Below are 115,343 nucleotides of genomic sequence, written 5' to 3' on the forward strand. Positions count from 1 at the left end.
ACGGCGTTCAATATTTGTTTGCCGCGGTTATTCTAGCGGGGATATTACAGATATTGGCTGGGGTATTTAGGTTAGGGAAGTTTATTCGACTTGTGCCTTATCCTGTTATGTTGGGTTTTGTAAATGGCCTTGCGATTGTTATATTCCTAGCGCAAATGGGGCAGTTCAAAATTGTTGATGCTGCAGGTATTCAACAATGGATGCAAGGTAATCAAATGTACATCATGTTAGGCCTTGTTGCCCTAACGATGGGGATTATTCATTTTTTACCTAAGCTAACTACCGCTATTCCGGCTTCATTAGTCGCTATCTTAACGGTTACTGGCATTGTCCATGGCTTAGATGTTGACGCACGAACGGTTATCGATTTTGTTCGTGATATGGTGCCTGAAGCTGAAAAAGCCACCGTTACACTGGCTGGTGAACTTCCTAGTTTTGCTATCCCAATGGTGCCGTTTACACTTGAAACTCTATATATCGTGCTACCTACTGCAATTATTTTGTCACTTGTTGGTCTAATCGAATCGTTATTAACACTGACACTTATCGATGAATTAACGGATACACGTGGTCGTGGCAATAAAGAATGTATCGGTCAAGGCGTTGCAAATTCGGTAAACGGATTTTTCGGCGGCATGGGTGGTTGTGCGATGATTGGTCAATCAATGATCAATATTAACTCTGGTGGTCGTGGTCGTTTATCTGGGATCACAGCGGCACTTGTTTTGTTAGCGTTTATCTTGTTCTTAGCGCCTTGGATTGAATTGATCCCACTTGCTGCATTAGTTGGCGTGATGTTCATGGTGGTCTTAGGAACCTTTGAATGGGCATCATTCAAAATTCTACGTGGCGCAAATAAAGAAGACGCGTTTGTGTTATTGCTCGTGACTGGCGTTACGGTAATTGCCGACCTTGCCATTGCGGTTGTTGTTGGTGTTATTGTTTCTGCGTTAGTTTTTGCCTGAAACATGCAACTCATTTATTTGTCAGAACCTCTGTAGATAGCGAAGGTTGGAAAGTATATGACTTAGAAGGACCATTGTTTTTTGGTTCGGTGGGCCATTTCCGCGAATTGTTTGATGTTGAAAACGATCCGAACGACGTGGTAATCGAATTCAAAAATTCTCGTATTTGGGACAGTTCTGGTTTAGATGCAATTGATGGTTTAGCTGATAAATACGTTGCCGCTGGCAAAAAATTGCATATTCGTCATATCAGTCCTGAATGTCGTGATTTACTTGAAAAAGCGCAGAAGTTTGTTGAAATGAATATCAATGAAGATCCTCGTTATCATGTAGCGTCTGATAAATTAGGCTAAATTCATTTATTCAATTGATGAAATAACAAGATTAAAAAAGGTGGCCTAGGCCACCTTTTTTGTTTCTTACGTTTTGTTTCTTACGTTTTGTTATCTAGCTTGGTTAAGTCGAATAGTTAGCTGTTCTAAGTATGCCGCGCTAAACCAACGCGGCATTATCAAACGTGCTTATATCAAACAAGGCTATTTAAGCTTTAGATTTAACCCACTGGTTAACTAGGTCTTCTAGGACATTTAATGGTACCGCACCATTTTTAAGGACAACGTCGTGGAACTCAGGAAGGCTAAACTTGCTCCCTAGTTTTGACTTCGCCGCTTCACGTAATTCAACAATTTTTAACATACCAATTTTGTATGCCGTTGCCTGAGATGCCATAACAATATGACGTTCAACCATTTTAACTGCATCTGGTTTAGGATTTGGCGTGTTGTTTACGTAATACGCAATACCTTCTTCACGGGTCCATTTTTTAGCATGGATGCCCGTATCGACGACTAAACGACAAGCACGCCATAATTCCATAGCAAGACGACCAAAATCAGAATACGGATCTTCGTATAGGCCAATCTCTTTAGGGATCATTTCAGAGTATAAACCCCAACCTTCAACATACGCTGTGTATCCACCAAATTTACGGAATTTAGGAATTCCTTCTAATTCTTGAGCAATGGCAATTTGCATATGGTGGCTAGTAATACCTTCATGGTAAGCCAATGCTTCCATTTGATAAGTTGGCATGTCACTCATACGGTACAAGTTCGCGTAATAGGTGCTAAGGACGTGAGCCATCTGGAGCCGGTTGTTGGTAAAAAGCTTTACCTGCTGATTTTTCACGGAAAGACTCAACTGCTTTTACAATCATGTCTGCTTTTGGTTTAACGATAAACAACTCGTCTAAACGTGACTTCATGTTGTCGATTAAAGCAACCGCTTCATCTAAGTAACGTTTTTACCTGCTTCGGTTTCAGGGTAATAAAACTGTTTGTCGGTACGCATAAATTCGAAAAATGCCTGCAAGTCACCTTTGAAGTTTACTTGCTTCATGATGCCGCGCATTTCGTTATGAATTCTCTCTACTTCACTTAAACCAATGTTGTGGATCTCATTTGCAGTTTTAGTGGTCGTTGTCGTATTTTTAAGGGCATTGTTATAAAACTTTTTGCCGTTTGGAAATTTCCAAACACCGTCAATATTGTCAGCTCGGGCTTCCAGTTTTTCAAGATTAACGATTAAGCTTTCGTATGCTGGCTTAAATGAGTTAGTTAATGCAAATTTAGCGTCAGCAAGAAGTTTGTCTTTTTCTGTTTGCTCAATTTCAAGTGCAGCTACTTTGCGGCTGAAGTCAGCTAATACTGTGCTGTCTTCGCCATTATCAAAAGGTGCGCCTTTCAATAGGTTTTTACTGTCAGAAATGACATAAGGGTAAACAAATTTAGGTGCGATAATACCTAAGTCAGCTCGTTTGTTTAGGCCTTTCTCCAATTCAGAGAACAATGTCTTCACACCGTGAATACGGCTTATATAAGCCTCTGCATCTGATACAGATGAAATTTGGTGTTGGTTGATTAACAACGAAGGAACCATAGAGTGCAAACCAAACATTTGATTAACTGGGTAGTTATGGTTACGCCATTTGAAATCGGCAATTTGGTCTTTTAGTTGCTGAACAATCAGTTTATAGCTAAGTGCAGTTTGAGCATCAAGCTTTTTAACGTCAATGGTTCTAACTTTTTTCAAATCTTGTTTAGTGAACTCTAGTTCTTTTAACTCGTTAGCTTCAGAGATGTCATCCCATTTACCGTAATCTTTTTTAATGGCCATATAAGTTTGATAAATAGGAGAGCGCATTACGCCTTCAGTAAATATCTCTTCAAATATTTTGTTGGCTTTCTCAGATTCAGCTTGTGTGCTAACTTCAACAGCCGTTTTTTGATCTAATGAAAGATTTGGCATCATTTCGCAGGCTGTCAGGCCAAGCGTCAATGTAACCGCTAGTGCAGTGTATTTTAATTTCATCAATGTTCCCTTTTTTATTATAAGTATAGGGTGATAGGGCACCCGAATTTATTAGTTATTTATTCCGGTGGCGTTACGTCGGTTTAAACCCAAATCGCTGCCAAAATAATGTATCGGATAAAGTACGTTATGAGTGTAACAAAAAGTTGGTAAATGGCGAGTTACTAAGCGTAAGTCAAAAGAAATATACGGTGAATAGCATAAAACCAAAGGTAGATAGGGGAGGGCGCATAAAGTCAAAGTTAGATTAGGCTAAAAAAGATCTAAAAGGTCATTGTAAAATAAATGACCATGAGGCGTTATGCTAAAAATATTGGGACGATCAGCGCTAATCAACCCTTTGGCAATGGCTTGTTGGAGAGGTACATCGATACTGCTGGCGTCAAGACCGGTAAACTGGCTGAAGTCGGCTAAATCAAATGGTTCAAACAATCTGAGCTTGTTCATAAAGTACTCAAATGGCAAGTCGTCTTCTGGCACTGTCCATTGTTTTTTCAAATAGGGCTGAGTTAAATCCATATATCCTTTTGGGTGCTTCACTTTCTCAGTGCGGACGATGTTGCCATTTTGCAGGTTGGTTATTTTACCATGTGCTCCGCAACCAATCCCAAGATAGTCACCAAATCGCCAGTAATTTAAGTTGTGTTTGCACTCAAACCCGGGCTTGGCGTAGGCCGAGATTTCATATTGACGATAACCGGCATCGGCGATAAGTTTCTGACCTTCTTCTTGTATCGTCCATAGAATGTCGTCTTCAGGTAAAGTTGGCGGCCTAAAATAAAATAACGTATTTGGTTCAATCGTTAATTGATACCAAGATAAATGTGTAGGCGAAAGGTCAATTGCGTTTGCTAGATCACCAAGGGCGTCATCTAACGTTTGGTCTGGCAACCCATGCATTAAATCGAGATTAAATGTTGGTACAGTCGACGTTGCAAAACGGGCTGCTTTTTCCGCTTCATCAGGGAGTGTATTCGCCCTAATGCTTCTAGTTTGTCGGCCTGAAAACTTTGCACGCCAATGGAGATACGATTCACACCGGCATCAGAAAAACCGCTAAATTTATTGTATTCCAGCGTCCCTAGGTTTGCTTCGAGTGTTATCTCAATATCTGGTGCAAATTCAATGCGGTTTTGAACTTCCGCTAACAACCGAGCAATGGCGGTTTCAGATAACAAACTCGGGGTTCCACCACCAATAAATATAGAATGGAGTTGCCGACCTTGTACCCACTTTAAGTCAACCGTGAGATCGTCAATCAAATGCGATACATATTCCTGCTCAGGGATCCCAGACTTAAGCGCATGGGAATTAAAATCACAATAAGGACACTTTTGCACACACCATGGAATGTGGATATATAAACTCAACAGCGGTAATTGCAAGGTATTCAAATTGACGACTCTTTAATTGTTTTTTGTGAGCTTAGACGCATTTAATGATGCTTTCGCATTAGTTATATACCACTTTTGCGTTGTTGCTCTAGTTGTGCCACTAATTGACGCAGTGCTTGGCCGCGATGGCTTAGACCGTGCTTCTCGTCTGGAGTTAGTTGCGCAGCTGTCTTATCTAAATGTGGTTGATAAAAAACAGGATCGTAACCAAATCCATTGTCACCGCTGCGTTGCGTCTGGATAACACCGTCCCAATGACCCTGACAAATAATTGGGGTTGGATCGTCAGCATGACGCATATAAACTAAAACACAAACAAATCGAGCCTTAGCGCTGAGAAGTGTCAACGTCGCTCAACATGCCGAGTAATTTATCTATATTGGTGCCATCTGTTGCATTGTCACCGGCAAAGCGTGCTGAATAAATACCCGGAGCACCGTTTAAAGCAGCGACTTCTAAACCTGAGTCATCTGCAATACAGGGTAAACCGGTTACCTGTGCTGCATGACGGGCTTTGATAATTGCGTTTTCAACAAACGTTGTACCAGTTTCTGGCACTTCTTCAACGTTAAATTGGCTTTGTGGAACTACGTTAAGTCCAAACGGCGCTAACATTTCTTTTAATTCGTTAACTTTGCCTTTGTTGCCTGAGGCGAGAAGAATATCTTTCATTAAATTTTTAAATCTTATTGGATTTGGAGTGAATGATAAGGGGAAAGCGCCAATGAATAAATAGAAGACCAAAAAAACCGCGATTATTTCTAATCACGGCTTAATCAATTTTAGCTTAATTGAAATTATGCAAAGTTTTGGTTTGCAAATTCCCAGTTAACTAATGCCCAGAAACCTTTTAGGTAATCTGGACGAACATTGCGGTAATCAATGTAATAAGCGTGTTCCCAAAGGTCCACTGTAAGAATTGGTGTAACACCTTCTTCAGTGATTGGTGTACCCGCGTTTGATGTATTTACGATGTCTAGTGAACCGTCAGCTAATTTAACTAACCAAGTCCAGCTAGAACCGAAGTTGTTAACTGCTTTGTCGTTAAGCGCTGCTTGGAATGCCTCAAAAGAACCCCATTTTGCGTTGATCGCGTCTGCAACTGCACCTGTTGCAACACCACCACCATTCGGGCTTAATGAATTCCAATAAAACGTGTGGTTCCAGATCTGAGCTGCATTGTTGAATACGCCACCGTCAGAACTCTTTACGATTTCTTCTAATGATTTACCTTCAAATTCAGTTCCGCCGATAAGACCGTTTAATTTAACAACATAAGTGTTGTGGTGTTTACCGTGGTGAAAGTCTAATGTCTCAGCTGAGATGTGTGGTTCTAATGCATCTTTTGCATAAGGTAGAGCTGGTAATTCGAACGCCATGTTGGTCTCTCCGTTGGCTTTGTTTATGTTTGCTGTTAAGATTATAAAACTTGACTAATTTACTCAAGTATAAGTTTTATAACCTTATGTTAATTTTTATATAACAGTTAAATAAGGGTTGAATATTGAGATTCAAGCATCCATTTTAAACTATGTTATCGCTTTTTCATTAATTTTTATAAAACAACCAGATTATAAAACGACTGAATTTTACTTGAATGCCTACATTGGCACATGACACCAGAGGTTAACAATGGAAACCATTGATAAAATCAAACAACAAATCGCCGAAAATCCAATTTTAATCTACATGAAGGGTAGTCCAAAATTACCATCATGTGGTTTTTCTTCGCAAGCAACACAAGCGTTAATGCAATGTGGCGAACCGTTTGCTTACGTAGATATTTTACAAAACCCAGATATTCGCTCTGAACTACCTGCCTATGCTGAATGGCCAACGTTCCCACAATTATGGGTCGACGGTGAATTAGTTGGTGGCTGCGATATTATTATGGAAATGTTTCAAAAAGGTGAACTTCAACCATTGGTTGCTGAAACCGCTGCAAAATATAAAGACGATTCTGAAGCCGCGGCTGAATAATTCGTTTTATCATTGCTTAAATGCCAAGTTGAATTACTGACATTGGTGTGAAAAAAACCGAAAACGTGCAGGCGATTTCGGTTTTTTGTGCTTGCAATAGCAACATAACTTAGCTGGCACTAACTTTGCTTTCTTTAGTGTAAATATAATGACAGTTGTTAAAGCACTGTGGTATTCAATAATTGACGAACACAACTGTGCGTTGTCATTAGAATGGCAATTTGAATATTGAAAACTATGTCTGTGGTTAATATAAATGCACTACGAGGCTAGGGCGATTAAACTCTATTTATGAATTGGTTAAGACTGATATTAAATCTGACACTATTATTGTTGTTTGCCGCTTGTAGCGACCAGCAAAAAAATGGCGTGTCTCCGGCAACTATTGCCAGCGTAAATGCTGGGCAAGATATTACCGTGATTGAAGGTGTGGCATTCACATTAAATGCTGAAGTATATCCCGCCGGCGGCGTTATTAGTTGGGTTCAAACTCAAGGTCCAGCTATTGAAGAATTCCCAGAAGAACCCGCCGCGACGATGGAGCTTATTACACCAACCGTTAATGTCGACTCTACATTAACCTTTGAGATCACCTATACATCAATTGATGGCCAGCAAGTTAAAGACTCAGTTAATGTTTTTGTCACCAATAAAAACAGTGCACCTGTTGCGATTATAAAAGCCAGTAATACCGAACTTCCGCCATATAATACTTATGATATCGTTACATTAACCGGCGAAGACAGTTATGACATAGACGGTGAAATTAGGGAATATCAATGGCGACAAGTCGACAGTAACGCGCCTTTAAGTTTTACCACTGAAAAAAATGATGTTGCCGTTTCTTTCGAAGCCCCATTGGTAGCAACACTCACAAACTACAAGCTTCAGCTTACAGTAATTGATAATTTTGAAGCCGCTCAAAGTAATATTTACGACGTACAAATATCTGCCGCTGGCGTTTCTATCGCAGCTAATGCTGGGGATGACCGAGAAGTAGATGAATTTACCTTAGTCCTGCTTGACGGCACCAATAGTGTCGCGACAAACTCCGACTATAGTTGTCTTTGGACACAAACAAGTGGTACGGATGTCACGATTAATGACTCGGCTACCTGTAATGCCAACTTTATCGCGCCAGATGTCGATTCAGAAGAGGTGCTTATATTTAAACTCACCGTCACTGATACATTAAACAACAACGGCAGTGATTCTGTTTCAATTACGGTTGGCCCACTTAATTTAGGATTATTGCACGACACGGGTGTAACAGAGTGTTATGACAATACCGGCCAGATTGATTGTGGGGCTGATGAGTTTCCTTCTCAGGATGCCGAACATGGCCGAGACTCGGTCTATCAAGTTCTAGACAAAAGTGGCACCGGTTCACAGTCATTCGACTTTACTAAGTTTGATGTGAATGGCGATGAGATAGAAAACGACAATGAAGTGTTTAGCTGCGTTCGAGACAATTTCACTGGCCTAATATGGGAGGTGAAAGCACAGATTGCTGTACCGCAGTTCTCTACCTTAAGAGGCGCAGAGAATTACTATTCTTATGATGACACCGCCGTTGGTTCGTCTTCTTGTTCAAGTAGCGTTTCATGTGGCGTCGATACCTATGTGAATAGCGTAAATACGGCCACATTTTGTGGTGGGGCAAACTGGCGAGTGCCCACTTATATGGAATTGTTGTCGATCATCAATTACAACGACACCGATCAAGACTTTCTGCTCGACTCAGAATTATTCCGATATCACCCAAATCGCACAACCTTGGGTCATAAGTTTTACTGGACATCTGATGAAGGGGCCGAAGGTGGTGGCGGGTTCCAGTGGGTTTTGGATCTGTCGACGGGCGATGACTCTGTTATCCTGCCGTCAAAGTCTGCGTATATTATGTTAGTGAGAACACCATAATGAAAAGCATTAAAATTACCAGTTTAGTTACGTTTGCTTTGGCTAATTTAGCTTTGCTATCAAATAGCGTTTACGCCGAACAAAGCTGTGATGGCGAAACTGAAACAACGCCGTCTGATAGATTTGACATAGGCACAACAGATACTTATTTGAACGATTCCCTTACGGGCTTGATATGGGCAAAGTGTGTTGTTGGGCAAACATGGAATACCACTTCGCAAACATGTGTTGGCGAGCCGTTACGTCTGACCTTAAGCAACAAGCATTACAACAAGCAGCGACCTTTAGAGTAAATAACAATACAGATTGGCGTTTACCCAATCTCAAAGAGTTAGCGTCGATTGTTGAGCATAAATGTGTATCGCCGTCGATTAATATATCTATGTTCCCAGCGTCGCCGGTTGGCGGATTTTGGACGTCAACCCCTAATACATCTGCCGACTTGTCAATGGAGGCGTGGTCAATCGCTTTTGATAACGGCCGCATCGACAGCTCCGACAAATTTTCTGATTTCTATGTACGAATGGTACGATACGCTGAATAACATGGAAACTTGTTCATAGTCGCGCCAGACTATAATATGACGACAAATTTTTAGTTAGGCGTATCCGTTGACATATTTACGACCATTTTGGGTTATCTTTACTGCAGTTTTTTACTCGTTGGCAACGCAAAAGCAGCCCATGCTGGCGGGTGCCCAATTCAACTAAAAATGGGATTACTCATTTCTCCTGATCACATACGTGTTATGCAACGTGGTCGTACTTTTGTACAAATTAACAACGATTCACAGCTGTTTATCAACGGCGATCTTATTGTTTTAACCGACCAAGAAAAATACATGGTTCGAGAATTTAGCTTAGGGTTAAGAAAAGAGCTTCCTGAAATAGTTATGATCGCGATGGAAAGTATGGAGCTTGGCTTCGACGCGTTCGATAAAGTTGTTAAAAGCTTAGCTGGCAGCGACTCAGCAAGAGGTATTGAAGAACACTTTAGTAAACTGAAAAACGGCATATTAGAAAAGTTTGCCCGCAGCGGTGACAACTTTTATATCGCGCCTCAGGCCCTTAATAAGTTAGACGATTTTTTCGAAGATGAATTGGGAAACCAAGTAAATCAAATTGTTACTGACTCACTGCAAATTATGTTAGGTGCAATGGGAGAGGCTTTGCGAGAAAACGACGATGGAATAGAAGGCACCAATATTGATATTGGCGAGCGGGTTAAAATGTTAAGTGAAGACGTTGATAAATCGCTTAAAATTAATGCTGATCGGATTGCCGTAAAAGCAAATGCCTTTTGTCAGCGCTTTGAATCGTTAGATAAAACCGAAACACGACTGCAAAGTCATATCCCCGGCTTGTTAAAATATGATATTTTAAGCAACCAGTTGACCGGCCACGATTGAACCATTTCAATTACAGTAGAAAAAATTTACAATGCGGGATGCCGATATAAGTGGTCAACTTAGTCACCAAAATTAAAATAATAATAACTTAAAGTTAGGTAAAACATGTCGCAAGATAATGCCGGTTCGACACCGGAAGAAAATAATGGTTCAGCAGATACAATCCCAAATAAACCAAATGGCTCAGGCTTATCTCGTATTTTAAAAGCGACTCATTGCTCAATTTTGGGCTTTAAAGCAGCCTTTAAACATGAAGCAGCGTTTCGCCAAGAACTGATCCTTGTTTTATTCTTAACACCTGTCGCTTTTTTCATTTCAGACACCTTGTTTGGTTTTGCGATGTTGCTCATCGCGATGTTATTTGTGCTTATCGTTGAGTTATTAAATTCAGCTATAGAAGCAACTGTTGACCGTATTGGTTTTGAACGGCACGAATTGTCGGGCAGAGCAAAAGACTTAGGGAGTGCTGCAGTTACACTAGCACTCACCATTGCAAGTCTAGTTTGGCTTGTACATATTATTGATTTTATTAATCGATAGTCATTAGATAACACCACCTTTTTATTATTGGAGCTTTTCTCATATGCGAGCGTATTTTAGTGCCTGTTTATTTTTATTATGTTTAACAGGTCAGGCTCAGGCCAAGGACTTTAAATTTACACCCGACGCCGCGTGGCAAACGATAAAATCAGACTATCAGTCGTTTTATACCTCAGAACGCCTATGGCGAGCGACTAAGTTTTACGGTGTTGGTGCTGTTATTGCGCATACAAATATTGATACGGAATTTCAACAGTGGCATCGCGATAATGTGGTATCTGGCACATCAAAAGATGTTGCCAAAGTGGCAAAATTATTTGGCGAAAAAACATCTTGGTTCCGCTTACCCTTGTCGCCGCATCGATGCAGATCGCAGATGCGTCAAGTAAAACCGGAGCGTGGGGTGAACGCACAATGCGAGCCTATTTAGTCGGTGGTCCAGCAATGTATGCGGTGCAATTATTAACAGGGGGCTCAAGACCGTCTGACGAATACCAAGATGCTAAATGGCGACCGTTTAACGACAGTAATGGGGTCAGTGGTCATTCATTTGTGGGCGCAGTGCCATTTATCACTTTAGCGCAAACCGAGGGATTAGCGCCGTGGCAAAGAAATGTTGCTTATTTTGCATCAACCTTGTCAGGCTGGTCTCGAATACATGATGACGCCCACTATTTATCTCAAGTGCTACTCGGTTGGTATATGGCATGGGAGTCGGTCAATAGTGTAAATAAAAATGATATTGGGAGCTGGTATCAATTTCATCCTTACGCGTTTTATGACGGCTTAGGCATGGGCGTTACCATTAGTTGGTAAAACGTTAGTCGGAAATGTATATGATACAAATCCATGGCGTTTCCAGTAATTGATAAAAGTGCAAAAGGCTCCTATTGAGTTTGGGCTTAATTTATCGCATTTACCATCAAGTTAAATGGTCCTTTTAAGTGTTCCAAAGGTATTAGTAATGAATATGACGTATCTCACAACGTTAAAAATGCATTTTCAGTAAAACAAAATTCAGAAAAAATGTTTCGTTTTCTGGCGTACAGCTTTTTGTTTTCGTGGTTACTGTTATTAACATTTTTAATCAATGTAAATGGCGAGCAAAGTATATTGGGTACTGCGTATTCACTGATTATTCCGCTTTATTACTATCTTTTATTTTTAGTGGTCACATCGTTAATACTGCCGCTGTTTTGGATCAAACGACTGGCCGTTTGTATCCTAATCCCAAAGATCCTGTTTGATATTGTATTGATTGGAGATTTCTTTCTATTTGGGGTTTACCGCTTTCACGTAGACATGATGTTCATCAATATGTTGCTTCACGATTTTAAAGGCATAGGGATATCTTTTGGCTTAGTGCTGTTGGCTCTTTTTGTCGCGTCATTAGTGGCATTAGTAAATATTGTCATTTACCGTAAATGCCATAAGTTTCCAGCCTTAAAGCTTTATCGAATTAACTTTGCCGTCTTTGTCGTGTTTCTTCTTGGGCAAGTGGTTCATGTTGTCGGCTATGAGTACCGACAGGTTAATATTACAAAGTACACACCGTATTTTCCGTATTACGCGCCTCTGACGTCCAATAGTTTAATGACTAAGCTGAAAAAAACTTCCCGGACACCTTTCCGGAAGTAGCTGAAACGGGAACGGGTCAAGTTGGCAATATTCTGACAAGTAGTGGTAAAGCAAATGGAAATGATAGTTTGCTAAATTACCCTTTGCAGGCATTAGAGTGTAAACCAAATGCAGAACAATCGCTGCCCAACATATTATTGTTTGTTGCAGAAAGTTGGCGACAGGATGTTATGAATATGGATGTCACGCCGAATATTGCTAAGTTTGGTGAGTCTGCTATTGAATACACCAACCACTTTAGTGGTGGCAATGTTACGGTAAATGGTCTGTTTTCTATGATGTATGGATTGCATCCAACCTATCGTGATTTTATGACAGCGGAACCATTTAAACACCAAACATTATTAACCAAAACCCTCGAGAGTTTAGGTTATGATATCGGCGTTTATACCTCGTCAAACTTGGATCGTTTCTCCCTTAAGCCAATGTTTTTGGTGATATTGAAAATAAAAATTACGTTAATCCGCTGGATGGTAATTTATTGCAAAATGACCAAGGAGCCGTGACTAAGTTGTTGAGGGATTTACGCTCAGGGGCAAATGAAAGCAAAAAGCCGTGGTTTAAATTTGTGTTCCTAAGTTCATCTCACCATAACTACCAATATCCGAAAGAGCTTGAAAAATTTGTTCCGATTGAGAAAAACCCGGAGAAATTTTTATTCAATAAGGATATGGACCCAGTCCCATTGTTTAATCGATATAAAAACTCGGTGCATTTTATCGACTCAATGTTCGGCGACATTTGGCAAGCGGTTGAAGAAACTGGGCAAGCGGATGATACATTTACCATAGTAACGTCTGATCACGGCGAGGAGTTTAACGACAATAAGCTCGGATACTGGGGGCATGGCAACAACTTTACAAAAGTGCAATTAGCCGTACCTATGTTAGTGAAACCAGCTAAGTCAAACGCTAATGACAAGCCCAAAAAGTCACGAGTTTAACGGGCCATATTGACGTGGTCCCGACCATTTTACAAAATATAGCAAACTGCCAAAATCCAACAACAGATTACAGCAATGGCTTCAACCTATTTCAATTACCAGACCACCGTGACGGTATTATCGCCGCGAGTTACAAAGACAAAGCCTATTTAATCAATGGCAATGTTTACGCCACCGGCCTTTCTGTTGAAAGCTACAAAGTAGAAGATTTAAATAATAAAAATGAAGACTTTGACTATTCAGGTCTAAACAAGTTAAAACAGCAAGAATCCCACTTACTGCAACACTAAACAACGAAAGCACCTTGGTTCAGGAATGAATGGGTGACCCCGCAGGTTTTGGGAATGACGTTTTATTAGAAAGGATCGTCATTCCAATATCGCCGTGGCTCGACTAATTTTACAAGCTAGGGATGACGGTCTTTTCTGTTTGATTGAAATGACGCTTTATTAGAAAGAATCGTCATTCCAAAATCGCCCCAGCGATATTTGGAATCTCCAACAAACGACTCCGAAAGTAAAAATAGTTTGGTGCGCTATACATTGGTGATACTTGTAACATTCAAGCATTCTTTAGTGCGAACTATGAATGTCCTCAGCACTCGGTTGGAGATCCTGAATATCGCCGTGGCTCGACTAATTTTACAAGCTAGGGATGACGGTCTTTTCTGTTTGATTGAAATGACGCTTTATTAGAAAGAATCGTCATTCCAAAATCGCCCCAGCGATATTTGGAATCTCCAACAAACGACTCCGAAAGTAAAAATAGTTTGGTGCGCTATACATTGGTGATACTAGCAACATTCAAGCATTCTTTAGTGCGAACTATGACATTCCTCTGGAATCGGTTGGAGATCCTGAATATCGCCGTGGCTCGACTAATTTTACAAGCTAGGGATGACGGTCTTTTCTGTTTGGTTCGGATTATGGTTTGTTCTGTTTGATTGAAATGACGCTTTATTAGAAAGAATCGTCATTCCAAAATCGCCCCAGCGATATTTGGGATCTCCAACAAACGACTCCGAAAGTAAAAATAGTTTGGTGCGCTATACATTGGTGATACTTGTAACATTCAAGCATTCTTTAGTGCGAACTATGAACTTCCTCTGCACTTGGTTGGAGATCCCAAATTTCGCCGTGGCTCGACTCATGTTACAAGCTAGGGATGACGGTCTTTTCTGTTTAATTGGAATGACGTTTTTCTCTGAAACAACAACTCCTTGCACCTAAAGTTCAGGTGACTTTTTCCTTCGTATAAATCCCCTTAGTTGAGATTTATATCTCGAAGTGAACGGCAGGGACGCCGTTGCAAGGGATGGTTGTATATGGACATACTTTCATCCCGACTCCGACGATAATATAAATCTTAAATAAGGATTAGGGATTTGGCCGAAAGCGGCTCTTTTGGTTACTTTTCTAGCTGTTGAGAAAAGTAACTCGCCTTTAGGCGAAAGCCGCCTGCAAGGCAAAAGCCCCGCGCCAGTAAGGTCGACGCAGTCGAAAGAACTGCCTGTAAGGCAAACTATGACATTCCTCTGCACTCGGTTGGAGATCCCAAATATCGCCGTGGCTCGACTAATTTTACAAGCTAGGGATGACGGTTTTTCTAAAAAACGTTTTATCACACCTAAAGTTCCAGCTACATTTTCCCTCCATTCAATATTCCTGAAATTAAATCAGTTTTCAAAAGTATGAGACAGGACGTCGAGTAAGGGATGTTTTCATGGACGAAATTACATCCCGTCTTTCAGACAAAACTGAATTTAATGTAAGACAAGAATATTGGCCGAAAGCGGCTCTTTTGGTTACTTTTCTAGCTGTTGAGAAAAGTAACTCGCCTTTAGGCGAAAGCCGCCTGCAAGGCACAAGCCCCGCGCCAGTATGGTCGACGCAGTCGAAATAGCTGCCCGCAGGGCAAAGAAAGGCGCAGTCTACAAATGATTGGAGGTTCCCAATATCGCCGATGCTGACTAATGATTTACAATGGTGCACATAAAATTACAAAAACCGAACCCGTACATATGTTGATTAATCCTATGCCTATTGCATGTTTTCTATGATGATTGTATAAACGCAGAGGTTTAAATTCGGTATTACGCTACATGCGCTATGTAGTTTTGTTAATGCGTAACCGAATTATTAAAATAATAATATAAAAAAATAAAGGGCACGTTATGAATAAATCTGTCGCTACAGGTGAAATGTTAGGCCATCCTAAAGGTCTATTCCTGTTATTTGGTACGGAAATGTGGGAACGAATGAGCTACTACGGTATGCGTGGTATTTTTGTTCTTTACCTAACTACGATGGCAACTGCTGTCGCAATGGGCTGGGACATGGCCTATTTTGGTATCGATCCAAATTCTGTTTCTGCACAAGAAGACTATGACAAGGCGTTGCAATCAAATGCATTGAGCATTTTAGGCACGTATGCAATGTTAGTTTATGTAACACCTGTACTTGGTGGCTGGATGGCTGATAACGTCTGGGGTCAGCGTAAATCTATCATTATTGGTGGTTTACTGATGATGTTCGGGCAATTTGCTCTAGGTACGCCTCATGACTTGATCGCTGGCATGGAAACGATGTTTTTCTGGCTCGGTCTTGGCTTGATGATCATCGGTAATGGTTTCTTCAAACCTAATATTTCTACAATGGTTGGTGACTTATACGAAGAAGGTGACAAACGTCGTGATGCGGCATTTACTATTTTCTATATGGGTATCAACTTAGGTTCAATCTTGGGATACATGGTAGTTGGTACTATCGGTGAAAAAGTAGACTACCAATATGGTTTCCTTGTTGCCGGTTTTGGTATGTTATTGGGTGTAATCCTTCAACTTGCATTATCTAAAAAGTACTTAGGTGACATCGGTGTTGAACCTTCTGCGAAGCAAAACAAAGGTGATACAGAAGCGTCAAACAAACCGTTAACACCAGTTGAACGTGATCGCGTTAAAGTTATCTTGATTATGTCTTTGTTCACTATCGTATTCTGGGCTGGTTTTGAACAAGCTGCAGGGTCAATGAACTTATTTGCTAAGTATAAAACTGACTTAGTTTTCTTTGGTTGGGAAATGCCAGCATCTTGGTTACAGTCTGTTAACCCTTTATTCATTATTATCATGGCGCCATTATTTGCGGCAATGTGGTTAAGAATGGGTGATGCGGAGCCTAACTCACCAAGAAAATTTGCATTAGGTATGTTCTTTTTGGGCTTAGGTTTTGTTTCTATGGTCGGTGCTGCGATTCAAATTGGCGATGACCAAAATATCAAAGCGCATGTTATTTGGTTAGTAATGGCTTATGTATTCCATACTATGGGTGAATTATGTTTATCTCCAATCGGTCTTTCAATGGTTTCTAAATTAGCACCGCTGAAATACACGTCATTGTTGATGGGTGTTTGGTTCCTATTCTCAGGCTTAGGCAATAAAGTTGCTGCTGAAATCGGTAAGCTTGTTGGCGACGCCGGTCCAATGTCTACATTTGGTGGCGTTGCGGTAATGGCATTTGCTGCCGGTATCTGCTTATGGTTACTGAGCGACAAACTTGTCGATTGGATGCATGGCGCAGAAGATAGCCACCCTCAAGACCAAGAAGGTCGTCTTGAAGAAGAGTTATCTGTTGTTGGTACTCATGAAGGTATGAAAGAAGACCACAATAAATAATCTCAATGATTAATTTTATTAGGCGATTAACAGATATAACAATTGATCGCCTAGTTTAATTAACGTTAGTTTCTGCGTAGGCTTATATATAAACAGTACGCTGTAATATCAGATTTATTACTGTGAACACCGACAAATAAGCCGATATTTTAAAGCGCATAAACGGCTAGAGTGATTTTTAAATATAAAGCTCAGTTAACTATAAACTGGGCTTTTTGTTTCTAAAACTCCCAATAATGGTGCTATTTGTTCGAAAATGGAGCAGTTGTTGGTTTGTTTCGTTTTGATTACAAAGAATTACAATTGAACACAAAGGAGTTGATTTACATCGCTCTTATTTTAGGTAAAATGCGCCCCTGCATTTAACTGAAGTCAAATTCGGTGTTTTTAAATATTTACACTTTTTATAATTAGGAATTGTTTTTAATGGGTAAGTTTATAGGATATTTGACTTTCTACCTGATCATTGTTTTTGCGTCTTTTACCTCAACTGAAACGTACGGGCAAATTTCAACTACACCTTCTCAAGCGCAAATTGAACAATTTAAGCGGTTGCCAAAACAACAACAAGAAGCGTTAGCAAAACAGTTTGGTATAGATATCTCGCAAATAAGTGGCGCAGTTTCAAACTATTCGTCGGTAACCGAACCGGCAATAAGACCTGAAATGCAATATGTTAATAACTTAGCAACTCAAAACTCTGTCGAAAAGGTGAGTGTTAAGGACAAAACGTTAAAGCCATTTGGCTATGATATGTTTGACCAATTACAGGCGGCATTTATCCCTGGTGGCACAATTCCCGTCCCAGCGGACTATATATTAGGTACTAGCGATACATTAGATGTCACGCTTTATGGTAAAAATAGCGTGAGCTATACCGTGACGATTAATAATGAAGGGCAAATCTATATACCAGAACTTGAGCCTATGAATGTTTCAGGTCTAACTTTTCTCGAACTCAAAGCTCATATTGCAAATGTTGTTGATGAAAAAACCATTGGGTTTAAGTCTTCAGTAGCAATTGTTGACCTTCGCGGTATTCAAGTTTATGTAGTTGGCGACGTAAAGAAGCCTGGGGCTTATCACTTATCTAGCCTTTCGACAGTGACTAATGCGTTGTTTATCAGTGGCGGGCCGACTCTGGTTGGTTCACTTAGAAATATCTATTTAAAACGTGGCGGAAAAAACATAGCTCGCCTCGACCTATATAAGGTCTTTACACAAGGGGACGTATCCCAAGACAATCGTTTACAACAGGGTGATGTGATCTTTGTCGATAGTGTGAAACGCCAAGTTTCAGTAACTGGGGAAGTTCGTCGTCCAGCCATTTACGAAGTTACATCAGACGATTCGGTAAAAGACTTAGTACAATATGCCGGTGGTTTAACAATGAATGCTTACCCTAAAAATGTGGTATTGGCATCGTTTGACAACAATTACCAACGTCAAGTTAGCGCTCTAGATTTAACTGAGTCAGATTCAAATAATTTGTCACTAAAAAACGGTGATGTGGTTACGGTAATGCCTGTATCTCAGCAGTTTAGTGATGTTGTTAATGTAGCAGGGGCTGTCGCTAGACCTGGGATGTATACTTGGCAACAAGGCATGAAACTGAGTCAACTAATCAATAGCCATGACGATATTTTGCCAACGACCGATCTCACTTATGCGCTTGTCGTAACTCATGGCGCATTTAATCAATATCAAGTTCAGCAATTTTCCCCAAGTGGCGTTTTTAGCGGTGATGATGTCAAGCTTAATGCAAATGACTTAGTGGTATTTTTTAGTCAGTTTGAACACAATACTTTTGACCTAATCGATAGAGAAGTTGGCAAACTCAACGATGTAAAGCTGGACGACAAACTTAAGAATTCCAAAAATACGCACTTTAGAATTGAAACTGACGGTAACTATTTGTTTGAACTTCAACATGGTGATCTGTTTTCAAAACAAAAAGCCCTAATTGAAACCAAACGGTATAGCCGAAGACAGCTCATTAGACCAATTATTCAATTGATAACAGATAGCCAACAGGGCGGAGAATTAGTGCCTGTGGTCGAGATCACCGGACAAGTCCGCTTCCCAGGTGTATACCCGTTATCAAAAGGTGCGGGGCTTGAGCAAATGGTCGCTGCAGCTGGTGGATTAACAGAGTCTGCAAATTTTGAAAAAGGCGAAATTTCACGAATCGTACAAACAACAGAACGTGGCAAAGACACGAAGCATTTGTCGTTTAATTTAGTCAACGATGATTGGCGTTCGATTAAACTAGAGCCGCGAGATGTAGTTAACTTTTTCCAGCAAGCTAATTGGCAAGAAGAGTTAAAAGTTACACTAACGGGGGAAGTGATGTTCTCATAGTACTTACACCATAAAAGAAGGTGAAACCTTATCTGAAGTTGTAGCAAGAGCCGGTGGCCTAACGCAGTTTGCCGCGCCAGAGGCGGCATTTTTACTCGCCAGTCACTAAAAATTCTTGAGCAGCAACAAGCCAAAAACATGGCTCGTAATCTAAGTAAAGAATTGGCGTTTAAATCGATCTCTTCTTCTTATAGCAATGTAAATATCAGCGAAGTGCAGTTACTCGTTGATAAGCTCACAACAGTCGAAGGCGTTGGTCGTCTTGTTATCGATTTAGAAAAGATTATCGCTGCAGAAGCATCGCCGCTAAAGTTAGAAAATGGTGACCAGCTGCATGTGCCTACGTATCGTGATGAAGTAAATATCATCGGTGAAGTTCAAGTCGCAACTACGCATTTACACGACGAAAATTGGCAATTGGAAGATTACCTCAATTCTAGTGGTGGATTACGTCAACAAGCAGACGAAGACCGCATTTACATCATCCGAGCAAATGGTCTCGTCGATGTCCCCGACGACTCTTGGTTTGGCCGAACATTAAAAATCCGCGCAGGCGATACAATTGTCGTGCCCCTCGATGCGGGCTATACAGACCAGTTAACCCTATGGGAAAAAGCCACGTCAATATTTTATCAACTGACAGTGGGGCTAGCGGCTTTAGGCCGTATCTAATTTAATTTACCCCTTCAACAAGAGTATCGGGCCGACAAAGCTCGATACTCTTTTTAGCTAAACCTCAATTGATTACTTTTTGCGTTAGAACAACATAATCTATTCTGTATATTATTAACCACTCAATCGCCGCCTTACTAGTGTCTTCTATGGTAATTCAATTTTAATGTTAATGTTACTCATAGCTTTTTAGTTTGATTTAATCACACTGCTAAATTTATTATGGCGACTAACGGCATATCATAATGTCAAAAATTTATGTTTTTTATTAAAAATTTTAGTAAAAACAAAATGATGAAAAGTTAAAGTGAAAACCTTATTTAGCCTTTTAGAGTTTAGTTGGTAATAATATGCATTAGTCATTCAAAATTGAGTTGCTTGATATATATGGTGTTGTAATTTTTATTTACTAATGATTTGCGGGTCTGAGTGCCTAGTAAAATATGGCGAGTTCAATGGAAATAGTGTTAAAGTAGTAAACTTATCTGGACTCTCAATAAGCTAAATCAAATTGATTTCGATTTATTGATTGGCAGTGATTAGTAAAAACGTAATTAAAAAATTAGAAATTTGTATTATTAAACAGGAATGTCGATGAAATATCTGGTTACCGGTGCCGCGGGCTTTATAGGGTTTTATGTTAGTAAAGTATTAACAAGTCAAGGGCACGATGTAGTAGGGATTGACAACATCAATGATTATTATGATGTTAATTTAAAATATGCACGCTTAACCGAACTCGAACCAGTCACTAAATTTCGATTTGTTAAAGTCGATTTGGCTGACAGAGCAGGGATCGCTAACTTATTTGAAACTGAAAAGTTTGACCGCGTGATCCACCTAGCAGCCCAAGCCGGCGTTCGTTATTCCCTAGATAATCCTTTTGCCTATGCCGATTCTAATTTAATCGGGCATCTGACTATTTTGGAAGGGTGCCGTAATAATAATGTAAAACACCTTGTTTATGCTTCTTCAAGTTCGGTCTATGGCCTAAATACGAAAATGCCATTTAACTGTGACGATGCTGTCGATCATCCTATTTCCCTGTATGCAGCTACCAAAAAATCAAATGAATTGATGAGTCATACTTACTCACACTTATATGGTATACCAACATCTGGACTTAGATTTTTCACTGTTTATGGCCCGTGGGGCCGTCCGGATATGGCTCTGTTTAAATTTACCAAAAAGATTTTTGAAGGTGAACAAATTGATATTTACAACAACGGTGAGTTAGCAAGGGATTTTACTTATATAGACGACATTGTTGAAGGTGTCGTTCGGGTTGCAGATTGCATACCTGAACCAAATGACAAGTGGAATTCAGAGCTTGGCAGTCCTAAAAATAGTTCGGCACCGTATCAAATATTTAATATTGGCAATGGTCAACCAGTGGCATTATTGGATTTTGTAGATGCGTTAGAAGAGTCGATTGGAATTAAAGCCAACAGAAATATGATGCCGATGCAACTATAGGTGATGTTTATAAAACCCAGGCCGATACCGATGACTTATTTAAGGCCGTAAATTATCAACCTAAAGTAGATATAAAACATGGTGTTCAACAGTTTGTAGATTGGTACCGAGCTTTTTATAAAATCTAGCTTTAATTTTTACTAGTAGTAAAATAGCCATACAAAAACAAGTTAGACATAAAGCCTTGAAAATAGAATTAAAAAATTACTAACGGAAAACTCTAAATGAAAATTGCCATTGCCGGAACAGGATATGTAGGTCTTTCAAATGCCATGTTGTTAGCGCAACATAATGAAGTGATCGCGGTTGATATCATTGAAGAAAAAGTTGAAATGCTTAATCGTGGTGTTGCACCTATTGTAGACACTGAAATTACCGATTTTTTAACCAACAAGTCTCTTAATTTTAAGGCGACAACAGATAAACAGTTAGCGTACGAAAATGCCGAATTTGTTGTTATTGCAACTCCGACGGATTATGACGTAGAAACTAATTACTTTAATACTCGTTCTGTTGAAGCGGTTATCAAGGATGTTGTTGCTATCAACCCTAAAGCGGTAATGGTGATTAAATCTACGGTACCTGTAGGTTTTACAGCAAATTTAAAACAAGAATTAGGCATTGATAATTTAATGTTTTCACCTGAGTTTTTACGTGAAGGCAAGGCTTTGTACGACAATTTGCATCCATCTCGAATTATTGTAGGTGAGCAGTCTAAACGCGCTGAAGTATTTGCGGGCTTATTAAAACAAGGCGCAATAAAACAAGATATCGATGTTTTGTTTACTGACTCTACTGAAGCAGAGGCTATCAAACTATTTTCAAATACCTATTTGGCTATGCGAGTTGCCTATTTTAATGAGCTAGACACTTATGCAGAGCGTCATGGCCTCAATACGAAACAAATTATTCAAGGCGTAAGTTTAGATCCTCGTATTGGCAACCATTATAATAATCCTTCTTTTGGTTATGGCGGTTATTGTCTACCTAAAGATACCAAGCAGCTGCTGGCTAATTTTAGCGACGTACCACAAAACTTGGTTCGTGCCATTGTTGACGCAAATACCACACGAAAAGATCATATTGCCGATTCCATTATCGCTAAAAATCCTAAAGTGGTTGGTATGCATAGGCTGATTATGAAATCGGGTTCGGATAATTTCAGAGCCTCTGCCATTCAAGGCATAATGAAACGTATAAAAGCCAAGGGCATCGAAGTTATTGTATACGAACCCGTGTTGGAAGAGACTGAGTTTTTCCGCTCCCGTGTGGTTAATAACTTAGCTAAATTTAAACAAGAAGCGGATGTTATCGTTGCAAATCGCATGGTTGATGAAATCAAAGATGTTGCCGAAAAAGTATATACCCGCGACTTATTTGGCAGTGATTAACCAGTAGTGTTAAAAGTCTGGTGCAACTGAAGCTCCTTTTTCATCGTTAGATAAGGAACTTAAGATGTTGTTAGAAGGGTGAAGTAAAACAGCCTAAAATATTAACTTACTTAAATTTACGTTTAACAATTTAGATGAAGAATTAATTATGACACAAAAAGTATTTGTTACCGGCGGCGCTGGTTATATCGGCAGTCACACTGTTGTGGAACTTCTAAACAATAATTACGAAGTGGTCGTTATCGACAACTTTTGTAATTCATCAGAAGAAAGCCTTAACCGAGTGAAAAAAATTACAGGTAAAGAAGTGTCTTTTTATCAGGGGATATCACCGACCGTGCGCTACTGCGTCGCATATTTAGTGAACATCCAGATATAAGATCTACGATACACTTTGCAGGTTATAAAGCTGTCGGAGAATCAACGCAACTTCCGTTGACATATTATCAAAATAACGTTCATGGCACGTTAACCTTATTGGAGGAGTTGCAAAAAGCTACAATTTATAATTTTGTCTTTAGCTCATCCGCAACGGTTTATGGAGACCCTGCTTCTGTTCCAATTACAGAAGACTTCCCAACATCTGCCACTAACCCATATGGCCAGAGTAAACTGATGATGGAAATTATTTTGCAAGACTTAGCTAAGTCGGATGAAAATTGGTCAACCTCCATATTAAGGTATTTCAATCCAGTCGGGGCTCATGAATCGGGGTTAATAGGTGAAGATCCAACGGGTATTCCAAATAATCTAATGCCTTTTATATCTCAAGTAGCAGTAGGTAAACGTGAATTTTTAAGCGTGTTTGGTGATGACTACAATACGCCTGACGGAACAGGCGTTAGAGATTATATCCACGTTGTCGATTTAGCTAAAGGACACTTAAAGGCGCTTAGTTATATTAACGATAAAACGGGAGTGCAAATTCATAATTTAGGGACAGGTAGGGCTATTCTGTGCTAGATATGGTTAAATCATTTGAGAAAATAGCGGGGCAAGCCGTTCCTTATCAAGTGGCACCTAGGCGAGCGGGTGATATAGCTGAATGTTGGGCCAATCCTTATAAAGCTTTACAGGAATTAGGTTGGCAAACGGAAAAAACATTAGAGCAAATGGTAATAGACACTTGGCGTTGGCAAAGTGAAAACCCAAATGGCTATAAAAATTAATTTTGGAAATTACCATCTAAGTTTAATTTCAAAGTGATTAGTTTAGTTTTAAGCTGACTGGTTTTTAATCACTTAATTCAAAAAAATAAATATGACAGGCTATAACTGTGCTATTTCAAAATTAATTTGATATATTACGCGCTCTTTTTGCCGGGTAGATTTTAATTGTTTAGGGATGTTACAAAATGAAGTATTCTAGGTTTGTGGCTTTAGGCGCATTATTTGTATTTTTTATAAGTACTAACGCGTTAGCAATTACCCCTTCCGCTGCGCAAATTGAACAGTTAAAACAACTCCCTAGGGAGCAGCAAGTTGCTCTTGCAAAACAGTATGGCGTCGATATCAATGACGTCATTCCTTCCACTAATACCACAAATAATTATCAGCAAGAGAGACAGGTTTCTCAACCGGCCCGAGTTGAAAATGCCTTTTCTAAAGGTGCATTGCAACAAACACAACAAATAAAAGATATTGAAAGCACGAGCCAAATTGACAAAGCTAACAAAGAGCAAGCTTTAAAACTATTTGGTTACGATATTTTTAGTGGTCAAGCTAGCGGGTTTGAAGCTATGGCCAATATGCCAGTGCCTATAGCGAGTATATTCTCGGTGCGGGGGACGAAATTCAGGTTCAATTGTTTGGCAAGGAACACCAGTCTACCAGTATAATAATTGACCGCAGTGGCGTGTTTTTCCTACCTGAATTGGGTCCAATTAATGTTGCTGGTTTGACGTTCAGTGAATTTAAAACCCTATTTCAACATGAGCTAAAAACTAAAGTCATAGGTGTTGAAGGTATTATGAATATGGGACAGATGCGCAGTATTCGCGTATTTGTCTTAGGTGAAGTATTTAAACTAGGGGCCTATTCGTTAAGTGCTTTATCTACGATTACGCACGCACTTTATTCATCAGGTGGCATTAGCCATGTGGGTTCGCTACGAAATGTGCAACTAAAACGTGCCGGAAAATTAATAGAAACGATAGATTTATACGATTTACTGCTTAAAGGTGATACGTCTAAAGATCTTACATTATTGCCTATAGCGATGTGGTATTTGTTCCACCAACTGGGCCAATCGTTGGAGTGACAGGTGAAGTTAAACGTCCAGCATTATATGAAGTTATTGGCGGCGAAAGTGTTTTTGATGTTTTAAAACTAGCCGGTAATGAACTAGCTACCGCTTATTTAGCGGCTTCAAAATTAGAACGTTTAGATCAAAACGGTGGACGTACGGTAGTAGATGTCGATCTAGAAGCGCAAAAGGCAGAATCAATCAAAATAAGAAATGGCGATGTACTTCGTATTGGCAGTGTTTTAAACGAACTCGACAACGTTGTAACGCTTCAAGGTCATTTGTACCGCCCTAGCGTTTTTAGTTGGAAACAAGGTCAACGGGTTTTAGATGTTATTGAAGACATTACCGACTTAAAAACCAACCCAGATTTGGATTATGCGCTTATTGTTAGGGAAGATCCGACCATAAGAACAATTTCTACAATTCAGTTTTCGGTAAGGGATGCATTTAACTCGCCTAATTCAGACAAAAACCCTAAGTTAGAAAGCCGAGATAAAATTTATATTTTTGCTGCGGATGGTAACCGAAACTTAGATGTTGTGGTTAATCGATTAAAAAACAAGCCCGCAGTGACGAACCTGCAAAGTATGTTGAAATAGCCGGAAATGTTGAATATCAGGGCGAATACCCGCTAAGTGCAAACATGACGGTAAATGACTTAATCAAAGCGTCATATGATTTTAAAGAATTTACTGATTTCAATTATGCCCTGTTAAAGAGACAAAACTTTATCGAGAATAAAATTGAATTTGAAGTGGTTAATTTAAAGGAACAGTCTGATTTAACTATCTTACTGACACCTAAAGATAAACTTTACGTGTTTAGTTTAAATGAACCGCGAGCAGCATTACTCGCGGATCTAATTGAAGAAATTAAAACGCAAACCTCGAAAACAGTATCGCAAGATTTAGTATCAGTGCAGGGGCAAGTACGTTTTCATAGTACGTATCCATTATCAAAATATATGACAGCAGCAGATTTGGTTTCTGCTGCTGGCGGGTATACCGAATCTAGCTATTTGATTGATTTTAATGTTGCTCGCTTTAATACAAATGGCATCGACACCTCGGAATTTGACTTACAAACAATACCATTAAAAGGTGATGCATTAGAATCCTTTGCGTTGCAAGCGAAAGACTCTTTGTTTATTAAAGGCATCCCTGATTGGGTAGAAGCTGAAACGGTCGAACTTATGGGGGAGTTTAAGTTCCTGAGTAAATATACCATTCGCAAAGGCGAGACTCTTGCTGAACTTGTGCAACGAGCTGGTGGATTTACAGAGTACGCAGAACTTAATGCGAGTGTATTTACTCGAGAATATTTGCGAGAAAAAGAACAAAAAATTCTAGAAGAAGCCCAACAAAAATTAAAACAGCAAATGGTGATGAGTCGTTACAATGCCGGCGAGTATTCAACGGGCAGTGCCGATTCATTTGAACAACTTCTAAACAGCTTAGAAGGAGCGCAAGCTGTCGGCCGTATGGTTGTTACCACCGAACAAATAACGGTAAAAGAAGGCTCATTAGAACTAAGAGATGGCGACCAACTTATCGTTCCTCGTAAATCGTTTGAGGTTAGTGTTTTAGGGCAAGTTTATCAACCTACGACACTACCATGGATTAAAGGTGATGGAATAGATGATTACATAGATGGTGCTGGTGGAATAAACCAAATTGCTGAAGATGACGATACGTATCTAATTAAAGCTAATGGACGTGTGGTAGCGATAAGTGGCTGGTTTACAAGCTTTGAAATACAACCTGGAGATTCAATTATGGTACCAGCAGATGTGTCTCCGATACCAACATTAACTTTATGGCAGGCCGTAACCACAATACTTGCGCAGTCTGCAACAACCCTTGCGCTAATCGCTACACTTTAACTAAAAAATGTTTAATTAAACTATTATCGATTTAAGATCATAAATGGACATAGAGCAAAATATTTTGAAAGAAACTAGAAATTTAGAAACTGTTACAAAATGTGAAGGCGAATCGTTGAACTCTAGCGATGATGTTCAGGGAGATGGACATGCTTTATACTCTTTTGGTGAATACATTACATTTGAAGAAATTATAACATGTGTGTGGAAACATAAGATTAAAGTACTCCTATCGACTTTCATTATATCGATATTATCTCTGTTTCATGCATTGTCACTACCAAATGTTTATCAATCAACAATCTCTTTGGTTCCAGCACAAGGTGACAACGGCGGCAGTTTGTCAAGTCTTGCGTCGAAGTACGGTGGAATAGCTGCTATGGCAGGTATTAATATTGGTGGTGAGGAGTCAAATAGAATAGAACATGCTATAGAGTTGATGACTAGTTGGCCATATATCGAAAAATTCCTTAACAAAAATAATTTGTTTGAAATGTTTACGGCTTCAAACGGATGGAATGAGAAAAAAACGAAATCTTGTATGATTTAAGTAAGTATAACCCAGAATCGAAAACTTGGTTGACTAAGAGTAGTTTATTTTTTGGTCCTACAAAGAGCTTTAAGCCAACGAGTTTTGAAGCTTATCAATTGTTCAAAGAAGAGTTTTTGACTGTTTCTTACGACAAAGAAATTGGTGTGTTGAGTATTAGTGTAAAGCACTATTCTCCAAAGGTTGCTTTTATTACAACAAACTTAATGGCGACAGATATTAATGACTACTTTAAGACAGAAGATCAGCGTGAAGCGAGGGCAAATATAGAGTTTATAGAAGATAAGCTCAATTCAACTTCAAATACATTGATGTTGGAAGTTTTTTATAAAATGATTGAGTCGCATTCACAGACGCTAATGCTAACTGAGGTTAATAACCAATATTTAGTTAAAACATTAATCCCGGCTAAATTGCCAGAAAAAAGTAGGCCCTAAAAGGTTAATAATTCTTGTTTTAGGTACGATATTAGGCGGGTTGTTTTCTGTACTTTATGTTATTTTTAGATATTTGCTCCCACAAGTAAAAAGATCGAGATGAGCAGACTGATAATTCTAAATCAAATTTTAATGGTGATATAAAACATGAACGTAGCTTTGATTCCCGCTAGAGGTGGCTCTAAGGGGTTACCTCGTAAAAATATTATATCTTTGTGTGGCAAACCATTAATTGGTTGGACTATAGAGGCGGCGAAAAAATCGAATAAAATTGATTTGGTTTATGTTTCGACTGAAGACATGGAAATAGCTAAAATTGCTAAAGAGCATGGGGCTAAGGTAATTTTAAGGCCTAGTGAGTATGCTAATGATGATTCAACAAGTGAAGTTGTTATTAGTCATGCTATTGACGTTTTAGAGCTTGAAGGATTACAAATTAGCACTATTGCGTTGCTGCAACCAACATCGCCGTTGAGAAATGAACTTGATATCGATGATGCTTTCGACGTTTATCAAAAATATGATGCTCAATGTGTACTTAGTGTAATGGAACCGGAATTTTGCGCTGCCAAAGCTTATAAGTTAAATGAAGATGGAACAATTACAGGATTGTTGTTCCCAGATGCTCCTTACAGGAGACGACAGGACTTGCCTGCAGCATTGTTACCAAATGGCGCTATTTATATAATTAAATGCTCAGTATTTAAAAGTGATAGTAGAATGCCCAAAAAAGAGTATATCCTTTTTTGATGGGTAAATGTAAATCTATCGATATAGATACTTTCGAGGATTTAGAAAAGGCAAAGAATTATTTGAATGGGAAATTATAATGAATAATCCAAGTTTTATTATAGCCAACAGAAAAGTTGGTATTGAAGAAGAACCATTAGTTATTGCAGAAATAGGAATTAACCATGAGGGCTCTTTAAAAACAGCTTTCGAAATGGTAGATGCCGCAGTAGAAGGTGGTGCGGAAGTAATTAAACATCAAACTCATGTCGTAGAGGATGAGATGAGCGGAGAAGCTAAAAAAGTTGTTCCTGGGAATGCTGACGTTTCTATTTACGAAATAATGGAAAGATGTTCTTTAAATGAAGAAGAAGAGACAAGGCTGAAAGATTATGTAGAATCTAAAGGAGCCATTTTTATCAGTACACCTTTTTCTCGTGCCGCTGTTTATCGTCTTGAAAGAATGGGGGTCAAAGCTTACAAAATAGGCTCAGGGGAGTGTAATAATTATCCATTAATTGATTTGGTAGCAAGCTTTAAGAAACCCATTATCTTGAGCACTGGTATGAACGATATAAAATCAGTCAGGAAGTCAGTGGAAATAATGAGGAAGCATCAAACACCATTTTGTTTGCTTCATACCACAAATTTGTATCCGACTCCTGACGAACTTATAAGAATTGGTGCGATGGAACAGTTACAAGAGGCTTTTCCAGATGCGGTTGTTGGTTTATCGGACCATAGTGTAGATAATTTGGCTTGTTTAGGTGCTGTTGCTTGTGGGGCTTCGGTTTTGGAGCGACACTTTACTGATAGTAAGGATAGACCTGGTCCTGATATATGTTGTTCTATGGATGCAAAAGAATGCCAAGAACTAATAAAACAGTCTAAGCGTATGGCCAAAATGCGTGGTGGAGTCAAAGAGGCTGCAAAAGAAGAGCAGGTAACGATTGATTTCGCATATGCGAGCGTAGTTACAATTGAACCAATAAAGGCTGGCGAAATATTCACTAAAGATAACTTATGGGTTAAGCGGTCTAGCACTGGAGATTTTTTGGCTGAAGAGTTCGATGATTTGTTGGGTAAAACCGCTTTGTCAGACATAGAATCTGATATTCAATTAAAGAAAACACATGTGAAATAAATATGAATAAAAAGATCCTGTTTTTGACCGGTACTAGAGCTGACTTCGGTAAATTAAAAAGTTTAATTACTAAAGTAGAAAATGAACCTAACTTGAACTGTCATATTTTTGTGACAGGGATGCATATGATTGCTAAATATGGTCTTACAGCTAAAGAAGTTGAAAAGTCCGGATTCACGTCAATTTATAAATACATTAATCAAAATTCATCCGACACGATGGATAGTATTTTAGCTAAAACAATACATGGTCTGTCTGATTACGTAAAAGAAGTTCAACCTGACTTGATAGTGGTGCATGGTGATAGAGTGGAGGCATTAGCCGGAGCAATTGTAGGGTCTTTGAATAATATTTTGGTAGCTCATGTTGAAGGAGGGGAGGTATCAGGGACTATTGATGAGCTGATTCGACATTCTGTTAGTAAATTAAGTCACATTCATTTTGTTTGCAACGAAAAAGCAGAAAAAGATTAATTCAATTGGGTGAAGTAGAAGAATCAATTTATGTTATTGGCTCCCCAGACTTAGATATTATGACTTCGACAAATTTACCAACACTCAGCGAGGTTAAAACTAGATATGACATTTCCTACAATGAGTTTTCAGTTTTGATGTATCACCCTGTGACAACTGATATCGCTAATTTGAAAGAAAATATTCGGAACACTGTTGATGCAGTAATAGAAGCAGGTGATAATTGTGTCGTTATTTATCCTAATAATGATTTAGGAAGTGACATTATTTTGAGTGAAATTAATCGATTAGAAAAGCTGCCGAATTTTAGGGTTTTTCCAAGTATTAGATTTGAAAGCTTTTTGGTTCTGTTAAAAAACTCGCTTTATATGATAGGGAATTCAAGTGCAGGAGTAAGAGAAGCTCCATTTTATGGTTTACCATCGATTAACATTGGAACTCGGCAAAATAATAGAGCAACGTCGCCTTCAATTATTAATGTTTCAGAGAATAAATGTGAGATTAAGCAGGCGATAATTAAAGCAAAAGTTACTGATTTTCCGGAAGTTAAGGAGTTCGGTGAAGGCAAGAGCCATGAACTCTTTTTTGATGCAGTAGTTAGCGATAAATTTTGGAATACATCTAAGCAAAAAGGTTTGTTGACTTTAGCTAATTTACAATTTTAAAAGTGAAACCAGTGAAAAAAATATTATTAGTTTGTTATGGCGGTGGTCATGTAAAGATAATGGAGCCGCTTTATAGAAGTCTTGTAGAAAAGTACAAAGTGACAATTTTAGCTTTAACTACGGCTGGTAAATACTTGGAAACAAAAGGCGTACCATATGTGAACTTTTCAACTTTTGAAGAGTTGTTAACAGATGAGATTCTTGGCTATGGGGAGCTTTTAACGAAAGACCATAAAAATTCCCTCATGCCGAAAAAAGAAGCTGTTGCTTATATGGGGTTATCTTTCTCTGAGCTTGTTGAAAGCACCGGCACTTTTAAAACTGCGATGGATACTCTTAATAAGAATGGTCGTTCCGTTTTTCTCCCGTATAAAACGGTTGGTTATATAATAGAAAAGTTTTCACCAGACCTTGTTATTACTACTAATTCACCAAGAGCAGAATTAGCAACATTACAATATGCTAAGTCAAATAATATACCAAGTATTTGTATTAATGATAATGTTTGGATCGAGAGTGGCGCAAAGTTTGTGGCGCAAAATGATTTAAGTGACTTAATATGTGTTTTAAGTGATGAAGTTCGAAATAGTATTGTTAAAGAAACCAACTACCCGGAAGAGAGAGTCATAGTAACTGGAACTCCAGTCTTCGATAGGCTTAAGGAACTTTCAACTAATATAGTGAAAAACCCAAGAAAGACGATTGTTTTGGCTGATTGCGATCTTCCGTCTGAAAATGCAAGGTTTCAGGATCTTTTGGAGATCCGTTGTTAGGGCCTGCTATTCGAGAAGAACTTGACCGTTTAGCTGCAGAATTAGATTGGGATGTTGTTTTTCGTCCCCATCCTAATCAAAAAGCTTGTTATGATGACTATACCAATATCCGAGTATCTGGCAAAGATGAAGACCTCCATACGTTGTTATTAGGCTCTCATGTTGTGGTGACTGCAATTAGTACCGTCGGAATCGAAGGTAAACTACTTGGAAATGGTCTTGTTTCAATTGAAGATACTGTATACAAAGCGGCGGGGTCTTATAAAGAATTGGGAATTAGTACAGGTGTTAATGACCCCAGTGAGCTTGAATATGCAATAAAGTTAGAATTAGACAAAAGCTCAATAAGTAATAAAGTTCTATACAACAATTATTCGATTGATAATTTAAAGCAGTGTATTGATCATTTAGTAGTAAAGAATATGTACTAATTAATTATGCTGAAATGATGTCAGATTAGCTTTTAGAAATATAATTCTGCTTGTCTTCTTTACCTTCTTTGTCTCTTGGGTTCTAAGGATTAAATTATAGGTCGCCATGTGCTCTTATTTAACCGTTAAAAAACTGTCACCTGTCAAAATATTAGGAAGTATAATGCTTGGTAAAAGCAAATTATTTAAAAAATCTGTAGAAAATGACTTTTTCCAAGTTTTATCCCAAAGTTTATACACTATGATAATTAGAGTTTTTGGGGCGTTTTCTGGGTTTTTATTGAATGTCTGTGTAGCTAGGACGCTAGCACCTGACAATGCGGGAGAACTATTTACATTGTTAAGTTTAGCGTTGTTTTTTGGTCAACTAGCGACGTTAGGTTTAGGTAATTGGTTACTAAAAGTTTTATCTTTAGAAAAAGCAAATGAAAACGCTATTGGTTTAAACAGCACGTTTTTTCAAACAGTATATGTAGTTTTGATTTTGGGGACGTTATTTTCATTAGTTATATATTTGAGTAGTTTTCAAATAGCACTCCTTCTATTTGATGAATCATTTGAGCACCAATCGATTCGAATTTTAAGTTTAGCTTTTCCATTTGTTGGGTTATTGGCCATTTTGATGTCTGCATTTCAGGCTGTAAGTAAACCAGTCCTTGGGCTTGCCGTACATTCTGTTATCCAACCTTTACTTTTTGGACTAAGTTGTCTGCTTTTTGTAGATGATTTACAAGAGGCTATTTACAGTTATTTGTTGAGTTTGTTTATTACACTTCCAATAGGTTTTTTCTTTTGGAAAACCATAGTTTTCACGAAATTAGTTATGCCTAAACCTAAGTGGATTTTAAGTAATGAAGTGGATTTTTATGGCTTCTTTTTTATTATGATTATTGGTATTATTCTTACACAAGGTCCTATCCTTCTTAGCGCTGCTTTATTTAGTTCAAAAGATGTTGCATTTATATCAATCGCCATAAGAATTGCTGGTTTAACTAGTTTCGTGCTTGTAGCATGCAATATGGTGCTTTCACCACATTTCTCAAGGCTAAAAGGTTCTGGAGATATTAAAAAAATTGAAGAATTCGCACTAAAAGGAACTTATTTAATGTTTGCTTTAGCAAGCCCTTTATTTATTGTTCTTATTGTTTTTCCTGAATTTTTATTAGGTTTTTTGGTACAAACTACCTTGCTGCCGCTACCTTTTACAAATATTAACTGCTGGACAGTTTGTTAAGGTTTTAGTTGGTCCAGTAGGAAGTGTATTAATGATGACGGGTTACGAAAAGGAATTTAATCATATGCAGATCTTAAATATGATGTTTTTTCTAAGCGTAGTTGCTTGTGGATTTGTTTTTGATTTTAATACTATTTTAATAGTTCTTGGGATTGCAACGGGCGTCGCAATCCAGCATGTCGGTGCTTGGTTTCTTGTTAACAAATATTTAGGTTTTTCAACTATTCAGTTTAAAAGGGTTGGCAAATAATATGTACCGTTATTTATTTAGCAACAGTAACTGTTATTCAAATCGGCAATGAGCTTTCTCCTAGTTAAATATCAACATTACCTATTGGGGGTTTCGTGCTAGAGTATATATCAATACCTCTTTCTATTTTTATGTTAGTAGCATTTATAGCTGACCTTTTATTCACTAAAAGTTATACTTTAAGGTTTTCGCTAACTTCGAACCCTTATGTGTCGGGGATGATTATGTACTTTTCATTATTTACCCAATACCTACAAAAACAAGAATTAAAACTTCTACTAAATGTTCGAACGTTGTGCTTATTTTTACTGATATTGATGCTAATATTTTCAAGTTATTTAAATAAAAGTATTGATTTCAGAACTGTAATTCAATTTACTCAATTTTCTTTGATATTATTCGCTGTTTTTTTATTATTTTGGCAGACGGAAACTACGTAATAAATGCAGAGGAAAAAGCTAAGAGTCTTGTTATATCCACAGCGTTCCTTTGTTGTATTAAATTATTATCAGTTTTTATGGATATTCCCTATTTTAATATAAACGGACAAAATGAAGATTCGTTTTTAATTGTATTGGTTGGCTGTATTTGTGGTTTCCTTTATTTCAAAAAAATCACTACCTTTATGTTGATTTACATTTTTTAGTAGTGGTTGGATTATATTATTATGAATCACGAGCTTCACTTGGGATGGTTTTTATTTCATTATTTTCATTCTTAATTGCTTCACTTTCTAACTTTAAGTTAATGAGAGTAATTTGGTTTTTTCTAATATCATGCTGTTTGGCTGTGTTATTTCTTTCCTCCCTTTCAGGGTTTCAGGAATTGTTTCAATCGACAACTGACCTAGAAAGAAATCATTCTAATATTGAAAGAATGTCTATGTATCTTTTTACTATAGAATATTTATTTAGTGATACTCAGAGTTATGGTTTAGGTAACTTGGGATTAGCTATGGCTGATATGAAACGAGCTGGCGTGATATATGGTGTTTACCCGCACCCACATTCTTCCTATCTTAGATTTGCATTGGAGTTTGGCTGGACTGGAATAATAGGCCTTTGTTCATTTTATATATTTTTAATAATAAAGTCTCTAAGGTTATACAAAGTTGCCCCCAGAGAGGCGATAATATTGATTATAGCAACATTTAACTTGATTGTATTTTCATTCGTAGGGTGCATCTTTTTTCATTTTATCGTGCTTCAGCAGTATTATTAACGTTTGCATTGATATTTTCAATTGCAAAAACAAAAACAAAAACAAAAACAAAAACAAAAACAAAAACAAAAACAAAAACAATTTTTACCTAAGTCAAATGGTAAAGAAAAATTAAAAAGTTAGTTATTAAGGTTAAAATGAATATTTTACATTTGAGAAGTGAGTATTTAGACAACGGTCCAGGTACACAACCACTTAAAATCGCAAAAGAGTTTCTAAAACGCGGTCATCACTCCTATTTCGCAGGTGCAAAAGGAATAATGGAAAAGTACATTATAAAAGACGGATTTACATTTTTTGAAGTACCTGAATTGAGTATAAAAAAGCGGGATATAATTAGTGTATTAATTGCAACAAAAAAGATAAGAAAAATATTAAAACAAGAAAACATAGATGTCGTTCATTCACACAATGCTGCTTGCAGCTTTATTGCTTTTTTGCGAGTCGTTTTATAGGCCGTGAAATTAAGATTGTAAGGAGTGTACGAGGCGTAGAAACTCGTAATTCTCACCAGTATAGAAATATACTATATCGGTTTTATCCAGCTACTTTATTAGCAGTTTGTGAGTACGCAAAAGATACCCTCATTAAGTTAGGCGCAAGAGAAAAACAAATAATCGTTACATACAATGGTGCTGACTTAAAAAGGTTTGATAAAGATAAATTAAGTTATAACGAAAAACGCGAAGCCTATGGCGTTAAGGCAAATGAAATATTAATTGGACATGTAGGGGCTTTTTCCGGCTGGAAAGGGCAAGAAGTACTAATTGAATCATTATATGCACTAATTCAAAGTGGTATCGAAAATGTGAAGGTTATGTTTGTCGGAGATGGGCGAAGTAAAATTGAATGTGAAGAGTTAGTAAAAAAGTATAGGCTAGAAAATAATGTAATCTTCGCAGGAAGAGTAATGGAATCAGAAGCATACCATATGGCTTTTGATATTTATTGTCAGCCTTCTACAAAAGGTGAGTTGTTTCCAAACTCAATAGTAGAAGCACTTGCTTTAGGAAAACCATGGGTGGGAACTAATATAAGCGGGTTGCCTGAATTATCAGCCTCAGGTAACGCTGGATTTATTGTTGAACCTAGCAATGTCTTAGAGTTGCAAGAAGCACTTTCAAAATTAATAAAAAGTAAAACGTTAAGAGATGAAATGGGTAAGTGTGGATATGATTCAGTTTTACAAAAATTTACAATAGAAAAAGTTTGCGATCGAATCAGTCAAGGTTATAAGGTTTAATAACATAATGTTTAAATACATATTATTGACAAATAAACCTGACATTGCGTTATACGCCGAACGATGCGGGGTTGATCGGATTTTTATTGATTTGGAAATTTTAGGGAAAGTTGAAAGGCAAGGACATTTAGATACTGTAATTAGTCGTCATTCGTTTGAAGATATCAAAGCCGTAAGTTCTGTTTTATCTAGAAGCGAAGTATTAGTTAGGATTAATCCGTTTAATAGTGAAACTTCATGGGAAATTGAGCAGGCTATTAAAAATGGGGCGTCAATTATTATGTTACCGATGATTCGAAATGTCATTGAGGTCGCGAAAGTAGGTGAGTTAATAGCCGGAAGAGTTAGGTTTATGCCCTTAATTGAAACTGTAGCTAGTTTGGAAAAGATTAGTGAGATCGAAGCGCTAAATAGTGTTGACGAATTGCATCTAGGGTTAAACGATTTGCATATTGAGATGAATTTAAGGTTTATGTTTGAATTATTTACTAATGGTGTAGTAGAAAGAGCAGTTAGAAAATTGAGAAAACCTTTCGGAATTGGCGGTGTTTCAAAAGCCAATGAAGGTTTGGTGAAAGGCAGTGTAGTTATAGGCGAGCATATTCGACTTGGTTCGACAGGAGTTATTTTGGCACGAGCCTTCCACGAAAAGAGTCAAACTTTAGAAGAATTAAAAAGCAAACTCGATTTAGATTTCGAGCTAAATGAAATGGATAAATATGTACGCTATTTTCGAACTTCTGAAAATCAAGTTTTATTAGAAAACCAAGACAAGCTTAATGAATCAGTACGAGTTGTAGTCGCCTCCATGTTGGAACGAAATAACTAATTTAGATCAATGGTTTATACGTTTGAAAAGATATAATATGAAAACATTAGAGTTACAGGAAAATATAATGGAAAACTTTGTACCGCTACATGATGATTTAGATTCAAGTCACTTACTAAACCGATATGGTTTTTGGTTAGCAGGTTGGAAGCGCGAAGTGAGTTTGAGTCCTTTCAGAAGATGTTTACTGAGCATCTAGCTGCATCTTTAAAAGAGTTTGCTGATATCGCTGATTTAAGTATGTTCACAATAGATACTTATCATAAGTTTTTGAATGAAAATAATATTTCACATCATGATTTTATAAAATTTGTTGGTAGAAAATTACCAGATGAGTTTTTGTCCCACCCATATGTGAAAATAGTTTGCGAAATTGCAGGGAAAGAAACAGGTTTTAATTTTGGCGTATATAAAAACAAGATAGAGTTTCGAGTTGTGCGCCCTAACTGTGGGGATAACAATCCATTCCATCGTGATCACTGGTTTCCATATTTTACACCTTTGTTAAACGTTTATGTTCCTTTATGTGGAAGTTATTACGACTCTTCTTTATGTGTGGTACCTTTTTCTCACAAATGGTCGGATGAGGATGTCGTACCTACATTTACATTTGAAGAGTCCGCAAAAGGGAAAAAATATATTAAGAATGGGGTTGCATATTCAGTTCCAGATATTAAAGAATGTAAGTTTGAAATAAAACCACATAGACCAGATGTATTACTAGGGGATGTAATGTATTTCTCGCCATTGATGGTGCACGGTGGTGGATCCAATAGTTCATTGGAAACACGGTTTTCTTTAGAAATGCGCTTGGTACGAGTGTAGTCAGTGGATATATTTGGCAATAGTATTGGCCTCCTTGGGATTTCAGGTAAATATGGTGAGCTAGATCTTAAAGTTATTGATAAAGTTATTGAAGCTACTCTGGATCGTTACGATGCCTTAGACACGGCTTCTGTATACGGAGAAGGTTTTTCTATTAATAAACGTTTGGCTACAAGATTAAATAATGAAAGTAGTATACGAATAATTAATAAAATTGGTGCAAACCTACAAGATGATATCAGCGTTAACTCTCTGATAAACGAGTTCGAAATTGAACATGAAATTTTTAAAGGTAAATTGCCAGCAGCGTTATTACTACATAGACCTTAGTGCTCATCTGATCGAAAGAGACATAAGATTTTTGAATATTTGAAACCTTTCAAAGGTAATATGCGTATTGGTATTTGCACAAATTCATCCTCTGTTTTTGAGATATATAATAGACATTTAGACTTAGATGTAGTTCAAATTGCAACGAATTTTTTAGACATGCATAGTAATTTACAGTTGATTAGAGAAATCAAGAGGAGTGGTGTTTTAGTTCAAGCTAGGTCTGTTCTGTCAAGTGGTCTGCTTTCAGGGAAGTATTTACCTAACAAAGGTGTTTCATTTAATGATCCATTGAGAAAGCGATTTACAGAGAATGATAAAAATAGGCAAATAGTCGAGAGCCGTTTATCTAAGCTTGAATTAATTCGTGAATTTTATAATGTTTATCTTGATAGATACGAAGAGTCTAATATGTCGCTTTCTCAATTTGTGTATAGCTCTATGGACCAATGCCCTTACATTGACAATGTATTAAAAGGGGGTCAAGTATAAAACAAATTATCGAAAATGCTTCGATTCCCTTGATCAAAAATAATGAGTTAATAAAAGAACTCTTTAGTGACTATCAACTTCAAAAATTTAGTTCGCCATATATATAGGTAAGGGATAAGCAGAAAATGCTCATAAGATTAGCAGACATTATTTTTTCTTTTTTGGTTTATTGTTATTTAGTCCAATAATTTTGTTGGTATCAATATTTATTAAAGTAGAGTCGAAAGGACCTATATTTTTTAGGCAGATACGTGTAGGGAAACGCGAAAAACATTTTAAAATCCTAAAGTTTCGGAGTATGTATCATTCAAGTATTAATAACTCTGGTTCTGTAGATAAAGGTAAGTCTATCGAAGAGGCTAGAAAAGAATATCAGAGCACGAAGACAAATGATTCGAGAATAACTAAAGTTGGTAAGTTTATAAGGAAGTATTATATAGATGAACTTCCTCAATTTTGGAATGTTTTTGTAGGTGATATGAGTTTAGTAGGACCACGACCAGATACACCAGTACAAGAAGTGGATTATTCAAAAAGACAATGGCAGTTAAGAAACAAAGTACGACCTGGAATAACAGGCCTTGCACAGTTAAGTATAAAACATTCTAAATTTGGACATGACATGAGGATTAATATGGATATTTTTTATGTTAAGAAATATTCATTTTGTATGTATTTTTACATTATTTTAAAAACAATTTTACATGTAGTGAAAGGTTCAAGTTATTAATTTCTATAAGGCAGCTTAAGTAAATGTGCGGAATTTTCGGTTATTATGATAAAGATGGAGTAAGTTTAACGGACTCTGAGCTAAAAAAATGGGTGATGTTATTCAGTATAGAGGTCCAGATGGTCAAGGAATCTATAACAATACAGAGGAAGGCGTTGGTTTAGGGAACCAAAGGTTAGCTATACTAGATATTGAGAATGGTGATCAGCCATTTTTTTCTGATGATGGAAGTATTGTTGTGGTGCAAAATGGTGAAATATTTAACCATGTAGAACTGGCATCCGAACTGGAAGATCTAGGTTTTCCGTGTAAAACGCATTGTGATACTGAAGTTATACTTCGTTTATATGAGTGCAATGGCATCGAGGCAATTAGTAAACTTAACGGTATGTTCGCTATTGCAATTTGGGATGATAAATTAAAAACTATGTTTATAGTGAGGGATAGAGTGGGAGAAAAACCACTTTATTTTGGTGTAGATAATAATACAACATATTTTGGTTCTGAAATAAAATCTATTCTAACAAAAATGAATGCTGAGCTGGATTGTGATTCTTTAGTATCTTTTTTGTCTTTTAACTATGTACCCATGCCTGACACAATGTTTAAGAATGTTAAGCAGTTGAAGCCTGGGCATTTACTAAAAGTGACACAGAGTGGTGTAGAGGAAGTAAAGTGGTGGGATCTCTCAGAAATAAAAGAAATAGAAGATAAAAGTGAAGCCGACTGGATTTCTGAATTCAATCAAATTTTGGATGACGCAGTAAGAATTCGACTTCGAGCAGATGTTCCTTTCGGAGCGTTTTTATCGGGTGGAGTTGACTCAAGTAGTGTTGTAGGTTTTATGGCAAAGCATTTGGTGCAACCAGTAAATACATATTGTATTGGTTTTGACGACCCTCTTTATGATGAGTCTCCTTTTGCGCAGGAAGCCGCGAATAGGTTTAAAACGAAGCATAAAACTGAAATCGTAGAAGCCAACTTGTTAAAACATTGGCCAATGGCAACTTATCATTGTGATCAACCGCATGGTGATGTTTCATTTTTGCCAACTTATAGAGTTGCAAAATTGGCATCGGAAGATGTGAAGATGGTTTTGACAGGAGATGGTGCTGATGAATTATTTGCAGGTTATGATAAGTACAAGTCATTTTTTAGCGACCGTACAGTATTCGAATGCGATGATGAGTCATTTGAAGAAGCTTACGCAGAGAATATTTCTCTATTTAGTCAAAAATCCTTAGGAAACTTGTTGAGTGAAAGTGTTAAAGATAGTTTGACATCATCTAACTCTTACCTGTTAAAAGTTAGAAATGTATTGCGAGAAGTCCCTCATATGGACCGTATAAACAAAGCACTCTATCTTGATACACAGTTGCTGTTATCCGGCAATAACTTGGTTAAACCTGATAGGATGGGGATGGCTGTTTCCATTGAAAATAGAGCTCCATTTTTAGATTATCGAATGATAGAACTTGCTTTTTCAATGCCGGGCAGTCTTAAACTTAAAGAAAATGAAACCAAATATATATATAAAAAAGCAGTTTCTGATTTAATCGGAGAAAACTTAGCGTACCGTAAGAAACAGATGTTCACTGTACCAGTAGGTGACTGGTTTAAGAGTACGCTTCGTCACGAATGTGAAGAATTACTGTTAAGTAAGAGAGCTATCGAACGTGGGCTTTTTAATTATGATGTAGTTGATTCGATTTTGGCTAATCACTGTAACGGTTCAGAAAATAACACTCGCGAAATAAGGGCACTTATGGCAGTAGAGCATTGGTGTAGAGCATTTTTAGATAAATAAATTGGCATATCTACTCTTATTATTGGGGACATTTTAATAACAACATGTCTCCCTTTTTTAAGTTTACTCTGAATAAATGTTAAAATTTTTTAGGTTTTTAAATTTATTTCAGCTCCAATATAGTTATAGTTATAGTTATAGTTATAGTTATAGTTATAGTTATAGTTATAGTTATAGTTATAGTTATAGTTATAGTTATAGTTATAGTTATAGTTATAGTTATAGCGGTAAATTTCTTTCCATTTACAATTATAAACCTGTAAATTAAAGTTATCATAATAGTATATATTGAAGTTTAATAGTATTATTTTGGATTTAACTATTTAGGTTATATACTACGATCGAATTTTTTAAGCACCATGCTGTTCCAAGGAATTTAAAATGCTCAGTTATTTTTTAGGATTGTCACGAAATCAAAAAAGAATAGTCAGTATATTTGTTGATACAATATTTTTATTATCAGCGTTTTGTTTAGCATTTATAGCGAGATTTGAAAGCATTGAACCATTACTAAACTTAGAAGTTTGGTTCGTATTTGCAATTTTATTGCCTGTTACTTTGTATGGATTTATGAAGCTTGGGCTTTATCGAGCTGTATTGAGATATATTAATATACAGGCTATGTGGGCAGTGCTATTTGGCTGTATTTTGTCATTTTCTACGCTTGTTGCGGTAGCGTTTTTCTTTCATATTCAAATTCCTCGTTCAGTTCCATTTATATTTTTTGCATTGGCGCTATTAGGTATCGGAGGTTCACGATTAGTTATTCGTTCACTAATCGGTGTGCATAATATATATAAAAAGACGCTGTGGTCGTATATGGCGCTGGTTCCGCTGGTATGCAGTTAGCAACAGCTTTAAACCAAGGCCCAGAGTATTATGTTTCTGCTTTCATCGACGATGACGTTACCAAGCAAAATCATACAATACAGGGGATTCGGGTTTACCCTCCTTCAGCCTTACCTAGGTTAATCAATAAAAAAGTTATCAGTAATGTTTTATTAGCTCTGCCAAGTACGTCCCGCGCTCGACGCAAAGAAGTTTTGTCTAAGCTGGAATATTTGCCGGTTCGAGTGATGACTATGCTACAGGTATGGCCGACATAGTTGAAGGGCATGCAAGTTATGACCAAGGTAAATGAAGTCGCAATTGAAGATCTACTTGGACGAGATCCTGTCTCTCCAAGGGAAGAGCTTATGTCTGCTAACATACGAGACAAAGTTGTTATGGTGACGGGAGCTGGCGGTTCGATTGGCTCGGAGCTTTGTCGCCAAATTGTGAATCAAGGCCCTAAAAAATTAGTGTTATTTGAAATTTCTGAATACTCTCTCTACGCAATTGAAAAAGAACTCAATGGTAAAAAGCCGGAAGGGTTAGAAATTATCCCAATTATGGGGTCCGTACAAAAACAGGCTTTATTGGAGTCTGTTATGACTTCGTTTAAAGTTAATACCATTTATCACGCTGCAGCATACAAACATGTTCCTTTGGTTGAGCATAATGTAATTGAGGGCGTACAAAACAATATTTATGGCACGTTAAACACCGCACAGGCTGCGATAAACTCGAGTGTCGATTCGTTTGTACTTATTTCAACTGACAAAGCGGTTCGCCCGACAAATGTAATGGGGACCACAAAACGGATGGCAGAACTTGTATTGCAAGCGTTAGCAAGCCACCAATCAGTTACCCGCTTTAGTATGGTGCGCTTTGGCAATGTTCTTGGTTCTTCAGGTTCAGTTGTACCGCTTTTTAGAAAGCAAATAAAAGAAGGTGGTCCTATAACGCTAACCCATATGGATATAACTCGTTATTTTATGACCATTCCTGAAGCTAGCCAATTAGTTATTCAAGCTGGAGCCATGGGTAAAGGCGGTGATGTTTTTGTACTGGATATGGGTGAATCGGTTAAAATTTATGATTTAGCCGTTAAGATGGTGCATCTGAGTGGCTATCAAGTCAAAGACAAAGAGCAGCCAAATGGCGATATCGAAATAAAATGTACGGGTCTTCGTCCAGGTGAAAAACTCTATGAAGAACTTCTAATTGGTGACAATGTGTATGGAACAGATCATGAACGTATTCTAACTGCGAAAGAAGTCATGTTAGATTGGCATGTGTTAAGTGATTTGTTAACTGAACTTAACGTCGCATGTGAAAATTTAGATCACGAGCATATTCGTAAACTACTGTTAAATGCACCTACCGGCTTTAATCCGACTGATGGTATATGTGATTTAGTTTGGGCTCAACAAAAGCCGAAAGAAACGGTTGATAGGACAAATGTTTCAGTCCTTAAGAAAACCGTAATCTAATGGTTGAGTAGTTGCTTATACAGTTTAGTTTTGGTTTTGTAGCCACTTATACTTTTTTGTTAGTTGTTTTAACAATATCATCTAACCATTTGTTAGTTACATTACAAACTCAATTAGTGTTAAATACCGCTAGTTAATTTTAGCGGTATTTTTTGAGTGTAATTTAATGAATTATAACCTGACCCACCTTAAACGGCTTGAAGCCGAGTCGATTCACATTATTCGTGAAGTTGCGGCTGAATTCGACAATCCAGTCATGCTTTATTCTGTAGGTAAAGATTCTGCAGTTATGTTGCATCTTGCTCGTAAAGCGTTTTTCCCAGCGAAATTACCATTTCCTTTGTTGCACGTTGACACAAATTGGAAGTTTAAAGAGATGATTGAATTCCGCGATAAAATGGCGGAAAAATATGATTTCGATTTAATCGTTCATAAAAATCCTGAAGGATTGGCAATGGATATTAATCCATTTGTACATGGTAGCTCTAAACATACAGACATCATGAAAACCCAAGGATTAAAGCAAGCGTTGAATGCTGGCGGATACGATGCTGCATTTGGCGGCGCGCGTCGAGATGAAGAAAAATCCCGAGCCAAAGAACGTATTTATTCTTTCCGTGATAAAAATCATGCATGGGATCCTAAAAAGCAACGTCCTGAGTTGTGGAATGTCTTTAATTCAAAAGTTGATAAAGGGAGAGCATTCGTGTATTTCCATTATCAAACTGGACAGAATTAGATATCTGGCAGTACATATACTTAGAAAACATCGATATTGTGCCACTATATTATGCGGCTGAACGCCCGGTAGTAAATCGTGATGGCGTAGACATTATGGTCGACGATGAAAGATTGCCACTTGAAGAAGGAGAAACTCCGGAAATGAAGATGGTTCGCTTCCGTACTTTGGGTTGTTATCCTTTAACCGGTGCGGTTGAATCAGAAGCAGCGACGTTGCCTGAGATAATTCAAGAGATGTTGTTAACGAAAACATCGGAGCGCCAAGGTCGAATGATAGATCATGATTCAGCCGGCTCGATGGAAAAGAAAAAGATGGAGGGCTACTTCTAATGGCACATCAGTCAGATCTAATTGAACAAAATATAGAAGAGTATCTTCACCAGCACGAAAACAAAGAATTATTGCGTTTTATTACCTGTGGTTCAGTGGATGATGGTAAGAGTACGTTAATTGGTCGCTTGCTACACGACTCTAAAATGATCTTTGAAGACCAACTCGCTGCAATTCAAAATGACTCCAAACGTTTTAATACAACAGACGGTGAAATTGATTTAGCATTATTGGTTGATGGCTTACAGTCAGAGCGTGAGCAGGGCATTACAATTGATGTTGCTTATCGCTATTTTTCTACAGATAAACGTAAGTTTATTATTGCAGATACCCCTGGGCATGAGCAATATACCCGTAATATGGCTACCGGTGCCTCAACGGCTGACCTTGCCATTATCTTGATTGATGCGCGTTATGGTGTACAAACACAAACACGTCGTCATAGCTTTATTGTATCGTTATTAGGCTTGCCTAATGTCATCGTTGCAATTAACAAAATGGACTTAATGGATTTCTCTGAAGAAGTTTATGAAGACATTAAAAAACAATATATGGAATTGGCCGAAAAACTAAATATTAAAAATATTCAGTTTGCACCGATATCAGCGTTAAACGGCGATAACGTGGTTAACCGTTCTGAGAAATCTTCTTGGTATCACGGTAAAACATTAATGGAAATGTTGGAAACAACACCTATTGTAGAGTCATTTAACTTTGAAGATTTCCGTATGCCTGTGCAATACGTTAATCGTCCAAATCTTGATTTCAGAGGGTTCTGTGGAACCTTAGCATCTGGTGTCGTGCGAGTTGGCGATGAAGTTACGGTGTTACCATCAGGAAAGTCTTCTAAAGTAAAAGAAATAGTCACATTTGATGGCAATATTGACGAGGCTTTTGTGCCTATGGCAGTGACAATTACGTTAGAAGACGAAATTGATTGCAGCCGCGGTGATACCATAGTGCATTCTAATAACTTGTCACAGATCACCAGCGATGTTGAAGTTAATTTAATCTGGATGGCTGAACAAGCGTTAGTGCCGAATAAACAATACGACTTTAAATTTGCGACTAAGCAAACGACTGGTTCTATTTCTAACATCGACTTTACCGTTGACGTTAATACAATGGAACGCGGCGAAGCCGTTCGATTAGAATTGAACGAAATTGCTCGATGCCAAGTATCATTAAATCACCAAATCGCATTTGACAACTATTTAGATGTGAAAGGAACCGGTGCATTTATAATTATCGACAGATTAACCAATGTGACTATTGGTGCTGGGATGATTGTTGCGAAAGGGCAAGCTTCTGAAAGCAAAGCGGTAACTAATGTGTCTGCTTTTGAAGTAGAATTAAATGCGTTAGTACGTAAACATTTCCCTCATTGGGAAGCAAAAGATATTAGCGATTTGTTTAAGTAAACTGTCGTCTAGTAGGAAGGAAATGGTACTCTTTTGAGTACCATTTTTGTTTTTGCTTCAAAAAGTAAAAAGTAAAAAGTAAAAAGTAAAAGTAAAAACGCATTGAAGGTTGGCATAAAAGTTGGAACGTTTTACAACAATGTTACTTCATTAAACACAAAAGCTAGTTTCGGAATTGCTCGGCCGTTTTAAGTTATCACGGCCCAAATTAAAAAGTGCTAATGGTTAGAGGTTTTTAAATATAGTGACTATTGAACAATGGACAGTGTTGTTAATATTTTTTGCGACGATAGTTGGCTTAATCCGCTTTCAAAAATCGAGCGAACGTGTTTTTGTTTCGTCAGCATTAAGCTGCCTTGCATTTGACCTAGTCACAACCGAACAATTACTTGCCAATGCAACCAACCAAGGGTTGTTAACGTTAATGCTGTTGATAATGTGCAGTTTTGCACTTGAGAGAACCAGCTATTTACGTCGACTGTCTGCAATTCTTTTTCTTAAATCTACACCTCAAACGTATTTTCGAACGTTATTCACCACGTTAGTGTCATCCGCCTTTTTAAATAATACTGCAGTTGTTGCAACTTTGTTAAGTCCGATTAAAAACAATCGATATTTAGCACCTAATCGACTGCTTTTACCTGTGTCCTATGCCGCTATTTTGGGGGAACATTAACCCTTATCGGCACCTCAACAAACTTAATTGTAAACTCTATGTTATTGGAACAAGGACAAACAGGATTTGCCTTTTTTGATTTCTTTTTAGTCGGCATAGCCGCGTCTTTAGCTTGTTTATTAGTTATCTACCTTCGCACCGGTGTGCTGGAAGGAAAGGTTGTTAAACAAGAATTAGCATCAAGATATTTTGTTGAGGTTGAAGTCCAGCCGGATTCCTTGCTTATTGGCAAAACGGTTAGCGCGAATGGTTTACGTAATTTGGACTCACTCTTTTTAATTGAAATAGTGCGCAAAGGACGGTTGATAACCCCTGTTACGCCTCAGAATATGATCTACGCCGGTGACAAGCTAATTTTTACAGGCGATGTCACTAAAGTCGGTACTTTAAATCAGTTTGATGGCTTAACATCTTTTGCCCATGAGTCTGGACTAATCAATGATAATCTTACTGAGGTTGTTATTAGGCTACGGTTCTGCCGTTATTGGCAAAACGTTAAAAACCGCCGGTTTCCGAGCGCGATTTGACGCCGCTGTCGTCGCAATTAGACGAGAAGGTGAGCAGGTCTCAGGTAAGCTAGGTGATGTTGTTATTCAGTCAGGTGATTTTTTGGTTTTAGCAACCGGTAACGATTTTGCGGCGCGTTCAAACATCAGTAAAAACTTCTTTGTCCTTAATGGTAAAAAACTCGAATTTATGTTGTCCGGGGTAAAAGAAAAGTGTGTTGTCATCGGATTTGCGGGCGCCATCGCTACATCCGTTCTTTTTGATATTGCCTTGTTAAAATGTTTTATTTTCTATATGGCCGCTTTGTTTGCTTGTGGTGCATTAACTATTAACGAAGTAAAAAGACGTTTTCCTTTGGAAATTTGGTTGATTGTATTAAGTGCATTAACCTTGGCAACAACACTGAATAATGTCGGGATTTCAGATCTAATTGCAGAGTTAGTTGCCGAAGGTATTGACCAAAATAATGTTTATTTGGCGCTAGTCATTGTTTATTTTTCAACGTTACTGTTAACTGAGTTAATCACAAACAATGCCGCTGCAGCATTAATATTTCCAATCGCATATTCTGTAGCCATTGGTTTACAAGTAAGTTATTTACCGTTTGTTATGGCAGTGGCATTCGCCGCTAGTGGCAGTTTTATTAGTCCCTATGGTTATCAAACCAATTTAATGGTTTATAATGCGGGGATTACACGTTAAAAGACTTTGTTCGATTTGGCATACCAGTGTCTATAACCTACAGTGCGGTTGTCCTGTTGTTATTGCCCATAGTATTTCCGTTTTAGGAACTGAAAGTAGAGTCAGAGGGAATTTTTCTACTTTACTGTGCTTTAGCTAAATTGAATGAATGTGTTGTCAAAAATAGCAAAAGCGTAGCTCCGCTTTTTGCACTTTTGCACTTTTTATATTTTTGAAATTAGTTTTAATTTGGAACCTATTTTGTTGTCTACTAAAAAAACAATGTTCTCTCATTTTGCTAGGCTCTTTAATTCAGCCTCATTAAACTTTATAAACAACAATTCCCCAAGTAAAAGTAAGAACCGAATTAATTGTAGTAAATACCATTTGGTTTCCGCATTTTTTCTTTGTTTCGGTTTGAGTTTCCCTAGTATTGGTGCCACGCAATATGTGCCGATGCAAATGACCCAGTTAAATAAAGATATCCATGCTCTTTTTATTGTCACTAATACGCAATCGATGCAACGGCCATATGCTGTCTCCCATGTGAAGGACGTATTAAAACATGCTAAAAATCAATACCCTGAGCTGAGTGCTAGAGTCGAACAAGCGTTGACTAAGTTAACAACGCGGCCAGTAGGTTTTGCCCAATTGCAATTACGACAGGCGCAAAGCACCGAATTTGACACGGTTATTCCCAATCAACTCGCCGAGTTGGAAAGTAGCAATGGTCATGCAATGTTTACGGGCAGTTATCAGGTATCAAATTGGATGTCGTTTACTTATGGCGGGATAGCAAATAATAGTTTTGAAGACATAAACTTTTACGAAACGTATTTATCTGTTGGTAATGACAACATTCAGCTCGATGTGGGCTATAAACAAGATTGGTTATCACCGTTTCAAACCCGTTCAATGTTGTATAGCAATAATGCAAAAACCACACTTTCAGTCGGACTCAAAAACCCAATACCGTTTAAAAATTGGTGGGACCTACAATACAACGTGTTTGTGAAGTCTTTAGAACGTCACGATAATATATACTCAGAAGGGGAGCTTACCTCAGGGACGCCATACGTACTGGCAACTCAGCTAAGTATTCAGCCCTTTAAAGGCACATCGATTTCATTAAACAGAACGTTTCAATTTGGTGGGCGAGGCCAACCGATAAGTTTAGAACAAGTGTGGGGGGCATTTTCAGATGTTGTTGGTAGTGATAATAGCGGAGCGTTAGTAAATTGCGAATCAGGGAATGTTACAGAGTGTGAGTTTGGTAATCAAAGGGCATCCTTAACGATAGAGCAACGTTTCGGAAGCATAAATGTTTACGGAGAAATTGCAGGGGAGGATGCTGCTAGCCATTCTAATTTTCTTTTAGGCAATATAGCAGTATCAGCCGGTATATCCCTACCTTATACAAAATATAACGAGATTCCTTTGTCATTTTCTTATGAAGTCTCAGAGTTCCAGAGCGCATGGCACGATCATCATATATATCGAAAAGGGTACAGTGTCGGTAATGTCAGCCTCGGGCACTGGGCAACTAATTATACCTACGGAATTGAAAGTGCTTCGGGGTTATCCCAAACAGTACTTATTGATTTTTTAACGCCAGAGTACCAAATAGGATTTGAATACTTGTTTCATCGCAATAAAAAATCACCCAATCAAACGGCGTTAAATTATGACTATGTGGACTTGCACGATATTCAAGTCACTATAATTCCCCAATGGTTTAATCAGTTGGAATTGATGTTAGGCATTAAACGAGACGTCTATAACGACACGAGTTGGAGAATAGGTGTTACATGGCAATACTAAGTACTTTTTATAAAAAACACGCTTTTTCAAAAATGCCAATTGCCGCAGTCATAATAAAAAAGGTAGCCCGGGTGTACGTTGATGTTTTAAGCTTGTTCAAAACTAAGTTTATTTTTAATCTTTTACTTCTGACTCAATTTGGTGTTGCATCAGCGAATGAAATGAATACACACACGTATTCAAATAACAATCTAGAAGTTGCAACTAAATCAGATCTTACATCTGACTATGGTTATGGTTATGGTTATGGTTTTGTGATTGAAACTGGCCTTAAGGCGGTTAACAAAAACGTTAAGGGAATAGACGATACAACATTTGACGTCCGCCCTTACTTGCAGTTAGGGCTTTATCGTCCAGTCGCCGATAATTGGCGTGTGGGTTCAGCAATCAATTTTGCACCTAATATTGTGAATAGTGACACCGAAGCGTTATTCAATTTCAAAATATTGGATATGTTTTATCTTATTAATGATAAGCATTCAGTGTCATTTTATGGCGGTGCACAAAGGCAAGCTAGAGAGTATACGGCTATGAGGATACAGTCTTGGGTTTGGATATGGGTATAAACTAGATGACTATACAATTCGCAGTAACATTAGCTGGGCACGTACAAATACCGACATTGGCGGTCCTAGCTCGGAAACTGGAGCTAAAGATAATTTAGTTTGGTTGAATATCGGGGTTGAGTTTTAGAACTTTTTATCAGGTATAAGCTCAACTTCCCATTATTCGTTTAAGTGTTATCAAGCATATATAATTAAAAAAGCCTTACTTATTAAAAGTAAGGCTTTTATTTGATATCAACTTATTGCCTGTGAATTACGTAATATTCACTTTGTAGAAGTTACTTAATAGTTTTTAAGTAAGCTTTAAAATCTTCACCAAGCACATTATGACGCATGCTGTACTCAACAAAGGCTTGCATGTAACCGAGCTTATCACCACAGTCGTGGTAACTGCCTTTCATCAGGTAAGCATTAACCGTTTCCCAATCCATTAACGTTGCAATTGCATCGGTCAACTGAATTTCATCGCCGGCGCCGATAGGGGTTTTTCTAAAATATCCCAAATATCAGCTGATAATACATAACGGCCAACAACCGCTAAGTTAGAAGGGGCGTCTTCAATGTCGGGTTTTTCGACCATAGCGCTCATTGTTTTTGACTCGCCAGATTTTATTGCTTGGCCGTCGATATCTGCAATGCCGTATTTACTCACATCTTGTTCTGGCACTTCATCAACCATAACCTGACTGGCTTTGGTTTCTTCAAACAACCTAATCATTTCCGCTAAGTTGTCTTTTTCAAATTTGAATCATAGTCATTGATCATTACGTCTGGTAAAACAACTGCAAATGGGTTGTTGCCAACGAGTGGACGAGCACAGGCGATGGCGTGACCTAAACCTTTTGCTTCACCTTGGCGTACGTGCATGATTGTGACGTCTTTTGGACAGATTTTTGTACTTCTTCGAGTAACTGACGTTTTACTCGTTTCTCTAAAATAGACTCAAGCTCAAAACTTTTATCGAAGTGATTTTCGATACTGTTCTTTGAAGAATGGGTTACCAGTACTATTTCCTTAATACCGGCAGCGATAATTTCCTGCACAACATATTGAATAATGGGTTTGTCTGCAACAGGGAGCATTTCTTTTGGTATCGCTTTAGACGCAGGCAACATACGTGTACCTAAACCTGCTACTGGGATAATTGCTTTTATTACTTTTTTCATTGAAGTTCCTTAAATGTCCTAGTTCAATGTTTAATTAAAATCATGTGTTAATGAATGTAGTGTCACTAACAAAATGTATTCAATTCCGTGAGGTAAGTTGAAACATAAAGTTAAACACCCAATCATTGGGGCTCTGCTGAAGCTAACCCTTCACTACAAAGCGCCTAACATAATTGCGTCGAATTAATTCTTCGAAAGAAAATTATTCACGTGTCAATACTGTACCATTTCTAATTTAAAGTTAAATGACAAATTTTCATCTATCAAATTAAACCAACTCGTGTGGTGAAGTTTTTCTTCCACTTTCAATTTGCTCAAATAATCTGAACAAACCATCATCCAACTAAAAAGAAAAAGCGTTATCCAACTAAACGGAAAAACCGTTATCCAACTAAACAGAAAAACGTTATCCCCGTAGCTTGTAAAGTTAATCAGTCACGGCGATATTAGGGATCACCAACCAAGTGCAGAGGGAGTTCATAGTTCGCCTTAAATTGGCTAATAGTAATCAGAATAAAAACGTCATCCCAAAAGAGCCACGGCGATATTAGGGATCTCCAACCGAATGCAGAGGAAGTCCATAGTTTGCCTTGCAGGCAGCTATTTCGACTGCGTCGACCATACTGGTGCGGTGCTTGAAGTTTTCTTTGCCCAGCGGGCGGCTGTTTCGCCTAAAGGCGAGTCACTTTTCTCAACAGCTAGAAAAGTAACCAAAAGAGCCGCATCCAGCCAATATTCTTGTCTTACATTAAATTCAGTTTTGTCTAAAAGACGGGATGTAATTTCGTCCATGAAAACATCCCTTACTCGACGTCCTGTCTCATACTTTTGAAAACTGATTTAATTTCAGGAATATTGAATGGAGGTAAAATGTAGCCTGAACTTTCGGTGTGATAAATCTTTATTTTAAAGAAAAAACCGTCATCCCCTAGCTTGTAAAATTAGTCTAGCCAAAGCGATATTAGGGATCTCCAACCCAGTGCAGAGGAAGTTCATAGTTTGCTTTGCAGGCTACGCCTTTCTTTGCCTTGCAGGCGGCTATTTCGACTGCGTCGACCATACTTTTGCAACAGCCCCAAAAGTAGGCAAAAGGCCGCTTTCGGCTAAATCCTAATCCTTATTTAAGATTTATATTATCGTCGAAGACGGAATGTACGCACATCCCTATGCACATTCCTTGCAACGGCGTCCCTGCCGTTCACTTCGAGATATAAATCTCAACTAAGGGGATTTAAACGAAGGAAAATGTAGCCTGAACTTTCGGTGTGATAAATCTTTGTTTTAAAGAAAAACGTCATCCCAAAAGAGCCAAAGCGATATTAGGGATCTCAACCCAGTGCAGAGGAAGTTCATAATTCACTTCTAATAGGCTCATAATTTCAGAAAAAACGTTACACCAAATTAAACAGAAAAAACCGTCATCCCAAAAGAGCCACGGCGATATTAGGGATCTCCAACCCAGTGTAGAGGAATGTCATAGTTCGTCTTAAATTGGCTCACAGTAACTAGAACAACAAAACATCCTCAGTACTTTGAAGGAGATCTCAAATATCGCTTCGCGATTTTGAGATGACGGGTAATATCGAAATAACGTCATTCCAAGTCCGTAAAAATAGCCAAGCCACGGTGATATCTAGAACCTCCAACCGCGCGCTGTTTAATGAAGTTGCCCTAAGTAATTAACTTCATTTTATTTAGTTTATAAATCTAATCCGTTTAGACTTTTTATTTTAGAATAATTAAGCACAATATTTTCTTTCTAAAGCCGCAATATCAGGCGTCAATTAAGTGCAAAAGGAATTTGTTTAGGTACAATCTTGTTTATTCGTGGTTATGAGCCAGTTAAAGAGTTAAGCACATTACATAAGATAACTCTCATTTAGTCTTTAGCATCGACTAATCAAACAATTTATTAGGCAAGTGCCACACACGGATTTATTAAGGACAAAAACAATGACAAACTTAAAAGCGGACGCCGCTGTTTCCTCTAATGTTGTATGGCACTTACAAAGTATTTCGGCGGCACAACGTTCAGAAGCTAATGGCCACAAATCTGCTGTACTTTGGTATACGGGGTTAAGTGGTAGCGGTAAGTCGACAGTGGCCAATGCGGTTGATCAAAAATTATTCGAACGAGGCTGCCATACCTATGTGCTAGACGGTGATAACGTCCGCCATGGCCTTAATGGTGATTTAACGTTTAGTGACAAAGACCGTGTTGAAAATATTCGTCGAATAGGCGAAGTTAGCAAATTGTTTGTTGATTCCGGCTTATTGGTTTCCACTGCTTTTATTTCTCCATTTGCATCTGACCGTAAGATGGTTAGAGATCAGTTGCCAGCGGATAAGTTTGTTGAAGTGTTTATCGATACACCAATTGAAATCTGTGAACAACGTGACCCGAAGGGCTTATATAAAAAAGCACGTAATGGTGAAATTAAAAACTTTACTGGAATCGACTCTGCGTATGACATACCTGAATCACCAGAAGTGCATTTGAAAACGGCAAATAAATCTATCGAAGCCTGCGCGGACGAAGTTGTAGCTAAGCTTGTTGAACTTGGTTTAATAGATTAGTCGCTAAAAATAAAATAAGAAAAATAATATGACAAATTTCGATGTATTTAATGGTGATGCCGACGGGATTATTTCCCTTGTTCAATTGCGTTTAGCTGCGCCTAAACAAGCAGAACTTATCACTGGAATTAAACGTGATATTTCTCTTGTAAAACAAATTCCGATTGCGGCTATTAATGAGCATTCTAGCGTTACGATCCTAGATATTTCGATGGAAAAAAACGCAGACGCGTTACATGCGGTTTTAAAAACCGGTGCATCGGTAATGTATAGTGACCATCATAGGTCTGGCGAAATACCAAATGTGGTGAACCTTAACGCCCATATCGATCTTGACGCAAACACATGCACTTCTTTGATAGTTGACAACTTGCTAGCAGGGCAGTTTCATGACTGGGCAATTGCAGCAGCGTTTGGTGACAACTTAATAAAAGTGGCCACCGAGCTTTGTAAAAAGCAAGGCTATTCGGCCGAGCAAGTTGAACAGTTAAAAGAATTGGGCACCTTGGTCAATTATAATGGTTATGGTGCAACTACCGACGATTTAGCGTTTCATCCCGCCGACTTATTCAAGCAACTTGTTCAATACTCATCACCGTTCGACTGCATTAAAGATCCAAGTTCAGCCTTTCATACGTTAAAAAGTGCATTCGATTCTGATTTTAATCAAGCGCTGTCTGCAGACGTATTGCACGAATCAGAACTGGCTAAGGCCGTATTATTAGAAGATGCTGCATGGAGCAGAAGAATTAGCGGAACTTACGGGAATCATTTAGCTAATGAAAGCCCTGATACAGCCCACATAGTGGTAACGGTAGTAGATGACGCTCATTATCTCATTAGTCTGCGAGCACCGCTGAATAACAAAACAGGGGCCGGTGATATTTGCGCCACATTCGAAACCGGCGGCGGCCGAGCTGCGGCTGCAGGCATTAATCTTTTACCAAAACAAGACTTACCAAAACTGATCACCGCCGTCGAACGTTACTACGCGTAAGTTTCTGTTGGAAAAGAAGGACCAGTGGGGTCAGAGTTGCTGATATTTATAACTTCCTCTGCACGTGGCTGGAGATCCCTAATATCGCTTAGACTCTTTTGGGATGACGTTTTTTTCTGAAATTATGAGCCAATTGAAAATGGATTATGAACTTCCTCAGCACTCTGTAGGAGGTTCCAAATATCGCTCCGCTCTTTTGGAATGACGTTTTTTGTTCTGGACTTTTGAGGCAATTAAAAGTGAATTATGAACTTCCTCTGCACTTGGTTGGAGATCCCTAATATCGCCTTGGCTCTTTTGGGATGACGTTTTTTGTTCTAGTTACTGTGAGCCAATTTAAGGCGAACTATGAACTTCCTCTGCACTGGGTTGGAGATCCCTAATATCGCTTTGGCTCTTTTGGGATGACGTTTTTCTTTAAAACAAAGATTTATCACACCGAAAGTTCAGGCTACATTTTCCTTCGTTTAAATCCCCTTAGTTGAGATTTATATCTCGAAGTGAACGGCAGGGACGCCGTTGCAAGGAATGTGCATAGGGATGTGCGTACATTCCGTTTTCGACGATAATATAAATCTTAAATAAGGATTAGGGATTTACCACAAAGCGGTCTTTTTGCCTACTTTTGGGGCTGTTGCAAAAAGTATGGTCGACGCAGTCGAAATAGCTGCCTGCAAGACGAATTATGAACTTCCTCTGCACTTGGTTGGAGATCCCAAATATCGCCGTGGCTCTTTTGGGATGACGTTTTTTCTGAAATTATGAGCCAATTGAAAGCAAATTATGACATTCCTCTGCACTTGGTTGGAGCTCCCTAATATCGCTGTGGCTGATTAACTTTACAAGCTACGGGGATAACGGTTTTTTCTGTTGATTTGGAATGATTATTTTCACTAAAGCAATATGTTGTTACACCTAAAGTTCAGGCAACATTTACCTTCGTTTAAATCCCCTTAGTTGAGATTTATATCTCGAAGTGAACGGCAGGGACGCCGTTGCAAGGAATGTTTTCACTTCAAGGAAGAAGGGAATTCGTCAGTACATGGATGTACGTCAGACGAACCATGGACGAAATTACATTCCGTCTTCGACGATAATATAAATCTTAAATAAGGATTAGGGATTTAGCCGAAAGCGGTCTTTTGCCTACTTTTGGAGCTGTTGCAAAAGTATGGTCGACGCAGTCGAAATAGCTGCCGACAAGGCAAAGAAAGACACAGCCTGCAATGCGAACTATGACATTCCTCTGCACTTGGTTGGAGATCCCAAATATCGCTAAGGCTCTTTTAGGATGACGTTTTTCTGGTAGTTGGGATGACGGTTTTTTCTGTTGATTTGGGCTGTTGCAAAAGTATGGTCGACGCAGTCGAAATAGCCGCCCGCAGGGCAAAGAAAGACACAGCCTGCAAGGCACAAGCCCCGCGTCTACATATCTAACGACGTCAGTAGCTTTCTTGTTTTTGCATGTTGAGGGTCTGTGAAAACGTCCTCAGTGTGACCTTGCTCAATTATCTGTCCATCATCCATCACAATAATTCTATCGCTTAGGTACTTAATCAGAGAGATTTGGTGAGATATTAATACATAGGTCAGTTTGTGAGTTTGCTGTAAATCTAATAATAAGTTTATAACCTGCGCCCTCAATGATGGATCGAGTGGTGCGAGTGCTTCATCTATAATAACGACTTTAGGATCTAAAATTAACGCGCGTGCAATGCCAATCCGCTGTGCTTGGCCCCCGAAAACATGTGTGGGTAATAGTCGGCGTGTTCTGGTAACAAGCCTACCATTCTAAGTGCTTGTAATATTTTTTCACGACGCTGTGCTTTATCTAATGTTGTATTAAAGAGCAAAGGTTGTTCAAGTTGATTGCCTATAGGAACCGTAGGGTTAAGGGACTTTTGGGCGTCCTGAAATATCATCCGAATATTTTGGCAAAAGAACTTAGAATCATCCCACTTAATCACGTCTACATGGTGAAATAATTGCCCAGTATCTGGTTGTTCTGCACCTGCTAATAATCGAGCTATGGTGCTTTTACCAGAACCCGCTTCACCAATAATCGCCAATGTTTCATCAGGAATAAATGAAAACTAATCGGCCCTATGGTTTTATCTTTACCCTTTTTCAACCAGTGAGATTTGTCTTTGTAACACTTGCTAATGTTCAAAATCGAAAATATCGGAGCCGTCATTTGCTGTCTCCAATCAAAGGGTGGTGACACCTAAAGTACTGACCTTTTAACTTAACTTGTTCTGGCATAGTTACGCAGGCTTTTTGGGCATTGGGACAACGTGGGCCTAAGCGACAGCCAATAGGTAAATGCTGCAATGTAGGAATTGTTCCTTTGAGCGTATATAATTTTTTGCGAATATTATATTCGTGATCCTGAAAATCAGGTTCACTGTCAAATAGGGCTTTTGTATAGGGATGTTTTGGAGACGACAAAACTTTATTTGTCGGGCCACTTTCAATTAATTGGCCACAGTACATAACATTAATACTATCGGCCCAACTGGTGATTGAACTCAAGTTGTGTGTAATAAAAATCATCGCCATGTCTTTCAGTTGATTAAGGCTTTTTAACAGCTTAATCACTTGCAATGAGGTTGAGCTTTCCAGCGCGGTGGTAGGCTCGTCTGCAATGAGCAATTTAGGTTCTTTGGCAATGGCCATCGCGATCATTATCTTTTGACAGACACCTTCCGATAGCATGTGCGGATAGCTATTAAACACCGCATTATGATCTTTAATGCCTACTTTATGAAGCAAGTTGATGCACCGTTTTAACCTATGAACTTTATTAGCGTTAAACCAGCCTTTAAACTCATATTCCGGCAGTGACTCTTCCATTTGTGAAAAGATATCGGCAGTAGGATCTAAACATCTGCGGGGTTCTTGATAGACAATAGCAATGTTGGAGCTAATGATCTTTCGTCGCTTTTGTTCAGTCATTCGGTTTAAATCTTCGCCCATAAAATGCAGGCGGTCAGCAGTGACATTCCAACGGTTGTTTAATACGCCAACAAGCGCTTTAGCAATTAAACTTTTGCCCGAGCCAGATTCACCAATTAGGCCACTGACTTCACCCATTTTCATGGAGAAATTGGCAGACTCAACGGCTTTAATTGTTTCGTCGTTGGTCTTTAGTTCAATGTTAAGATTTCTAATATCAAGTAAGCGCATTTGGTTCCCTATTGAAGCCGGCGTTCTTTTAACGCATGCCTCAAACCATCACCAACGATGTTAGTGGATAAAATACAAAGGAATAGCAATAAACCCGGTAACATGACTGTCCATGGATTCAAATAAAATACGTCTAAGCTATCCGACACCATAGTGCCAAGTTCTGGTTCTGGCGATTGTGCGCCAATTCCAATAAAGCCTAAAACGGCTATGTCGAGAATGGCCGAAGAAATCGCCATGGTTGAAAATATAATGATGTTTTCAACCAAATTTGGTAACAAAGCGTAATAAAATAAATGTGAAGGTTTGGCGCCATCAAGCTTATAGGCAATAATAAAATCTTTATTTAAGAGCTCTGCGACTTCAGTACGAATGTGATGAATAAACTGCGGTAACATCGCGAGTACAACGGCCCAAAACGTATTAGCGATCCCGGGACCTAATATTGCGACAATAACAATGGCAATGAGTAACGAAGGCATTGTTAGCGCGATGTCCAAAATGTGGTTTAAAAAACTAGAGCGAATACCTTTACTAAAACCTGCGAATACACCAATGAGTACCCCTAACGTTAGCGCCATAAAAACAGAAACTATGGCCAATCCGAATGAAAACCCTAATCCGTACAATACCCGAGTAAAGATATCTCGGCCTAGTGCGTCGGTTCCAAACGGAAACGCTATGGTCCCATCTGGGTGCCACGCTGGTGGGGTGAGCAATGACTCAGGATGCTGTGCAAATGGTGAGTAGGGGCAAGCATAGGCGCAAATATTGCGACTAGAATAAAAAACAAAAATAACCAAGCTGCAACGAGAGAAAAGTGATTACTTTTAAACAAGCGCCATAATTGGTGGATTGGCGACGAGTTGTTAGGACTCGTAAAAAATCTAAATTTTTCCATAACCGTGTCTTCTCGCCAATGGGTCAAAAATCATATAAATAACATCAAATAAGATAGTGGCGACAAAGACCATCCCTGACATCGCTAAAATACCACCTTGTATTGCTGGGTAATCACGTTGATGAATTGCATCGACGAGCCATAAACCAACACCATACTAGGAAAAATAACTTCGGTGACCATAGCAAGCGTGATCAAAGTACCAAAGTGCAGCCCCATCATTTGAATAACGGGCAACAAACCATTTCGTAAACCATGTCGTCGCAACACTTGTATATGAGACAAACCTTTTGCTCTAGCGGCTTTCACATAACTGGTGTTCATCACGTTTTTCATTGACTGGCGTGTTGTTCGTATCAAGACGGTTGTTGGGTAAGCAGCAAGAACAAATGTTGGGATTGCTAGGTGGTTAACCGCGTCACCTAGGGCTTCGCGTTTATAACTCACATCAGACAGCAATATGTCGATGATCATAAACCCGGTTACGGTTGGAATGTCATAAACTAAACTTAGACGCCCTGAGATGGGAAACCAGCCTAAATTAATTGAAAAAACCAAAATCATTAACAAAGCTAACCAAAATATAGGCATGGAAAACCCAAATATCGACATAGCCAAGATGGATTTATCTAACCACGGTTTTGTCTCTGACGACGCTAAAATACCTAAAGGTATTGCAACGATAAAGCTATAGATTAATGCAAAGGTCGCGAGTTCAATGGTCGCGGGTAGGGCGTTAAATACCTGATCAAATATACTGGTGCCATTGGTGAAAGACTGACCCCAATTACCGTCAAACATTCGGATTAAGAAATAGAAGTATTGAACAATAACGTTTTGGTCGAGTTTATAGATACGAGCTAGTTCGGTGTATTCTTCGGCGGGGATTTCTCCAATGCCGGTCATATTACTTAGTACATCGCCGGGAAACATATAATTAAGGGAAAATACAAACGTAAAAACTGCGAATGTAATAAAAAATAGTAGCCAAACTTTGCGATAAACGTAATTAAACATTATTTCACCTTCTTAACGGCTTTTGAAAAATCAATGCCGCCATAAGGGTTAATATTAACCTGTTTAATGTAATCTCTGTGCACTTTATGTCTCACGGCATGGGCAATTGGAACCAATGGCGAATGTTCGAATAACACAGCTTCTGCGGCTTGGTAATAGGCCTTTCGTGTGTCGTGGTCAGTTATCGACAGCGCACTTATAATATTGCGGTCAAATTCATCATTACACCAGCCGCTCCGATTTGAGCCAGAAGAAGCCGATGCACAACTTAGCAGCGGACGATAAAAGTTGTCCGGATCTGAGTTGTCAGCTAACCAACCAATTAATACCGAATCATGCTCACCTTTTGCTAATCGCTTACGAAAGGTCCCCCAGTCGTAGGTGATGATGTTTGCTGTTATGTTAATTTTAGCCAAATTTTGCTGAAGAATTTCTGCCATTTTTCCCGCATTTGGATTGTAAACACGTTGAACAGGCATAGCCCAAATATCCATTTCAAAACCATCTTCATAGCCTTCTTGAGCTAACAACTCTTTGGCTTTCTCAAGTGAAAAAGGACGGACGTAGTTTGTATTGTCATAGGCCCACGACGTTGGCGGAACCAAACTATTTGCGGGTTCAGCTAAATCAAAATAAACGGCGTCGATAATAGCTTCTCGGTCAACAATGTAGCTTAGCGCTTTGCGCACATTGGCATTATCAAATGGTGGTACATTGGTATTAAAAGCCCAGTAACTGACATTCATAGACGTCGTTTCAACAATATCTATGCCTTTTTTACTATGTAAATAACCGACATCAGACGCCGTAGGGTAACCCATAACATCACATTCACCGGTTAGTAGTTTTGCTAAGCGTGAACTGTTGTTAGGCGTGATATCAAAAATGATTTGCTGTAATTCGCTGGCGGTTTGCCAATATTTTTCGTGGGCATGATAGCGAATGTGATGGTCACGGTCATATTGCACAAACTTAAACGGACCGGTTCCAATTGGTTTGGTATCAATTTGGTCCTTATTTTCAGCTGCTTGCAATTGTTCTCCATACTCAGCCGACAATATAACTGCAAAATCCGTGGCCATGTTCGCTAAGAAGGATGCCTGTGGATCAACTAATCGAAATTCGATAGTTAAATCGTCTACCACGATGATTTGTTCAATTAAGTCACTGAGGCCGATGCCTTCAAAAAATGGGTACTGGCCCCCGCCAACATCGTGATAAGGATGGTCTTGGTGCAATATGCGAGAAAAGGTAAACAACACATCTTCACTGGTTAACGTTCGTGTTGGCGTAAAGTAATTGGTGGTGTGAAATTCCACTCCTTTTCGTAGGTAAAATCGGTATCGCATTGCGTCGCTAGAAACGATAACTTTACGTGCAATGTCTGAAACAACTCGGCCATTGGTGGGATCAATTTTAACTAAACGATTGTATATTTGCTGGGATACAGCGTCTATTGTTGTACCAGAAGTTACAAGTTGTGGATTAAAAGTCTCTGGTGAGCCTTCGCTACAATATAATAAGGTTTTAGCTGCTAATTTAGAGTCATCGTATTGGCCGCAGGCGTTTAGTAAATTACAAAACAATAACAACCACAGTCGTTTGTAATTACCACTTTTTACTACATGGGCCAAAACTGCTTTAATCATCGGAATTTTTATCCAATAAATTGTATTTTTTAAGATAACCACGTAATTGATGATAGGTGACTTCAAGTTGCTCGGCGGTCTTTTTCTGATTGTATTGGCAATGAGAAAGGGCGGTTGTGATTAAATCCACTTCAAATTCTTGACTCGCATCTTTGAAATTAAGCGGGAATGTGTGCTGAGGCTTGGTTGCGACAGGGGTTGGTCAACTGTATCGTTCGCTGATATGTTAACGATTTCTTTAATCACTTGAGGCGCCGACTGACGGTCTTGTGTCTTGATACGTTTTTCAGGACGATACGGACTATCAAATGGGTCTAAGACAATTTCATGTACAGGTACATGGGGATTTGCTGAGCGATAAACACTACGTTCAACCACGTTTTTTAACTCTCGTACATTACTAGGCCAATGATAGTCTAATAGTAACTCTTTGGCTCGGCGAGAGAAACCACTAAATAGCTCCCAACCCAGTTCTTTTACCATAGAGATGGCAAAATGTTCAGCGAGCACCATAATATCTTCATATCGTTCACGCAGTGGAGGCAAGGTGATTACATCAAACGCTAAACGGTCTAGTAAGTCAGAGCGAAACTCACCCGACTCAGCTAATGCCGGTAAGTCTTCATTGGTAGCACACACCAAGCGTGTATCAATTTTTACTGTTTTAGTGCCCCCGACGCGTTCAAATTCGCCGTATTCTATAACTCGAAGCAACTTCTCTTGCACTAATCCCGAGGTGTTCGCTAACTCGTCTAAAAACAACGTACCGCTGTTGGCACGTTCAAACCGACCTTCGTGTCGTTTTCCTGCACCGGTAAATGCGCCGGATTCATGACCAAACAATTCACTTTCTAATAGGTTCTCATTTAAGGCTGCACAGTTAAGGGTAACGTAGTTTTGGTCCCAACGTTGTGAAAGGTAATGCAAGCGGGCTGCGATTAACTCTTTACCGGTTCCCCGTTCACCTATAATAAGAACAGGTTTATTCAAAGGGGCAAGTTGCGATACTTTTTCTAATACTTCTAAAAAACTATTGGCTTGTCCGATTAGATTATCTTTGTTTCTGAATTGGCTCATAATGCAACACTTGGTTAAAATGACTAATTGTTAGTGTATTTTAAAAACAACAAAACTTAAAGTTTTCCCTAAAGAAAATAAAAATTATTATAAAACATCGGGTTACAACTTCTGTAAAAAGTGGCAGGATATCTGAATGTATTACCCCAACTTGATAACAAGTCTTTATAAATGAGGTACGTATTATGGGTATTTTTTCTCGCTTTGCAGACATTGTGAACGCAAATATTAATTCACTTTTAGATAAAGCTGAAGATCCGGAAAAAATGGTCCGGTTGATCATTCAGGAAATGGAAGACACGTTAGTCGAAGTTCGCTCTTCTTCAGCACGCACTTTAGCCGACAAAAAGATGTGGTAAGACGCATCGACAGACTGAAAGCCGAAACGGCAGATTGGCAGTCTAAAGCGGAATTAGCTTTGTCTAAAGACCGCGAAGACCTTGCTCGTCAAGCATTGTCTGAACGTCAACGTTGTGAAGAAAACGTGGCTATGTTAGACCATGACTTAGAGTCGCTAGACGAACAGGTTAATCGTCTTAAAGATGAAATTGGTCAGTTGCAAACTAAACTTGAAGATGCCAAAGCACGTCAAAAAACAATCTTGATGCGCGGCAAAACAGCCAGTTCACGTTTGAATGTGAAAACTAAACTGAACAGTGGCAAAATTAACGACGCATTGTCTCGATTTGAACAATACGAACGTAAAATTGATAATTTGGAAGCTGAAGTTGAGTCTTACGATTTAGGTAACAAGTCATTAGCAGACGAGTTTGCCGAGTTAGAATCGTCAGATAAAGTGAACAGTGAACTTGAAGCGCTTAAAGCTAAAATGAAAAAGCGAAGAAAGACTAATAGAGTCTTTGGGGAGTAATTTATGAGCGACGTAGTCGGAATTTTAATCGCGCCAATTATCATCTTCATGATCTTTGTCGCACCGATTTGGCTAATTATGCATTACAGAAGTAAAAAGCAGGTTGGTAAGGATTAAATGAGAACGAAATTGTTGAACTGCATGAGTTAGCACGAAAAGCCGAAATATTGGGTGAACGAGTTAAAACATTAGAGTCAATATTAGACGTAGAAGCGCCTGATTGGCGCAACAAAAACGCTTAGGAGTAGGGTATGACTAAATCAAATAAACAGCTAAATCGTATTCCTAGCAAAGGTAAAATAGCCGGCGTTTGTGCTGGTGTTGCAGAATACACCGGAATGGAACCATGGTTAGTCAGAATAGTCTGGTTTAGTGGTTTAGTCTTCTCAGGCGGGTTCTTTTTTATCGCTTATGTCGCGTGTTGGTTTATTTTAGACAAAGACGGCACGGTTTCAAGACGCAAGGATGGCTTAAAACAAGCTCAAGACCAATGGCACCGTTTTGATGAAAATGAAGATATCGACCGAGCCGTAGAAGTTAAAAGTAAAGTTTGGCAGTCAGGAGAACCACCAAAACAAGCTTTTAGAGACATTGCGAGGCAGTTTGAAGGAATCGAACGCCGAGTTCGCAATATGGAAGGTTACGTTACTTCGAATGAATATACATTGAAACGAGAAATTAATCGTTTGTAGTAACAACCAAAATATTCACAATTTAAGAAATGGCCTAAGGGCCATTTTTTTGTACCTGAAGTTCAGTCACATCAACTGAAAGCGAACTATGAACTTCCTCTGCACTTGGTTGGAGATCCCTAATATCGCCGTGGCTTTTTTGGGATGACGTTTTTTGTTCTGGACTTTTGAGCCAATTTAAAAGTGAATTATGACATTCCTCTGCACTTGGTTGGAGATCCCTAATATCGCCGTGGCTCTTTTGGGATGACGTTTTTTGTTCTGGACTTTTGAGCCAATTTAAAAGTGAATTATGACATTCCTCTGCACTTGGTTGGAGGTTCCAAATATCGCTCCGCTCTTTTGGAATGACGTTTTTTGTTCTGGACTTTTGAGGCAATTAAAAGCGAATTATGAACTTCCTCTGCACTTGGTTGGAGATCCCTAATATCGCCGTGGCTCTTTTGGGATGACGTTTTTTGTTCTGGAATTATGAGCTGATTGAAGTTGGATTATGAACTTCCTCTGCACTTGGTTGGAGGTTCCAAATATCGCTCCGCTCTTTTGGAATGATGTTTTTGTTCTGGACTTTTGAGCCAATTTAAAAGTGAATTATGACATTCCTCTGCACTTGGTTGGAGGTTCCAAATATGGCTCCGCTTTTTTGGAATGACGTTTTTGTTCTGGACTTTTGAGCCAATTTAAAAGTGAATTATGACATTCCTCTGCACTTGGTTGGAGGTTCCAAATATCGCTCCGCTCTTTTGGGATGACGTTTTTTGTTCTGGACTTTTGAGCCAATTTAAAAGTGAATTATGACATTCCTCTGCACTTGGTTGGAGATCCCTAATATCGCCGTGGCTCTTTTGGGATGACGTTTTTTGTTCTAGTTACTGTGAGCCAATTTAAGGCGAACTATGAACTTCCTCTGCACTTGGTTGGAGGTTCCAAATATCGCTCCGCTTTTTGGAATGACGTTTTTTGTTCTAGTTACTGTGAGCCAATTTAAGGCGAACTATGAACTTCCTCTGCACTTGGTTGGAGGTTCCAAATATCGCTCCGCTCTTTTGGAATGACGTTTTTTGTTCTGGACTTTTGAGCCAATTTAAAAGTGAATTATGACATTCCTCTGCACTTGGTTGGAGGTTCCAAATATCGCTCCGCTTTTTTGGAATGACGTTTTTGTTCTAGTTACTGTGAGCCAATTTAAGGCGAACTATGAACTTCCTCTGCACTTGGTTGGAGGTTCCAAATATCGCTCCGCTCTTTTGGAATGACGTTTTTGTTCTGGACTTTTGAGGCAATTAAAAGCGAATTATGAACTTCCTCTGCACTTGGTTGGAGATCCCTAATATCGCCGTGGCTCTTTTGGGATGACGGTATTTCTGGTTAATTGTGCTCAACAATGACTTTTTGTTCTGGTTACTATGAGCCAATTGAAGTTGGATTATGAACTTCCTCTGCACTTGGTTGGAGGTTCCAAATATCGCTCCGCTCTTTTGGAATGACGTTTTTGTTCTGGACTTTTGAGCCAATTAAAAGCGAATTATGAACTTCCTCTGCACTTGGTTGGAGGTTCCAAATATCGCTCCGCTCTTTTGGAATGACGTTTTTGTTCTGAAATTATGAGCCAATTAAAAGCGAGTTATGAACGGCCTCTGCACTCGGCATGACTTTTCCTGTTATTCGGCATAACGACTTTTGTTATGGAAATAGCGCCAAAACCTAACCGGACGCAGTGTTTTTTTGTGTAAGTGTTTGAATTTAAAATAAATAGTAGGTGTTGTGTAACGTAATTATTACAGTGGGTGAGGTAACTATTTTCAAATTAGATTATTAACTCTACTCATTTTTTGCAAAGTTCGGACTTTAATCACGATTGAATCGATGTGACAAAAGCGTTGCCCAGTTTTGGGCCGTTTTTATTAGAGGCAGAACATGAGCGTCAAAGCGAATAATAATAATATTGAAACCCTATGTATTCACGCTGGCAAAGTGAAAGGTGCCCATCAGGGAGCGCTAACTACGCCTTTATATCAGACCTCAACCTTTGTATTTGAAAGCGCGGAGCAGGGGCGAGACGTTTTGCTGGTGAAGAAGAAGGCTATATATATACCAGATTAGGCAATCCAACCACGCGCGAGCTTGAATTAAAAATGGCAGCGATGGAAAAAATGGAAGATGCAGCAGCAACAGCGACTGGTATGGCAGCGGTGTCAGGTGCGGTGTTGAGTTTTCTGCAAGCGGGTGACCACGTAATTGTATCAAAAGCCATTTACGGTTGTTCATTTGCATTATTTAATCATCAACTGCCTAAATTTGGTATTGAGGTTACCTTTGTTGATATGACCGATGATGCAAACTTATTGCCCGCATTAAAACCAAATACCAAAATGTTATTTGCGGAAACTCCAATCAATCCAAATTTAGAAGTGTTAGACCTATGGCTAAAATTGGCGCGTTTTGCTTAGAGTACGATCTCATTTCGATTGTCGACAGTACGTTTATGTCTCCAGTGCTTCAAACCCCGGTGGATTTTGGCATCAACATAGTGATCCACAGTGCAACAAAATACTTAAACGGGCACGGTGATGTGGTTGCGGGAATTATTGTTGGCAGCGCTGAGCATATTGAAACTATTAAACTAACAATTCTAAAAGACATTGGCGGCACAATTAGCCCACACGATGCATGGTTAATATTAAGAGGTCTGAAAACCTTGCCAGTAAGAATGGACCGTCATTGCACAAATGGTCAGAAGTTAGCTGAATTCTTAGAGCAACATCCATTAGTGTCAAAAGTTTATTATCCGGGATTGCCATCGCATTCTGGGCATCAATACCTAGGTAAACAAATGCGAGGAGCCGGTGGCGTTGTGGGTTTTGAACTTAATGCAAATCTTGAAGAAGGTGCTCATTTTATTAATTCAGTCGAATTATTTTCAATAGCCGTGAGTCTAGGGGACGCTGAATCTCTAATCCAACACCCGGCATCTATGACACATTCACCGTATACCCAAGAGGAGCGTTTGGCCGCTGGAATTAGCGATGGCCTTATTCGCATTTCAGTTGGGCTAGAGCACGCAGACGACTTAATCGCCGATTTGAACCAAGCATTAAACAAAATTAACGAAGCACGAATGGTAACACCAAGTGCAACTGTATTAGGGTGCAGTTAATCATGAGCAAGCAATCAAGTTACGTTTCTAAGCAGTCGGACGAAACCGGTTTTATTAATTGGACAGACGAAGAAAATCAAATTTGGTCAGAACTAATGGCGCGACAAATGTCGTGCATTGAAGGCAAAGCCTGTGATGAGTTTTTGCCGGTTTAGATAAATTACAGTTACCAACAGACCGTGTTCCGCAATTAAACGACGTGAGTAAAGTTTTACTCGAAACAACAGGTTGGCAATGTGCTGAAGTGCCGGCATTGATTAACTTTGAAAAATTCTTTCAGTTGTTGGCGGACAAAAAGTTTCCTGTTGCGACATTTATTCGCCGACGTGAACATTTTGATTACCTACAAGAACCCGATGTTTTCCATGAGATATTTGGTCACTGTGCAATGTTAACTAACCCTGACTTTTCTGAATTTACCCATAAATATGGATTGTTGGGACTTCAGGCTACTAAAGAAGAAAGGGTCTTTTTGGCGAGGTTATACTGGTTCACTGTTGAGTTTGGACTAATGCGACAACACGGTGAACTTCGGATCTACGGCGGTGGTATTTTGTCGTCTCCTAGCGAAACCGACTATGCATTAACCGCAACGCAACCTGAGCGATTTGATATGAATATACTGGACGTATTCCGTACGCCATATCGAATTGACATCATGCAACCTAAGTATTTTGTTATCGACGCTATTCATGATCTTTTTGATTTTTCAAAACTGGATCTTATGGAAATGGTTCGAGAAGCAATGAAACTGGGCATGTATGCACCAACTTTCCCGCCAAAGAGCGCAGCATAATTTGTCAGGTGAGCCTTTAGGTTCACCTTTTTGGAATTTATTCTTTACAAAATTGCAATAAAACTCTTTCTCCGTTGTCAATTCACGTTTACAATCCGAAAATATTACGTTTTTGTTTTATCAGTATTGGAGTAACAATGCGGCTACAGATTGCGTGTCAAGACCGTATGGGTTTGGCTAAAGAAATTTTAAACATTCTCGTTGAATACGATATAGACCTAAAAGGTATTGAGTTTGATCAAGCGACTAAATGTTTATATGTGGCATTTCCACAAATAGAGTTTGAAGCGTTTCAGCAAGTCATGGCGGCTATCCGTCGAGTCGATGGGGTAACTGATGTTAAAACCACAAACTTTTTGCCTTATGAACGCGAGCACAACGAACTTGTAACCTTGTTGCGAATATTGCCAGATGGCGTTATTTCCATAGATAACAAAGGCAATGTGGTTACGGCCAATCAGGCCGCTTTAATTGACCTAGGTCGCAGCGAGTCTGAAATTGTTGGACAACCTGTGCAGGGGTTGCTTAAAGGGTTTAACTTTTTGAAATGGTTAGAAGGCAAAGAAGTTGTCGGCCAGACATTAAAGTTAACTGGCAATAACGAAGAATTTGTATCCGACATTTTGCCGATAAATGTCACAGATGAAGAAAACAACGTTCGCTTAGCGGGCGCCGTGGTTAACTTAAAATCACACAGTCGCTTAGGTCAACAAATCAACGCATTTAGAGACGACAATAACGAGTCGTTTGCCAATATCTTGGCCAACAGCACCAGTATGCGCCGGGTTATTCGTGAAGCTAAGAAAATGGCTCACCTTGACGCCCCAATACTTATTCAAGGTGAAACGGGTACAGGTAAAGAGCTGATTGCTCGAGCTTGTCATGACGCCAGTGAACGAAATGAAAAGTCGTTTTTAGCCCTAAGTTGTGCGTCATTGCCAGACAATGTTGCCGAATCTGAACTTTTTGGTTACGGCGCTAATGCCTACCCAGGTAGTGGCGAAGAAGGTAAACGTGGCATATTTGAACAAGCGGAAGGTGGAACGGTTTTCCTCGACGAAGTTGGCGAAATGTCCGCAGAGTTACAAACAAAGTTAATTCGCTTTTTACAAGACGGGACTTTCCGTCGTGTTGCTGATGAGAACAGAAGTTAAAGTGGACGTGCGTGTAATATGTGCCACTCAAAAAGATTTGGCCAATATGGTTCAAGAACATACATTCCGTGAAGATCTCTACTATCGTTTAAACGTATTAAGTTTGCACATCCCACCATTGCGTGAACGAAAACAAGACATCTTGCCGTTGGCGCAACATTTTGTTCAGCGATTTTCCCATGAGCTGGGTAAACAAGCACCGACATTTTCCAAGTCGTGTTGTGAGTATTTACAAAATTACCCTTGGCCGGGCAATACACGCCAACTTGAAAATTCGGTTTATCGGGCATTAAGCTTGTTGGATTCTGATCTTATTGAAAAAGAAGCGTTGGAACTGCCGAGTTATACCAATGAATTTGGTTATTTAGAGCAGGAATTTGAAGGATCGTTAGACCAAGCCGTAAAACGATTTGAAGCGAGCTTATTACGTAAGTTATATCCGGCATATCCAAGCTCTAGACAATTAGCCAAAAAACTTGGATTGAGCCATACAGCGATTGCTAATAAACTTCGTGAATACGGTATTAACAAAAAAAGTATCAAGGTTTAAGTTATGACATTGTTTGGGTATTGGCGTTCATCAGCCGCTTATCGAGTACGTATTGCGCTCAATTTAAAAGGCCTGCAATACGAACAAAAATCAGTACATTTGATTAAAGATGGCGGTCAGCAACATGCTGAGGATTATGCAGATTTAAACCCAAATAAGTTAGTCCCAACGCTGGTGGATGGAGAGTTTACGCTCAATCAATCATTGGCTATATTGGAGTATTTAGAGATAAAATACCCCAACATAAACTTGTTGCCAGCTAACTTAGCCGACAACATGAAATGCCGAGCCTTAGCGTTGGATTTGGCCTGTGATATTCATCCGCTTAACAATTTGCGGGTTTTGCAATATCTAACAGGGCCGTTGGCGCAAAGCGAAGAACAAAAAATGCAGTGGTATTTTAATTGGTTAGAGGTTGGCTTTACTGCATTTGAAAAAAGCATTAATAAAGTTGCAGGTAATTTTTGTTTTGGTGACCATGTCAGTTGGGCCGATTTATGTTTGATACCTCAGGTTTATAATGCAGAACGGTTTAACTTTGATATGTCGCCGTATCCTTTGATACAGCGGGTTGTCGCCCATTGCAGAACATTGGACGCATTTACAAAAGCGGCGCCAGAAAATCAACCTGACGCCGTTTAAATGTCCAATTAAGCTAAAGTTTAGAACAGTGTTTGATTTATCATTGTTGCCTTAGTTTAGTTTTGTGGTAATTTTGTTTTCGATTTTTTAGATAGAGGGTTTGCCATTGATCAATGTATTGTTAGTTGACGATCATGAATTAGTCCGTACCGGTATAAGTCGGATAGTTAATGATGTTCGTGGATTAAATGTTGTTGGTGAAGCCTCATCAGGCGAAGAAGCGTTTCAATTTTGTCGCACTCATACACCAGACGTTGTTTTAATGGACATGAACATGCCGGGGATTGGTGGTTTAGAAGCGACCAAAAAAATTATTCGATATTGCCCCGATGTGAAAGTGGTGATGTTAACCGTTCACACGGAAGATCCATTTCCATCAAAAGTCATGCAAATTGGCGCCCATGGGTTTTTAACCAAGATGACCCGCCCAGATGAGATGATCCAAGCGATTCGTTCTGTGCATGTTGGTCAGCGTTTTATTGCCCCAGAAATTGCTCAGCAGATGGCATTGAGCCAGTTAAATGGCGAAAAAATGATAAACCATTTGAATTGCTATCTGAGCGTGAATTGCAAATTATGTTGATGATCACCAAAGGCGAAAAAGTCCAAGATATTGCCGAACAACTTAATTTAAGCTCTAAAACCGTCAATAGTTATCGCTACCGAATGTTTGAAAAACTCAATGTCGGCAACGACGTTGAACTTACCCATATGGCGATACGACATCGCATGCTCGACATGGAAAAACTCTAACCGCTACTATTGATTTTAAGCCATGGTTGAATTTGACTCAAAAGCCTTTCTAAATACGGTAACCTCACGTCCTAGGGTTTACCGTATGTACGATAATGATCAAACGGTCATTTATGTTGGTAAAGCAAAAAATTTAAAAAACCGCCTTACCAGTTACTTCCGAAAGGACGTCGACAGCGTAAAAACCCGCGCCTTAGTAAACCAAATAAATAACATCGAATTCACGGTTACCGACTCTGAAACCGAAGCACTGATTTTAGAAAACAACCTGATTAAAGAGTATCAACCTAAGTACAATATTTTACTTAGAGATGATAAGTCGTATCCATATATTTTAGTCACTGATCACAAACATCCCCGCATTGCGATGCACCGTGGCGCCAAACGCCACAAAGGCGATTATTATGGCCCGTTTCCAAGTGCTGGTGCGGTTTGGCAATCGCTTAGGATCATGCAGAAAGTCTTTCCAGTGAGACAATGTGAAGATAATTTTTATAACGTTCGAAGTCGGCCATGTTTACAACATCAACTAAAACGGTGTTCTGCCCCATGTGTTGAAGGTTATGTCACCGATCAGCAATACAGTGACCAAATCGATTTAGTTAAACAATTTCTCACGGGGAAAAGCTAAGGCAGTTATCGATACATTAATCGGTAAGATGGAAGCCGCCAGCGTTGACTTAAACTTTGAAGAAGCCGCGTTTTTCGTGACCAAATAATGGCGCTACGCAAAGTCACTGAGCAACAAAATGTCAGTGGTAATATCGACGAAATCGATGTTATTGCGGTGAGTATCGATAAGGGATTGGCATCGGCTCACGTTTTGTACATTCGAGATCAAAAAGTCCTTGGTAGCAAAAATTATTCACCAAAAGTGCCACCTAATAGCGAACCGAGCGAAATTGTCACGTCTTTTATTAGCCAGTTTTATTTAAATGGCATGGGCGGTCAAAATATTCCGAAACTCATTGTTGTCCCTGAAATTGCCGATGACATTGAAGAACTGCAAAAAGCGATTGCTTTAGAGCGAGACGCAAAGGTTGAATTAGTTAAGCCTCAACGAGGTGAGAAGTTTAAATATTATCGATTGGCGCAAAAAATGCCGATATTGACCTAGCAGGTAAACTAGCCGATGGACGTGCAATTAGCAGTAAATACAAAGAATTGTGTGAACTGTTAAAAATCACTCAAATTAATCGAATGGAATGTTTTGATATCAGTCACACATTTGGCGATTATCCTATAGCATCTTGTGTGGTTTTTGGCCCTGAAGGTCCTAATAAATCTGAGTACCGACGTTATAATGTGAAAGGCGTAAAGGGCGGTGATGACTACGGTGCAATGGAATTTGCCATGAAAAAACGATTTGGCAAAGTATCATCAATCGATAATATCCCCGACATCTTATTTATCGACGGTGGTAAAGGTCAGCTTAACAAGGCAGAAGCCTTTTTTGCCGATTGGCAATTGGAAAAAGCTCCTATCATTGTGGGCATTGCCAAAGGAGAGGGCAGAAAGCCAGGTCTTGAGACTTTATATTTAAATGGCGGTGAAATTGAAGTTCATTTGCCAAAGGCCTCATCTGCATTGCATCTTATCCAACATATTCGGGATGAGTCCCATCGGTTCGCAATCACAGGGCACCGTGCAAAACGCGGTAAGGCCAAAACACACTCTGTATTGCAAGATATACCGGGGGTTGGTGCAAAACGCCGACAGGCGATTTTAAAGAACTTTGGTGGCCTGCAGGGCGTTATGGCAGCGACCGAAAAACAACTGAGTCAAGTCTCTGGTATCAGCCAAGAAATGGCAACTGAAATCCATAGCTTCTTGCATGATAAGGATTAAATAGGCATCATCGTAAGAGCCGACAATAACCATTCAATATGTAGTATTTTTTATGTGGAATATTCCCAATATAATAACGTCTTTTCGAATTACCCTTATTCCTGTCTTGGTGGTGTTTTATTACCTCCCTGCAGTTCAGTATGAATGGAAGTACTTTGCTACGGCATTTGTATTTTGGTTTGCCGCAATTACCGACGCTCTAGACGGTTATTTGGCAAGAAAATTAGATCAGTCGACGCCATTTGGTGCGTTTTTTGACCCTGTAGCGGACAAAGTTATGGTCGCAGTGGCGTTAGTCATTGTGGTCGATGACTACTCAAATATGTGGGTTACAGTACCTGCCGCGATAATAATTGGTCGTGAAATCGCAATATCAGCCCTGCGAGAGTGGATGGCTGAAATGGGCAATCGCGATTATGTTGCGGTGAGTATGGTGGGCAAGTATAAAACAGCTGCTCAAATGTTAGCGGTTATCGGCTTATTGTGGCACCCAAATGAATTTTGGGTTTTTGAAGGATGGTTGTTAGGGCCGCTTTTGGATTTTGCAACGTATGCATTTTTATACTCTGCAACCGCCCTAACTATTTGGTCATTGGTGATTTACTTTAAGGCTGCTTGGCCATTTATTTCTGGCAAAAAGCTTAATTTCAAGCCATATCAGTTAAAATTTCATCAAACAGACTGAAAAAGTCATTTTTATTTAAAATAGATATTGACTCAAAAAGGTTTGAATGTAGAATGCGTCTCCGTTGTCAGCGATGACAATGTGAAGTCAAAGTTTAGCATTTTATGCGAGTATAGCTCAGCTGGTAGAGCGATACCTTGCCAAGGTATAGGTCACGAGTTCGAACCTCGTTACTCGCTCCAAATGTTTTACTAAATGGCGGGTTGGCAGAGTGGCTATGCAGCGGATTGCAAATCCGTGGACCTCGGTTCGACTCCGGGACCCGCCTCCATGATTTCAGGTTTTAAAAAGTGTCGCCCGGATGGTGGAATTGGTAGACACAAGGGATTTAAAATCCCTCGCTCATAGAGTGTGACGGTTCAAGTCCGTCTCCGGGCACCATTCTTTCGTAAGGTAACTTACAGAGGAATGGGCAAAACATACGGAGTGCGAGTATAGCTCAGCTGGTAGAGCGATACCTTGCCAAGGTATAGGTCACGAGTTCGAGCCTCGTTACTCGCTCCAATTTTTTAAAACAGGCACTAAGGCACAAGTAATACGGAGTGCGAGTATAGCTCAGCTGGTAGAGCGATACCTTGCCAAGGTATAGGTCACGAGTTCGAGCCTCGTTACTCGCTCCAAACTTCTTTTGGATAACAAGAGAGAGTTGGTACCGCCAACTATAAAAAACTGCCCAACAAATTGCCCGGGTGGTGGAATCGGTAGACACAAGGGATTTAAAATCCCTCGCTCATAGAGTGTGACGGTTCAAGTCCGTCCCCGGGCACCATTTCCCTTTTGGGAAATACAAAGGATTGCGAGTATAGCTCAGCTGGTAGAGCGATACCTTGCCAAGGTATAGGTCACGAGTTCGAGCCTCGTTACTCGCTCCAATTTTTTCAATAGTTTTGTCAAAATTGGGATTCATCTGCAATCTTCTTAATCTCACATACAATAATCAATTCTAATTTTTAGTTATAAATCTTTGATAAAATCAAATTAACTCGGCTTTTTACGCTGTAGTGATTTAAATTTGTCGCAAAATAGATTACTTTAGCCACCTTTCAATTTTTAGATAACACCTTATGTTGATGTGTTGTCAGTAGTCAGAATTTAAATAAGAAGAGTTAGTCATGGGAAGAGCATTCCAAAACCGTAAAGATTCAATGGCCAAAACGGCTGCTATGAAAACTAAAATATATTCTAAATACGGCAAAGAAATATATGTCGTTGCCAAAAATGGCGGTTCTGACCCAGACGGTAATCTAGCACTTCGTAGCTTAATGGACCGAGCTAAAAAAGATCAGGTACCTGCGCACGTAATTAAAAATGCCTTAGATAAGGCCCTAGGCGGCGCTGGAGAAGATTATTCAGCGGCTCGATACGAAGGCTTCGGTCCAGGTGGTTGTATGGTCATAGTGGATTGTCTTACCGATAACAACAACCGAACTATCATGGAAGTTAGAAATAGCTTTACTAAAACAAACAGTAAATTAGGTGCTCAGGGATCTGCAGCACATATGTTTGACCACGTTGCGATTTTCCAATTTGACGGTGACGACGAAGATGTGGTACTCGAAGCGCTAATGAACGCGGATGCCGACGCTAACGAAATCGAAGTTGAAGATGGTAAAGTCACCGTTATTGCGCCGCATACTGAGTTTAATAAAGTTAAAGTCGCCCTTGAAGAAGCGTTTGAAGGCATTGACTTCGATACTCAGGAAATCTCTTGGGAACCTCAAACAATGACAACGGTATCAGGCGATGATGTTGCTGTGTTTGATAAATTTATGGATATGCTGAATGATTGCGAAGATGTACAAGATGTTTATCACAATGCAGAAGTTGAACGCTAATTGTTTATAGTAATTAAGTTGGCCCTAGCATTGGATGTCAATCTTTCAAATGCTTTAATAGAATTCTGTGATAATGGTCATCGCAATATTAAACAACTAAAATTTATTATCGACAGAACTGGCAATTTTGATGAAACTCAGACAAAATATAAGCGCTTAGTATACAGCTGTTTGGCTGTAGTAATATACTTTTGGGCAACTTCAAAAAACCTTATATATCCAAATCTTTGTCAATTTAATAACGTTTTCAGTTTAAGTTAGTTATCGTTCAGGCTTAGTTTAAAACATTATAATGAGTGTACGACATTTTTGTATTAGATATTATTAGGCGGATAATTCCCAGTATGAGGTAATATGAAAAATCAACGATTGTTAGAATTAGATGCTCTCCGAGGATTAGCAGCATTAGCTGTAGTTTGCTATCATTATTTTTATCGGTATAACGAATTATATGGTCATGAAAGTGTGAATGTAGGCTGGTCTCATATTGGAAAGTTTGGTGTGGAACTTTTTTTATGGTTAGCGGTTTTGTTATATTTTGGACACTAAATAGAGTGAATAAACCTTTAGATTTTATTGTTTCTAGGGTTTCTCGATTATATCCGGCGTATTGGTGTGCAATATTAATAACTTTTTTGATAGTAGCTTTTTATGGGCTTACTGGTAGAGAAGTATCTTCAATTGACGCATTAATAAATATTTTAATGTTTCATGGCTATTTAAAAGTCCCACATGTGGATGGAGTTTATTGGACGTTAACAGTGGAGTTGACATTTTATTTTTGGATGTTTGTATTTTATCTTAAGTCCGGTCTTGGAAAAGCAGAATTAGTATTTTCTGTTTTAATTGGCTTTTCAATCCTACATTCCATTGCTCTTATAGATATACCTAAGCCAATTTATACAATATTTATCTTGAAATATCTTCCATTCTTTACTGCTGGAATCTGTTTTTATAAAATTATTAACGGTATTAACAGTTTTAAAAGAAATGTTTTAGTATTGCTTTTTTCATTGTTATCAACTGTAGCTATATATTCATTTAAGCATTTTTTAGTATTCGCAGTTTTTTATATTGTGTTTTATTTGGCACTGTCAGGGCGAATGAAATTCTTGACTTTTAGGCCGTTTGTATTTTTCGGAGGAATATCTTATTCTTTATATCTTATTCATCAAAATATTGGCTACGTTATAATTAATAAGTTCTATGCGATGCAGTGGGAACCATTATTTGCAATTTGCTCATCTTTTATTTTTTGTATTATTATGGCAACATTAATGTCAGAATTTATAGAGAAACCATTTCTTAGATATATACGAGACAGCTACAATCAGAGTAAAGGAATGCAATTGATTGCCACAAAACTAACATTTTTTAGAAGTCCTTGATTTTTTAGTAGCAATTCCATTAAAGATTAAGTCAGTTCAATCCAATCTCTTCAGCACATTTGTATTACCACTCGCAGGAGTGGAAATACATGTGTTCCAAGCTTTTGAAAATTACTCCACTATATCTTCATTTCAACAAATACTAGACTCAACAATCAATGTTGACGCATCCAACTCCAAACTTGTTTAGTGGGATTCAACTCTTCGGAATACGTTGACAGCCTAATTAGTGTCACATTATCAAACGGTTGTACTTCTGCCCAAAGTCGGTTTTTTTGATTTTGTTGACCAATTTGAGCTTCTTCTTGAAACCAGATATCCATATCCTACGTCATCACGTTAAACGGGAGTGAAGGTTCGTTTTCAAGCGGAATTTTTTAAAACTTGCTGCCTTTCTTGTAATTGTTTTGTAAGTTTAGACTTGGCTTTTGTACAGCTTAAATCTAGGCTATGCAGTAACTGCTATACATTAGCTATCTGTTAGTGAACGTAAACCTCGTGATTATGTGAGCTTGAATATCAGACGCGACAAGTATGTCGCCGGTGCAGGCCTAAGCATGATTAAAAACTAAGTTTTTACTTCAAGCTCTGCTTGTTATTCAGATAAGCTAGTCGACCTGTAATTGGTTTAACGTTTAAACCTGTTAGACCATACTCTAAATAGTCTGATACCCATCTATTAATGTTATGTTTGTCAGTATTAAACCGTCGAGCTATATTTGTAACCCTCCCATAAAATCAGAATGTTAAAAATAGAGTTTTCCATTTAAAGTAACCCTAGATGGAGAACAACATGAAAAAATCGAGATTTACTGAAAGCCAAATATTTGCCATTTTAAAAGAAGGTGAATCTGGCGTGATGACGGTGCCGGAGCTGTGCCGTAAACACAATGTAGGCCAAAGCACTTATTACAAGTGGAAAGCTAAATATGGTGGCATGGAGCAGTCAGAGCTTAAACGCATGAAGGAGCTTGAGGAAGAAAACGCCAAGCTCAAAAAAATGTTTGCCGATGTGAGTTTGCAAAATGTGGCACTGAAGGACATCATTGAAAAAAGCTGTAAAGCCAGTGGATCGCAAGGAATTGGCGCAGTATGCGGTAATTCATCATGGTCTTGGCGTTGTGCTGGCGTGTAATGCATTAGGAATAAGTCGTTGCACTTATTACTATCAGCCTAAGTTGGTTGATGATAGTGAAATTATCACGGCTGTCTCAAAGCTCGCTCAAAAGCACACTCGTTATGGGTTTCGTAAGATATTTAAACGGCTGCGTTATATGGGCCATGGGTGGAACCACAAGCGAGTCTATCGTATTTACTGCGGTCTTAAGTTGAACTTAAGGCGTAAAGGTAAAAGACGATTACCCACGCGTGAGCCTGAGCCGCTTACCGTTCCTGCACAGGCCAACGATTGCTGGTCAATGGACTTCATGAGCGACAGTCTGTACTCAGGAAAGTCGTTTCGGACGTTTAACGTCATTGATGATTATAATCGCGAGTCACTCGCCATAGAAATTGATTCAAGTCTGCCAGCAGAGAGGAGCATACGAGTGTTAGACCGCGTTGCTGAATATCGCGGCTATCCTAAACGGCTCAGGCAGGACAACGGGCCTGAATTTATCTCTCATAAACTTGAGCTATGGGCCGAATTTCATGGCATCAAATTAGATTTTATAAAGCCAGGAAAGCCGACTCAAAACGCGTTTATTGAAAGATTTAATCGCACCTATAGAAATGAAGTCTTAGACTGTTATTTGTTTAACAGCTTGACGGAAGTACGAGAAATAACAGATAGTTGGATGGTCGAATACAATTATGATCGACCACATGAATCATTGAACGATCTACCGCCCAAAGAATATGAGCGACTAGATCAGGAAAACTCTCTTAATATTTGATCTAAATATGGGAGGGTTACATATTGGCTCTGTTCTCAGTCTCAAAAAATGGTTATACCGCTAATAAACACTTTCGTTTTCTGGCGTTTGGTTCTTTTCTTGACAGGGCTACAAGTTGATTTGTTGTTTCTAAGTTGCCGTCTATTCATATAAAGTTACTAAAACAGCCTGTATTAGATCAGATATTTAATGGAATTAGTATAATGTGTTGTTTTAGAGAAAAACCGTCATTCCAAAAGTCTGTAAAAATAGCCAAACCTAAGCAATATTCAGAACCTCCATCCAGTGTAGAGAAAATTACAAATTTCAGCGATGCTTACCCCATTGAAATGTTTAAACTTGATATCTAGCAATGAGTTAAGTAATTTGTTACAAATATAAAATAGTTAATAATAAACAATTTTCACATATAAAATAGTGGTTTGGAATGTAATGGTTGTGTATCTAAAAGGAAATTTGATGAAAAAAATACTAGTTACAAGTTTTAGCTTAGCGTTATCTTGGTCTGTGCAAAGCTCGGAAGTGGAAATATATTACAAAAACTTTTCCTTAACAGATACAGTAACGAATGAGGTCGCCCAAGGTATTAATGCCGTTGGTATCGAGGGGAACTTGTTTAATACTTTTTATTTTGAGTACGAAGCGCCACAGGGGAATGAACCAAGTAATCTATCTGACTATGTAAATAGAGTTACGGAACTCGAAGATTACAATGAAAAGATTACCGCTGGTTTAAAGCCATTAGCATTTCTCGATAGTGATCTGTTAAGTAACCTTTATGTCGAATATTCTAAAGACGTTTATCAGTTACAACATGAATCATATTCAAAGTATTACCTGCAAGAGCAGTTGTTTCTTGGGCGTTTTAGTACCAGTGAATCCACGGGCATAGGCGTGAGTTACGGGGTATTTCTTCATAATAATAAAAGAGAAATCATAAGTAACAGCAATGATTATTCGTCTGAAGAAGTTAAAGATGCTTATGGCCTTATGGTGCAATATAAAAGTATATTTATCCCATACCAGAATGGTTCGCCTTCAGGTTTTAGTCTTTATGGCACTGGGATCTTGATTGACGATATCAAAATTCAGTATCAATTTGCCGGTGGCGACGATTATTTTTATAGTGCCGGAATTGGGTTAGCCCATAGAAGTAAAGGTTTGAATTGGCACATTAAAGCAATTCTGGAAGGCACGACAGACACGGCAGTCGTTAAGTCTATTGCAGGTATTAGTTATAGCTTTTAAAGCTTAAAACAAGTTATGACGTTTCACAGGTGCATGTCGAATATTACTCGACAGTTATAGAGTTACTATAGGTGTTGGGCATTCGGTTTTAATTGCTTTATTTAGTTACAAAAAACGTCCTCTGCACTTTGAAGGAGATCTCAAATATCGCTTCGCGATTTTGAGATGACGGGGAACATAAAAACCGTCATACCCGTAGCTTGTAAAATTAGTCAGCCACAGCGATATTTGGAACCTCCAACCAAGTGCAGAGGAACGTCATAATCCACCTTAAATTGGCTCATAGTAGTCAGAACAAAAAGTCATTGTTGAGCACAATTAAACGGAAAAAACGTCATCCCAAAAGAGCCACGGCGATATTAGGGATCTCCAACCAAGTGCAGAGGAAGTCCATAGTTTGCCTTGCAGGCAGCTATTTCGACTGCGTCGACCATACTTTTGCAACAGCCCCAAAAGTAGGCAAAAGGCCGCTTTCGGCCAAATCCCGAATCCTTATTTAAGATTTATATTATCGTCGAAGACGGAATGTAATTTCGTCCATGGTTCGTCTGACGTACATCCATGTACTGACGAATTCCCTTCGTCCATGAAGTGAAAACATTCCTTGCAACGGCGTCCCTGCGGTTCACTTCGAGATATAAATCTCTACTAAGGGGATTTAGACGAAGGTAAATGTTGCCTGAACTTTAGGTGTAACAACGTATTGCTTTAGTGAAAATAATCATTCCAAACCAACAGAAAAAACCTGTAATTCCAAAAGAGCGGAGCGATATTTGGAACCTCCAACCAAGTGCAGAGGAACGTCATAATCCACCTTAAATTGGCTCATAGTAGTCAGAACAAAAAGTCATTGTTGAGCACAATTAAACGGAAAAAACGTCATCCCAAAAGAGCCACGGCGATATTAGGGATCTCCAACCAAGTGCAGAGGAACGTCTTAATCCACCCTAAATTGGCTCATAATTTCAGAAAGAAAAACGTCATTCTCTTAGCTTGTAAAATGAGTCAGCCACAGAGATATTTTAACTAGCTAGCTGTTGTCCTAGGAGTAAAGTCAGCAACACGTATTATCGCCATTGGATACATATTTGTTTGTGGGGGTTGGAATGGCTGATAATTGTTCCCATATAAGCTTTACAATAAATTTTAAAACGTTTATATAGTAAAAACGCATTGAGCTAGCTTGTGCAATTGGGAAGCCGAGGTAGGCTTTTTTATTCATATTTTGGTTAATAGATTTAACATCAACTACACTAATAGAATTAGTTAATTGTGTAGTTACGGATTTAGTTTAAATCCTATCTATTTTGATTTGTAGCGATATGGAAAGTAAATGAGATTAATCTCGAGTTATTTATTTCTAGCCTTTATATTAATTGCGAACTTCCCAAGTTCGCAAGGCGGCAGCTATGGTCATCAATATCAAATACTAGAGACAACAATTAATGCCACTTTATCATGTGATATTGATTCTCTTGGCTCTGAAGAATTTGAAGACAAGTTCTTTTTATCGAAGTTTGATTTTGAGTTGTCAGCACAATGTTGCACTTCTCCTGCTTCTATCATCACTTTTCACAACCCTCCAACTCAACGAGATTATTTAATCCGCGCACCACCTCTTTCTTTGGCTAGTTAATCTGTATTTGGGAAAAATTCCCCACAATTATTAATTATATTAGGTACAAAGAAATGAATAAATTATCGTTTTTATCATGCGATCGCGTGTCGCAAATAGAATGGCCTTGCCAATCATTAGCCGTTTCTATGCATAGTAAAGCTACAGAAATCACAACTGACTTTAAGCTAAACAGCCCACTTGTAATCGACTCAAACACGAAGGCGGTCGAAGCTGAATACATTATGAAAAAGCTCATGTTAAATTACAACTCGTGTTAGATGAGCACAGTAATTTTATTGGAACATTGAGTTTTAATGATTTAAATAATCAAGAAATCGTAAAAAGGTCGCACGAGGTGACGTTAGATCGGAACTTCGTGTCGCCGACTTTATGCGCTTTAAAGCGCATTTGAAATCGATTGATTGGGCTACGTTAGAACAAACATCGATTCGATCCCTCGTTCAAACTTTAGCAAGCTGCACAGAGCAACATATCTTAGTGACAGATAATGATGGCAATACGTTAAGGGGATTAATTTCTGCCTCTGATGTTGCAAGAGCATTACATCTTGATGTCGACTTAAATCTGCCAGTTAGCTTTAGATTGGTAAATAACGCAATTCATATTTTAGACAAACATGCAGCTTAAGTATTTAAAAATAAAGGAGTTCTCTCCCAAAAGGCAAAATTGTCTTTTGGGAGGGGAAATATGAACGTCATTGTTTTGCAATATGCCAGTTCACGAGCAGACCTTATTAGAAATTCAGCAAGGACATTAGCCAATAAATTTAAAGCCGCCCAAACGACCGTCGAAGTGGTGTGCTCATATATAGACAATGAAAATGTATATATGAGTAAAATTAGTTTATTTAAAAATGGGACCTTGCTCAATTGCAGTATGGGAGTCGATAGGGATGAACTGACAGCTTTTGAGATTGCGGTAAATTCTATACGAGCAATTAGTCCTCTTGGCAAGTCGTGGACGATCTAAATTGTCCACTATCTTGCCAAATTCGTATTTTTAAACGACTCAATATCGCTCTGTTTTAGAAAATAAAATGTCTTACATATTGTCGTGGAGCGTGCACAACACATGCTTTTAACTAATGAAAAATTAACATTTATGAGTGTTGGGTGTTAATCATTTCAATAAAAGGATAATTATGACTAATTCTAAATGCCCTGAATGCAGTAAGAACGTAGGTTGGAATCGACTATTTTTATCATCGGATATGAAGTTATTTAGTTGTAAAAATTGCTCTGCGTTACTAAAAATAAAACGAAAATTTAGTGACAGACAAATTATCTATAGCGCATTGCCATTCTATGTATTAGCAACATTCAATATTGTTTTAGAAAAATCGCTGTTTTCCCTGCTACTTTTTATTGTCGTTAACATTATTTGGGCGTCGCTTTTTATTCGATTTACAACCGTTGAAATTGCAAACTCTGTCGACGCTAATGCGAGTAGTACGTTGGAATAATCAAAACTGGTCCTGATCAATACTTAAGGTTATGTAAATGAAGGGGGCAGTTTGACCGTTTTACATTATGTTTGACGCATTTTTGCTTTTTTAATCGCAGTCTAAACCTAATTAACGTTTGGTTAAATTGGATCTCATTGTCAGAATTAAGCAAATAGGTTGGTTGTTTTTTAGACTGTTTAGTTAAGTTCTTCATTATTAATAGAACTTATTGCTCTACCATTTATTCCCTATTTTATTTTAAATTGCTTCAAAGCGAGTAAAACCGCGTTTGTCTTCTATTTTACTTAAAATTAATTTTATGTGTTTAGTGAGCTGTTAAATCCTGAGTAAATTTAGACGTTTGCGAATTCTCTGATCTCTATCTATTTTTTCATTAGTTGAAATTTTTTTAGCTATATCCGTAATAGTAGAGTGAAGGACATACCATGTCAGCCTTAAATATCCGCCCTGAAAATACAAAACTTGTTAAAACGACCATTGCCATTGCTGTGTCAGCTGCATTGATCCCAAACGCATTTGCCGGTGAAACAGTCGATTTAACGAATAGTACGGTTAATTCAACGACAAACGGCGCGACAGTGTCGGGGGATAAATCGACAGTGACCGTTCTTAATGGACAGACCATTATTAACTGGGACACGTTTGGCCTCGCAAATACCGAGTCTATCGATTTTAACAATAGCCAAGGCACGATGACAGGAACTGTCGTATTGAACAGGGTCATTGGTTCCGACTCCTCATTAATTGACGGTACAGTGACCACTTCCAATATTGAATCTTTAATTTTTGCCAATGCTAATGGCATCACTGTTGGGGATAACTTTGTCAATACGGGGGCTGGTACGAGTAACTTGTTGTTTTCAACAAAAGACATTTCAAGTTTGAGCGGTTATGACTCTGCAGCTGATAATTTTGGATTGACGTTAGGCACAGACAATAATGCTGATCTGATCGTAAATGGCACGATCAGCACCATAGAGCCGGCAAACTATAAATTAGGATTGGTTTCTGGCAACGACGTTATCATAGGCGCGAGTGGTGACGATGGCGACAAAATAGCGACAAGTTTTTTGACCATTACAGCTGACGGAGCAGTGAATGGCGCCAATAGTACATTAGATGTAGATGGCGAAGTGTCGATAAGTGCGGGCGGCGACGTATCGATTAACACCATTAAATCAGCGCCATTATTTATTGATGCCGGTGGCAACATAACAGTTGATCAGCAACAAGGTGTGCTAGAAGTCGGTCAGTTAGAAGGGGCGAATATAGACATTACGGCATCGCAAGTCATTGTAGAAGGTTCCGTGGAATTAAACTTGCCAATAACGGCAACAACGGATGCACAGGTTGCGACAAATACGTCTTTTTCAGGCGACGAAAACTTTATATCCAACGGAACGATCACGATAAACAGTAACGACATTGCATCAAATGACTTGACCGTTGGCTCAAGCGGTAATGCACTTTCTATCAAATCTACAGGTGGCACGCTTACTACGACAGGAGCAACCGTTGGCGATTTATACTTTGAACTTGATGGTAGCTTAAACCTTGGTGACGTCGCTACAGATGGCGATATTGAAATCACAGAACAAGCAGGGGCAACATCATCTTTGAACCAAACGGGCACAATATCTCTTAATACATCAGGTGCTTCGGTACTTGATTTTTCAGGTGTGGATGTCACAGGATTAGATGTTACGAAAACCGGCGGTAGCCTTACAGTTAATGCTAATGATCTTACATTTGGCGACACAATAAACGTAACTGGCAATACATTAACCTTAGACGCTAGTGGAACAATAACAGGCGTGGCTGGTAATGATGTAACGGCCAATAAACTTGTTTTAGATGGTGGTGCTAGTACTGATGGGGATTTAGATACAACGGTTGGGGTATTGGATCTAACCGATGTTAGTTCGGTTAATGTGGTTAATAGTGGCGACATATCCATTGGTGCGTCAAACATCAGTGGTGATGCCACTGTTGATGTAGCAGCAGGCGATGACATATTGGTGAACAACTTGGTTGATATTGAGTCCGGTGGTTCGCTTATTTTAACTTCAGGCGACAGTGCGGGCGAAATTACCATAAGTGGTGCCATTACAGGTGATGACGCAACGTTGACGCTTGAGTCTGACAATTTAACCATTAATAGCGCTATTAATACTTCAACGACAAACATATACACACAAACAGCTAACGGCACGATTGATTTAGAAAACTCATTAAATGCTAGCAGTACATTAGAATTAGGCGCCGCTAGTGTCACAAACTTATTTAGCGACTCCGCTGGTTTAGACCGAACAATTAATATAGGTGAATCCGGAAATACAGGCGCGGTGACTATTTCAGAAACAATTACAAATAGTAATGCAGAATTAAACATTACAGGCGGGAACGTCTCTATTTCGGCGGCAACGACCACCGATAGCCTAACCGTAGAATCCAGCGGTACAACGACGAGTACCGGTAAACTCACTGCAAATGAAATATCAATAACGGCTTCTGGCGATGTAAATATCGTCACCGCGGCGGCGGATATTGAAGTTGACGCAGGAGCTGGCGACATAACCATTTTAGAAGATGATGATATTAATCTGCACGATATTGTCACAACGAGTACCAATTCAACAGCGTTAGACATCACGTCAACAGCTGGCTCAATTACTTCAGAAGACGCAACATCAATAGGTGTCACAGGTGGTGAAATAGCACTTTCGGCAGGCAACGACATCGATGTCAATGTAACAGGCAATTCAACATTTAATTCGTTGTCTGATGGTGGTGATATTACGATTACATCAGATACCTCAAATGTGACATTTGGTGATGATGTGGGTGACACAGGTACCTTGTCTGTTACCGGACTCACGATTAACTCTGCAAATAATATAGATACCGGTGATGACGCAATAACGATTTCCGGTGATCTTGATCTAACAGCTGGTTCTGCACTTTTGGTCGGTGGTGCGATTTCTGCCACAGGCAGTGTTGATCTTTCTGGTGGCACAGTAGAAGCTGCTGCGATTACATCGGACTCAGATACAAGCGGTGGTGATGGTGACATTACGCTTTCAGCCGCAACAGACTTTACACTAAATGGTTCAGTGACCAGTAATAACAGTGACATAACGGTTAAAGGCAATAGTGACAGTGTGACCTTAGATCTAGGAACAGCAGGTTCTGGCAATCTAAACTTGACCCAGAGTGAATTGGATCTTTTACAAGCCGGAACGGGTGAAATTACGTTTGGAATGGAAACCGGTGGCGCGATTTCAATCGACGGTGTCGATCTTAATACAACAACCACTCACGCTGGCATTAACGTTTTAACGGCGGGTGCACTGACGACTCAAAATGCATTGGATTTAGGCAGTGACGCACTAACAATTGCTGCTGATAGCATTGTGAATACAGGCAGTACCATGATCACTGCGGGTGATGTTGAATTAGCGGTGACTAATGACGCAGATTTGAGTGGGATTAATCTTATTTCCGGTTCAGTTTCTGGAACCACAGGTGGCGCTTTATCTGTTAATAATGGTCAAGGACTTGATTTTGGCGTGACGACAGCTGATTCGATTTCTTCAACAATAACGGGCGCTGGTGGCATAACTGACTCTGGAACAATAACTACGGGGGACGTGACGTTAGCAACGTCAGCCACCAACGGCTCAGTAATATTAGATGATGATAGCAACGCGCTAAGTGGCACGGTAACGATAGCGGCGGGCACAGGTGACATCACGCTGGATAATGATGCGACGGATTTAGCCTTAGTGGTCACGAGCGGTAATGATGTGACGATAGAAGATGCGGGCATGGTTGACCTGCAAGGGTCGGTAGGCAATAACTTATTGGTGAGCAGCTCAACGGGTATCACTGATAGCGGCACATTAATGGTGGCGGGTACGACAGGATTAACCACCACAGGCGATGGCAGTGTGGTGCTTGATGGCGATACAAATGCCTTAACGGGTGTGGTGACGGTATCAAGTGGCGCGGGCGATATTACGCTGGATAATGGCACAACGGCACTGAGCTTGGTGAGCACATCAAGTGGCATGGTGACGATAGAAGATGCGGCGGCATTGGCGGTTGAAGGGTCAATGGGCAGCTTTGTTGTGACAGAAGCCGACAGTGTAACGGACAGCGGTGCGTTAGCGATAACAGGGGCGAGTACGATAGATACGAGCGGCGCTAATGGCTCGGTGATATTGGATGAAGATACGAATGCGTTAGGCGGCACGGTGACGGTGAGCAGTGGCTCAGGGGCGGTGACGTTAGACAATAATACAACGGCCCTGGATGTGGTTGCGAGCACAACGGGTGCGTTAACGATAGAAGATGCAGGGGCCTTGACGTTATCAGGTAGCTTAGGCAGCTTGATGGTGACAGAAGCGGACAGTGTTGCAGACAGTGCGATGTTGGCGGTAACGGGTACGACAGATATCACGACAGTGAGCAATGGCTCGGTGATATTGGATGAAGATACAAATAACCTTGCGGGTGCGGTGACGGTGAGCAGTGGCTCAGGTGCTATCACGTTAGACAATGCGACAAACGACTTGGCGTTAACCAGCACATCAAGTGGCGCAGTAACGGTTGAAAATGCAGGGGCGTTAACGGTTGCGGGCACGATGGGCAGCTTTAATGTCACCAATGCAACAAGTGTAAATGACAGTGCAACGTTGGCGGTCACGGGCACAACGACAATAGATACGAGCACGTCAAATGGCTCGGTGATGTTGGACGACGATGCAAATAACCTCGGTGGTGCCGTGAGCATAACTGCAGGTACGGGCAACATTACGTTAGATAACAATACCAACGCATTAGGCTTAGTCACTACCACATCAGGCAGTGTTACGATTGAAAATGCGGGTGCATTAATGGTTGAAGGCATCATGGGCAGCTTAGTTGTGACCAATGCCACCAGTGTTGCCGATAGTGGCATGTTAGATATTGCTGGGACATCAACAATCGATACCAGCACGTCAAATGGTGCGGTGGTGTTAGACCAAGATACCAACAATCTTGTTGGACTCGTAACTGTGACGTCGGGCTCGGGTGATATCACCGTAGATAATGCGACCACTGACTTAGGTTTAGCGGTAACAAACACAGGTTCAGTGACAGTTGAAAACGCCGGTGGTGTATCGGTTGCAGGTTCAATGGGTAGCTTTACAGTAAGCAACGCGACCAGCGTCAATGACAGTGCCACGGTAACGATTGTTGGCGCGACAAACATTACCACGACTGACGGAGCCGTGAACCTAGACGACGATGCCAATAACTTAGGTGGCACGGTTACCGTATCATCAGGTACGGGGGCAATTACGCTTGATAATAATACTAACGCCCTTGATGTTGTCACAACATCAAGTGGTGCGGTCACGATTGAAGATGCAGGTGCCTTAACGGTAGCGGGCTCAATGGGCAGCTTTATGGTGACGGATGCCGATAGTGTAAACGATACGGCAACGGTGATGGTTACAGGTGCAACATCGATAGATACGTCAGGTGCTAACGGCTCAGTAATATTAGATGATGACAGCAACGCGCTAAGTGGCACAGTTACGATAGCGGCGGGCACAGGTGACATCACGCTGGATAATGATGCGACGGATTTAGCCTTAGTGGTCACGAGCGGTAATGATGTGACGATAGAAGATGCGGGCATGGTTGACCTGCAAGGGTCGGTAGGCAATAACTTATTGGTGAGCAGCTCAACGGGTATCACTGATAGCGGCACATTAATGGTGGCGGGTACGACAGGATTAACCACCACAGGCGATGGCAGTGTGGTGCTTGATGGCGATACAAATGCCTTAACGGGTGTGGTGACGGTATCAAGTGGCGCGGGCGATATTACGCTGGATAATGGCACAACGGCACTGAGCTTGGTGAGCACATCAAGTGGCATGGTGACGATAGAAGATGCGGCGGCATTGGCGGTTGAAGGGTCAATGGGCAGCTTTGTTGTGACAGAAGCCGACAGTGTAACGGACAGCGGTGCGTTAGCGATAACAGGGGCGAGTACGATAGATACGAGCGGCGCCAATGGCTCAGTGATATTGGATGAAGATACGAATGCGTTAGGCGGCACGGTGACGGTGAGCAGTGGCTCAGGGGCGGTGACGTTAGACAATAATACAACGGCCCTGGATGTGGTTGCGAGCACAACGGGTGCGTTAACGATAGAAGATGCAGGGGCCTTGACGTTATCAGGTAGCTTAGGCAGCTTGATGGTGACAGAAGCGGACAGTGTTGCAGACAGTGCGATGTTGGCGGTAACGGGTACGACAGATATCACGACAGTGAGCAATGGCTCGGTGATATTGGATGAAGATACAAATAACCTTGCGGGTGCGGTGACGGTGAGCAGTGGCTCAGGTGCTATCACGTTAGACAATGCGACAAACGACTTGGCGTTAACCAGCACATCAAGTGGCGCAGTAACGGTTGAAAATGCAGGGGCGTTAACGGTTGCGGGCACGATGGGCAGCTTTAATGTCACCAATGCAACAAGTGTAAATGACAGTGCAACGTTGGCGGTCACGGGCACAACGACAATAGATACGAGCACGTCAAATGGCTCGGTGATGTTGGACGACGATGCAAATAACCTCGGTGGTGCCGTGAGCATAACTGCAGGTACGGGCAACATTACGTTAGATAACAATACCAACGCATTAGGCTTAGTCACTACCACATCAGGCAGTGTTACGATTGAAAATGCGGGTGCATTAATGGTTGAAGGCATCATGGGCAGCTTAGTTGTGACCAATGCCACCAGTGTTGCCGATAGTGGCATGTTAGATATTGCTGGGACATCAACAATCGATACCAGCACGTCAAATGGTGCGGTGGTGTTAGACCAAGATACCAACAATCTTGTTGGACTCGTAACTGTGACGTCGGGCTCGGGTGATATCACCGTAGATAATGCGACCACTGACTTAGGTTTAGCGGTAACAAACACAGGTTCAGTGACAGTTGAAAACGCCGGTGGTGTATCGGTTGCAGGTTCAATGGGTAGCTTTACAGTAAGCAACGCGACCAGCGTCAATGACAGTGCCACGGTAACGATTGTTGGCGCGACAAACATTACCACGACTGACGGAGCCGTGAACCTAGACGACGATGCCAATAACTTAGGTGGCACGGTTACCGTATCATCAGGTACGGGGGCAATTACGCTTGATAATAATACTAACGCCCTTGATGTTGTCACAACATCAAGTGGTGCGGTCACGATTGAAGATGCAGGTGCCTTAACGGTAGCGGGCTCAATGGGCAGCTTTATGGTGACGGATGCCGATAGTGTAAACGATACGGCAACGGTGATGGTTACAGGTGCAACATCGATAGATACGTCAGGTGCTAACGGCTCAGTAATATTAGATGATGACAGCAACGCGCTAAGTGGCACAGTTACGATAGCGGCGGGCACAGGTGACATCACGCTGGATAATGATGCGACGGATTTAGCCTTAGTGGTCACGAGCGGTAATGATGTGACGATAGAAGATGCGGGCATGGTTGACCTGCAAGGGTCGGTAGGCAATAACTTATTGGTGAGCAGCTCAACGGGTATCACTGATAGCGGCACATTAATGGTGGCGGGTACGACAGGATTAACCACCACAGGCGATGGCAGTGTGGTGCTTGATGGCGATACAAATGCCTTAACGGGTGTGGTGACGGTATCAAGTGGCGCGGGCGATATTACGCTGGATAATGGCACAACGGCACTGAGCTTGGTGAGCACATCAAGTGGCATGGTGACGATAGAAGATGCGGCGGCATTGGCGGTTGAAGGGTCAATGGGCAGCTTTGTTGTGACAGAAGCGGACAGTGTTACAGACAGCGGTGCGTTAGCAATAACAGGGGCGAGTACGATAGATACGAGCGGCGCTAATGGCTCGGTGATATTGGATGAAGATACGAATGCGTTAGGCGGCACGGTGACGGTGAGCAGTGGCTCAGGGGCGGTGACGTTAGACAATAATACAACGGCCCTGGATGTGGTTGCGAGCACAACGGGTGCGTTAACGATAGAAGATGCAGGGGCCTTGACGTTATCAGGTAGCTTAGGCAGCTTGATGGTGACAGAAGCGGACAGTGTTGCAGACAGTGCGATGTTGGCGGTAACGGGTACGACAGATATCACGACAGTGAGCAATGGCTCGGTGATATTGGATGAAGATACAAATAACCTTGCGGGTGCGGTGACGGTGAGCAGTGGCTCAGGTGCTATCACGTTAGACAATGCGACAAACGACTTGGCGTTAACCAGCACATCAAGTGGCGCAGTAACGGTTGAAAATGCAGGGGCGTTAACGGTTGCGGGCACGATGGGCAGCTTTAATGTCACCAATGCAACAAGTGTAAATGACAGTGCAACGTTGGCGGTCACGGGCACAACGACAATAGATACGAGCACGTCAAATGGCTCGGTGATGTTGGACGACGATGCAAATAACCTCGGTGGTGCCGTGAGCATAACTGCAGGTACGGGCAACATTACGTTAGATAATGATAGTAATGATTTATCTTTGGCGGTTGTTAGTGCAGGTAATGTTACGATTGAAGATGCAGGCGCCGTTGAGCTGAGCGAATCTACGTTAACTGGTGATCTAAACTTAACGAGTAATGGCAATATCACACAAACCGCAGCACTCAGTGTAGCCGGTTCGACAACTATCGATGCTGATTCAGATGATGACAGCGACAATACCATTACGTTAACTCAAGCAAATAATGATTTTGTTGGTAGCGTTATGATCGACGACGGATCATCTGTCAGTATTACCGATGTTAATGATTTAGACATTGGAGCTACGAACGCATCTACCTCACTTAACTTGATTGCAGGCGGTGGCTTAACGGATAGTGGCAACGTAGTTACTCCAATGTTGAGTTTTAATGCTGGCGGTGCAGTTACATTAACGACACTGGATGTTAGTACCTTGGGAGACTCCCAATCAGGTGGAAATGTTGTATTAACTACAAATGCCTCAACGAACGCCGGCCTTACTGTTAACGATATTATTGTTAATACGGCTCCTGGGAGTGTAATTAATACAAATGAAACAGCTTCAACGGTTTCAATCACCGATGACTCTGGAAGTATGACAATAGCGGGAACGATAAAGGGGCATGACGGCACAAATGATATCTATTTATCTAACGTTGCGCTTTCTGTTGGGATCACCGGCAATAACTACATTCTTTCAAGTCAGGATCAGGATAATTCAGAATTTATAAAAGCAAAATCCTACGACTTTACCTCACACGGTAATGTTGGTGATTCGAGTAATTCGTTATTTGTTGATTGGAAAGCGTCCTCTGCGTCAAGTGCAAATGATATTTCTCTTGTTCTTGGCAATTTAGATCTAGCGGATGCAAATGGCGGCGACGCTGCGGGCAACAATGATGACTCAGGCGTCTACCTAACAACAACGGATGGAACTAATGGTAGTGGTACAAGTTACCAAATTACCAGTGAGGACTTTACTGGTCCGGCTCGGAAATTAGCCATGTCGTTTACTTCGTCGGAAACAGGTTCCACATCAAGTTTAGTTAATGTGAATGGTGATTTAGCGGGTAATGAACTTGCCATGAACCTTTATAATCGAAATACTTTTGATTATGTAAACAATCAAATAGATGCGATTTTAGAAGTTATTGGTACTGGATTTGATTCAACAAATACCATCGCTGCATTTGTCTCTTATCTTGTAAATGGAAGTGAAGGCATAGACGGTTTTGTTGGCTTTGATTCTAACGTTATTTCGGGTTCTTCTGTGACAACATCGGATTTCTTTAGCTCAGGTAATTCAATTTATAACAGTGATTTGCGTTTAGATTTATTGGCTAACTTTGTCGATACGGATGCGAATAATTTGGTCGACTCGGCTGAGCTATTAAATAGCGTTTCGATTGAAGCAGGCGGTGCAACCGGCACTGTTTCTGGAGATATAGAAGCTAATGCAACGGCAATTGCCACTGAGACAACAAGAGCAACAAACGCTGAAAGCGCATTACAAGCGGATGTGGACTTAAACGAGTCTGATGCAGATACCGCAATTGCAGCATTACAAGCGGATGTGGACTTAAACGAGTCTGATGCAGATACCGCAATTGCAGCAGTACAAGCGGATGTGGACTTAAACGAGTCTGATGCAGATACCGCAATTGCAGCAGTACAAGCGGATGTGGACTTAAACGAATCTGATGCAGATACCGCAATTGCAGCAGTGCAATCGGATGTGGACTTAAACGAATCTGATGCAGATACCGCAATTGCAGCAGTGCAATCGGATGTGGACTTAAACGAATCTGATGCAGATACCGCAATTGCAGCAGTGCAAGCGGATGTGGACTTAAACGAGTCAGATGCAGATACCGCAATTGCAGCAAATACAAGCTCTATTGTAGCAGTGCAAGCAGACGTGGACTTAAACGAGTCTGACGCGGATACCGCGATTGCAGCGGTGCAAGCAGATGTGGACTTAAACGAGTCTGATGCAGATACCGCAATTGCAGCAGTGCAAGCAGATGTGGACTTAAACGAGTCTGATGCAGATACCGCAATTGCAGCAAATACAAGCTCTATTGTAGCAGTGCAAGCAGACGTGGACTTAAACGAGTCTGATGCAGATACCGCAATTGCAGCAGTGCAAGCGGATGTGGACTTAAACGAGTCTGATGCAGATACCGCAATTGCAGCGGTGCAAGCGGATGTGGACTTAAACGAATCTGATGCAGATACCGCAATTGCAGCAAATACAAGCTCTATAGCAGCAGTGCAAGCAGATGTGGACTTAAACGAGTCTGATGCAGATACCGCAATTGCAGCAGTGCAAGCGGATGTGGACTTAAACGAGTCTGATGCGGATACCGCAATTGCAGCGGTGCAAGCGGATGTGGATTTAAACGAGTCTGATGCAGATACAGCAATTACTGCCGTGCAAGCGGATGTGGACTTAAACGAGTCTGATGCGGATACCGAAATTGCTGCACTGCAAGCCGATGTGGACTTAAACGAATCTGATGCGGATACCGCGATTGCTGCAGTGCAAGCGGACGTTGACTTAAACGAATCTGATGCCGATACCGCGATTGCAGCAAATACAACAGCGATAGCAGAAAATGCAACTGGTATTTCGGATGAAATGACACGCGCTATGGCAGCCGAAGCCGCACTTCAAACTGAAATAGATACGATAGATTCAGATCTCAGTGGTGTTGTTGCCGACAATGCAACGGCTATAGCAAGCAATGCAACCGCGATAATGTCTAATTCAAGTGCAATCGATGCAGAAACGGCTCGTGCTGTCGCAGCTGAATCGCTAAATACAACAGCGATTGCGGCCAATGGCACTAATATCAATATTAATGCAGAGGCAATTACCGCAGAAAGCGCACGGGCAATGGCTGCCGAAGCAAGTAATTCTGAATCCGCAATGCTGGCTAATGCAAAAGCTGATTCATTGGCGACTTATTCAACATCAAGCGGTGAAACTCCAGTAGCGGCGGATGGCAGTGACATTGCAAATGCGAAGTTAAATGCAGTTGACGCTTCGTTGGTTACTGCGGGGGCAGACAGTACCGGACTTGGAACGGAACTAGATGCGATTCAGGCTGACCAAGAAAGTGGCAGTGGATTTGTCGATTTCTTCCGTAAATTATTTGGTGAAAGCGACAACAGTGGTACAACTGATTCAGGAGACAGTGAAACTGGCGAAAGTGAGTCTGGGACCAATAACGGATAATCATGCTAATGAGCAAACAAGTTGTTAAGCCTACGGATATAGATATGTTGTTAGATAGGAGATGTGCATGAACACAATGATTAAACAGTGTTTATTTGTGTTATTAGCGATTGGCGTATTACAAGGCTGTAGTCGCCCCGGGCATTCAGAAGTAGAAGTGGATCCTGAACCGTTTTTCTATAGTTTTGTTGCTGAAGATGCTTCGCTAGTGGGGCTGTTGGTTTCAGATAGTACTGGAACCGTGGCAACTGAAATTAGCCCCGGGGTTTATCAGTTTGGTCCAGACTATCTTCCTACGACACCGATTACGTTTGAGTCTAAAAATTTAGTTGAACCTGGTGCATCGTTTCAAGATATCGATGAAGATGGTCTAAAAAGTGCCACGGATATTAATTACAATGTCGGATTGGAAATTGCTTACATTGGTAGTTTTAGTGCTTTAGGAGAACGTACCGTTTTTGCCAATCCAATTACTGCTTTAATCCCATCAACAGGGATCCCTCTTCGGGGATTGGAGGACTGCCTGAGGAGTTATTTCAGTTAGCGTTTTTAGCTGGGATCGCAGGCGCACCTGCAACGACAATTGAACTAAGTGACGGCATAGAACTTTCGATAAAAGCCGTATTGTCTCGAACTGCGGTTTTACTCACGGCATTGCAGGAAGGCATTGTGATATTAGAAGGTGATACGCAAGCCGCGGTTGATGTCAGTATTGCCGTGTTAGCAAGTTTTAGGGATGCTGAACCAACGGAAGGACTTGCTGATATCACACAATTAAGCATTGCAATGCAAAGTGCTATTGAGTCGCATGTTTCCCAAGCAAATAGCGATAAGGTAATGCAACTTGCAAGTTCAATTGGCAATACCTTAGCAAGTACGACAGATGCGACATTTTATGAAGCATTAATATTGGCTGTTCAACAAAATGTCAATGCATCGAGTACGGTCGCCTCAATTCTTGAAAAACTGACAGTACAGGAGTTTTCTAGATTAGATAATGGCATTCAATTTGCCGTTAAACTTGCCAATGAAATCGCTGAGAGCGGCGGAATGTCGGCATTCTTAAATAGTTTGTCAATTGTTCCTATTAATGTGAGTGGCAATGGCCAGTCTATCGTTGACGATGGGGTGACCGATTTTAATTTAGAGTTAATAACATCCACTGAAACCATCAAACTTAATGGCAGTGACGCTTTTTTGACCAAAGTGAACTGACTTATTATTTTGAAGATGATTTATATGGCGTTAAAGTTGATGCAGACCACGCGGTACTCATAGCTTTAAATGCCAATGAAACCAACTTGTTGGGAGCGGCACAAAATGGCATTAATTCAGCAAGATTACTGGCGTTGTGCTGGAATAGTGTTGAACAACCAAATAGCTCCGACTCGGATGTTTGTGGTTCAGAAAATGCTAACCTAGAATATTATGCGCTTGCTACTCAAAGTGAAGTCTGCGCGGCAGATTTTGACGCCGCAGAATTGGCGCAAATTAATGCCTTAAATCGTCAGCAAATATCGTGTAACTAATTGAAACTCATGCTAACTTAATCCTAATCACCTATTGTTTTTACCTTGTAAGGTTTAAACTTTTGGTGAATAGGCATCAAATCGGTGTCATTTAATTGTACCGAATTTAGTTTAAAGGACGTATTGGGCTTTTATGGTTATTCGAGTTGTAACACCTAGCTTATCGATTGTAAGTTTTTTGATTTATGTGGTGCTGAGCTTTATCGCACTCAATGTTTCCGCGGTTTTAGCTGCGCCGACCCCGAGCTTACCTGAGATAAAAAACAACAGGAAGATTTACTCAATAAATCCAAAAATGACACATTAATCGACAATTTAGTTGACGACTTAGAAGTAGAAAAACAACAACAAAAAGCTGAAATTGCTGGCAACATTGCATTTTTATTGCGCGGAGTGAAAATCACCGGTAATAACGTCCTCACTAAAGAAGATGTTTCACCTCTCATACAACCCCGAATTAATCAACAAATCACAGCAAACGAACTCAAAGATATTGCCGCAAAACTGACGTTGGTTTTGCAGTCTAAAGGTTATAAAAGTTCTAGAGCGTTTGTACCACCACAACAAATTAGTGGTGGCATTGTAGAGTTTCAAGTAGAAGAAGATTTGTTGAGCAATATCCATGTTCTCGGCAAAGACAGTTTTAAATATGAAGAGTCATTGTTTTATCAATACTTTGCGGATTTAAAAGGCAAAATCATTCATACTCCAACCTTAGTTGAGCGTCTGAAATATCTCAATTTTTTACCGGGTACCCGAATTAAACCCACACTCAAAAAAGTTGAATTTGGCAAGAGTGCTTTAGTCTTGGTATTAGAACCTGTAGAAGACTTAACCGCATTAGCGATAAACAATAACGCATCCCGTTATCAGGGAGATTTACGTACCGTGTTTTCTACGTTAGTTACCAACCCAACAGGTAGGTCAGATACTTTTAGTCTGTTTGCTGCAATTAATCCTGAGTTTCCCAAGTACTTCTCATCAATGGCAGCCAGTTATTCCGTACCGTTTGGCAACAAAGGGGCAAAATTGCACCTCAATATGTCTAAGCTGGACTATCAAATAGATCCTGACGCCATTGGTCAAAGTCTATTATTGTTTAGTGGGAGCAGTGACACTATGAGTGTGTCCTACGAAAAACCATTTTGGTTAGATGTAGGTAGCAACAGTTGGACCGTTGGGCTTGAGAAACGTTCGGCAAGTTCACAAACAACCAATAATTTTCCAGACCCACTTGTTGGCAATCAAATAGGGTTTAAGTGGGTTGACCAATCTGAAACTTTATATGCATTAAATGCGTCAATGCAGTTTGTTTTTTCTGATCAGATTATTGATGAAAACTACCCAGCTCAAAATGTGCTTAATGTTAAAGTCGCTAAGATATTAGAAGGGCTAGCAGATGCCACGACGCAGGAAGAAATTGACTACAAAGAACTCAACAATAACAATGGCATTATTCCACAAAAAGGCCCAATAGGTGACACTAGAGACGCAGTTGCTAATTTTTGGAAAGTTTATTTGAGTTATTATCGCCGACAAACATTACCGTGGAATATGACCCTTAATGTGCAGGCCAATATTGAGTGGGCCAATTTTGATAATATTCTAAGTTCATATGATTATGGTGGTGCGGATACGGGGACGTCTGGTGGTGATCTCAGTATTAGTGTGGCTCGGAATTTTGAATTTGAAAAGTATCTAGATTGGATGAATCTGCAATTTGGGTTTGAACAACAAATTTCCTACAATACGTTTTACCCTGACCGAAATAGACCATTAGACCGAAGTGTAGAAGCTTGTGGTGGCTTAACTGACTTAACGCCATATTCACAATATCGTTGTGACGCATCGAGTCCCTTTCTATCGACACGACTTAAAAAAGACAATCATTTGTTGTCAGTTAAAGTACGAAGCCGATTGCAGAGCTTTGGCGTGACAGAAGATAAAGCCACTATTACCTACACTTATGTTTTTTAAACTCTATTGTTGAGACGAGTCCCGATAAGTAAAAGGTAAGACGAGTAATTCGGTTGTCGAATCGGATAGTATCTGCATATTTAGAATATTAACGTGTATTTTTTGATCGGCTCCTCTTCGCCATCCATAACAACAACCCCGTCTTCTTTAAAACCTAATTTAAGCAGTAAATTTTGAGATGCAATATTAGGAAAGTCGACTACGCCATTTAGGGCTGTTAATCCTTTTCTTTTGCGTAATTGACCAAAGCTGAAGCGGCTTCGAAGGCGTAACCTTTGCCAAAATAGTCAGGTAAAAAGGCATAGCCAATATCTTCAAATGCTAAGAAATCCCTTTTAAAAAACTGACAGAACCAATCGCAGTATGATCGTTACGCCGCACAACTATAAACAAGCCATGGGTTGGATAATTGACAATATACTTCTCTAAAATCATTTCCTCAGCTTGCTTCACCGTACGAATACCGCGGTCACCAATATTTTCGATAAAGCCGTTGGAATTAAGTAATTCAACCAGAAAAGGCGCATCTTTTAAGGTTAATTCACGAATGTTGAGACGGTCGGTGGTTATATTCATCTTTGGCGTTTGATTTTACATTTAGTCTATTGGATTACTTTACGTGCTATTGGCAAGTAGAGGAAATGAAATTTTATGAGGAAGTCATTTTTAAAGCGAACAAAATCGTCCTTGTTTTTGTTCACTAATTTAGTATTTAGTATTTAGTATTTAGTATTTAGTATTTAGTATTTAGTATTTAGTATTTAGTATTTAGTATTTAGTATTTAGTATTTAGTATTTAGTATTTAGTATTTAGTATTTAGTGGTTATCATTGACTGCCATTTTTTACTGTTTTTCTATTATGACTTGGCCGCTAATGCGTTTGCTACTTTTGATTGTGGCGGTTTTCCCAATGCAGCACATATATCAAGTCCTGCCTGTGCCAGTTTAGTTAAATCGACACCATGGGTGATCCCCAACCCAGTTAACATATAAACGACGTCTTCGGTGGCTACATTACCCGATGCACCTTTGGCATACGGGCAACCGCCTAAACCAGCAACTGCCGAATCTATGACACTGACGCCAAGCTCTAGACAGGCGTAAATATTGGCTAACGCTTGTCCATAAGTATCATGAAAGTGCACCGCTAAGTGCTTTATCGGTACGACCTCTGCAACCGCCTGCAACATCGCTTTTGCCTGTAGTGGTGTGCCAACGCCAATAGTATCGCCCAATGAAATTTCATAGCAACCCATTTTATACAGGGTTTGTGCAACGTTCACGACATTGTTGATGTCAATGTTACCTTCATAGGGGCAACCTAAAACACAAGATACATAACCACGGACTTTGACGTTTTCTAATTTGGCTTGAGCCATAATGGGTTCGAAGCGCTGTAAGCTTTCTGCGATTGAACAGTTTATGTTTTTTGTGAAAACGACTCGCTGGCAGCACCAAAAATAGCGACTTCATCAACTCCAGCACGAATCGCGTCCTCATAACCTTTCATATTTGGAGTGAGGGCAGGGTAGCTGATATTGGTTTTACGGGATATCCTGCTGAAAATGTCTGCACTACCCGCCATTTGCGGCACCCATTTAGGGGACACAAACGATCCCGATTCAATCACCTGCAAGCCAGTTTCAGATAAGCTGTTGATCAGTTTAATTTTATCTTCTAATGTGACCGGAACTTCATTTTGAAGACCATCACGTGGACCGACTTCAACAATTTTTACCGATTGTGGAAAGCCTGTTACTGTTGTATTCATTTATTTGTTTCCTGTTCGGCTTTGGTAACAGAATTTGGTGCTTCTGTAACAAGGTCAAACGCCAATAATGGCGATCCACCGTCGACCATATCGCCTTCTGCATAATAAAATTCAGTGACGACACCATCTGCTGAGGCTCGAATGGTATGCTCCATTTTCATCGCTTCCATGATCACGAGAGCCTTACCTTTAGTTACCGGTTCACCGACGGCAACCAAGTTACTGACAAGTGTGCCGTTCATTGGTGCAAGTAATCCGTCGTTACCAGCCACATCATCAACTTCACCTAAACTTGGCAGTACGCGGCTAAACTGAAAAACACCACTTGGGTGATAAAGACTCATTTCTAAACCATTTTGAACCAACTCTGCCGTTGTCCGATAGCCATCAATATAACAAGTTAATGTATTGTTAGACTTAGCATTGGTGACCGTTGAATGGGCGCTATCAAGTTGCGTGTGCAACGAACCTTGGCAGTCGACAGCTAAACGAGAGAATGCTTCGCCTTGGATAGATATTAAATAATAACAAAGGTGGGCCGTGCGTTTTTGTTCAACCGATATTTGATATTCGCGATTATCATGACTGAGCACAAACGACTGCGTATGTGGCTCATTAAGTCGCCACCCGTTGCGTTGATGCCATGGTGAGTTGCGGTCTTGGCTGTGCTCTGCGACAATTTTTGCGTCATTTTTCTCGGTTAAGACTAATGCCAGTGCTGCCATTGGTAGCTCTTTACTAAGGGCTTGTTCTGTTGAATGGAACAACTGGTCTTGGTTTTTGTCGATAAAGCCTGTATCAATTTCTTCACGAATAAAAGGCTCGCATGTACTTAAATTATACAAAAACTCAATGTTAGTTGTAACACCACTAATGCGGAAGGCCGCGAGTGCTTTTGATAGTCGCTGTAACGCCTTTTGACGGGTTTCGCCCCATACAATGAGCTTTGCTATCATAGGATCGTAATACACGCTGACCTCGTCGCCTTGACGCACGCCCGTGTCGACCCGCACAAATTTATTTTGCTCAGGAGTTTGCATAAATTCCAACAAACCCGTTGCCGGTAAAAAGTCATTGTTGGCGTCTTCGGCGTAAATACGTGCTTCAAAAGCATGGCCATGAATGGCAAGCTCGTACTGTTGTTTCGGTAACGATTCGCCAAAGGCGACTCGCAATTGCCATTCCACGAGATCTTCGCCGGTGATCATTTCCGTTACGGGGTGTTCAACTTGCAGACGGGTATTCATTTCCATAAAGTAGAACGAACCGTCTACGTCTAATAAAAATTCCACTGTCCCCGCACCACAATAACCAATCGCTTTAGCTGCTTTGATGGCCGCTTCACCCATTTGTTGACGAAGCGATTCGGACATACCAAATGCGGGCGCTTCTTCAATGATCTTTTGATGGCGACGTTGCACAGAACAATCGCGCTCAAATAAATAAACTGCATTGCCATGGCTGTCACAGAATACTTGAATTTCCACATGACGGGGTTGTGTTAAGTATTTTTCAACTAACATGATGTCGTCGCCAAATGACGAACGTGCTTCGCGTTTCGCTGCCGCTAAGCCTTCGGCAAATTCATCCGCTGACCAGACTTGACGCATGCCTTTACCGCCGCCACCGGCAGCGGCTTTTAATAATACTGGGTAACCCATGTCGTCCGCGGCTTTTTTAATAATAGCATCTGACTGATCATCGCCATGATAACCGGGAACGAGCGGTACATTGGCTTTTTCCATTATCGTTTTAGCGGCGGATTTGCTGCCCATCGCTTCAATAGCAGAAACTGGCGGTCCAATAAAACAAATGTTTTCTTGTTCGCATCGGCGACAAAAATCTGCGTTTTCAGATAAAAAACCATATCCTGTGTGGATTGCTTGAGCGCCTGTTTGTTTAGCGGCGTCGACGACTTTATCACCCAATAAATAACTTTCACGAGATGGCGAAGGGCCTAAATAGACCGCTTCATCCGCCATATTGACATGGAGTGAATCTTTATCTGCGTCGGAATAAACAGCCACTGTGCTTATCCCCATAGCGCGCGCCGTTTTTATTATACGGCAAGCAATTTCACCACGATTAGCAATAAGTATTTTAGTAAACATTGAGATTATTCCTGTAGCTTATTAGCTGTAGACCCACGTTGCCAATTTGGTTGGCGTTTTTCAAAAAAGGCGGTTAACCCTTCTTGGCCTTCGGCTGATACTCGAATTTCTGCGATTCGACGGCTTGTTTCTGCCATTATCGTGTCATCCACATCTTGGCCTGCAACATCAAAAATCAACGCTTTAGCTTCACGAATTGCTGTAGGACCATTATTGAGTAAAAGGTTGGTCATGTTTTCAGTTAGTTCGTCTAGTTCAGTGACCGCAACAACTTCGTCAATTAAGCCAATTTGCTGGGCTTTTGCCGCAAAAAACGTTCCGCAGTGGCAAAGTAACGTCGACTGGCCTTAACACCAATCGCGGCTACAACGTAAGGGCTAATCGTTGCTGGGATCAGGCCGAGTTTAACTTCACTTAAACAAAAGCTGGCTTTTTCAGACGCGAGGGTAATGTCACAACAACTCACAAGTCCTACCGCACCGCCAAACGCTGCACCTTGGACTTTAGCAATTGTAGGTTGTGGAAGGTAATTTAATGCGTATAACATCGATGCTAGGGCATTGGCGTCTGTTAAATTATCCTCGAAAGAATAACTTGCCATTCGTTTCATCCAACCTAAGTCCGCACCGGCGCTAAAGCTTTTACCGTTTGCTGCAAGTACAACCACGCTGATGTCCTGCCGTGTGGCGATATGATCAAAAGTACGTTGTAATACGCCAATTATTGTATCGTCAAAAGCATTGTGTTTATCAGGATTATTGAGGGTCACCGTCGCAACACCACGGCTATCCACAGTAAATAAAACTGCGTTGTTTTGAGTCGAGAATTCAGTCATGTCAGCCCCTTACATTCTGAAAATACCAAACTTGGTATCTTCTATTGGTTTGTTAAGGGAAGCCGAAATGGCAAGACCTAATACTTGTCGAGTTTCCGCAGGGTCAATTACACCATCGTCCCACAATCGAGCAGAAGCGTAATATGGGTGCCCTTGGTGCTCGTAAGCGTCGATAATTGGCTGTTTAAATTCAGCTTCTTGTTCATCGCTCCAGTCTTCACCACGTTTGGCTTTTTGATCACGGGTTACTTGTGCTAATACGCCAGCGGCTTGTTCACCGCCCATGACCGAAATGCGGGCATTTGGCCACATAAATAAAAATCGTGGGTCGTAGGCGCGCCCACACATACCGTAGTTTCCGGCACCATAACTGCCACCGATTAATATGGTAAATTTAGGAACTTTGGCACAGGCAACGGCCGTTACCATTTTTGCGCCGTGTTTGGCGATACCGCCGGCTTCATACTGTTTGCCAACCATAAAGCCTGTAATATTTTGCAAAAAGACCAGTGGAATTTTGCGTTGGGCACATAGCTCAATAAAATGCGCGCCTTTTTCTGCGGATTCGCCAAATAAAATGCCATTATTAGCAACTATACCAACAGGATAACCGTAAATGTGGGCAAAACCACAAACCAATGTTGAACCATAAAGTGCTTTAAATTCGTCAAATTCGCTGTTGTCGACGACCCGTGCGATGATTTCTTTTACATCATATGGCTGGCGTGGATCTTTAGGGATCACGCCATAAATGTCTTGAGTTGGGTAGGCCGGTGGCGTGACATCTTTAACCGCCAGTTGCATTGGCTTAACTCGATTTAAATTGCTTATGGCACTGCGTGCTAACTCTAATGCGTGGTGATCGTTTTGAGCATAATGATCTGACACGCCAGATGTTCGGCAATGCACGTCGGCGCCGCCAAGCTCTTCCGCAGTGACAACTTCGCCCGTCGCGGCTTTTACTAGAGGCGGGCCAGCTAAAAATATCGTGCCTTGTTCTTTTACAATAATGGATTCGTCAGCCATTGCTGGGACATACGCACCACCGGCGGTACACGACCCCATTACCACAGCAATTTGTGGAATGTTTTGTGCGGACATATTAGCTTGATTAAAAAGATCCGGCCAAAATGCTCCCGGTCTGGGAATACTTCGTCTTGATTTGGTAAATTGGCGCCACCTGAGTCAACCAGATAAATACACGGCAGGTTATTTTCCTGCGCTATGGTTTGCGCGCGAAGATGTTTTTTACCGTAAGCGGGTAATAGGTGCCGCCTTTTACTGTTGCATCATTAGCAACGATGACACACTCTTGCCCACCCACTTGACCAATGCCAGTAATAATACCAGCAGCAGGAACATTGTCTGGGTAAACATCAAGTGCAGCAAGTTGTGACAATTCTAAAAATGGTGAACCTTGGTCCAGCAACTGAGTCACCCGATCACGAGGTAATAACTTACCACGGGATAAGTGGCGCTCACGGCTTTTTTCGCCGCCACCTAACTTGATTTTTTCTAATGTGGTTTTTAAGTCGTCAACCTGAGCCTGCATATGTTCTGCATTTTGGATAAACTCTGGGCTGCGTGGGTTCAATTTAGTAACTAATTTCGCCATGACAGTTTCTCTTTGGAGGCCCGTATCGGAGGCCTCTATCTAGAGACATCAACGGATGTCTCGTTACGTTTATTTGTCCGATTCAAACCCTATTCATATTGCAAATATTGAATCGTGTCGATGTAATTCCAAATTCAAAATAGTCGCGTGGGCAGACCTTATTTGGATTCGTTAAATAATTCACGACCAATTAACATTCTACGAATTTCAGATGTACCGGCGCCAATTTCATAGAGTTTGGCGTCACGCAATAAACGTCCAACTGGGAATTCATTGATGTAGCCGTTACCGCCAAGGAGTTGAATTGCATCAAGGGCCATTTTGGTGGCAAGTTCTGCTGAATATAAAATGACAGCAGCGGCGTCTTTACGAGTCGTTTCACCGCGGTCACATGCAGCGGCAACAGCATAAACATAAGATTTAGCCGCATTCATTTGGGTATACATATCTGCTAGTTTGCCTTGGATTAATTGGAATTCACCAATCGATTGGCCAAACTGTTTTCGGTCGTGGACATATGGCACTACAATATCCATACATGCATCCATAATCCCAAGTGGACCACCGGATAAGACAACACGTTCGTAGTCCAAACCAGACATTAAAACGCGAACGCCTTTGCCTTCTTGACCAAGTATGTTTTCTGCTGGTACTTCACAGTCTTCAAACACTAATTCACAGGTGTTCGAACCGCGCATACCTAATTTGTCGAGTTTCTGGTGACGGGAAAACCTAGGGTAATCGCGTTCAACGATAAATGCTGAAATGCCTTTAGAACCTGCATTTACATCAGTTTTTGCATAAATAACATAAACATCAGCGTCGGGACCATTGGTGATCCACATTTTGTTGCCGTTAAGAATATACTTATCGCCTTTTTTGTCGGCTCTTAATTTCATGCTTACAACGTCTGAGCCCGCATTCGGTTCTGACATTGCTAATGCGCCAACATGTTCGCCTGTACATAACTTAGGAAGGTATTTTAATTTTTGCTCATGGCTGCCATTTTTACGCAATTGATTCAAACAAAGGTTAGACATTGCACCATAACTTAAACCAACAGACGCCGATGCACGGCTGATCTCCTGCATTGCAATTACATGTTCTATGTAACCTAAATTACTGCCACCGTATTCTTCTTCCACTGTCATGCCAAGCAATCCCATTTCTCCAAACTTACGCCATAGGTCGCTTGGAAATTCGTTGTCGATGTCAATTTGCGCCGCTCGTGGTGCAATTTCATCGCGGGCAAAGGCATTAACTTGGTCGCGGATCATATCGACAGTTTCGCCAAGATTAAAATTTAGGGACGTGAAAGGACTGATCATGATGGTTCTCTTATTCTTATGTTAATAGGGTTCTGTTGATTGATTTTTGTTCTATTTTTCAGTTTTAATATTTGTAACAACTAGTGTAGTTCTAAATTTTAGCTAATGATTCATTGCAGCTATCTTCGAGTGCCGCTAAGTCGTGTAAAATATCTTCCAGATCTTTTTGTTGTTGGATAAGTTGTTGTTTTTTGGCGGCGATGAGTTCCAACATTTTATTTAATTGTTTTTCTTCTGTTGGTTCATTATCGTATAGTTCAAATATCGTTTTAGTTTCGCCTAATGAGAAGCCTAAACGTTTGCCACGTAAAATGAGCTTTAAACGAGTTCTGTCTTTTGAACTGTAAACTCGCGATTGCCCTTTACGACTGGGATATAACAATCCTTCGTCTTCGTAAAAACGAATACTGCGGGTCGTGACATCAAACTCTTTTGCTAACTCACCAATAGTGAATGTTGTTTGGTTTTGAGTTGTCATTAAGAACTTCCTACAAATTAATTTTTACAAATATTAGGGTAAGTTTACGTAAACGTAAAGTTAGATGTTTTTTATCCTTTTCTCCAACTGTAAATAAATTCGCACAATGTCGTTTTAGATTTGTATTTCAGTTCATTTCCTTTGTTTGGCAAAGACTCAGGTACACAACGGCATATTTGTAAACGATGGTGTTGAATAGACGTTGAATTAGTGACTCTCGGCAGGGATCAAATAAGCGTCTAATATGATCATTTAGGTTTTATCTATTGGTTTATAAGTGAATTTAATGTCGTTGAAATTAAAAATGTGGGTAAAAGTCTTTCTTCGAGGCGGGGTTTTAAGGGTTGTCTATCTGTTAGTTTGTGCTTAGGTTGATGTATTTAAATAGCTTTTTTGTTTTCGTGTAAATAATATTTTCCAACTGGTGGTTAAGCAAATCAGTGTTGAAAATTGGTTTACTCATGCAACCATCGTAGTATCCCCAGCATAAATTATAAGGGGTAAACTAAGCCCCACGCTTTAGTACCAATTAGGTCATCAACAAAATAGAAGGGTAAGCATTATGTCTGATCTTGATCCAATCGTTATTGTATCTGCACAACGGACGCCAATGGGCGGTTTTCAGGGCGCGTTAAGTGGCGCAACAGCACCGGAATTAGGTGCCAGTGCAATTCGAGCTGCAATTAGCCATGCAGGCATCTCGGGTAATGACATCGATGAAGTCATTATGGGTTGTGTATTACCCGCAGGACTAGGGCAAGCGCCAGCTCGACAAGCGGCCATTAAAGCAGATGTTAGATTAGCTGCTGGCGCCACAACGATAAACAAGGTTTGTGGTTCTGGAATGAAAGCGGTCATGATGGCCAATGATTTTATTACGGCAGGTTCTATTAATGTTGCAGTTGTTGGTGGCTTCGAGTCAATGACCAATGCACCATATATGTTACCGCAAGCTCGCTCAGGCATGAGAATGGGTCATAGCAAAACCATGGACCATATGTTCTTAGACGGTCTTGAGGATGCGTACCAAGGCAAAGCAATGGGATGTTTTGCTCAAGACACGGCTAATGAGTACCAATTTACCCGCGAACAATTAGACGAATACGCCATTCGCTCACTGACTCGAGCTCAAGAGGCAATTGCCAGTGGTCGATTTGATAATGAAGTATCGCCTGTAACCATACAATCCCGTCGTGGCGATATAACCGTATCCGTCGATGAACAACCGGGTAATGCCAAGATGGATAAGATCCCAACCTTACGTCCAGCCTTTGCGAAAGATGGCACTATTACTGCGGCTAACTCTTCTTCAATCAGTGACGGTGCTGCGGCATTAGTTGTGATGAAGTTATCTGAAGCACAAAAACGTGGTTTAACGCCAATGGCAAAAATTGTTGCTCAGGCGACAAATTCTATTGAACCTGAAAAATTCACTACTGCGCCTGTTGGGGCCATGCAATCGGTATTAGAGAAAGCCGGTTGGAAGGCCAGTGACGTTGATTTGTTTGAAATTAACGAGGCGTTTGCAATGGTAACTATGGCGGCCATTAGAGATTTAGAGTTGTCATCAGAGAAAGTGAACATCAATGGTGGTGCTTGTGCATTAGGTCATCCATTAGGTGCATCGGGCGCACGAATTATTGTCACTTTATTACATGCTCTTAAAAATCGTGGATTAAAAACCGGTGTAGCGTCGTTGTGTATTGGCGGTGGTGAAGCGACTGCAATGGCTTTCGAATTGTTGTAATCGTTGCGGTGTTAGACGAATGTCTTGTCTGTAAATCAAAACGCTAGGATAGAACCTAGCGTTTTTTTTTGGAAGTGAGATTAATTTAGCTGCAAGTTTTGCAGATGTTCATGGGTATGATCTTGCTCTACTTCTTCTATTTTATCGTTGCGTGCGGCTTGTTCGATACCTTTTCGGTCGACTAATACACGGTGAAGCTTATCGGTTGCTCTGTTTATGGCAACAGTAATATTGTCCTTTGAATCTTTAACTGCGACTTTGTGTCCGTGATATACGGTTTCAAATTCAGCAATCGCATTTTTCTTGTTATCTATAGTGAGAATGACGTTTGTCGAAATAAGTTCAGGAAAGTGCTCACTGATTTTTGCTAGTTTTTCCTCAACATGTTCTTTAATAGAATCTTTAACACTGAGGTGATGACCAGAAATATTTATCTTCATAAAACTTTGTCCTTAGATATGCAGAGCATACGCTCATTAATAACTATGGCCCTCTTATTTTATTTTTCCAGTGCTAACTGGTTTGTTTGCTGTTTATTTCACCAACTTGACGATTTTATTACAAATTTAGTTTTATAAAAGTTAAAAAACCGCCATAAAGAGGCGGTTTTTTTATGCAATGTCGCAGTAACTTTCTTACGTCATTTTTAAGCCATTTTTATGCGGTTTGTGGTGAGTTAATTTAACATAACAAAAGGGCAATAAATTGTGTTGGTATTACATGCTGGTTTTGCTTTCAGCGATTAATTATTAGGTTGACTATTTTTCGGGGATCGTTTTTGTGTCACCATCTTCAGGGACATAAACAAAACTGCCATCTGCCATTTTGTAGGCAACCCCAGCACGTGACCCCTCACCTGAGCCCATTTCCCCAGTGGACTTGTATTCTTTAATTTCTTTTCCTTTTTTAACAATAACCTCCATATTTGGTTTACCGGCATTTTTTATGACGGTGACATCATCACTAGAAAACACGCTTAGCGGGTTTTGGGCTAAGGCAATGAGTAGGGCCGCTATGATTACCAAAAATACATCCACCAAATTGACCGCACTGCTCATTGGGTTTAATTCTTCGTCTTCATTGAGCAAACGCATTACGCAGCTCCTTGTACAAGCTCGGTTTCAAATTCAGGTTCATTTGTTGTCACTTGATCATCATTGCGTCTGAATTTGCGAATATTGATCAGCTCAGTGGCGTACCAGCGCTTTTTAACTGACGCAGGCCAAAATGTAATGGTCGAAACCAATAATCCCCAAATAACCGCAGCGAAAGCAATGATGAGGTTTTCACTTATCCCTTGAATATTACCATCAGCAAGTGCTTTTAGTGCCGGTCCCATTGGGATCATTGTTGCAATTAAGCCTAACATTGGGCTCAATTTAGTGACGATCCTTAATGACTCCAACTGCTTTAAAGCAAACACATCGACTTCATCTTCATCACATTGAGGGTTGGCAATAAAATAATTATGAATTGGGTAACCTGCAATAGGTTTGGCTAGTCCTTGTTTTAAACTTGTTTCGTACTGTACCGAATGTTTACGACGTAATATTGATTGGGAAATAAACTTACCCAGTTCAAAAAGGGCATAGATGAACATGCCGCAAATTAAAAATAGTACCGGAACGATAAATAGTTCTGACATGTCTGCCATTAGAGTTTCAATTTGACTGATTAACACGGTGGACCTTACTTAATAAATTGATTTCAGAGCCGTATTGTAAAGTAATAAAATAAAATGTAAATACGAATCATTATCATTTGACTTAAATTTTGCGGTGTGTCATTATCTTTCCGTGGTTTGGTATGACACATTAAATACTTTGGATTACAGGCCTTTGGTATTTATATCCGTACCAAATCAAGATTAAACTACGACGTGGTAGTTTAATTTTTGGTTTATTAACATCGAAGTTAATAGAGCAGTTTTTGTTTATGTTGGAAGTCAAAGCCAGTGCGCACACACTGGCTTTTTTCATTTAAAGCTAGTCCCTGAAATCAATTGCAATTCGTTGTGTGTTAAACATCTACCTTGTAGCTTAAGGTGTTTGCTTCATCTCCAGTAATGCCTCTAAATCCCCAGCAATGTTTTGGTTGCTCATGAATGGTAATCTCGACATCAATAGGTTTGATACCTAATGTCGATTCAATCGACGTGAATAGGTGCTTGATTAGCGCTTTTTTGGTTTCTATGGTGCGTCCTTCCATCATGTTAATTTCAATGATGGTATATTGGGCGCTTCGGTCACTTGGGTAATAAAAATTATCAGCGTCCATCGGCATAAATCGTTGAATACGTTTATCTTCAGGCAATCCTAATACGGCGACAAGGCTCGCGTGGATGACATCAGATAGAGTGGCTTTTATTGGGTTTAACGTTTCTTTAATTCCATAAATGATAATCATAATGTTTCCTTTTTTGATTCCGTTAATACATTAATAATAACTTCTTGTTTTCTTATTCCAGCAGATTGTACAGTTTGATTAAATAGGTATAAAAAACGGCGCTAATTGAGCGCCGTTTCTAATGTTTGTTTTGTGTTATGTCGGTATTACGATTTGTCGTTATATCCTGACGAGTGAACATCAAACATAGCACGGCCAGATGGGTCAGCATTGGCTGCAAATTTAGCATCCCATGCAATCGCTTCAGGCGTTGAACATGCAACTGACTTACCGCTAGGGACACATTCAGCTGCTGAATCTAATGGGAAGTGCGCTTCAAAAATTGTGCGGTAATGATACGCTTCTTTAGATTGTGGTGTGTTATGAGGGAAGCGATATTCCGCGCTTGCCATCATTTGGTCAGTCACATTAGATTCCGCTGCTTCAACAAGAGAATCAATCCAACTGTAGCCAACGCCGTCAGAGAACTGTTCTTTTTGACGCCACAATACTTCTTCAGGTAAATAACCTTCGAACGCTTCACGTAAAACGTGTTTTTCCATTTTACCATTGCTTCCACAAAGTTTTAGTTCAGGGTTTATCGACATTGCGATATCCAAGAATTCTTTGTCTAAGAATGGTACACGGGCTTCAACACCCCATGCCGACATAGCTTTATTAGCACGAGCACAGTCAAACATGTGCAAACGGTCTAATTTACGAATGGTTTCTTCATGGAATTCTTTTGCATTTGGTGCTTTGTGGAAATACAAATAACCACCAAACACTTCATCTGCACCTTCACCAGAAAGAACCATTTTAATGCCCATCGCTTTGATTTTACGCGCCATCAAATACATTGGAGTAGAGGCACGGATAGTTGTTACATCGTATGTCTCTAAATGGTAAATAACGTCACGAATGGCGTCGATACCTTCTTGTACAGTGTAATGCACTTCGTGGTGGATCGTACCAATCGCGTCGGCAACTTTTTTCGCTGCGATTAAATCCGGTGCGCCTTCAAGACCAACAGCAAATGAATGCAGTTGTGGCCACCAAGCTTTTGATTGGCCATCATCTTCAATGCGTTTTTGCGCGTATTTTTGCGCAACAGCAGAGATTACAGATGAATCAAGGCCACCTGAAAGTAATACGCCGTATGGTACGTCAGACATCATATGAGACTTAACAGCGTTAGATAATGCGTCGTGAATTTCCTTTGCAGAACCTTTGTTGTCTTTAACGTTGTCAAACTCTCTCCAGTCACGCGAATAATATGGCGTAATTTTGCCGTCACGGCTTGACCAGTAATGGCTAGGAGGAAATTCAGTTACGGTACGACAAACTGGTACAAGTGCTTTCATTTCAGAAGCCACATACAGTTGACCATGCATGTCATAACCATAATACAGAGGGATGATCCCCATGTGATCACGTGCAATTAGGTAACTGTTATCTGTTTCATCAACTAAGATAAACGCGAACATGCCTTTAAGCTTGTCGATAAACCCTAAACCTTCCTGTTCATATAGCGCTAAAATGATTTCACAGTCAGATTGGGTTTGAAATTGATAGTCGACGGTCAGTTCGGCCTGCAATTCTTTGTGGTTATAAATTTCGCCATTAACGGCTAATATGTGATTTCGATTATTATTTAATAGAGGTTGCGCGCCATTCTCTAAATCGACAATCGCTAACCGCTCATGGGCTAAAATCGCATTGTCGTTACTCCAAATACCAGACCAATCAGGGCCACGGTGACGTAATAAACCAGATAATTCTAACGCTTTAGGGCGCAATTCTGTGGCATCAGTAGTGATGTCCAGAATTCCAAAAATCGAACACATAGGTGTTGTACTCCAAAAATTAATAATCAAAATCACGGTGCTTAGGTTTGACTTTGGCGCGGTCACTGGCCTAAGCAGTTGTATAAGTGTAATTAGAGTTAGTACTTTAACTCTTATCGCACACTGTCATAAACTTTAAATTATGCCAAGTGATTTTTGTGCAATTAATAAATGTAGGCGATTAAACGAAGACTTATTGAACAATTTTAGAGGTTGGGACTCGATTGAAGCGGCCCGTATTGAAAGGGCCGCAGAAGATTAGACAATACTAAATATCTGACTATTTTGAACGTTGAAACTCGGACGTTTTTGACCATTTTGGCCAGTCTTCGTTTGTCGATAATGAATAGCCAATATCGAAAAAGAGCTGTACGTCTTGTTGCGCTCCGGTGAGGTCCCAATTACGACGATATTCATCACATGGTTGGTGGTAACAACCGCGCACAACCAACTTCATTTTTTACTGTATTTCGCCGTTTTTTCATCGACAGGGGTTTCGCCATTGCCAGCGTAAAGGGCTGGAACACCCACTTTGGCAAAGTTAAAATGATCCGAGCGATAATAGTAACCCGCAGATGGGTTTTTACCTTTAATTAAAGTTCGGTTTTGTTTTGCTGCAGCAACAGTAAGGTAATTGTCGAGTTCTGATTTACCTAAGCCTTGAACAGCCACTTCTTTGACTTTTCCAAGAATATTAAGACTGTCCATATTGATATTCGCGACGGATTTATTCAGTGGGATAATTGGGTTTTCAGCATAAAACTTAGAGCCTAACAAACCTTGCTCTTCCGCTGTAACGGCCAGCACAGTAATTGAGCGGTCAGGCCGATTTTTTAATATGCTGAATGCTTGTCCTAACTCCAATAAGCCAGCAATGCCCGTAGCATTGTCATGGGCCCCATTATAGATTTTGTCGCCTTTTTTAGTGTCGTCAAAACCAATATGATCCCAGTGGGCGGTGTAAATGATGTGTTCGTCAGGGCGTTTAGCGCCGGGTAGGGTTGCAATAAAGTTATAGCTGGTTGATTTTTTTACTTTTGAATTAACAACGACCGAAGCTTTTAAACCATTCAATTTTACGGCTGTTGGCTTTTTCATCGCTTGTTTTTTGTAAGTTTCAAAATCGAGTCCAGCCTGATTAAATAGCTCTACGGCAACATTACGCTGGATCCAACCTTCAACGGCGACTCGACTCTTATTACCGTCGTCTTTCCAAAGTCCATATTGCGGGCCTGTCCAGCTATTTTCTACGACGCTCCAGCCATATGATGCCGGCGCTGTTTCATGAATGATAATAGCTCCGGCAGCACCTTGACGGCTCGCTTCTTCATATTTGTATGTCCAACGACCGTAATAGGTCATGGTTTTACCTTGGAATTTACTGTCGTCGCCGGATTCAAACCCCGGATCGTTGACAAGTATAACGGCGGTTTTGCCTTTCATATCGACATTGGCGTAGTCATTCCAGTTATATTCTGGTGCGTTAATGCCATAACCTACAAAAACAAGCTCTGAGTTTTTAGTTTTTCAAGTTCACTTGTGCGACTGGTGCCCATGACCATGTCTTTTCTAAATTGATATTTTTATTGCCAAGTGTTAATACTTGGTCTTCACTTGCAACGATTTCGACCAAATCAACAGGTTGTAAAAAACTGTCGCCATTTCATAGTTGAAAACCATATTTTTTAAAATTAGTCGTTAAATAATCAAGCATTAATTGCTCTCCCGGACCAGTAGGCAATCGGCCCATGTATTTGTCTGAGGCAATTTCTTTAACGTGAGTGGCGAGGTCTTGATCAGAAATAGAAAGGTATGCAGCTGACATTTTGTCATTGGCAGCAAACAATGGACTTGTTACAACGGATAAAGCAACAATCCATTTTCTTAAAGCTGGGTGTCGAAACATGAACAATTTCCTATAAATGCAATGTTTTAAAATGAAACATTTAACTTCATCAGTATACGCAAGGCGAACCGTGTGGCAAATAATGCTGCAGTAATTCAGATATTGGAAAGTGTAAACTTTTCGTTTCTGATATACTCAGTTTATTCGATTTTATCCTCGATTATATTGTTTTAAGTTATTGATTGAGGAAGTATTTAATAAGCGTAACCTTTAATAATGAAAAAATTCCAACCACTTACCCATTGGACCACTGACTTTGCAGCGCAAGGTGTTTTTGACGATATTAATCGATTGGTCGCCTTTGACGAGTGGTCTAACTGGCCAACGTGTGAAGAGCTTGCGACGCTTTTTCCTTACGACATTACCAATCTAAATAACAAAGCGATTGAATTTGTGCCGCAAAAGGTCAGCGAAAACTTTAGCGCTGTGGCCTACGAAGAAGTTATTTACACAACCGGTAAAATACCGACTCGTGAACAGTCGTGGCATGATGTGTTTGGCGCGTTAACATGGAGTTTGTTCCCGCAGACTAAAGCGTTAATTAACAAATTGCACTTTGACGACATCCAAAAAATGGCAAGGAACAACGTTCTAAATTACGAAACGCCTTAACTTTGTTTGATGAATGCGGAGTCGTATTGGTAACGACAAACAAAGAGGTTTTAACTAAATTGGAGTCGCATCAATGGACTGAAACGTTTGTTGATAATCGCGAACTTTGGCACTGCGCTAAAGCCGACGGGGTTGGTGTGTTTCAG

At 40.0% G+C, this 115,343-nt stretch carries 87 protein-coding genes, 7 tRNA genes and 24 pseudogenes (2 of these 118 only partly in view); 88 read left to right on the forward strand and 30 right to left on the reverse strand.

The annotated features are described in order from the left end of the window. A pseudogene (locus PN838_RS24430) lies at positions 1-1,318 on the forward strand (SulP family inorganic anion transporter) (it extends 248 nt beyond the left edge of the window). Between the two features lie 187 nt (positions 1,319-1,505). On the opposite strand, the pseudogene PN838_RS24435 reads toward PN838_RS24430, so the two are convergent. From PN838_RS24435 to PN838_RS24450, 4 genes and pseudogenes are all read right to left on the reverse strand, one after another. Continuing rightward, positions 1,506-3,338 (reverse strand): annotated as a pseudogene (locus PN838_RS24435) (DUF885 domain-containing protein). Positions 3,339-3,587: 249 nt separating this feature from the next. Then, a pseudogene (hemW, locus tag PN838_RS24440) lies at positions 3,588-4,720 on the reverse strand (radical SAM family heme chaperone HemW). A gap of 71 nt (positions 4,721-4,791) precedes the next feature. After that, positions 4,792-5,401, reverse strand: a pseudogene (locus PN838_RS24445) (XTP/dITP diphosphatase). A gap of 125 nt (positions 5,402-5,526) precedes the next feature. Then, the gene (locus PN838_RS24450; protein ID WP_215964140.1) at positions 5,527-6,108 is read right to left on the reverse strand and encodes a Fe-Mn family superoxide dismutase; all 582 of its coding nucleotides are present in this window, start codon (positions 6,106-6,108) and stop codon (positions 5,527-5,529) included. Positions 6,109-6,361: 253 nt separating this feature from the next. On the opposite strand from PN838_RS24450, the gene PN838_RS24455 reads away from it, so the two are divergent. From PN838_RS24455 to PN838_RS24685, 51 genes and pseudogenes are all read left to right on the forward strand, one after another. Next, on the forward strand, positions 6,362-6,709 hold the full coding sequence (locus tag PN838_RS24455) for a Grx4 family monothiol glutaredoxin (RefSeq protein WP_215964141.1): 348 nt from the start codon (positions 6,362-6,364) through the stop codon (positions 6,707-6,709). A 291-nt stretch (positions 6,710-7,000) separates the two neighbouring features. After that, positions 7,001-8,629: an Lcl C-terminal domain-containing protein gene (locus tag PN838_RS24460; RefSeq protein ID WP_215964142.1), complete on the forward strand. Its 1,629-nt coding sequence runs from the start codon at positions 7,001-7,003 to the stop codon at positions 8,627-8,629. After that, positions 8,629-8,922 carry a hypothetical protein gene (locus PN838_RS24465; RefSeq protein WP_272182326.1) on the forward strand — a complete coding sequence of 98 codons (294 nt, stop codon included), beginning with the start codon at positions 8,629-8,631 and terminating at the stop codon, positions 8,920-8,922. Before PN838_RS24460 ends, PN838_RS24465 begins: the two co-directional genes overlap by 1 nt. After that, entirely contained in the window at positions 8,853-9,173 is a 321-nt protein-coding gene (locus PN838_RS24470) for an Lcl C-terminal domain-containing protein (RefSeq protein ID WP_272182327.1), read from the forward strand. Before PN838_RS24465 ends, PN838_RS24470 begins: the two co-directional genes overlap by 70 nt. An 87-nt stretch (positions 9,174-9,260) precedes the next feature. Next, positions 9,261-10,037 carry a DUF2884 family protein gene (locus PN838_RS24475; protein WP_272182328.1) on the forward strand — a complete coding sequence of 259 codons (777 nt, stop codon included), beginning with the start codon at positions 9,261-9,263 and terminating at the stop codon, positions 10,035-10,037. Positions 10,038-10,142: 105 nt separating this feature from the next. After that, complete coding sequence (locus tag PN838_RS24480; RefSeq protein WP_272182329.1) at positions 10,143-10,577, forward strand: diacylglycerol kinase; 435 nt, start codon at positions 10,143-10,145, stop codon at positions 10,575-10,577. Positions 10,578-10,620: 43 nt separating this feature from the next. Next, the gene (locus PN838_RS24485; RefSeq protein ID WP_272182330.1) at positions 10,621-11,007 is read left to right on the forward strand and encodes a hypothetical protein; all 387 of its coding nucleotides are present in this window, start codon (positions 10,621-10,623) and stop codon (positions 11,005-11,007) included. Then, a complete protein-coding gene (locus tag PN838_RS24490) occupies positions 10,941-11,393 on the forward strand; it encodes a phosphatase PAP2 family protein (protein ID WP_272182331.1) in 453 nt (150 codons plus the stop codon). The genes PN838_RS24485 and PN838_RS24490 overlap by 67 nt, the downstream gene beginning before the upstream one ends. A 141-nt stretch (positions 11,394-11,534) precedes the next feature. Next, positions 11,535-12,215: a DUF3413 domain-containing protein gene (locus PN838_RS24495; protein WP_272182704.1), complete on the forward strand. Its 681-nt coding sequence runs from the start codon at positions 11,535-11,537 to the stop codon at positions 12,213-12,215. 68 nt (positions 12,216-12,283) lie between these two features. Continuing rightward, entirely contained in the window at positions 12,284-12,721 is a 438-nt protein-coding gene (locus tag PN838_RS24500; RefSeq protein WP_272182332.1) for a sulfatase-like hydrolase/transferase, read from the forward strand. Next, positions 12,697-13,158 carry a sulfatase-like hydrolase/transferase gene (locus tag PN838_RS24505; protein ID WP_272182333.1) on the forward strand — a complete coding sequence of 154 codons (462 nt, stop codon included), beginning with the start codon at positions 12,697-12,699 and terminating at the stop codon, positions 13,156-13,158. Before PN838_RS24500 ends, PN838_RS24505 begins: the two co-directional genes overlap by 25 nt. 14 nt (positions 13,159-13,172) lie before the next feature. After that, positions 13,173-13,448: a hypothetical protein gene (locus PN838_RS24510; RefSeq protein WP_272182334.1), complete on the forward strand. Its 276-nt coding sequence runs from the start codon at positions 13,173-13,175 to the stop codon at positions 13,446-13,448. 1,432 nt (positions 13,449-14,880) lie between these two features. Further along, complete coding sequence (locus PN838_RS24515) at positions 14,881-15,060, forward strand: hypothetical protein (RefSeq protein WP_272182335.1); 180 nt, start codon at positions 14,881-14,883, stop codon at positions 15,058-15,060. A gap of 271 nt (positions 15,061-15,331) precedes the next feature. Beyond that, a complete protein-coding gene (locus PN838_RS24520) occupies positions 15,332-16,828 on the forward strand; it encodes a peptide MFS transporter (protein ID WP_272182336.1) in 1,497 nt (498 codons plus the stop codon). Between the two features lie 426 nt (positions 16,829-17,254). Further along, positions 17,255-19,189 carry an SLBB domain-containing protein gene (locus PN838_RS24525; RefSeq protein ID WP_272182337.1) on the forward strand — a complete coding sequence of 645 codons (1,935 nt, stop codon included), beginning with the start codon at positions 17,255-17,257 and terminating at the stop codon, positions 19,187-19,189. Between the two features lie 138 nt (positions 19,190-19,327). After that, positions 19,328-19,861 (forward strand): capsule biosynthesis GfcC family protein, encoded by a 534-nt coding sequence (locus PN838_RS24530; protein ID WP_334313446.1) that lies wholly within the window; start codon positions 19,328-19,330, stop codon positions 19,859-19,861. A gap of 594 nt (positions 19,862-20,455) precedes the next feature. Beyond that, positions 20,456-21,465, forward strand: a pseudogene (locus PN838_RS24535) (NAD-dependent epimerase). A 96-nt stretch (positions 21,466-21,561) separates the two neighbouring features. Then, the gene (locus PN838_RS24540; protein WP_272182338.1) at positions 21,562-22,728 is read left to right on the forward strand and encodes a nucleotide sugar dehydrogenase; all 1,167 of its coding nucleotides are present in this window, start codon (positions 21,562-21,564) and stop codon (positions 22,726-22,728) included. A 148-nt stretch (positions 22,729-22,876) separates the two neighbouring features. Beyond that, positions 22,877-23,897: pseudogene (gene galE, locus PN838_RS24545) on the forward strand (UDP-glucose 4-epimerase GalE). 185 nt (positions 23,898-24,082) lie between these two features. Continuing rightward, positions 24,083-24,565 carry a hypothetical protein gene (locus tag PN838_RS24550; RefSeq protein ID WP_272182339.1) on the forward strand — a complete coding sequence of 161 codons (483 nt, stop codon included), beginning with the start codon at positions 24,083-24,085 and terminating at the stop codon, positions 24,563-24,565. Further along, positions 24,532-24,987 carry a polysaccharide biosynthesis/export family protein gene (locus PN838_RS24555; protein ID WP_272182340.1) on the forward strand — a complete coding sequence of 152 codons (456 nt, stop codon included), beginning with the start codon at positions 24,532-24,534 and terminating at the stop codon, positions 24,985-24,987. The genes PN838_RS24550 and PN838_RS24555 overlap by 34 nt, the downstream gene beginning before the upstream one ends. After that, positions 24,948-25,574, forward strand: coding sequence for an SLBB domain-containing protein (locus PN838_RS24560; RefSeq protein WP_272182341.1), 627 nt, complete (start codon positions 24,948-24,950; stop codon positions 25,572-25,574). Before PN838_RS24555 ends, PN838_RS24560 begins: the two co-directional genes overlap by 40 nt. Positions 25,575-25,618: 44 nt before the next feature. Then, positions 25,619-26,857 carry an SLBB domain-containing protein gene (locus PN838_RS24565; RefSeq protein WP_272182342.1) on the forward strand — a complete coding sequence of 413 codons (1,239 nt, stop codon included), beginning with the start codon at positions 25,619-25,621 and terminating at the stop codon, positions 26,855-26,857. A 43-nt stretch (positions 26,858-26,900) separates the two neighbouring features. Further along, positions 26,901-27,407, forward strand: a complete 507-nt coding sequence (locus PN838_RS24570) for a Wzz/FepE/Etk N-terminal domain-containing protein (RefSeq protein WP_272182343.1) — start codon at positions 26,901-26,903, stop codon at positions 27,405-27,407. Next, positions 27,395-27,844, forward strand: a complete 450-nt coding sequence (locus PN838_RS24575; protein ID WP_272182344.1) for a hypothetical protein — start codon at positions 27,395-27,397, stop codon at positions 27,842-27,844. Before PN838_RS24570 ends, PN838_RS24575 begins: the two co-directional genes overlap by 13 nt. 10 nt (positions 27,845-27,854) lie before the next feature. Continuing rightward, positions 27,855-27,947 carry a hypothetical protein gene (locus PN838_RS27715; protein ID WP_370661132.1) on the forward strand — a complete coding sequence of 31 codons (93 nt, stop codon included), beginning with the start codon at positions 27,855-27,857 and terminating at the stop codon, positions 27,945-27,947. A 44-nt stretch (positions 27,948-27,991) separates the two neighbouring features. Then, on the forward strand, positions 27,992-28,594 hold the full coding sequence (locus tag PN838_RS24580; RefSeq protein WP_272182345.1) for an acylneuraminate cytidylyltransferase family protein: 603 nt from the start codon (positions 27,992-27,994) through the stop codon (positions 28,592-28,594). A 79-nt stretch (positions 28,595-28,673) separates the two neighbouring features. Next, a complete protein-coding gene (locus PN838_RS24585; RefSeq protein WP_272182346.1) occupies positions 28,674-29,717 on the forward strand; it encodes an N-acetylneuraminate synthase family protein in 1,044 nt (347 codons plus the stop codon). A gap of 125 nt (positions 29,718-29,842) precedes the next feature. Continuing rightward, a pseudogene (neuC, locus tag PN838_RS24590) lies at positions 29,843-30,855 on the forward strand (UDP-N-acetylglucosamine 2-epimerase). Between the two features lie 11 nt (positions 30,856-30,866). Continuing rightward, a complete protein-coding gene (locus PN838_RS24595; protein WP_272182347.1) occupies positions 30,867-31,628 on the forward strand; it encodes a hypothetical protein in 762 nt (253 codons plus the stop codon). Beyond that, a complete protein-coding gene (locus tag PN838_RS24600) occupies positions 31,622-32,059 on the forward strand; it encodes a hypothetical protein (RefSeq protein WP_272182348.1) in 438 nt (145 codons plus the stop codon). The genes PN838_RS24595 and PN838_RS24600 overlap by 7 nt, the downstream gene beginning before the upstream one ends. A gap of 163 nt (positions 32,060-32,222) precedes the next feature. Continuing rightward, positions 32,223-33,293, forward strand: a complete 1,071-nt coding sequence (locus PN838_RS24605; protein ID WP_272182349.1) for a lipopolysaccharide biosynthesis protein — start codon at positions 32,223-32,225, stop codon at positions 33,291-33,293. 31 nt (positions 33,294-33,324) lie between these two features. Beyond that, positions 33,325-33,543 (forward strand): hypothetical protein, encoded by a 219-nt coding sequence (locus tag PN838_RS24610; RefSeq protein WP_272182350.1) that lies wholly within the window; start codon positions 33,325-33,327, stop codon positions 33,541-33,543. 648 nt (positions 33,544-34,191) lie between these two features. Next, on the forward strand, positions 34,192-34,764 hold the full coding sequence (locus tag PN838_RS27720) for an O-antigen ligase family protein (protein WP_370661066.1): 573 nt from the start codon (positions 34,192-34,194) through the stop codon (positions 34,762-34,764). A gap of 137 nt (positions 34,765-34,901) precedes the next feature. Continuing rightward, positions 34,902-35,219 (forward strand): glycosyltransferase, encoded by a 318-nt coding sequence (locus PN838_RS24615; protein ID WP_272182351.1) that lies wholly within the window; start codon positions 34,902-34,904, stop codon positions 35,217-35,219. Further along, a complete protein-coding gene (locus tag PN838_RS24620) occupies positions 35,183-36,007 on the forward strand; it encodes a glycosyltransferase family 4 protein (RefSeq protein WP_272182352.1) in 825 nt (274 codons plus the stop codon). The genes PN838_RS24615 and PN838_RS24620 overlap by 37 nt, the downstream gene beginning before the upstream one ends. Positions 36,008-36,032: 25 nt before the next feature. Further along, positions 36,033-36,836 carry an aldolase/citrate lyase family protein gene (locus PN838_RS24625; RefSeq protein WP_272182353.1) on the forward strand — a complete coding sequence of 268 codons (804 nt, stop codon included), beginning with the start codon at positions 36,033-36,035 and terminating at the stop codon, positions 36,834-36,836. Between the two features lie 37 nt (positions 36,837-36,873). After that, positions 36,874-37,035, forward strand: a complete 162-nt coding sequence (locus PN838_RS24630) for a hypothetical protein (protein WP_272182354.1) — start codon at positions 36,874-36,876, stop codon at positions 37,033-37,035. Then, positions 37,017-37,661, forward strand: a complete 645-nt coding sequence (locus PN838_RS24635; protein ID WP_272182355.1) for a phytanoyl-CoA dioxygenase family protein — start codon at positions 37,017-37,019, stop codon at positions 37,659-37,661. Before PN838_RS24630 ends, PN838_RS24635 begins: the two co-directional genes overlap by 19 nt. A 3-nt stretch (positions 37,662-37,664) precedes the next feature. Further along, on the forward strand, positions 37,665-37,991 hold the full coding sequence (locus PN838_RS24640; RefSeq protein ID WP_272182356.1) for an aldo-keto reductase family protein: 327 nt from the start codon (positions 37,665-37,667) through the stop codon (positions 37,989-37,991). Between the two features lie 60 nt (positions 37,992-38,051). After that, a complete protein-coding gene (locus PN838_RS24645; protein ID WP_272182357.1) occupies positions 38,052-38,483 on the forward strand; it encodes an aldo-keto reductase family protein in 432 nt (143 codons plus the stop codon). A gap of 136 nt (positions 38,484-38,619) precedes the next feature. Beyond that, the gene (locus tag PN838_RS24650; RefSeq protein ID WP_502592206.1) at positions 38,620-39,213 is read left to right on the forward strand and encodes a sugar transferase; all 594 of its coding nucleotides are present in this window, start codon (positions 38,620-38,622) and stop codon (positions 39,211-39,213) included. A gap of 88 nt (positions 39,214-39,301) precedes the next feature. Further along, positions 39,302-41,020, forward strand: coding sequence for an asparagine synthase (glutamine-hydrolyzing) (gene asnB, locus PN838_RS24655; protein ID WP_272182359.1), 1,719 nt, complete (start codon positions 39,302-39,304; stop codon positions 41,018-41,020). A gap of 381 nt (positions 41,021-41,401) precedes the next feature. Then, positions 41,402-43,335, forward strand: a pseudogene (locus PN838_RS24660) (polysaccharide biosynthesis protein). 166 nt (positions 43,336-43,501) lie between these two features. Beyond that, a pseudogene (gene cysD / locus PN838_RS24665) lies at positions 43,502-44,406 on the forward strand (sulfate adenylyltransferase subunit CysD). Beyond that, a complete protein-coding gene (gene cysN, locus PN838_RS24670; protein ID WP_272182360.1) occupies positions 44,406-45,827 on the forward strand; it encodes a sulfate adenylyltransferase subunit CysN in 1,422 nt (473 codons plus the stop codon). The pseudogene cysD and the gene cysN overlap by 1 nt, the downstream one beginning before the upstream one ends. 244 nt (positions 45,828-46,071) lie before the next feature. Next, a complete protein-coding gene (locus tag PN838_RS26775) occupies positions 46,072-46,503 on the forward strand; it encodes a transporter permease (RefSeq protein ID WP_334313447.1) in 432 nt (143 codons plus the stop codon). Positions 46,504-46,541: 38 nt separating this feature from the next. Further along, complete coding sequence (locus PN838_RS26780) at positions 46,542-47,030, forward strand: TrkA C-terminal domain-containing protein (RefSeq protein ID WP_441295809.1); 489 nt, start codon at positions 46,542-46,544, stop codon at positions 47,028-47,030. After that, positions 46,942-47,712, forward strand: coding sequence for an SLC13 family permease (locus PN838_RS26785; RefSeq protein ID WP_334313448.1), 771 nt, complete (start codon positions 46,942-46,944; stop codon positions 47,710-47,712). Before PN838_RS26780 ends, PN838_RS26785 begins: the two co-directional genes overlap by 89 nt. 441 nt (positions 47,713-48,153) lie before the next feature. Continuing rightward, complete coding sequence (locus PN838_RS24680; protein ID WP_272182361.1) at positions 48,154-49,512, forward strand: capsule assembly Wzi family protein; 1,359 nt, start codon at positions 48,154-48,156, stop codon at positions 49,510-49,512. A 71-nt stretch (positions 49,513-49,583) separates the two neighbouring features. After that, on the forward strand, positions 49,584-50,078 hold the full coding sequence (locus PN838_RS24685; RefSeq protein WP_272182362.1) for a hypothetical protein: 495 nt from the start codon (positions 49,584-49,586) through the stop codon (positions 50,076-50,078). Positions 50,079-50,356: 278 nt separating this feature from the next. On the opposite strand, the pseudogene galU reads toward PN838_RS24685, so the two are convergent. Further along, a pseudogene (gene galU / locus PN838_RS24690) lies at positions 50,357-51,244 on the reverse strand (UTP--glucose-1-phosphate uridylyltransferase GalU). A gap of 600 nt (positions 51,245-51,844) precedes the next feature. Further along, complete coding sequence (locus tag PN838_RS24695) at positions 51,845-52,036, reverse strand: hypothetical protein (RefSeq protein ID WP_272182363.1); 192 nt, start codon at positions 52,034-52,036, stop codon at positions 51,845-51,847. Positions 52,037-53,197: 1,161 nt separating this feature from the next. On the opposite strand from PN838_RS24695, the gene cysC reads away from it, so the two are divergent. After that, positions 53,198-53,821, forward strand: coding sequence for an adenylyl-sulfate kinase (gene cysC, locus PN838_RS24700; protein WP_272182364.1), 624 nt, complete (start codon positions 53,198-53,200; stop codon positions 53,819-53,821). Positions 53,822-53,849: 28 nt separating this feature from the next. Further along, positions 53,850-54,818, forward strand: a complete 969-nt coding sequence (locus tag PN838_RS24705) for a DHHA1 domain-containing protein (protein WP_272182365.1) — start codon at positions 53,850-53,852, stop codon at positions 54,816-54,818. A gap of 1,425 nt (positions 54,819-56,243) precedes the next feature. Here the strand turns inward: PN838_RS24705 and PN838_RS24710 are convergent. The 9 genes and pseudogenes from PN838_RS24710 to pspF form a co-directional block, all read right to left on the reverse strand. Further along, positions 56,244-56,462, reverse strand: a complete 219-nt coding sequence (locus PN838_RS24710) for a hypothetical protein (protein WP_272182366.1) — start codon at positions 56,460-56,462, stop codon at positions 56,244-56,246. A gap of 56 nt (positions 56,463-56,518) precedes the next feature. Then, positions 56,519-56,887, reverse strand: a complete 369-nt coding sequence (locus tag PN838_RS24715) for an ATP-binding cassette domain-containing protein (RefSeq protein ID WP_272182367.1) — start codon at positions 56,885-56,887, stop codon at positions 56,519-56,521. Between the two features lie 121 nt (positions 56,888-57,008). Continuing rightward, positions 57,009-58,004 carry an oligopeptide/dipeptide ABC transporter ATP-binding protein gene (locus tag PN838_RS24720; protein ID WP_215963141.1) on the reverse strand — a complete coding sequence of 332 codons (996 nt, stop codon included), beginning with the start codon at positions 58,002-58,004 and terminating at the stop codon, positions 57,009-57,011. A gap of 8 nt (positions 58,005-58,012) precedes the next feature. Next, positions 58,013-58,905, reverse strand: a pseudogene (locus PN838_RS27725) (ABC transporter permease subunit). Beyond that, positions 58,892-58,987 carry a hypothetical protein gene (locus tag PN838_RS26795; RefSeq protein WP_370661067.1) on the reverse strand — a complete coding sequence of 32 codons (96 nt, stop codon included), beginning with the start codon at positions 58,985-58,987 and terminating at the stop codon, positions 58,892-58,894. The pseudogene PN838_RS27725 and the gene PN838_RS26795 overlap by 14 nt, the downstream one beginning before the upstream one ends. 2 nt (positions 58,988-58,989) lie before the next feature. After that, positions 58,990-59,922 (reverse strand): ABC transporter permease, encoded by a 933-nt coding sequence (locus PN838_RS24730; protein ID WP_272182368.1) that lies wholly within the window; start codon positions 59,920-59,922, stop codon positions 58,990-58,992. Then, the gene (locus PN838_RS24735; protein ID WP_272182369.1) at positions 59,922-61,571 is read right to left on the reverse strand and encodes an ABC transporter substrate-binding protein; all 1,650 of its coding nucleotides are present in this window, start codon (positions 61,569-61,571) and stop codon (positions 59,922-59,924) included. The genes PN838_RS24730 and PN838_RS24735 overlap by 1 nt, the downstream gene beginning before the upstream one ends. Next, positions 61,564-61,725: pseudogene (locus tag PN838_RS27730) on the reverse strand (helix-turn-helix domain-containing protein); the annotation flags it as partial. The gene PN838_RS24735 and the pseudogene PN838_RS27730, both read right to left, overlap by 8 nt. Then, positions 61,692-62,648, reverse strand: coding sequence for a phage shock protein operon transcriptional activator (pspF, locus tag PN838_RS24740; protein ID WP_370661068.1), 957 nt, complete (start codon positions 62,646-62,648; stop codon positions 61,692-61,694). The pseudogene PN838_RS27730 and the gene pspF, both read right to left, overlap by 34 nt. A 185-nt stretch (positions 62,649-62,833) precedes the next feature. On the opposite strand from pspF, the pseudogene pspA reads away from it, so the two are divergent. The 20 genes and pseudogenes from pspA (at position 62,834) to PN838_RS24835 (ending at position 77,019) form a co-directional block, all read left to right on the forward strand. Beyond that, positions 62,834-63,519 (forward strand): annotated as a pseudogene (gene pspA / locus PN838_RS24745) (phage shock protein PspA). A gap of 3 nt (positions 63,520-63,522) precedes the next feature. Further along, a pseudogene (gene pspB / locus PN838_RS24750) lies at positions 63,523-63,761 on the forward strand (envelope stress response membrane protein PspB). A 9-nt stretch (positions 63,762-63,770) separates the two neighbouring features. Next, the gene (pspC, locus tag PN838_RS24755; RefSeq protein WP_215963135.1) at positions 63,771-64,211 is read left to right on the forward strand and encodes an envelope stress response membrane protein PspC; all 441 of its coding nucleotides are present in this window, start codon (positions 63,771-63,773) and stop codon (positions 64,209-64,211) included. A 1,917-nt stretch (positions 64,212-66,128) separates the two neighbouring features. Continuing rightward, a pseudogene (locus PN838_RS24760) lies at positions 66,129-67,368 on the forward strand (trans-sulfuration enzyme family protein). Positions 67,369-67,370: 2 nt separating this feature from the next. After that, positions 67,371-68,164, forward strand: a pseudogene (phhA, locus tag PN838_RS24765) (phenylalanine 4-monooxygenase). 137 nt (positions 68,165-68,301) lie between these two features. Continuing rightward, positions 68,302-69,868, forward strand: a pseudogene (gene tyrR / locus PN838_RS24770) (transcriptional regulator TyrR). Positions 69,869-69,871: 3 nt separating this feature from the next. Further along, complete coding sequence (gene maiA / locus PN838_RS24775) at positions 69,872-70,510, forward strand: maleylacetoacetate isomerase (RefSeq protein ID WP_272182370.1); 639 nt, start codon at positions 69,872-69,874, stop codon at positions 70,508-70,510. A 106-nt stretch (positions 70,511-70,616) separates the two neighbouring features. Then, positions 70,617-71,263: pseudogene (gene uvrY / locus PN838_RS24780) on the forward strand (UvrY/SirA/GacA family response regulator transcription factor). A gap of 22 nt (positions 71,264-71,285) precedes the next feature. Beyond that, positions 71,286-73,111 (forward strand): annotated as a pseudogene (gene uvrC / locus PN838_RS24785) (excinuclease ABC subunit UvrC). Positions 73,112-73,163: 52 nt separating this feature from the next. Next, positions 73,164-73,796, forward strand: a complete 633-nt coding sequence (pgsA, locus tag PN838_RS24790; protein WP_272182371.1) for a CDP-diacylglycerol--glycerol-3-phosphate 3-phosphatidyltransferase — start codon at positions 73,164-73,166, stop codon at positions 73,794-73,796. 106 nt (positions 73,797-73,902) lie between these two features. Continuing rightward, positions 73,903-73,978: transfer RNA gene (locus tag PN838_RS24795), tRNA-Gly, on the forward strand. Between the two features lie 15 nt (positions 73,979-73,993). Further along, positions 73,994-74,067, forward strand: a tRNA-Cys gene (locus PN838_RS24800). 24 nt (positions 74,068-74,091) lie between these two features. Continuing rightward, positions 74,092-74,177: transfer RNA gene (locus PN838_RS24805), tRNA-Leu, on the forward strand. Positions 74,178-74,224: 47 nt separating this feature from the next. After that, positions 74,225-74,300: transfer RNA gene (locus tag PN838_RS24810), tRNA-Gly, on the forward strand. Between the two features lie 40 nt (positions 74,301-74,340). Then, positions 74,341-74,416 (forward strand) — tRNA-Gly (locus tag PN838_RS24815). A gap of 63 nt (positions 74,417-74,479) precedes the next feature. Further along, a tRNA-Leu gene (locus PN838_RS24820) sits at positions 74,480-74,565 on the forward strand. A 27-nt stretch (positions 74,566-74,592) separates the two neighbouring features. Beyond that, a tRNA-Gly gene (locus PN838_RS24825) sits at positions 74,593-74,668 on the forward strand. Positions 74,669-74,908: 240 nt separating this feature from the next. Beyond that, positions 74,909-75,631, forward strand: coding sequence for a YebC/PmpR family DNA-binding transcriptional regulator (locus PN838_RS24830; RefSeq protein WP_215963126.1), 723 nt, complete (start codon positions 74,909-74,911; stop codon positions 75,629-75,631). Between the two features lie 354 nt (positions 75,632-75,985). Next, on the forward strand, positions 75,986-76,180 hold the full coding sequence (locus PN838_RS27735) for a heparan-alpha-glucosaminide N-acetyltransferase domain-containing protein (protein WP_370661069.1): 195 nt from the start codon (positions 75,986-75,988) through the stop codon (positions 76,178-76,180). After that, a complete protein-coding gene (locus tag PN838_RS24835; protein ID WP_334313449.1) occupies positions 76,147-77,019 on the forward strand; it encodes an acyltransferase family protein in 873 nt (290 codons plus the stop codon). Before PN838_RS27735 ends, PN838_RS24835 begins: the two co-directional genes overlap by 34 nt. Positions 77,020-77,174: 155 nt before the next feature. Here the strand turns inward: PN838_RS24835 and PN838_RS24840 are convergent, their stop codons facing one another. Further along, positions 77,175-77,342: a hypothetical protein gene (locus PN838_RS24840; protein ID WP_272182372.1), complete on the reverse strand. Its 168-nt coding sequence runs from the start codon at positions 77,340-77,342 to the stop codon at positions 77,175-77,177. Positions 77,343-77,812: 470 nt separating this feature from the next. Between PN838_RS24840 and PN838_RS24845 the strand changes: the two genes are divergently transcribed. From PN838_RS24845 to PN838_RS24900, 12 genes are all read left to right on the forward strand, one after another. Further along, positions 77,813-78,914, forward strand: a protein-coding gene (locus PN838_RS24845) for an IS3 family transposase (RefSeq protein ID WP_272182373.1) whose coding sequence is annotated in 2 segments (ribosomal slippage) — positions 77,813-78,069 and positions 78,068-78,914 — 1,104 coding nt in all. Because the reading frame shifts where the segments join, the coding sequence is not laid out codon by codon here. A 459-nt stretch (positions 78,915-79,373) separates the two neighbouring features. Further along, entirely contained in the window at positions 79,374-80,162 is a 789-nt protein-coding gene (locus PN838_RS24850) for a hypothetical protein (RefSeq protein ID WP_272182374.1), read from the forward strand. A 1,333-nt stretch (positions 80,163-81,495) separates the two neighbouring features. After that, positions 81,496-81,798 carry a hypothetical protein gene (locus PN838_RS24855; protein WP_272182375.1) on the forward strand — a complete coding sequence of 101 codons (303 nt, stop codon included), beginning with the start codon at positions 81,496-81,498 and terminating at the stop codon, positions 81,796-81,798. Between the two features lie 53 nt (positions 81,799-81,851). After that, complete coding sequence (locus PN838_RS24860) at positions 81,852-82,058, forward strand: hypothetical protein (RefSeq protein ID WP_272182376.1); 207 nt, start codon at positions 81,852-81,854, stop codon at positions 82,056-82,058. A 112-nt stretch (positions 82,059-82,170) separates the two neighbouring features. Beyond that, positions 82,171-82,428: a CBS domain-containing protein gene (locus PN838_RS24865; RefSeq protein WP_272182377.1), complete on the forward strand. Its 258-nt coding sequence runs from the start codon at positions 82,171-82,173 to the stop codon at positions 82,426-82,428. Positions 82,429-82,488: 60 nt separating this feature from the next. Then, on the forward strand, positions 82,489-82,770 hold the full coding sequence (locus PN838_RS24870; RefSeq protein ID WP_272182378.1) for a hypothetical protein: 282 nt from the start codon (positions 82,489-82,491) through the stop codon (positions 82,768-82,770). Between the two features lie 172 nt (positions 82,771-82,942). Further along, entirely contained in the window at positions 82,943-83,263 is a 321-nt protein-coding gene (locus PN838_RS24875; protein WP_272182379.1) for a hypothetical protein, read from the forward strand. Positions 83,264-83,691: 428 nt separating this feature from the next. Next, positions 83,692-95,055 (forward strand): filamentous hemagglutinin N-terminal domain-containing protein, encoded by an 11,364-nt coding sequence (locus PN838_RS24880; RefSeq protein ID WP_272182380.1) that lies wholly within the window; start codon positions 83,692-83,694, stop codon positions 95,053-95,055. Between the two features lie 67 nt (positions 95,056-95,122). Beyond that, on the forward strand, positions 95,123-95,599 hold the full coding sequence (locus PN838_RS24885; protein WP_272182381.1) for a hypothetical protein: 477 nt from the start codon (positions 95,123-95,125) through the stop codon (positions 95,597-95,599). 80 nt (positions 95,600-95,679) lie between these two features. Beyond that, entirely contained in the window at positions 95,680-96,270 is a 591-nt protein-coding gene (locus PN838_RS24890; RefSeq protein ID WP_272182382.1) for a hypothetical protein, read from the forward strand. Between the two features lie 86 nt (positions 96,271-96,356). Continuing rightward, entirely contained in the window at positions 96,357-96,584 is a 228-nt protein-coding gene (locus tag PN838_RS24895; protein ID WP_272182383.1) for a hypothetical protein, read from the forward strand. A gap of 384 nt (positions 96,585-96,968) precedes the next feature. Continuing rightward, positions 96,969-98,561 carry a POTRA domain-containing protein gene (locus PN838_RS24900; RefSeq protein ID WP_272182384.1) on the forward strand — a complete coding sequence of 531 codons (1,593 nt, stop codon included), beginning with the start codon at positions 96,969-96,971 and terminating at the stop codon, positions 98,559-98,561. 217 nt (positions 98,562-98,778) lie between these two features. Here PN838_RS24900 and PN838_RS27740 read toward each other — a convergent pair whose 3' ends face one another. The 8 genes and pseudogenes from PN838_RS27740 to PN838_RS24935 form a co-directional block, all read right to left on the reverse strand. After that, positions 98,779-98,871, reverse strand: a complete 93-nt coding sequence (locus PN838_RS27740) for a GNAT family N-acetyltransferase (protein WP_370661133.1) — start codon at positions 98,869-98,871, stop codon at positions 98,779-98,781. Positions 98,872-98,882: 11 nt separating this feature from the next. Beyond that, the gene (locus PN838_RS24905) at positions 98,883-99,137 is read right to left on the reverse strand and encodes a GNAT family N-acetyltransferase (protein WP_272182385.1); all 255 of its coding nucleotides are present in this window, start codon (positions 99,135-99,137) and stop codon (positions 98,883-98,885) included. Positions 99,138-99,419: 282 nt separating this feature from the next. Then, positions 99,420-100,333 (reverse strand): annotated as a pseudogene (locus PN838_RS24910) (hydroxymethylglutaryl-CoA lyase). Further along, the gene (locus tag PN838_RS24915) at positions 100,330-102,444 is read right to left on the reverse strand and encodes an acetyl/propionyl/methylcrotonyl-CoA carboxylase subunit alpha (RefSeq protein ID WP_272182386.1); all 2,115 of its coding nucleotides are present in this window, start codon (positions 102,442-102,444) and stop codon (positions 100,330-100,332) included. Before PN838_RS24915 ends, PN838_RS24910 begins: the two are co-directional and overlap by 4 nt. Positions 102,445-102,449: 5 nt before the next feature. Next, positions 102,450-103,279, reverse strand: a pseudogene (locus PN838_RS24920) (enoyl-CoA hydratase-related protein). Positions 103,280-103,288: 9 nt separating this feature from the next. Continuing rightward, positions 103,289-104,894: pseudogene (locus PN838_RS24925) on the reverse strand (carboxyl transferase domain-containing protein). Between the two features lie 158 nt (positions 104,895-105,052). Next, the gene (locus tag PN838_RS24930) at positions 105,053-106,222 is read right to left on the reverse strand and encodes an isovaleryl-CoA dehydrogenase (RefSeq protein ID WP_272182387.1); all 1,170 of its coding nucleotides are present in this window, start codon (positions 106,220-106,222) and stop codon (positions 105,053-105,055) included. A gap of 91 nt (positions 106,223-106,313) precedes the next feature. After that, positions 106,314-106,700, reverse strand: a complete 387-nt coding sequence (locus PN838_RS24935) for a MerR family transcriptional regulator (protein ID WP_215964743.1) — start codon at positions 106,698-106,700, stop codon at positions 106,314-106,316. A gap of 562 nt (positions 106,701-107,262) precedes the next feature. Between PN838_RS24935 and PN838_RS24940 the strand changes: the two genes are divergently transcribed. Beyond that, on the forward strand, positions 107,263-108,447 hold the full coding sequence (locus tag PN838_RS24940) for an acetyl-CoA C-acyltransferase (protein ID WP_215964744.1): 1,185 nt from the start codon (positions 107,263-107,265) through the stop codon (positions 108,445-108,447). Positions 108,448-108,527: 80 nt separating this feature from the next. On the opposite strand, the gene hpf is transcribed toward PN838_RS24940, so the two are convergent. The 6 genes and pseudogenes from hpf to PN838_RS24970 form a co-directional block, all read right to left on the reverse strand. Further along, the gene (gene hpf / locus PN838_RS24945) at positions 108,528-108,887 is read right to left on the reverse strand and encodes a ribosome hibernation-promoting factor, HPF/YfiA family (RefSeq protein ID WP_215964745.1); all 360 of its coding nucleotides are present in this window, start codon (positions 108,885-108,887) and stop codon (positions 108,528-108,530) included. Positions 108,888-109,205: 318 nt separating this feature from the next. Further along, positions 109,206-109,541: a DUF2149 domain-containing protein gene (locus PN838_RS24950; protein WP_272182388.1), complete on the reverse strand. Its 336-nt coding sequence runs from the start codon at positions 109,539-109,541 to the stop codon at positions 109,206-109,208. After that, the gene (locus tag PN838_RS24955) at positions 109,541-110,101 is read right to left on the reverse strand and encodes a MotA/TolQ/ExbB proton channel family protein (protein WP_252736570.1); all 561 of its coding nucleotides are present in this window, start codon (positions 110,099-110,101) and stop codon (positions 109,541-109,543) included. Before PN838_RS24955 ends, PN838_RS24950 begins: the two co-directional genes overlap by 1 nt. Positions 110,102-110,466: 365 nt before the next feature. After that, a complete protein-coding gene (locus tag PN838_RS24960; protein WP_272182389.1) occupies positions 110,467-110,853 on the reverse strand; it encodes a tautomerase family protein in 387 nt (128 codons plus the stop codon). A gap of 146 nt (positions 110,854-110,999) precedes the next feature. Next, the gene (asnB, locus tag PN838_RS24965; RefSeq protein ID WP_272182390.1) at positions 111,000-112,679 is read right to left on the reverse strand and encodes an asparagine synthase B; all 1,680 of its coding nucleotides are present in this window, start codon (positions 112,677-112,679) and stop codon (positions 111,000-111,002) included. Between the two features lie 280 nt (positions 112,680-112,959). Next, positions 112,960-114,504 (reverse strand): annotated as a pseudogene (locus tag PN838_RS24970) (M28 family metallopeptidase). A 297-nt stretch (positions 114,505-114,801) separates the two neighbouring features. Between PN838_RS24970 and PN838_RS24975 the strand changes: the two are divergent. Beyond that, positions 114,802-115,343 (forward strand): annotated as a pseudogene (locus PN838_RS24975) (DUF3025 domain-containing protein) (it continues 279 nt past the right edge of the window).

It is taken from the genome of Psychrosphaera algicola (genome assembly GCF_028401425.1).
Classification (GTDB): domain Bacteria; phylum Pseudomonadota; class Gammaproteobacteria; order Enterobacterales; family Alteromonadaceae; genus Psychrosphaera; species Psychrosphaera algicola.

What these genes read in the sequence shown, in the direction of transcription:
- PN838_RS24865 (WP_272182377.1), top strand. Translation starts at nt 82,171, where the DNA reads ATGCGCTTTAAAGCGCATTTGAAATCGATTGATTGGGCTACGTTAGAA.
- PN838_RS24635 (WP_272182355.1), top strand. Translation starts at nt 37,017, where the DNA reads ATGTTTACTGAGCATCTAGCTGCATCTTTAAAAGAGTTTGCTGATATC.
- PN838_RS24830 (WP_215963126.1), top strand. Translation starts at nt 74,909, where the DNA reads ATGGGAAGAGCATTCCAAAACCGTAAAGATTCAATGGCCAAAACGGCT.
- PN838_RS24870 (WP_272182378.1), top strand. Translation starts at nt 82,489, where the DNA reads ATGAACGTCATTGTTTTGCAATATGCCAGTTCACGAGCAGACCTTATT.
- PN838_RS24955 (WP_252736570.1), bottom strand. Translation starts at nt 110,101, where the DNA reads ATGGCAGACATGTCAGAACTATTTATCGTTCCGGTACTATTTTTAATT.
- cysN (WP_272182360.1), top strand. Translation starts at nt 44,406, where the DNA reads ATGGCACATCAGTCAGATCTAATTGAACAAAATATAGAAGAGTATCTT.
- asnB (WP_272182390.1), bottom strand. Translation starts at nt 112,679, where the DNA reads ATGTGTTCGATTTTTGGAATTCTGGACATCACTACTGATGCCACAGAA.
- PN838_RS24950 (WP_272182388.1), bottom strand. Translation starts at nt 109,541, where the DNA reads ATGCGTTTGCTCAATGAAGACGAAGAATTAAACCCAATGAGCAGTGCG.
- PN838_RS24855 (WP_272182375.1), top strand. Translation starts at nt 81,496, where the DNA reads ATGAGATTAATCTCGAGTTATTTATTTCTAGCCTTTATATTAATTGCG.
- PN838_RS24695 (WP_272182363.1), bottom strand. Translation starts at nt 52,036, where the DNA reads ATGGACGAAATTACATCCCGTCTTTTAGACAAAACTGAATTTAATGTA.
- PN838_RS24465 (WP_272182326.1), top strand. Translation starts at nt 8,629, where the DNA reads ATGAAAAGCATTAAAATTACCAGTTTAGTTACGTTTGCTTTGGCTAAT.
- PN838_RS24905 (WP_272182385.1), bottom strand. Translation starts at nt 99,137, where the DNA reads ATGAATATAACCACCGACCGTCTCAACATTCGTGAATTAACCTTAAAA.
- PN838_RS24730 (WP_272182368.1), bottom strand. Translation starts at nt 59,922, where the DNA reads ATGTTTAATTACGTTTATCGCAAAGTTTGGCTACTATTTTTTATTACA.
- pspF (WP_370661068.1), bottom strand. Translation starts at nt 62,648, where the DNA reads ATGAGCCAATTCAGAAACAAAGATAATCTAATCGGACAAGCCAATAGT.
- PN838_RS24735 (WP_272182369.1), bottom strand. Translation starts at nt 61,571, where the DNA reads ATGATTAAAGCAGTTTTGGCCCATGTAGTAAAAAGTGGTAATTACAAA.
- PN838_RS24605 (WP_272182349.1), top strand. Translation starts at nt 32,223, where the DNA reads ATGCTTGGTAAAAGCAAATTATTTAAAAAATCTGTAGAAAATGACTTT.
- PN838_RS24540 (WP_272182338.1), top strand. Translation starts at nt 21,562, where the DNA reads ATGAAAATTGCCATTGCCGGAACAGGATATGTAGGTCTTTCAAATGCC.
- PN838_RS24490 (WP_272182331.1), top strand. Translation starts at nt 10,941, where the DNA reads ATGCAGATCGCAGATGCGTCAAGTAAAACCGGAGCGTGGGGTGAACGC.
- PN838_RS24885 (WP_272182381.1), top strand. Translation starts at nt 95,123, where the DNA reads ATGAACACAATGATTAAACAGTGTTTATTTGTGTTATTAGCGATTGGC.
- PN838_RS24720 (WP_215963141.1), bottom strand. Translation starts at nt 58,004, where the DNA reads ATGCGCTTACTTGATATTAGAAATCTTAACATTGAACTAAAGACCAAC.
- maiA (WP_272182370.1), top strand. Translation starts at nt 69,872, where the DNA reads ATGACATTGTTTGGGTATTGGCGTTCATCAGCCGCTTATCGAGTACGT.
- PN838_RS24610 (WP_272182350.1), top strand. Translation starts at nt 33,325, where the DNA reads ATGATGACGGGTTACGAAAAGGAATTTAATCATATGCAGATCTTAAAT.
- PN838_RS26785 (WP_334313448.1), top strand. Translation starts at nt 46,942, where the DNA reads ATGATAATCTTACTGAGGTTGTTATTAGGCTACGGTTCTGCCGTTATT.
- PN838_RS24860 (WP_272182376.1), top strand. Translation starts at nt 81,852, where the DNA reads ATGAATAAATTATCGTTTTTATCATGCGATCGCGTGTCGCAAATAGAA.
- PN838_RS24550 (WP_272182339.1), top strand. Translation starts at nt 24,083, where the DNA reads ATGAAGTATTCTAGGTTTGTGGCTTTAGGCGCATTATTTGTATTTTTT.
- asnB (WP_272182359.1), top strand. Translation starts at nt 39,302, where the DNA reads ATGGGTGATGTTATTCAGTATAGAGGTCCAGATGGTCAAGGAATCTAT.
- PN838_RS24530 (WP_334313446.1), top strand. Translation starts at nt 19,328, where the DNA reads ATGGCTCGTAATCTAAGTAAAGAATTGGCGTTTAAATCGATCTCTTCT.
- PN838_RS24850 (WP_272182374.1), top strand. Translation starts at nt 79,374, where the DNA reads ATGAAAAAAATACTAGTTACAAGTTTTAGCTTAGCGTTATCTTGGTCT.
- PN838_RS24460 (WP_215964142.1), top strand. Translation starts at nt 7,001, where the DNA reads ATGAATTGGTTAAGACTGATATTAAATCTGACACTATTATTGTTGTTT.
- PN838_RS24520 (WP_272182336.1), top strand. Translation starts at nt 15,332, where the DNA reads ATGAATAAATCTGTCGCTACAGGTGAAATGTTAGGCCATCCTAAAGGT.
- PN838_RS24515 (WP_272182335.1), top strand. Translation starts at nt 14,881, where the DNA reads ATGGACGAAATTACATCCCGTCTTTCAGACAAAACTGAATTTAATGTA.
- PN838_RS24835 (WP_334313449.1), top strand. Translation starts at nt 76,147, where the DNA reads ATGGTTAGCGGTTTTGTTATATTTTGGACACTAAATAGAGTGAATAAA.
- PN838_RS24880 (WP_272182380.1), top strand. Translation starts at nt 83,692, where the DNA reads ATGTCAGCCTTAAATATCCGCCCTGAAAATACAAAACTTGTTAAAACG.
- PN838_RS24450 (WP_215964140.1), bottom strand. Translation starts at nt 6,108, where the DNA reads ATGGCGTTCGAATTACCAGCTCTACCTTATGCAAAAGATGCATTAGAA.
- PN838_RS24585 (WP_272182346.1), top strand. Translation starts at nt 28,674, where the DNA reads ATGAATAATCCAAGTTTTATTATAGCCAACAGAAAAGTTGGTATTGAA.
- PN838_RS24960 (WP_272182389.1), bottom strand. Translation starts at nt 110,853, where the DNA reads ATGATTATCATTTATGGAATTAAAGAAACGTTAAACCCAATAAAAGCC.
- PN838_RS24645 (WP_272182357.1), top strand. Translation starts at nt 38,052, where the DNA reads ATGCGTATTGGTATTTGCACAAATTCATCCTCTGTTTTTGAGATATAT.
- PN838_RS24630 (WP_272182354.1), top strand. Translation starts at nt 36,874, where the DNA reads ATGAAAACATTAGAGTTACAGGAAAATATAATGGAAAACTTTGTACCG.
- PN838_RS24680 (WP_272182361.1), top strand. Translation starts at nt 48,154, where the DNA reads ATGACCCAGTTAAATAAAGATATCCATGCTCTTTTTATTGTCACTAAT.
- pspC (WP_215963135.1), top strand. Translation starts at nt 63,771, where the DNA reads ATGACTAAATCAAATAAACAGCTAAATCGTATTCCTAGCAAAGGTAAA.
- PN838_RS24940 (WP_215964744.1), top strand. Translation starts at nt 107,263, where the DNA reads ATGTCTGATCTTGATCCAATCGTTATTGTATCTGCACAACGGACGCCA.
- PN838_RS26780 (WP_441295809.1), top strand. Translation starts at nt 46,542, where the DNA reads ATGTTATTGGAACAAGGACAAACAGGATTTGCCTTTTTTGATTTCTTT.
- PN838_RS24840 (WP_272182372.1), bottom strand. Translation starts at nt 77,342, where the DNA reads ATGGATATCTGGTTTCAAGAAGAAGCTCAAATTGGTCAACAAAATCAA.
- PN838_RS24525 (WP_272182337.1), top strand. Translation starts at nt 17,255, where the DNA reads ATGGGTAAGTTTATAGGATATTTGACTTTCTACCTGATCATTGTTTTT.
- PN838_RS24615 (WP_272182351.1), top strand. Translation starts at nt 34,902, where the DNA reads ATGAATATTTTACATTTGAGAAGTGAGTATTTAGACAACGGTCCAGGT.
- pgsA (WP_272182371.1), top strand. Translation starts at nt 73,164, where the DNA reads ATGTGGAATATTCCCAATATAATAACGTCTTTTCGAATTACCCTTATT.
- PN838_RS24875 (WP_272182379.1), top strand. Translation starts at nt 82,943, where the DNA reads ATGACTAATTCTAAATGCCCTGAATGCAGTAAGAACGTAGGTTGGAAT.
- hpf (WP_215964745.1), bottom strand. Translation starts at nt 108,887, where the DNA reads ATGAAGATAAATATTTCTGGTCATCACCTCAGTGTTAAAGATTCTATT.
- PN838_RS24580 (WP_272182345.1), top strand. Translation starts at nt 27,992, where the DNA reads ATGAACGTAGCTTTGATTCCCGCTAGAGGTGGCTCTAAGGGGTTACCT.
- PN838_RS26795 (WP_370661067.1), bottom strand. Translation starts at nt 58,987, where the DNA reads ATGTCAGGGATGGTCTTTGTCGCCACTATCTTATTTGATGTTATTTAT.
- PN838_RS24470 (WP_272182327.1), top strand. Translation starts at nt 8,853, where the DNA reads ATGTGTTGGCGAGCCGTTACGTCTGACCTTAAGCAACAAGCATTACAA.
- PN838_RS24565 (WP_272182342.1), top strand. Translation starts at nt 25,619, where the DNA reads ATGACGGTAAATGACTTAATCAAAGCGTCATATGATTTTAAAGAATTT.
- PN838_RS24915 (WP_272182386.1), bottom strand. Translation starts at nt 102,444, where the DNA reads ATGTTTACTAAAATACTTATTGCTAATCGTGGTGAAATTGCTTGCCGT.
- PN838_RS24705 (WP_272182365.1), top strand. Translation starts at nt 53,850, where the DNA reads ATGACAAATTTCGATGTATTTAATGGTGATGCCGACGGGATTATTTCC.
- PN838_RS24455 (WP_215964141.1), top strand. Translation starts at nt 6,362, where the DNA reads ATGGAAACCATTGATAAAATCAAACAACAAATCGCCGAAAATCCAATT.
- PN838_RS24930 (WP_272182387.1), bottom strand. Translation starts at nt 106,222, where the DNA reads ATGATCAGTCCTTTCACGTCCCTAAATTTTAATCTTGGCGAAACTGTC.
- PN838_RS24485 (WP_272182330.1), top strand. Translation starts at nt 10,621, where the DNA reads ATGCGAGCGTATTTTAGTGCCTGTTTATTTTTATTATGTTTAACAGGT.
- cysC (WP_272182364.1), top strand. Translation starts at nt 53,198, where the DNA reads ATGACAAACTTAAAAGCGGACGCCGCTGTTTCCTCTAATGTTGTATGG.
- PN838_RS27735 (WP_370661069.1), top strand. Translation starts at nt 75,986, where the DNA reads ATGAAAAATCAACGATTGTTAGAATTAGATGCTCTCCGAGGATTAGCA.
- PN838_RS24480 (WP_272182329.1), top strand. Translation starts at nt 10,143, where the DNA reads ATGTCGCAAGATAATGCCGGTTCGACACCGGAAGAAAATAATGGTTCA.
- PN838_RS24935 (WP_215964743.1), bottom strand. Translation starts at nt 106,700, where the DNA reads ATGACAACTCAAAACCAAACAACATTCACTATTGGTGAGTTAGCAAAA.
- PN838_RS24570 (WP_272182343.1), top strand. Translation starts at nt 26,901, where the DNA reads ATGGACATAGAGCAAAATATTTTGAAAGAAACTAGAAATTTAGAAACT.